Genomic DNA, 113425 nt, shown 5'->3' on the forward strand with positions numbered 1-113425 from the left:
TCAACCAAAGGAATCCGTCCAAAAAAGACGGGGTTGTGCATCATGCACTGGCTTTTTGACACACTGTTGAGTTCTCAAGAAACGGACGCGAACACCCAGACAAGACCCACATTCAGCAGACCCAGCCCGGAGGCGCTCTTCCCGTTCACTTTCTGTTGTGACTCAAGTCTTTCAGCCGTTCAAGTCTCTGTCAAATTGACCCGACTCGCACAACCTGCAGAAATTAAGCCCGCCCCCTTTCGGAGACAACCCCTCTAACTTACCAGCCGAACCGAGCGGACGCGTACGTCTCACCGCGGTCACGGTGGTGTGTCTGGAGATCGCCCCCGAGCGAGACCGGCGATCAACGCCGCCCTCGCGGGACTGCTGAACTCTATGTACGCCCCCCGGAACCGTCAAATCGACGGTTCACCCCTGCCCCAGGGGTAGATACGGAGGCGTGCGAGATCAATCCGTGCCCCGGGCGCTCGTCCTCCTGGTGGGCATCGCCGCGGCGATGGTCGTGCTCTTCGGCCTCCGCGAGGTCGCGTCCATCGCGGGCCCCGTCGTGCTGGCGCTCGTGCTCGTCATCGCGGTCTCCCCGGTACGCGGCTGGCTCAACGCCAGGCACGCGCCCACCTGGCTCCAGGTCGCCGCGCCGTTCCTCATCGTCGTGCTCGTGCTGCTGGGCATGGTGGCCATCCTCACCATCTCGGGCACCCAGTTGGCCACGCTGCTGCCCACGTACAACACCCAGTTCCAGCGGCTGCTCACCGACGCGCAGCACTGGGCCACCACGCACGGGATCAGCAACGACGCGCTCGAAAAGGGGCTGCAGGCGTTCGACCCTGGACGGGTGCTCGAATTGGTGCAGACGTTGCTCGGCAGCGTGATCGGCATTCTGACGGCGCTTTTCCTCGTCGTCGTGCTGCTGCTGGCGATGTCGCTCGACGCGCCCGTCACCGCGAGAATACTCACCACCGCCAACGGGAATCGGCAACTGGTGACGGCGCTGGCCACGTTCGCGCACAAAACCCGGCGCTATTTGATCGTCTCCACGGTTTTCGGTCTGATCAGCGCGGTGCTCGACATGATCGCGCTGACGCTGCTGCAGGTGCCGCTGCCGTTGCTGTGGGGCGTGCTGGCGCTCATCGCCAATTACATTCCCAATATCGGTTTCGTCATCAGTCTCCTGCCGCCCGCGATGCTGGCCCTGCTGGACGGCGGAGTGCAGACGATGCTGCTCGTCATCGCCGCGTACATCGTCATCAATGTCGTCACCCAGTCGTTCATCCTGCCCAAATTCCTGGGCGACGCGGTCGGGCTCTCGACGACGATGACGTTCATCTCGCTGATTGTCTGGACGTCCGTGCTGGGGCCGCTGGGCGCGATTCTCGCCATTCCGCTGAGCCTGCTGACGCGGGCCCTGCTGATCGACAGCGATCCGAGTGCGACGTGGGCGCAGGCGCTGGTTTCCGGGAAGCTACCCGGCACCCGGAGGTGACACCAGGTGGCTCATCCGGACGCCGCTCAGGCGCTTGACGTCGTTGGCGAGGTGGGCCTGGTCGGCGTAGCCGGCCGTGACCGCCACCTCCGCGAGCGGGCGACCGGCGCGGGCCAGTCGCAGCGCGCGCTGGAAGCGGACGATGCGCTGCAGGGTCTTCGGCCCGTAGCCGAACGAGGTCACGCTGCGGCGCTGCAACTGGCGCTCGCTGTAGCCGAGCGCCCAGGCCGCCTCGGCCACGGACCGGCCCTGGCCCAGGGCCGCGGCGATGGCGGACGCGGCGGTGTCGACCCCGTCAGGCTCGGCGGCCAGGCGGCGCACGGCCATGGCCTCCAGGGCGCGCAGCCGCGCCTCCGCCTGCGCGACCCCGTGCCCGACGGCTTCGGCGAGGCTCGTGAGCCGCGAGAGCCGGCCGTGCCAGCCGGGCAGCTCGGACAGGGGGACGCGGCGGTCGCGCAGCTCGTCGAGTGGCACGCCGAAGAAGGAGCCCACCGCGCCGGGACTGAACCGCAGGCCGGCCATGGTCTCTCCTGCCTTGATCGACGCGGGCATGGGCCCCGTGTCGGGACCGGCCACGAGCGGGCCGGCCGCGCCCCAGACGAGGTCGACGCACGCGTCGGGCACCACGAGCTGGGTGAACCCGACCTCGCTGGTCCGTAGCCAGCCGCAGGTGAGGCGGCCGGCGAGGCCGGGAGCGGGAGGCCGTTCCACGTACATGCCTCCACCGTACGTCAGGCCCCCGACAGAACCCTCGGCCCCACGTGGGAGGCCCCGGGGGTCCCGGGAGACCGGGGGTCACCCCGGCAGGCGGCCGTACGCGCGCAGCGTCTTGAGGCGTTCCACGGTGACGTGGCCGCCCCATTCGTGCACGACGACCGGCGTCCACATCTCCCAGTTCCCGCCCCATCCACCGTCGGCCGACTGCGCGGCGAGCAGCGCGTCGAGGTGGGTGTCCAACACGTCCTGGGTGAACAGCGGCAGCCGGGCGGGCTCGGGCGCGAGGTCCAGCGGGAAGTGCACGTGTCCTGGCGCGTCCAGGTCGAAGGCGACCGCGCCGAGAAGGGTCTCGCTCAGCCGGGCGAACTCGGCCCGCGCGCGCTCCCTGTCGGGCACGTGGCTCAGGAACGTCACCGCCGCCCGCGCCTGGTACGGGTCGTGCTCCTTCAGCGTGGCGAGCCGCGACCAGCAGAACTCCGTGGCGGCGGCCAGCCAGGGATGGGCGACGCCGTGCTTGTGCAGCAGCCCGGCGATGGGCCCGGTGGGGTTGAGGTTGCCAGGCGGGTCGTCGTCCGTCCGCCACCAGGGGGCGCGCAACGTGTCACGGACGGAGGGCAGGACGAACGGCACGCCCCCGTCCGGTGTGGTGATGGAGACGAGGTAGTCGCAGGCGGCGGCCACCATCGGAGAGTCGAACGCGTCCAGTTCGTCCAGGATCCAGAACGCCACCTCCACCGGCTGCGGCTGGCTCGCCGAGCCGCGCAGGTCGGGTTCGAGGGCGTTGCCGTAGCCGCCGTCCGAGTTCTGGTAGCAGCGCAGCGCGTCGAGCACGCGTTCGCGGGGGCCGCCCCTGAAGAGCGCCTCGAAGCGCAGCCGGTCGATCAGCCGTCCGTGGCGGTGCAGATACCGCTCGGCCCGGTCGAGCACGTCCACGTCAGTGTGTCCCTCCACAGGCGGTCCTTCCCCAAGGCGCATCCGGTTTGTGACGGTGAAGCTATCGGCTCGCCCGGAGGGTCCGCTTGCAACAATCGGACGCGTTCAGGTCGCCTCAGGGCACGGCCAGGGCCTCGGTCGGCGGCATCCGCGCGGCCCGTACGGCCGGGTAGAAGCCCGCGAGCCCGCCGATGACGAGCGTGGCCAGCACGCCGCCCAGCATGGCCCACACCGGTACGATCGCCGGCCAGCCCTGCAGGCTCGCGTACGCGCCCGTGACGCCGATGCCGAGCAGCACGCCGCCCACCCCGCCGACGGCCGACAGCAGCAGCGACTCGGCGAGGAACTGCAGGCGGATCTGCCCGCGCGTGGCCCCCAGAGAGCGGCGCAGCCCGATCTCCGCGCGGCGCTCCAGGACCGAGATGACCATCGTGTTGGCCACGCCCACGCCGCCGACCAGCAGCGCGACGCCGCCGAGCCCGAGCAGGAGGGCGTTGAGCGTGGCGTCGGTGGCCTGCTTGGCGGCCAGCACGTCGGAGGGCCTGGAGACCTCCACCTCGTTGGGCTTCTCCGGGTTGGCGGTGGCGGCCAGCACGTCGCGGACCTCGACGACGAACGCCTCCCGCGCCCGGGTGTAGATGGTGGTGGCGTACCCGTCGAAGCCGAGCCGTTCCTCGGCGACCGGCCACCCGACCAGGGCCGCGGTGTCGAGTTCTGGGGCCAGGTCCGCCGGGGCGAGCACGCCGACGACGGTGAACCACTGCCCGCCCAGCCAGACGCGCTGGTCGGGGCCCGCACGGACGACGCCGAGCCGGTCGGCCGCCTTGGCCCCGAGCACGGTGGCCGGGTAGCCGTGGGTGGCCGGGTTCAGCCAGGCGCCGCTGACGACGGTGGCGCCGACGTCCTGGAGCAGGTCGAGGCGGGCGGCGGTGACGGAGATGCTGCCCGTCTCGGCCTCGGAGACGTGGTCGTTGCGGTAGATCCTGGCCTGGGTGGCGCCGGTGGCGGTGACCTCGGTGACGGGGGCGATCTGTCCGATCATGCCCTCGGCCTCGGCGGGCAGGTGCGACGCCGCGCCGAACAGGCTCTGCCCCGGCGACACCCTCAGCAGGTTGGTGCCGAGCGCGGCGAGCCGGCGGTTGAGGTCCTCCTGGCTGGAGGCCGAGATGCCGACGACGCCGAGCATGGCGGCGATGCCGATGGCGATCCCCAGGGCGGAGAGGAACACGCGCAGCGGCCGGGCGCGCAGGCCGGACCCGCCGACTCTAAGCACGTCGCGGGGGCGCAGGCGGGCGGGGGTGAGGACCGTCATGAGCGCGTTCCCTCCGCGAGCCCCACCCGTGCGTCCGGTACGACGCGGCCGTCGAGCATCTCGACCTGGCGGGGCAGCGAGGCCGCGATGTCGCGGTCGTGGGTGATGACGACCACGGTGGTGCCGCCCGCGTTCAGCTCGCGCAGCAGCTCCATCACCCCGGCTCCCGAGTGGGAGTCGAGGTTGCCGGTGGGCTCGTCGGCCAGCAGCAGCCGCGGGTCGCCGACGACGGCGCGGGCGATGGCGACGCGCTGGCGTTCGCCGCCGGACAGCTCGTGCGGGCGGTGGCGGAGCCGGTGCCCGAGCCCCACCCGTTCCAGCGCGTCGTACGCGCGCAGCCGCCGCTCGCGCGGTGACGCTCCCGCGTACAGGAGCCCGTCGGCCACGTTGTCCAGCGCGGGCACTCCGGCGGCCAGGTGGAACTGCTGGAAGACGAAGCCGATGACGTTCGCGCGCAGGGCGGAGAGCTGCCGGTCGGTGAGGGAGAGCACGTCGTGCCCGGCGATGCGGACGGTGCCGCCGGAGGGGCGGTCGAGGGTGCCGAGCATGTTGAGCATGGTCGACTTGCCCGAGCCGGACGGGCCGACGATGCCGACCAGCTCGCCGTGGTCGATGCCCAGGGAGACGCCGCTCAGCGCGGCGACGTCGCCGTACCGCTTGGTCACGTCGCGGAGTTCGGCGATCACGTGGGCACCGCCACGGTCACGCCCTCCTGGACGCCTTCGACCTCCACCTTGCCGTCGGCGAACAGGCCGGTCTCGACCGCCACGTAACGGGTGGCCGAGCCCTCCACGACCTGGACGCCGTACCCGCCCTCGGCCAGGGCGAGCAGCGCTCCGACGGGCACGGCCAGGACGTTCTCGCGGCGCTCGGAGACGATGGTGACGTCCACGGGGGCGGCGTCGTACGACTTGTCGAGCCCGCTCACCGACACCCGTACCTCGACCGTGGTGGTGGTGTCGTCGCCGCCGGCGGCCTCGGTGGCGACCGTGCCGACGCCGGTGACCTCGCCCTTGACCGTGGTGCCGTCGGGCAGTTCGACGTCGGCCTTCATGCCCTTCCTGACCAGGTGCTCGTCCGCCACGTCGAGGGCGACGAGCACCTCGCGGGTGGTGCCGGTGGCGGTGAGCACCGGGCCGGTGGCGGGGTCGCCGAGGGCCTTCTTGAGTTCGGCGACGCGGAGGCGGCCGTCGGCCACGACGACGTCGCCGGGCCGGACCGTGCCGGTCACGTCGAGGCCGAGGTCCTCCTGCCAGTCCTCGACGGCCTCCCTGGTGGCCCAGGTGAACCGGTCGTCCACGTCGAAGCCGGTGTAGCCGAGCCGGTCCAGGTTGCGTTCGAGGAGTTCGACGTCCTTGCCCTCGGCGCCGTCCTGGAGGGTGCGGTAGAGGGGCATGGTGCCGTACAGGAGGGGGCGGCGGTCGGCGTCCACGCTGTAGACGGCGTGGCCGCGGGTGATGGTGGCGCCCTCGGCCGGGAGCCAGGTGATCGTGCCCTGGGTCCTGCCCGCGACGGTGGAGGCGGTGCCGTAGCCGAGGGTGCCGTCCACGGTCTTGGTGGCGGTGAGCGTCGTACGGGTCACGGCGGCGGTGGCGGGCGGGGTGCGGCCGGCGAGGGCCGTGCCCGTGCCGTCACCGCCGAAGCCCACGGCGGCGGCCGCGACCGCGGCGGCGAGCAGCGCGACGCCGCCGGTCCAGGCCAGCAGCCTCAGCGGACGCCGCCGGCGCGGCGGCAGGGCGCGCGGGGCCGGGCGGGTCTGCTCGGCCTCGGTCACTTGGCCACCCCGTTTCCGGGGGACTTCGCGCGGCACGCCTCGAGCGCCTTCTTGAGCCCGGGGGACTCACCCGTGAGCGCGCTCCCGGTGCCGCCGGGGAACGTGCCGTCGGCGTTGGGGTCGGGCATGTCCACGCCGTTGTCCCGCATGCACTTGGCGAACTCGCGGAGCTGGTCGATCTGCCGGGGGTCGAGCTGCTTGCGGTCCGCGTAGGGGGCGTGCTCCCCGCAGGTCTCGAGGGCTTTGCGCACTTTGTTCTTGTCGACGCCCTCGCCGATCACGTTGAGGCCGCCGCTGCCGTCGGGGTCGGGGTCGTCCATGGGGACGCCCTGCTCTCGCATGCACTGGGCGAACTTCCTGCCCTGTTCCTGGGGGTTGGCGGTGGGCGAGCCGGAGGAGGAGGCGCTCGCGGAGGGCGGGCCCGCGGCCGCGGTCACGGAGGCGACTCCGGTGCCGGCCTGCGTGCCGCCGCATCCGGCCAACGCGGCCAGGATGGCCAAGGCGGCGGGCAGGGTCGTGGTGATAGGTGTCCGTCTCATGCCCCGAATGTGGTCGGCGCCGTTCAATGTGAGCTGGGAGCCGCCTCGGAGTCAGGTGGAAGCTCCCCTGCGTCGGAGCGCCGCGTGCCGGGGAGGAGCACGCGAAAAGTGGCGCCCCGGCCGGGCGCGGTGTCCAGCTCGACCCGGCCGCCGTGGGCGCGCACGATGGCGGAGACGATGGCCAGGCCCAGCCCGGTGCCGCCGTCGGCCCTGGACCTGCCCCGGCTGACGCGGTAGAGGCGGTCGAAGACGCGCGGCACGTGCTCGGGCGGCACGCCTGGCCCGGTGTCGGCGACCTCCAGCACGCCCAGGCCGTCGCGTGTGCCGACCCTGACCGTGACGGACGCCTCGGGGGGCGTGTGGCACAGGGCGTTGCCGACGAGGTTGGCGGCCACCTGCCGCAGGCGCGCGTCGTCGCCGACGACCGAGACGGGGGCGAGCCGGTCACCGAGCCCCGTCAGCCTGATCGGCCGGTCGGGCACCCGGACGCGGGCGTCGCGGATCGTGTCTGCGGCCACCTCCAGCAGGTCCACCGGGTGGCGGTCGAGCGGGCGCTCCTCGTCGAGCTGGGCGAGGGTGAGCAGGTCGTTGACGAGCACGCCCATCCTGGCCGCCTCGTGCTCGATCCGGCTCATGGCCTCGCCGGTGTCGCCGCCCCTGCGGTGCAGCTCGGCGAAGCCGCGTACGGAGGTGAGCGGGGTGCGCAGCTCGTGGGAGGCGTCGGCGAGGAAGCGCCGCATGCGGGCCTCGGAGTCGGTCCTCGCGGCGATCTCGGACTGGAGGCGGTCGAGCATCACGTTCATGGCCGTGGCCAGGCGGCCTGGCTCGGTGCGCGGGTTCTCGGCGTGCACCCGCAGCGCGAGGTCGCCGCGGGCTATCTGTCCTGCGGTGGCCTCCATCCTGGTCAGAGGGCGCAGGCCGAGCCGTACCACGAAGCCGGCCGCCAGCCCGAGCAGGAGCAGCGCGAACGCGCCGGCCGCGAAGGCGATGACGCTGGCCGACCGCTGGGCCTGCTCCACCTCGGCCAGCGACTGCGCGACGACCACGATCTCGCCGCTGTCCAACTGGACGCCGCGGACGCGCCAGCCGGCCCCGTCGGTGCCCGGCACGGTGTAGGGGGTGTCGGCGGCCCTGGGCCGGTCGATGACCGGGGTCGGCTGGTTCTTGGCCTCGGGCGCGCGGATCAGGAGCGTGCCGTCGGGGTCGTAGACCAGGATCTGCTGGACCTGTGCGACGCGCTTGGTCACCAGCGCGGCCAGCCCGCCCACCCCCTGCGGCCGCTCGACGAGCAGGGGGACGGGCTTGACGTCGGCGGCCACGGCGATGGCGTCGAGCTGCTCGTCCACGCGGCCGACCAGGTGGTCGCGCAGCAGCGTGACGCTGACCACGTTGGTGATCACGAGGGCGAGCGCGGCCAGCCCGAGCACGGCCATCACCAGGCGGGCGCGCAGGGTCCAGGAGGCGGGTCTCATCGCGGGGTCCTCAGGGTGTAGCCGACGCCGCGCACGGTGTGGATGAGCTGCGGCTCGAACGTGTCGATCTTCTTGCGCAGGTAGTAGACGTACGACTCGACGATGCTGGAGTCGCCGTCGAAGTCGTAGCGCCAGACGCTGTCGAGGATCTGCGCCTTGCTGACCACCCGGCCCGCGTTGGTCATCAGGTATTCGAGGAGGTTGAACTCGGTGGGCGACAGGTCGATCGGCACTCCGGCCCTGCGTACCTCGTGGGCGTGCGGGTCCAGTTCGAGGTCGGCGTAGCTCAGGACGTCGTTCTCCGGCGGGGTACGGCTGCGCCGCAAGATCGCGCGGATGCGCAGCACCACCTCCTCCAGGCTGAACGGCTTGGCCACGTAGTCGTCGGCCCCGAGGGTGAGGCCGCGTACGCGGTCCTCGACGCGGTCGCGGGCGGTCAGGAACAGCACGGGGACGCGCTCGCCGAGCCGCCTGGCCACCTCGAACCCGTCGAAGTCCGCCAGCATCACGTCGAGCACCACGATGTCGGGCTTGAACTCCCTGGCGGCCGTCACCGCCTCGGCGCCCGTCTCCGCCGTCCGGACCTCGAACGAGACCAGTCGCAGGGTCTGCGAGAGGAGGGCGCGGATGTTGGGCTCGTCGTCCACGACGAGCACCCTGGCTGGTCGGTCCATGCCTGAAGGTTTACCCGAGCCAGTTCAATGCCCGCTCAAAGCGTTTATTGCGTTGCCCGCCCGCCGAGCCGCTGCCTACAGTGACTCGCATGTCATCCATGTGCTGCTGCCCGTTCTACATCCGCATCCGCCGCGGCGGGGCTCTGGCCCGCCTGCGGACGCGATGACGCCGAAGACGCAGACCTGAGGCATACCTCAGGCTGCCTGAGGCAGACCTGAGGCTGAGCGCCCGCACGCGTGCCCAGGGCCCTTCGAGACCCGTTCGATCTCGAGGACCCGGAAGGGCAGTGCTGTGGCGAAGAATCTCGCGCACGGAAACTATTCACACACTCAGAAGAAGGCCAGGCAGAGCGCCGGCGGCGGTCGCACGCCCATCGATCGGGCGCGGCGCACGCTGTCGCAGAACTTCCTGGTGGATCGGCAGGCCGTCGAGCTGATGATCAAGGCCGCCGCTCCGGAGGGGCTCGTTCTGGAGCCCGGCCCCGGGGAGGGGGTGCTCACCCTGGCGCTGGCCGAGGCGGGCGCCACGGTGGTCGGCTACGAGATCGACCCGAGGCTCGCCGGGCGGCTGGCCTCCCGGACGCGCAGCGATCCCAGGATCGAGGTGGTCAGGGGTGACTTCACGCAGGCGCGGGCGCCGCGCGAGCCGTTCGCGGTGGTGGGGAACATCCCCTACTCGATCACGTCGAAGATCGTCGACTGGTGCCTGCGGGCGCCGGCCCTGACCTCGGCGACGCTGCTCACGCAGCGGGAGTACGCCCGCAAGCGCTCCGGCGACTACGGCCGGTGGAGCCTGGTCACGGTGGAGTCGTGGCCGTGGTTCTCCTGGCGGCTGGGCGACTCGGTCGGCAGGGAGAGCTTCCGTCCGGTGCCGTCGGTCGACTCGGCGATCCTGCGCGTCGAGCGCAGGCCGCAGCCGCTGGTGACCGGCCGCCGCTCGTACCTGGAGCTGGTCGGGCTGGGCTTCGGCGGGGTGGGCGGCTCGGTGCGCGCCTCGCTGAAGACCCGCTACGACGGCGTGGACGCCGCGCTGGAGGCGGCCGGGGTGGCCCGCGACACCGTCGTGGGCCACGTCCACCCCGACCAGTGGGTCACGTTGTGGGGGCGCCTATGCCGGTGACCTGACCTTGGCCGGCGCAGGCAGGGAAGGAGCCAGGGCCGGGGCCGTCGCGACGCGGCGGCCCCACGGCATGGCCAGCGCCAGGATCGGCAGCAGCACGATCGAGGCCCGCGACCAGTACGAGTGCTGCAGCCACCAGGTGTTGACGTCGAACTGCGTCATGTAGAGGTAGCCGTAGCCCGACCACAGGCAGACGCCCAGGATGGCCGGCCAGGCGAACCGGGTGGGCCGGGCCACCAGGAACGGCATGAACCACAGCAGGTACTGGGCGCCGAGCCGGGGCGTCATCACCATGAACACGAGCAGGATCGCCGTGGTCAGGTCGATCGGGTCGGCCCGCCGCCACCAGAAGATGACGCCGAGGACGCTGGCGTAGATGAGGTTGGTGCCGAACGAGGCCAGCCCCGGCTCCAGCGACCAGTCTCCGCCGGTGAACCACGGGGTCCAGCCCCACTCGCCGACGATGGGCCGGATGTCGCGAATGGTGTCGATGACCGCCGGGATCTGGTCGAGCGAGGTGCCCGCGAAGACCGGCAGCGTCACCAGGAAGAACAGCGGCACCACGCCGGTGGTGAACAGGGCGGCCACGCGGGAGCGCAGGTTGGGCAGGAGCAGCAGCATGCCGGGGATCAGCCAGATCGGCCAGCTCTTGGCGCACAGGGCCAGGCCCATGAGCAGGCCGGCCAGCGCGCCCCGCCGCAGGTCGGCGCGGTCGTCGGGGCCGGGCAGGAGCGCGCGGTGCAGCAGGCCGCCGCGCCCGACGACGCGCGGGACGGCGGCGCGTACGCCGTGGGCCGCCAGCCCCTCGCGGACCCTGGCGACCACGTCGGTGACCATGCCGGGCCGGTCGGGGTCGCCGGGGCCGCGGGCGACCACGAACGCGGCCACGCCGAACACCAGCGCGACCGGCTCCACCTGGCCGTGCACGGAGGCGATGAGCACGGCGAGCGGGTTGAGCGCGTACTGCAGGGCGCGCAGGGACGCCTTGGGGCCGCCGGCGAGCTTGGCCACCAGCGGGATGAGCACGATGTCGGCGACCACGGTGACCAGGCGGCCGGCGTATTCCCACGGGATGCCCAGCCACAGCAGGATGCCGTAGACGTAGGGGATGGTCGGCAGGAAGTGCCAGCCGCCCTCGCTGGCCAGCACGGGGTCCTCGCCCCGCAGGACGGCCTCGCCCGCGGGTTTGAAGCTCTCCATGAAGTCGACGGGCTGCCAGGAGTCGATCGCCGAGGTGTACATGATGAGCACGCGGACGGCGACGCCCACGACGATGGCGACGACAAGAGGGGGCCGCCAGTCGCGCCATTGCGCGACGAGGGCGAGCACGACACCGGCGACGAGGACGATCCCCGTGAGAAAGGCGTAATCCATGGCGGCCTCTAGCCTGCCGCAACCTGAGCAGTGCTGCCACCAGGGCTTGGCATTCTTATCCCCGACATGCCGACACGTATCCCGATACGACATCACCGTCTGTGTTGAACTTTTTCCATGGGGGGATCGCAGGTCAACCAGGCACTGATCAGGCTCTACTTCGAAGTGAGGGATGGGTTGCGCGACCCGGTCGCGGCCTGGGCGAAACTCACAGGGAACTCACAGGAATACCGCCGCGCCCGAGGTGAGCGGCGGGTGCCGCTGGACGACGAGACGGCGGCGGAGCTGGCCGCGGCGGCGATCGTGGACACCTCGGCCAGGCACGGGGCCGAGCGGGTGGCGGCGCTGGCGACCTCGCCGCTGTCGCGGCTGGTGGGCGGGCTCGGCGGCGCGGTGCTGACCGAGCATCCGTGCGCGACGGAGCAGGTGCTGGGACCGCGCTTCGCCGGGCCGCGGGCCGACGACTGGGCGCGGGCGGCGTACGTGCTGCTGTGGGGGGAGAACAACCGGCTGGTCCGCACCGCCGACACGCCCTGGGTGATCGCCGGACGGTACAAGGGGCAGAAGGTGGTCGCGATCGGTACGCATCCGACGCGGCTGTCGGACGAGACGCTCGTGGTCCGGCCGGGCACGGACGGGGCGCTGGCCATGGCCATGGGGCACGTGCTGCTCAAGGAGTTCTTCCTCGACCGGACCCCGTTCGACGAGCACGCCATGGAGCGTACGGACCTGCCGTACCTGGTGCGACTGCGCGAGCGCGGTGACGGGTACGTGCCGGGCGGGCTGACAGGCGGGGCCTTCGGGCGGCTCAGCGTGTACGGCGGCGAGGCGGTGGAGGTGCTGCTGCCGCGCTTCGACGACGGGCCGGGGGTGCTGCGGCGGGGCGTGCCCGTGCTGCGGGACGGCGACGAGCTGGTGACGACGGTGTTCGACCTGCTGATGGCCGTCTACGGGGTGGCGCGTCCCGGGCTGCCCGGCCGGTGGCCCGAGGGGTACGAGGACCGGGGTGAGCCGTACACGCCGGGGTGGCAGGAGGCGTACACGGGGGTGGCCGCGTCGCGGGCGCTGAAGACGGCCCGCGAGCTGGGGGTGACGGCCGAGAAGACCGGCGGGCGGTGCGTGATCGTGCCGGGGCGGCTGGAGACGCCGCACGCCGACACCGCCTACCGGGCGATGCTGGCCCTGCTCGTGCTGACCGGGTGCGGCGGCGGGTGGGCGCAGGCGGGCGGGGAGGGGATCCCGCTGGTGCCGTACCTGTGCCTGCACGCCTGTGGTGAGGACCTGGCCGACGTGGGGGCGCTGAGCTGGGCGCTGGCCGAGGGGCTGTTCGCGCGCCGGACGTCGCGCTCGGTGCTGCTGGAGGCGGTGGCCGGCGGCTGGCCGATGGCGCCGCCGCCGCGCGTGCTGGCGCTGCCGCGGCCGATCTACCCGCTGCCGCCGGACGTCGACCTGCTCATCGGGCCGGACGAGCACTGCGACCTGTCGCCGCCCGACCCTGACCTGGTGGCCGGGGCCGTGACCAGGCTGGCCGGTCGTACGGCCCCGGCGGAGCCGGGCGGGACGCCGCGGGCTGAGCGGATGCGGCTGCTGGTGGACCACGCCTGGATGCACGAGTACGGCGAGGCGCTGCCCGTCTACCGTCCGCCGGGCCTGGGCATCCCGCTCAAGCCCACGCAGTTGGTCCGGTTCAGTTGAGCGCGTTCAGGTAGGCCCGGTGGTTGCGGGAGAAGTCCTGCCCGTTGTACCGGTCCCAGTTGATCGACCAGCTCATCAGGCCGCGCAGGTTGGGGTAGACCCCGCGCGGCTTGTACGACCCGCAGTTGCTCCCCTTGGCCAGGCAGTCGAACGCCTTCTGCACCTCGGCGATGCTGGTGAACCCGTTGGCCGCGTTGGGAGAGGCGGGCAGCCCGATGGCCACCTGCTCCTGGCGCAGCGGCGGGAACACGTTGGCCGGGTTGCCCATGATCGGGAAACCGGCGAGCAGCATGTCGGTCATGGCCACGTGGAAGTCGTGCCCGCCCATCGTGTGGTACTGGCCGTCGAGGCCCATGATCGGCCCCGAGTTGTAGTCCTGCACGTGGAGCAGGGTCAGGTCGTCGCGCATGGCGTGGATGACCGGCAGGTAGGAGGCGCTGCGGTTGTCGGCCGTGCCGTTCGGGCCAGGGCCGTAGAACTGGTAGCCGAGCTGCACGAAGAACGTCTCGGGGGCCATGGTCAGCGTGAACGCGGCGCCGTAGCGGCTCTTGAGCGTCTTGAGCGCCGAGATCAGGTTGACGATGACCGGGGTGGTGGGGTTGGCGAGGTTGGTGTCGCCGGGGTTGAGGTAGAGGGAGTGGCCCTCGAAGTCGATGTCGAGGCCGTTGAGTCCGTACTTGTCGATGATCGCGGCGACCGACTGCACGAACTTGTCGCGGGCCGCCGTGGTGGTGAGCTGCACCTGGCCGTTCTGGCCGCCGATCGAGATGAGCACCTTCTTGCCCTGGGCCTGCTTGGCCCTGATCGCGGCGATGAAGTCGGCCTCGGACTCGACGCCGGGGCACTCCGCGGCCGGGCACTGGCTGAAGCGGATGTCGCCCGAGGTGACGGAGGTGGGCTCGCCGAAGGCGAGGTTGATGACGTCCCACTCGCCGGGCACGTCGCTCATCTTGATGTATCCGGAGCCGTTGGCGAACGACGCGTGCAGGTAGCCGACGAGCACCCGCTTGGGCAGCCCGCCGTCGCCACCGCCGCCGGTGGTCGTGGTGCCGCTCGCCTCGGGGGTGTAGGCCGAGCAGTTGCCCGCGGCGTCGCAGGCGCGGACCTTGAAGCGGTACGTGGTCGAGGCGGTCAGGCCGCCCGCCAGGTGGCTGGTCCCGGTCACGGAGACGGGGGCGCCGCCGTCGCGGGAGACCTCGTAGCGGGTGACGCCCACGTTGTCGGTCGAGGCGGGCCAGGTGACGGACAGGGACGACGACGTGGCGCCGCCGACGGACGGGGTGCCGGGCACGGTCGGCGCCTGGGTGTCGGGGGTGCCGCCCGGGCCGTCGAGCACCACGTCGTCGGCCGTGTAGGCGCCCTGGCCGTACCAGCCGTTGAGGTGGACGGTCACCGACGTGGTCGAGGCGCCGGTGGTGAAGGACGTGCCGAGTTGGCTCCAGGTGGCGCCGGGCGAGCCCCAGGTGCTGGCGTTGACGCCGGTCCCGGTGGCGCCCAGGAAGACGTACGTGCCCTGCACCCAGGCCGAGAGCTGGTACGTCGTACCCGGCTGGACGGTGACGACCTGCTGGCACCTGGCCAGGTCGTTGCCCTGCGGGGTCGCGCGCAGCGCCCCCGTTCCCCCGTGCACCGGGGAGGAGACGGCCTGCGCGCCGGAGCACGTCCATCCGCTCAGGCCCGACTCGAAGCCGGGGTTGGCCAGGATGTTGGCGGCCGCGGCCGGGGCGGCGGGCAGGGCGGTGGGCAGGGCGATCAGCGCGGTGGCGAGCACGACCGCCGATCCTCGGAGTTTCATGAGCTTCCTCACGCTCGCGGGGAGAGCGGCCCGCCCCCGTTCGACGGAGGCGGGCCGGGTGATGAGAGCGGGCCGCGGGTCAGAAGCCCGCGGTGATACGGGTGAACTCCCAGTCGGCCTGGGCGATGCCGCTGCAGTTGGAGGTCACGCCGCCGCCCGGGCAGGGGCGGTCGCGGTTGACGGCCCAGTAGGCGAGCCTGGTCAGCCCTCTGGCGTTGGCCCAGTCGCGGATCTGGGTCCAGGTGCCGGGCGAGGTCAGCTCCTGCTGGTCGGACAGGCCGTTCATGCCGGAGATGCCCATGTGGGCGTACGCCTCGGCGTCGGTCCAGCCGTAGGCGGTCTTCAGCGCGTTCTTCAGGCCCTCGGAGGCGTTGACGGTGTCCTGGTACATGTTGGAGCCGCCGAAGTCGAACGGCATGATCGTGAAGTTGTCGATCGGCACGGCGAGCGCCCTGGCCTGGTTGATGAGCCGGATGCCGTGGGCGTTCGGGCCGGTCCGCGTGGTGCCGAAGGTGACGACGACCTTGACGTTGGGGTTGTTCTGCTTGACGATCTTCAGCGCGTTCAGGATGCGGTCCTGGACGGTGTAGTTCTCGAACTCGTCGGTGTTCTCGATGTCGAAGTCCACGACGGCAGGGCCGACGGCGTTGATGACCTGCTGCACCGCGCCCGCGAACGCCTGCGGAGTGGCGCAGTTGGGGCCGAGCTTGTTGCCAGACCAGCCCCCGAAGGAGATCTGGACGCTGCCGCCCTTCGACTTGATCGTGTTGATCGCCTGCTGGTCGGCGCCGCCGGTCAGCGGCCGGTTGCCGTCCCAGGCGGGCGTGCAGCCGCCGCTGGACAGGATGAACGCCATCGTGAACGACCGCACTCCGGTCGCGTCCATGACCGTGCCCGGGTTCGGCGGGTTGCCCCAGCCCATGTAGAGGTAGGGCGCGCCGGGCATCTTGGTGGTGCTGCCGCAGCCCGAGGTGGTGGCGGTGACGTCCCGGCCGGCCGACTCACCCGCCGAGTTGTACGCCCTGATCGTGTACGTGTGCGTGGCGCACGCGCCGAGCCCCGAGACGGTGGCGCTGGTGCCGGTGACCTGGGCCCGCTGGGCGGTGCCCTCGTACACGCGGTAGCCGGTCACGGTGCCGCTGGAGGCACCCCAGCTCAGCGCGATGCTGGAGTTGGTGACCGACGCGGTGACGGTTCCCGGCTGGCCGGGCGCGCCGGTGCCGCCGGAGGTGGTGGCCGTGACGGAGTTGCTGTCGCCCGACAGGTTGCCGGCCGCGTCGCGGGCCCTGACGGTGTAGGTGTAGCTGGTGTTGGCCGCCCGGCCGCTGTCGGTGTGGGTCGTCCCGGTGACCGTCGTCACGAGGGTCCCGCCGCGGTAGACGTTGTAGCCGGTGACGCCCACGTTGTCGGTGGAGGCGTTCCAGGCCAGGGAGACGCTGCTGGAGGTGACGCCGGTCGAGCGGAGTTCGCCGGGCACCGACGGGGCCGTGGTGTCGGCGCCGCCGCTGTTGACCTTCCAGAGCGCGGGCACGTTCGACGGCTCCCAGCCGGGCTGGGAGGTGTGCGCCTGCAGGCACACGTAGTCGACGCCGTTGTAGGTGACGACCGTCCCGATGGTGTACGCGGTCCACGGCGCCCAGGCGGCGGCCATCTGCTGGACCGCGCCGTGCGCGGCGGGGGCGGCGGCGCCGAGGCCCGCGCCGGTCAGTGCGAGGGCCAGGCCGGCCGCCAGAGCGGTGAGTCCGCTGCGAAGTCTCATGGCATTCCCTGGAGGTGGGGCTTGACGGTCTTGGAGAACGACCAGTTGTTGCTCGCGTCCCAGTTGATGGACCAGGTCATCACGCCCCGGATGTCCGGGTAGGCGCGCGGCGGCACGAAGGTCCCGCAACTGGTGCGCTTGGCCAGGCAGTCGAGCGCCTGGTTGACGAGGGAGGGCGCGACGACGCCGCCGCCCGCGGCGCCCGGCCCCGCGGGCAGGCCCAGCGCCACCTGGTCGGGGCGCAGGCCGTTCTCGAGTTGGATGCAGGCCAGCGCGGTCATGAAGTTGACCGAGCCCTGCGCGTACGCCTGTGCCTGGTCGCAGCCGAGCATGGAGCCGGAGTTGTAGAACTGCGTGTGGACGACGGTAAGGATGTCCTTGATGGACAGGGCGAGCTTGAAGTACTCCATCCCGGTCGACTGCATGTCGATGGTCTGCGGGGCCATGGTGATGATCAGGTCGGCGCCGGCCTTGGCGCGCAGTGACCTGAGCGCCTGGGCCATGTAGGTGGCGTTGAGGCCGTTCTCCAGGTCGATGTCCACGCCGTCGAAGCCGTAGCTCTGCATGAGCGCGTACACGGTGTCGGCGAACCTGGTGGCCGCCGCGGCGCTGGCGACCTGCACGCGGCCGGCCTCGCCGCCGACTGACAGGATCACCTTCTTGCCGCGCTGGTGCAGGGCCTGCACGTCGGCTCTGAACTGGGCGTCGGTGTAGCCGCCGACGGCCGTGGCGAGCCCCGGGTCGACGGCGAAGACGACCTCGCCGGGGTTGGCCGTGGCCTCGCCGAACGCGATCGCGACCAGGTCGTACTCGTCGGGCACGGCCGAGAGCTTGAGCTCGACGGCGGGGTTGACGAAGTTGTGCCAGTAGCCGGTGAGGAAGTGCCTGGGCAGGGTCCCGCCGCCGGTGCAGCCGGTGGTCGTGGCGGTGGCGTCCTGGCCGGGGGACTCGCCCTGGGCGTTGTACGCCTTGACCGTGTAGGTGTGGGTCTCGCAGGAGCCGAGCCCGCCGACGGTCGCCGTGGTGCCGGTGACCGTGGCCCTGACGGCGCTGCCCTCGTAGACGCGGTAGCCGGTCACCGTGCCGCTCGACGCGCCCCAGGTGAGGGTGATGGCGTTGCCGGTCGAGGTGGCGCTGACGGCTCCGGGGGCGCCGGGCACGCCTGGTGTGGAGCCGCCGCCGCAGGAGGCCCCGTTCAGGGTGCAGCCGGTGATGCCGGGGAAGTTGCCGGGGGCGCCGTTGAAGCCGAAGCTCACGCTGGCTCCGGGGGCGAGCGGGGAGGCCCAGGTCGGAGGGGTGAAGGTGTAGTGCTGGCCGCTCCGCGTCATGACGGCGTCCCAGGCGGAGGGGATGCTGAAGCCGGTCGGCACGTCGAACTGCACGTTCCAGGAGGGCATGGGGGCGGTGGTGGAGTTGGTGACCGTGACCCTGCCCTCGAAGCCGGAGCCCCAGTCGGCGACCTTGGCGAAGGTCGCGGTGGCCGCCGCGGCCTGGGCGGGCAGGGACTGGAGGGCGAGTGCGAGGGTCGCGAGCACCAGGAGAATCGCGCGTAGTCTCACGGGTCTTCCTTTGGGGGGTGTGCGTGCCGTACGGCTTGCACCGGGGGGTGAGAGCGCAAGCCGTACGGCACGGCCCGCGGAGGTGAAACGCGGGCCTTTGGGGGATGTCGGCGCGGACCGGTGTGAGAGGGGAACCTTGCAGAGAAAGTCAGGTTCTGTGTGACTGAAGATTACTTTTAGGAAAGTTTCCTAAGAGTTGTCGCGATCGTAGCTTTGACACCGGGCGCTTACAAGACCCAAACATGGCCGCGCCGCACGGGACCGGGATCCCGTGCGGCGCGGGACAGTACCTGGACAGGGCCTTGGCAGGACCGGGCTTGTGCGGCCTGACCTGGCCCTACGGTTGCTGGGTGATCCTCACGTCGTCGACGCCCGCCTCGACCAGCGAGGCGCCCCCGGCGTCGGCCGCGTCCACGAGGATGCGGACGGTCTGGCCCGCGAACGCGTTCAGGCTCGCCGTGGCCGTGGCCCACGAGCCGTTGCGGTTGACGGCCGACCCCGCCTGGTTGAGCACCGTGGCCGTGGTGTCACCGACCACCCGGACCCGGAGGTAGTCGGCGTTGGAGGCGTTCGAGCCGTGCGCCAGATACCACGACAGCGACAGGTTCAGCGCGCCCGTCGAGGGCAGCGTGATCGGCGGTGACTGGATCGAGGTGACACCGCCGTCGACGTCGTGGTCACCGGCCGCCGCGCCCGCCAACCGGCCGGTGACCAGGCCGTTCGTGCCGCTGACCGTCGTGCCGAGCTGCTTGGCGCCGCTGGAGGGTGGCCTCGGGGTCGCCGCGCTCCCATGCGCCCGCGGTCGCGGTGTCGGTGCCGTTCGGGTTGACGGTCCAGCCCGTGGCCGTCTCGAACGTGTCGGAGTGGACGCTCACCGGCGGGTTCCCGGTGCCGCAGTACTGGGCCTCCTTGCCGATGATGCGGTAGACGCAGTCGGAGTACTCCAGGAAGCGCAGGACCGCCTCCCTGTTGCGGGTGGTCTGCGGGACGATCTGCTCGTCCGGCGGGTAGAACCCCGGGCTGGAGCCGGTCGGGTACATCTCGAAGGTGAAGCTGAAGATCTTGTAGACGCCCCACAGCCAGTCGTCGATCGTGCCGTCCGTGATGTAGAGGTCGCTGGCCTGCTCGGGCGTGTAGTTGTTGGTCGAGGCCATGTTCTGGCCGAGGGTGGCGTGCGCGTCGCGGTCGTCCTGGGTCAGGCCGGGCGCGGTGTCGTTGAAGGTGTAGCCGTAGGGCCACAGGATCAACTCGCTGTAGGTGTGCCAGTCGATGTGCGACTTGATCTGCTGCACGCCGCCGACCACCCGGCTGCGCACCCAGTTGGCCGCCGCCCTGACCTCTGGCGTCGACTCCGCGCTCGCGCCGCGGTAGGTCTCGCTGGACGCCGTGCCCGACGAGCCACCGCAGCAGCCCCAGTTGTAGCCCCAGTTGCGGTTCATGTCGGTGCCGACGGCCGTCGACCCGGAGTTGGGCTGGCGGTTCTTGCGCCACGAACGGTAGGAGCCGGTGGCGATGTCGTACTCGCCGCCGTCGGGGTTCAGGTCCGGCATGATCCAGATCTCCCGGGTGTTCACCAGGTTGGTGATCCGGGAGTCGGTGCCGTAGTTGTCGGCGAGCAGGTGCATGATGTAGAGCGCCATCTCGACCGTGAGGTGCTCGCGGGCGTGCTGGTGCGCGGTGAACAGCACCTCGGGTTCGCTCTCGTCCGCGCCCACGTTGTCGCTGATCTTGATCAGGCGCAGCGCCCTGCCCTCGTACGACGTGCCGTACGTCGTCTGGCTGACGATGTTCGGATGGGCCGCCACCAGGGCGTTGATGTTCGCGGTCATCTCGGCGTAGTTGTGGTAGCCCGAGTCCGCCGGCGGGAAGTCAAAGGCGCCGGCGGACGGGGGTGTCGGGCGCGGCGCCTCCGCCACCCGGTAGCCGAGTCGCCTGATGGCGGAGATCTCGGCTTCCGTGGCCGTGACCAGCACCGAGTCCGTGGCCACCTCTTCGATGGCGGCTCCGGTGGCCGCCACCGCGCTGCGCTGCTGCGCGTTCGCCGGGCCCGACACGCGATACTGCTTGTTCGGCGGCGGCTCGGCGGTGGCGCCCGCACCGGTCATGCCGGTCAGGCAGATCAGGCTGAGGGCTGCGAGCAGGATGACTAATCGGCGATTCACCTCGTCCTCCCCAGGCGCTCGGGATCGGGGTTGACCGGCGCCTGAACTGAGAGTGAAGACGCCGCGCCGACTAGGAAAGGCCCAAAGTTCCGGTCAGCCGGATCAGGGCCTCCTCCACGGGTTTCCTGGCCAGATCCGGCACCTCGGCGTCGTCGGCGGCATACCCGACCGGGAAGAGGATGTAGGGCCGCTCGTTGGGCGGGCGATGGCAGATCTCGCTCAGGAAGGCCATCGGGTTCGGCGTGTGGGTGAGCGTCGACAGGCCCATGACGTGCAGCGCGGTGATGAACAGCCCGCAGGCGATGCCGACGCTCTCGTTGACGTAGTAATGGCGGACCTTCTCGCCCTCGGGGGTCAGGCCGTACTTCTCGGCGAAGCACACCACCAGCCAGGGCGCCACCTCCAGGTAGCCCTTGTCCGAGGTGGTCTCCAGCGGCTCCAGCGCCGCGCGCCACTCGGGCGGCAGCCGGCCGCCCTCGTAGTTCTGCCGCTCCTCGGCCTCGGCCGCCTCGCGCACCCGCCGCCTGGTCTCCGGGTCGCCGATCACCACGAACGTCCAGGGCTGCTGATGCGCGCCCGACGGCGCGGTGTTGGCGGCGCGTACGGCCAGCTCCACGCACCGGTACGGCACCGGCTCCGCGCTGAAGGCCCGTACGCTGCGCCGCCGCTCCACCAGCCGGTGGAACTCCTCGCCACGCCTGACCATCTCCGCGGGCTCGTGGCGTTCTGGCGTGTAGGGAACGAAGGGATGCCGGTGCTCCATAAGATCCGAAGTGTCGGCATCGATGGCGGATCTGACAACACCTGCCCTCGCGTACTGTCGATCTGACAGCGAAACCGGACTTCTGGAGGCGAATATGCCCGCACGCCGCCGCGGTCTCGACGGCCTCGACCTCGACCTCCTCCGCCTGGTCGGCGAGCGCCCGCGCAGCGGCCTGCTGGAGATCGCGCGGCTGCTGGGGGTGGCGCGCGGCACCGTACAGGCCCGGCTGGACCGCATGGCCGCCGACGGCGTGATCACGGACTTCGGCCCGAACCTCTCCCCCGCCGCCCTCGGGCACCCGGTGCAGGCGTTCACCACGCTGGAGGTCGAGCAGGCGGCCCGCGAGCACATCTCCAGGACCCTGGGGTCGATCCCGGAGCTGCTGGAGGCGTACATCGTGACCGGGCCCGGCGACCTGTGGTGCCGGATCGCGGGGCGCGACCACGAGCACGTCCAGCGGGTCATCGACCGGATGCTGGCGATCCCGGGCGTACGGCGCAGCACCACGGTCATCACGCTGTCCACCGTGGTGCCGCACCGGGTGCTGCCGCTGGCGGAGAGCGAGGCCGCGGTCAGACCTGGACAAGCGTGATCACCCCGGCGGCCACCAGCGCCGCCGCCCACATGCGATCGACGTTGAACCAGGCCCGCCGCAGCACCGCCAGCCCGGCCACCTTGTAGACCACCACCGCGATCACCAGTGCCACCGTGAACATCGCCAGCGTGTGGTAGGCCGCCACGCCCAGCCCTCCGGAGACGGCGTGGCCCGCGTGTCCCCCCTCCGCGGCGAGTCCGGTCAGGACCGGCAGCAGCATCAACCCCGCCCCGTGCGCCGACGACATCAGGAACGACCAGCCCGCCAGTTGCCACAACGACAGCCGCATCCCCACCCAGCGGAAGTGGCGGCGCGACAGCAGCCGCCACAGGCCGAAGCCCACCAGCACCACCCCGCCGCCGATCGACAGCACCGTGCCCGTGACGAGCGAGCCGGTGGCGGCGACCACGACCGCCACCAGGGCCACCGAGGCGAGGTGGCCCAGGGCGATCATCGGGATCGACTGGAGCAGCCGGTCCATGCTGCGCTCCTGCAGGCCGCGGGCGACGGCGAAGAGCCAGCCCATGGCCGGGTTCAGGCCGTGGAACGCGCCCAGCAGGAGCACCGCGGTCAGGGTCACGGGTAGCAGTAGGAGTCGGAGGAGGCATCGCCGCCCTGCAGGCGCACCTGGTGGGGACGCAGGCCGCGGAAGGCGTCCCCGTGCGGGAAGAAGCGGGTGTCGAAGGTGAACGACTCCGCGTCGATCTTGGCCATCCAGGCGCCCACCCCGTCGGGGTAGAACTGGTCGTCCCAGGAGCCGTACAGGGAGTTGGTGAGGTAGACGCGGCGGCCGTCGCGGCTGACCTCGACCATCTGCGGCCCGCCGCGCAGCGGGAGACCGGGCTCGGCCGGGTGCGGGGCCTGCCCGGCGATGCCGCCCACCCGCAGCGAGCCCAGCTCCACCGGCTTGAACGGGTCGGACACGTCGTACTGCTTCAGCTCGCCGGTACCCCAGCACGACACGTACAGGCGCCGGTCGTCCACCGACAGCGCGATGTCGGTCACCAGCGGCGGCACCGCGCCGAAGGGCTGCAGCACCGGCGGCAGGCGGTCGGCGGCGGCCGGTTCCGCGGGGATGGAGATGACCTTGCGCGCCTGCCAGCGGCCGTCCTCGTGGAACCAGAGCCAGACCGAGGCCGACAGGTCCTCGACGCTTGTGACCACCCCGACGAAGCCGTACTGGCGGGTCGGGTCGTGGGCCGGGCGCAGCTCCAGCGGCATCTGGTGCTCGTCGCCCAGGTCCACCTCCTGGAGGTGCGTACGCTTGCGCAGGTCCCAGAAGTGCAGCTTGTGGCCGTACTTGCGGCCGAGCAGCAGCTCCCCGACGACGCCGTCCTCGATCATCGACGGCGTCCCCCACTCGGAGGAGACCAGCACGTCCTGGTTGATGTGCCACCAGAAGTCGTAGGCGAGGTACTGCGGCCCCCGGTCCAGCTCCCACTGCCCCAGCACCTCGAAGGAGGTGTGGTCGAGCACCGCGATCCCGCCCGGCCCCTCCTGGCCGTCGGCGCCTCCGAGCGCGGACACGTACAGCCCGTCGGGGCCGCAGTGCACGGTGTGGGGGCGCGAGTAGCCGGCCCGCCTGGCCAGCGTCTCCGGTTCGATCACCTTGACCAGTTCGGGGCTGATCCGGTCTTTGGTGTCGTAGATGTGGATGCGCGAGGAGCGCAGACCAGGCACGACGAGGTAGCGCCGCTCGACGTGCGGGTGGGGCGCGCTCGGGCACAGGGCGCTGCTGCACGCGTTCCAGCCGAAGTGGTGCAGTTCGTCGCCGGTGTTGGGCAGGTCGGTCCAGCCCGCGACCGTGCCGTACGCGGGCGAGTCCGGGTCGGTGTCGATGACGGCGAGCGCGTCAGGACGGGTGGCGGTCCGGTCGAACGCGGCGACGTAGGCCAGCTTCTCGGCGGGCGCGTGGGCGGCGTCCCGTGGAGAGGGGTAGAACGTGGGGTCCGGCGTCCAGAGGGTCATCTCTCCAGGAAAGAACCGATTCCCTACAGGGTCAATAGGTAATCGTGTGACCGATGCGTTCGAGCAACTCCTCGGGGCCGGTCTCGAACGGGTGCCAGAACACGTGGTCGGCGCCCAGCGCCCGAGCCCGCCGCAGGTCCTCGGCCACCTGCTCGGGCGAGCCGGTGAGCGGCATGCGCTCGTCCAGCGGCCGGTCCGTGATCGGGCCGTTCACCTGGAGCACCAGCGGCCCCGGGCCCTCGCCGTACGCCTCCAGGGTCAGCTCGACCTGCTCCCAGGCGAAGACCACGATGGTCAGCCCCATCCCGAGCGCCGCCGCCCGCTCGACGGACACGGGAGCCGCCACGCACGCCAGCAGCGTCAGCCCGGTCGGCTTAGGACCGAAGTCCGCCTCGGGGACGGTGTAGAAGCGGCCGGAGAAGCTCACCGGGTCAGGACCCCAGCACGCCCGCATGGCCCGCAGGTGCTCCTCGAAGCCCGCCCCGCGCCGCTTCGCCGGCACGCCGGTCGCCTCGAACTCCTGCTCCATCCAGCCCTGGCCCAGCCCGATCACGGCCCGGCCGCCGCTGAGCCGGTCGAGCGTGGCCAGCCGCTTGGCCAGCACGACGGGGCTGTGGAACAACGCGTCGACGACGCTGGTGCCCAGGCGGATGGTGCTGGTCTTCGCCGCGACGTAGGCCAGCGTCTCCAGCGGGTCGTACACGGAGGCGTTGGAGCCGGGCAGCGACACGGGCGGCTGGTTCATGCCCAGCATCCGGGCCTGGGCGGGGCGCAGCAGCCGTTCGAACGTCCAGACCGCCCCGAGGCCCGCGCGTTCCGCGTCCTGCGCCACCCGGGCGATCCGCTCTGGGTCGGCGTCGCGTCCCGTCGTGGGGAGACCGATTCCGAGATCCATCTCGTGCTCCTTTCCTGCCTGCCTGTCGGACCTTCCTCAGCGCGGGAAATCATCGTTTACAGGCGGCGGGTTTCGTGATGGATTCGGGAAATGACCGTGCACGGCACCTGTGACTCCCGGTTCTCCCAGGTCGCGGAGGAGTTCGCGGCGAACCTCGCGGAGCGCGGCGAGGTGGGCGCGTCGGTGTGCGTGATCGTCGACGGGGAGGTGGCCGTCGACCTGTGGGGCGGCCAGGCCGCGCCCGGCACCCCCTGGACGGCCGGCACCATCGGGCACGTCTGGTCGTGCACCAAGGGCCTGACCGCCCTGTGCGCCCACCTGCTCGCCTCGCGCGGCGACCTCGACCTCGACGCGCCGGTCGTGCGCTACTGGCCCGAGTACGGCGCGCGCGGCAAGGACGCCACGCTCGTCCGGCACCTGCTCGCCCACCAGGCCGGGCAGCCCGCGCTGCGCGAGCCGCTGCCGCCGGGCGCCTTCTACGACGGGAAGCTGATAGCCACCAGGCTGGCCGAGCAGGAGCCGTTCTGGGAGCCGGGCACCCGGCACGGGTACCACGCGCTGACCTTCGGTTACCTCGTGGGCGAGGTCGTCCGGCGGGTGAGCGGGCGCTCGCTCGGCACGTTCTTCCGCGAGGAGGTGGTCGAGCCGCTCGGGCTGGAGTTCTGGCTGGGGCTACCGGAGGAGCAGGAGGGCCGGGTGGCGCCGACCGTCCCCGCCGACCCGCCGCCGGCGCCGCCCGCGTTCTACGCCAGGGCGTTCGGCGACCCGGAGTCGGTGCAGGCGCGGGTGCTGACCAACGAGGGCGGCTACATGGCCTTCGGCGAGTCGGACAGCCGGGCCGCGCACGCCGCCGAGATCGGCGCCGTCGGGGCGATCACGAACGCGCGGGGCCTGGCGGGCATGTACCGCCCGCTGTCGCTGGGCGGCGGCGGCCTGGTGAGCCGCGAGCACCTGGCCCTCATGTCGCAGACCGCCTCCGCGGGTCAGGACGCGGTGCTGCTCGCGCCGACGCATTTCGCGCTGGGCTTCGTGAAGGCGGTGGACAACCGGCACCTGCCGCCCGCCGACCGCGAGGGCGTGCTGCTGTCGGAGACCGCGTTCGGGCACGTGGGGATGGGCGGATCGATCGGGTTCTGCGATCCGGCGGCGCGGCTGGCCTTCGCGTACACGATGAACAAGCAGGGCTCCGGGCTCGGCGTCAACCCGCGGGGGCAGGCCCTGGTCGACGCGGCGTACCGGGCGCTCGGGCACCGGCAGGCGTACGGGGGGATCTGGTACGCCTCGAACGGCTGAGCACGCGATACCGTGACATGCCACCATTCATTCCAGGAGCACGCGGCATGTTCTTCGGCATCATCGATCTCTGGGCCTACGTCATCGGCGCCTTTCTGATCATCCTCCTCCCCGGCCCCAACTCCCTGTACGTCCTCACCTTCGCCGCCCGGCACGGCGTACGGCGGGGCTACCGGGCCGCGGCGGGCGTCTTCGTCGGCGACACCGTGCTGATGGTGCTCAGCGCCGCAGGGGCGGCCTCGCTCCTGCGCTCCAACCCGGCGCTGTTCACGATCGTCAAGTACGCCGGCGCCGGCTACCTGGCGTGGATCGGCTTCCAGATGATCCGCGGCGCATGGAAGAGCCGGCGGGCCGAGCTGTCGGCGACGCCGGAGGAACCACCGGCGGGGGCGGAGCTTCGCCCGTTCCGCAAGGCCCTGACGATCAGCCTGCTCAACCCGAAGGCGATCCTGTTCTTCGTCTCGTTCTTCGTCTCGTTCGTGGACCCCGGGTACGCCTCTCCCGCGCTGTCGTTCCTCATCCTGGGGGCGGTCATCCAGATCTTCAGCCTCCTCTACCTGACCGCGCTGATCTTTGGGGGCACCTTCCTGGCCGACCGGTTCCGCCGCCACCGCCGGCTCAGCGCCGGGCTGACCTCGGGCGTCGGCGCGGTTTTCCTGGGATTCGGCGCGAAGCTCGCCACCACGTCACTCGGATGAAACCCGCATTCAAGGCGCTGCTGTTTTCGTGGAGCCAGATGGAACGCGTCAAAGGAGGCAGTCGCAGCACCACTCCTCGGGTACGGTAGGCCACCGGCGTGCTTCCCGGGACGACGGCGACGACGCTCTCACGACACAGCTCTTGTCGACGCCGTGAACCTTGCGTTCGCAGAGGAGCGAGCGCTCCGTCTGGCAAGCCTGACCCCCCGACGCCCGGGTAGTCGCTGACCGTCGGCCAATCTGCGGAGCAGCCTTGAATCATCCTCCGGTCACACTTCCACGCCTCACCGCGCTCGCCCGGCAGGCGGCACCCCGGCTGCTGGAGGCCGTGGTGGCCCCGCTGGCCGTGTTCTACCTCGCCCTGGTGGTGCTCGGCCCCGAATGGGCCCTCGCCCTCACCGTCTCCTGGGTCTACCTCGGCGTGGCCTGGCGGCTGGTCAAGCGGATCAAGGTGCCCGCCACGATGTGGCTGGCCGCGTTCGCGATCACCGTACGCGCGGCCGTGGCGTTCTGGACCGGCACCTGGATGTGGTTCTTCATCCAGCCGGAGCTGGGCACGATCTGCATCGGCATGGCCTTCCTGGCCTCCGTGCGACTGAACCGGCCACTCGTGCAGAAGCTCACGCTCGACTACATCCACCTGCCCTCCGCGGTGCTCAAGCACGAGCGGGTGCGCCGCTTCTTCGCCAGGATCACGCTGCTGTGGGCGTTCGTGCTGCTGATGAACTCCACGCTGAGCATCTTCCTGGCCGTCTACGAGTCGCTGGCCGGTTCGCTGGAGACCTACATGCTGCTGCGGACGTCGGCGGTGGCCTTGATCAGCGGCACGGCGATCACGTTCTCCGTCTTCGCGTTCAAGCGGCTGCTGCGCCGCCTGCACCTCTCCCACGCCTGACCGTCACGGGGGCGGCTCGGGGAGGGACACCGCCAGTTCGAAGCCGTCGCCCACCGGCCCGGCGTCGAGGGTGCCGCCGGCCAGCCGTACGCGCTCGCGCAGGCCCGCCAGCCCCATCCCGCCGGACCGCGCGGTGGGGCGGGAGCGGGGCGGCCCGTTGCGCACGCGGATCCGGCGCGGCGAGACCGCGACCTCGACGGCGGCCCCCGGCGCGTGTTTGGCCGCGTTCGTGAGACCCTCCTGCACCACGGCGCGGGCCAGGCCGGACACCGGTCCCGGAGCCAGGTCCAGGCTGATCGACATGCCGGAGTCGGCGGCCCTGCGCACCAGCTCGGACACCTCCTCGTCCACCGGCGAGAGGGGCGGCGCGTCGGAGTCCTCGCGCAGCAGCCCGATGATCTGCCGCAGCCGCTCGGTGGCGTCCGCCGCCGCCGTCCGCAGCTCCCCCGCCGCCCTGACCTGCTCCGGAGCCAGCCCGGGAGCCAGCTCGAGCCCGGCGGCCCGTACCGCGATCAGGGCCAGGTCGTGGCCGAGGGAGTCGTGCATGTCACGCGCGATCCTGGCCCGCTCACGCAGCCTCGCCTGCGCCTCGGCCGCCAGCCTGGCCTGCCGCCGCTGCTGGAGCAGCCTGCGCCGCAGCACGCCGAACAGGTACGGCACGAGGTAGGTGCCGATCAGCGCGGTCCCCATGGACACCCACAGGGCCAGGTCGCCGCCCATGTACAGCACCACGCCCACGCCGACCAGCGAGATCAGGCAGTACGCGGCCGCCGGCGGCCAGACCTTCGTCAACCGCCGCCCGGTCAGGTAGGCGTACCAGGCGATGAACGGCGACGTCGGCAGCAGCGGCAGGATCTTCACGTTGCGCCGGGGCAGCAGCCAGCTCAGGTCCACCGTGGCGAACCCCTCGGTGAACCGCCACGGCCCCAGCGGCAGCAGCAGCACCAGCGCGACCAGGGGCCGTCGCCGCCCGACCAGCACGGCCGCCGCGGCGAGCGCCCACCGGGACACGGTCACCAGGCAGAACGCCGCCGGATCCACGAACGGATCGGGCCCCATGGCCGCGATCACGATGCAGAGGGCGACCCAGAGCAGCAGATCGCCGACCGCCTGGCGGCGGCTCTCACGGCGGAACGGACGCAGGGACCTCACCGCACCGACGTTATCCGCCCGGTTCGGGCGCGGGTGCCCACCCAGGTCAGGCGCCACCCCTGACGAAAGTCGGGGTGGTGCCGCCGCCACCGTCGCGGTAGGGCTAGCCCCACCTCCAAAGCGCCTATCTCCTCTCCTGTTTCCTCCTGCGAAAACCGGTTGGATCGAAGATGCCACCGGAGGTCGCGAGCACGTCCCTGACGAAAGTAGGGGGTGGTGCCCACCGATCGTCCGATGTGCCATGACCTGCGGAGTTTCTACCTTCAAGGGGTGGCGGCCCTGACTCACATAGGGGAAAGGACCGCATTCGTCCCGGGGGCATCCCCGATGTCCCCGGGCCCCCCGCACCGAGACGCTGTGTGGGGTGCCCCCAACGATCGGAGTACACGCTCATGTCGCACGCCATCCTCGACCTGGTTCGCGAGGTGATGTCGTCGCCTTGGTTGTATCTCGCGCTGTTCGGCCTGGCCCTGCTCGACGGGTTCTTCCCGATCGTTCCCGCCGAGACCGCCGTGATCACCGCGGCGGTCTTCGCCGCCTCGGGCGAGACGAACCTGGCCCTGATCATCGCCGTCGCGGCCCTGGGCGCGTTCGCCGGTGACCACGTCTCCTATCTGATCGGCAACCGGTCGGGGGGCAGGCTCCGGGAGAAGAAGGTGTTCGTCTGGGCGCGGCGTGCGCTGGACGAACGCGGCGGGCTCGTCCTGGTCGTGGCCAGGTACATCCCAGGGGGCCGGACCGCGACCACGCTGACCATGGGCGCGGTGCGCTACCCGCTGCGCTCGTTCACGTTCTTCGACGCGATCGCGGCCGGCTCGTGGGCGGTGTACTCCGGTCTGATCGGCTTCTTCGGCGGGATGGCCTTCGAGAACGATCCGATCAAGGGACTGCTGCTCGGCCTGGGGATCGCGGTGTCCATCACCGCCCTGGTGGAGATCGTGCGGTGGGTCAGGAAGCGACGCGCCACCCAGGCTTCCCCAGAACGTCTTCCGGCGGACACGTCCGTTTGACCCTGCCTGGCAACTATCCGTCTGAAAGGAGTGCGCATGACTGTGCTGGCCGCGGTGATCGCCCTGGTCGGTTCGCTGTTCTTCGCGCTCGGGGCCGCACTGCAGCAGTTCGAGGCGGCCGGATCCGCCAAGCCGGGGCTGCTCGTCCTGCTCCGCAGGCCGCGCTGGCTGATCGGCGGCGTGTCCATCGTGACGGGTGGCGGCCTGCACATCGTGGCGCTCGCGCTCGGCCCGTTGACCGTGGTCCAGCCGATGGGGGTGGCCAGCCTGCTGTTCGCGCTGCCCATCGCCGCCGCGCTGCACCACCGCAAGCCGTCGCGCAGGGAACTGGCCGCCGCCTCGCTGGTGGCGGCCGGGCTGATCGGCCTGGTGCTGATGGTGCCCGAGTCCGACGGCTCCACCGACCTCGCCCCGACCGGCGTGCTCACCCTGCTGGGTGTGGCCGGCGCCGCGGCGGTACTGCTGTTCCTCGGCTCGACGGCGGCCTCCCCCACGGGCCGGGCCGCCCTGCTGGCCACCGCCTCCGGAATCCTGTACGGCGCCACCGCCACCCTCATGCGCGTGCTGGTGGACGGCTCATGGAACTGGTGGTACCTGCTGGCGCTGCCGGTCCCGGCCCTGCTGGCGCTGATGATGCTCCAGCGCGCCTACGCCGTCGGGCACTTCGGCGTCTCCTTCGCCTCGCTGCAGATCGCCGACCCACTGACCGCGGTGGCGTTCGGCGCGCTGCTGCTGGGCGAGCCACTCCCGACCGGGGCCCTGCCGGTCGCGGCGGCGCTGCTGGCCGCCGTCGGCACCGTCGCCCTGGCACGGACGAGCCCGCTGGAGGCGCGCCACGACCCCGCCTGACCGCTTCTCCGCCTGCCCTGCCTCCCCCGTCCTCCCCGTCTCCTCCATTCCAGCTCGCGGCTCTCCCCAAGCCGACCGTAAGACCGGAGTTCACCGAAATGGCCATGCCCCTGCACCGCGTCCCCGACGTCGCCGCCGTCTCCCCCGCCCCCGAACGTCCCCGCCGAGTCCTGATCTCGACCGACACCTACCCTCCCGACGTGAACGGCGCCGCCTACTTCACCCACCGCCTGGCCACGGGCCTGGCCGCACGGGGCAACGAGGTGCACGTGGTGTGCACCTCGGAGGCGGGCCCGGCCAGCGCCGACGTGGTCGACGGCGTGGTCGTGCACCGATTGCGCTCGGCGCCGCTCCTGGTCCATCCGACGATGCGGTTCACCGTGCCGGCCCGGCTCGACCGGCTGGTGGCCGCCATCAGGCCCGACGTCCTGCACACCCAGGGACACTTCGTGGTCGGCCGGGCCGCCATGGCCGCCGCCCGCCGGGCCGGCGTGCCGATCGTGGCCACCAACCACTTCATGCCCGACAACCTGTTCCAGTTCGTCCACATCCCGGAGAAGCTGCGGACCAGGGCCGGGCGGCTGGCCTGGCGCGACTTCAACCGGATCTTCAACCGGGCCGACCACATCACCACGCCGACGCCACTGGCCGCCAAGCTCCTGGCCGACCAGGGCTTCGGGCGTGAGGTCGAGCCGGTGTCCTGCGGGATCGACCTGACCAGGTTCCACCCGCACGCCGAGCCCAAGTCGTGGGCGCGCAAGGCGTTCGACCTGCCCGACCGGCCCACGGTGCTGTTCGTCGGCCGCCTGGACGAGGAGAAGCGCCTGGACGAGCTGATCCGCGCGCTGCCGCTCGTGCTCAACGAGACCGACGCGCAGGTGGCGCTCGTCGGCAAGGGCAACCAGCGCGAGGAGCTGGAGCGGCTGGCCAGGCGCATCGGCGTCGGCGACCGGGTGTTCTTCCTCGGCTTCGTCGCCGACGAGAACCTGCCGCAGGCGTTCGCCGCGGCCGACGTGTTCGCCATGCCGGGCGTCGCCGAGCTGCAGAGCATCGCCACGCTGGAGGCCATGGCCTCGGGCCTGCCCGTGGTGGCCGCCGACGCGATGGCGCTGCCGCACCTGGTGGAGGGGAACGGTTACCTGTTCCAGCCGGGCGACGTGGTCTCGCTGGCCCGTCACCTGATGGCCGTACTCGGCGACGACGACCTGCGGGCCGGGCTCGGCAAGGCCAGCAGGGAGCTGGCGCTCACCCACGACGACCAGTCGTCGCTGGCCCGGTTCGAGAAGATCTATCAGGAGGTGGTGCGATGATGCCCAGGCGATATGTCTGGGGCGCGATCGCCGGCACGCTGGTGTCGGCCGGGACGCTCGCGTACGCGCAGGTGGCGCTCCCCAGCCAGATACTGCTCAGCGACTACGCACTGGTCTCCGGCGGGCTGGTGCCCGTCGTGGTCGGGATGCTGGCGCTCGCGGGGGCGTGCCTGTGTCTCGCGTACGGGCTGGCCGCCACGGACCCCGCGCGTACGGCGGCCACCAGGGTGCTGCTGCTGGCCGGGGCGGCCGGGCTGACGATGAGCGTGATCTTCCCCACGGACCCGGGGACGTCGCAGGTCGGCTCGGTGTCCGGCGAGATCCACCGCTGGTCGGCGGCCGTCGTCTTCACCTCGCTGCCGGTCGCCGGCTGGACCCTGGCCCGCGGCCGGAGGCCGGCGCCCCGGTGGAACGCGGTACGGGCCATGAGCGTGTCGTCCGCCGTCGCGCTGGCCGTCTACCTGGCCTCCCACCCGGCCACCCTCACCTCGCCGCTGATCAACGGCGGCGCCTACTACGGGCTGCTGGAGCGCGCCGTGGTGCTCGCCGAGATGGGCCTGCTCATCGCCATGGCGCTGGCCATCGCCGCGGGCCGCAGGGCCGCCCGCAGCCGGCCCGCTCCCGCCACGGCGGACCGGCCCGACCTGACCGGACAACCCGACCGGCCCGACGGGCAGCGGCTGGCCGCCTGATCCCGCCCCTGCCGGCACACTTCGACCGCCGGCGAAAGGACCCCGCCCTAGCGTGAACCCATGCTCGTCACACGCCATGCGGAAGCCGAGGCGGTGCTCGCCGACCCCCGGTACGTGCCGCCTCCCGTACGCCAGGACGGCGCGGAGGGGACGCTGGCCTGGCTGCGTGCCCGCGTGTCGCGGTTCAGCACCGGCGAGGCGCACGCGCGCCGCCGCCGCGAGCTGGTCGCGCTGCTGGACGGCCTCTCCCCCACCCGCCTGCGCCGGGAGGCCGGGGAGCTGACCCGGGAGCGGGACGGCGCGTGGCGAGGCGTTCCCACGGCCGTGCTCGGAGCCGCGCTCGGTGTCGGGGACACCCGCGCCGTGCCCGTGGCCGCCGCCGGTTACCTGTCGGGCGAGGAGACCCCGCAGGCCGACGCCGCCGTCGCCGAGCTGCTGGAGCTGGCCGGGCTGCCGGTGATCACCCTGCTGCTGCAGGGACACGCCGCCACGGAGGCGCTCGTCGAGAACGCCCTGCGCCACGCCCGGCCCGGCGACGACGTCGACGCGCTGCTGCACGAGACGCTCAGGGGGGACCCGCCGCTCAGGGCCACCCGGCGGCTGGACACCCGCACGGGCGAAGAGGTCACGATCGACCTGGTGGCCGCCAACCGCGACCCGGCCGTGTTCGCCGCACCCGACCGCTTCGACCTTGGGCGTGGGCCGGTCCCGCACCTGACCTTCGGCCACGGCGTACGGCCCTGCCCGGCTCCCGCGCACGCGATCGCGCTGGCGGGCGGCGTACTGGAGGGGGTGCTCGGATGACGGCCGGTCAGACCTTTCGTGACCTGCACCGGCCCGGCGACCCGCTGCTGCTGCCCAACGCCTGGGACTACGGCTCGGCCGCGTTCCTGGCCGCGCACGGGTTCCCGGCGATCGGCACGACCAGCCTGGGCGTGGCCGCCGTCCACGGCAGGCCGGACGCGGCCGGCGCCACCAAGGCCGAGACGATCGAGCTGGCCGAGACGATCGGCGGCCTGGGCGTACTGGTCACCGTGGACCTGGAGGGCGGCTTCAGCGACGATCCCGGCGCGGTGTCCGACCTGGTCGCGGGCCTGGCGGGGCTCGGCGTCGCGGGGGTCAACCTGGAGGACGGCCGGCCCGACGGCACGCTGCGCCCGATCGGACTGCACCAGCGGATCATCGAGGCCGCCAAGGGGCACGGGGTGTTCGTCAACGCGCGTACGGACTCGTGCTGGCTGAAGACCGGCGACACGCTGGAGCGGGTACGCGCCTACGGCCACGCCGACGGGATCTTCGTGCCCGGCCTGAGCGACCCCGGCGAGATCGCGGCGGTCGTCGCGAGCACGCCGCTGCCGCTCAACGTGCTCCACCAGCCCGGCGGCCCCTCGCTGGCCCGGCTGGCGGCGGCCGGCGTGGCCAGGGTGAGCACCGGTTCGCTGCTCTACCGGGCCGCGCTGCGGGCGGGGCTGGCCACGGTGCTCGCCATCCGGGACGAGCCGGCACCGCGCGTACCGACATACGCCGAGATCGCCGCCCAGTTGCCGCGATAATTGAGGCATGCGCTTCCAGATCCTGGGCCCCACCCACGTGGTGGACGACGACGGCGGGCCGGTCGCGCTCGGCGGTCCCCGGGTCCGCGCCCTGCTCACGCTGCTCGCCCTGAACGCCGGCCGCATCGTCGGCGCCGAGCAGCTCGTGGCCGGCATGTACGGCCCCCGTCCCCCCGAAGGCGTGGCCAACGCGCTGCAGTCGCAGGTGTCCCGGCTGCGCCGGGCGCTGGGCAGGGATCTGGTGGAGTTCCACCCGGCCGGATACCGGCTGGTCGCCGACCCGCAGGACGTCGACGCGCGCAGGTTCGAGCAGCTCACCAGGGCCGGCCGGCAGGCGCTGACCGGCGGCGAGCCCGCGCGGGCGGCGGCCCTGCTGCGCGAGGCGCTGGAGCTGTGGCGGGGCGCGCCGCTGGCCGACGCCCCGCACGCCGAGGCCGCCGCGGCGGCCCTGGAGGAGCTGCGGCTGTCGGCCACCGAGGACCGCGTGCAGGCCGACCTCGACCTCGGCCGGCACCGCGAGCTGGTCGCCGAGCTGAGCCAGCTCGCCGCCGCCCACCCGCTGCGCGAACGGCCGCGCGCCCAGCTCATGCGCGCCCTGTACGGCAGCGGCCGCCAGGCGGAGGCGCTGACCGTCTACGAGGAGGTCAGGAAGCTGCTGGACGAGGAGCTGGGCGTCGAGCCCGGCGCCGAGCTGGCGGCGGCGCACCTGGCCGTGCTCAGGGCCGACCCGGCGCTCGGCGCGCCCGCTAGCCCGCCGCCGCCCGTTCCCAGCTCCAGGCAGGGGTTGCGGGCCCAGCTCACCAGCTTCGTGGGCCGGGCCGAGGAGCTCGAACAGGTCGCGCTCCGGCTGCGGGCGGGCCGGCTCGTCACGCTGATCGGCCCGGGCGGCGCGGGCAAGACCCGGCTGGCCATCGAGACGGCCGCGAAGGAGCCGGGCGACGTGTGCTTCGTGCCGCTCGCGCCCGTCCCCGGCGGCGACGCGGTGGCGCTGGCCGTGCTGGCCGCGCTCGGCATCCGCGACGCCCTGCTGCACTCCCCCGAACGGGCCGCGGTCGACCCCATGACCACGCTGGTCGGCGCGCTGGCCGACCGCAGGCTGCTGCTGGTCCTGGACAACTGCGAACACCTCGTGTCGGCCACCGCCGAGCTGACCGACCACCTGCTGGCCGCCTGCCCCGACCTGCGGGTGCTGGTGACCGGGCGGGAGGCGCTGGGCATCACCGGCGAGTCGATCCTGCCGGTGGCGCCCCTGCGGCTGCCGCCCAAGGAGAGCGCCAACCCCCTCGACTACCCGGCCGCGCGGCTGTTCGCCGACCGGGCCGCCGCCGTCCGGCCGGGCTTCGCCGTCGACGCCGCCAGCGCCGGGCACGTCGTACGCATCTGCCGGGCGCTCGACGGGCTGCCGCTGGCCATCGAGCTGGCGGCGGCGCGGCTGCGTACGCTGTCGGTCGCCGACGTGGCGGCCCGCCTCGACGACCGGTTCCGGCTGCTGACGCGGGGCAGCAGGACGGCGCTGCCGCGCCACCAGACCCTGCACGCGGTCGTGGCGTGGAGCTGGGACCTGCTGGACGAGGCCGAGCAGCAGATGGCCAGGCGGCTGGCCGCGTTCGTGGGCGGCGCGCGGCCCGAGGCGGCCGAGCGGGTGTGCGGGCTGCCGGAGGAGGTGCTGTTCTCGCTGGCGGAGAAGTCGCTGGTGGAGTTCGTGGACGGGCGTTTCCGGATGCTGGCGACGATCCGGGCGTTCTGCGTGGAGCGGCTGGAGGAGTCGGGCGAGGGCGACGCGATCCGCGACGCGCACGCCCGCTACTACTTCGACCTGATCATGACGGCCGACCCGAAGCTGCGCACGGCCGAGCAGATGGAGTGGTTCGCCCGGCTCGACGAGGAGAGCGACGACCTCGACGCGGCCGTCCGCTGGGCCACCGACTCCGGGCAACTGGAGCTGGCGATGCGGCTGCTGGCCCACAGCGCCTGCTACTGGTGGATGCGCGGCCACCGCGTCACCAGCGCCTCCCTGGCCGCCGAACTGCTGGCCGCGCTCGGTGACACGCGTTTCCCCGGATGCCTGGAGGAGTACGCCATGTGCGTGCTCGTCACCGCCTGGACCGGCGGCGCGGACGAGAGCCTGCGCCCGCGGCTGGACGAGGTGCGCGGCCTGCTGCCCATCAGCTACCTGCCGAACCAGGTGGAGTTCCTGATGATGCTGCTGTCGATGTTCACCGGGCCCCCGCAGGACATGGAGCTGGCGCACGCGATCATCACGCAGGAGGCCACGGATCTCCCGCCCTGGCGGATGGCGCTGTCGCACTGCGGCCGGGCGTTCATCCTGCAGGCGCTCGGCAGGATCGACGAGGCGCTGGCGAACTTCGAGCTGAGCCTGGCCGCGTTCAAGGCCATCGGGGAGCGGTGGGGCATGGTGCTGGTGCTGTCAGGGCTGGGCTCGCTGCGCCAGTTGCAGGGCGACTACCGCACCGCGTACACGCTGTCCGACGAGGCGCTCGTCCTGGCGCGGGAGCTGGGCGCGAACACGGAGATCGCCGAGGCCCTGTGCCGCCGGGCCGACGCCCTCATCCGCCTGGGCGACCTGCCGGGCGCGCGGGCCGACTACGTCGAGGCGGCCGAGCTGTCGCGCAGGAACGGCTCCACCGAGACCCTGGCCTGGGCCGAGCTGGGGAAGGGCGAGGTGGCGCTGGCCCGAGGCGACCTGGAGGGGGCCCGCACGCTGCTGCTCAGGGCCCGCGAGGTGTGCCCCGCCGACTGGTACGCCACCAACGACACCCGCAGCCGCATCGACGCCGGGCTGGCGGAGGTCAGCGGGTCGGTCAGCGAGCGGTAGGCCCGCCGTCAGCCGCCCCCACGACAGTGGGCGGCATGAAGAACAAATGGGCCTGCCTGGCCGTGGCCTGCTTGGCCACGCTGTTGCTCTCGCTCGACCTCACCGTGCTGCACCTGGCCCTGCCCAGGCTGTCGGCCGATCTCGGCGCCAGCTCCACGCAGGTGCTGTGGATCGGTGACATCTACGGCTTCGCGCTGGCGGGCCTGCTCGTCACCATGGGCAACCTGGGCGACCGCATCGGCCGCAGGCGCCTGCTCCTGATCGGCGCGGCGGCGTTCGGCGCCGCCTCCGTGGTCACCGCGTACGCGCCCACGCCCGAACTGCTCATCGCCGCCCGCGCGCTGCTGGGCGTGGCCGGAGCCACCATCATGCCCTCGACCCTGTCGATCGTGCGCAACGTGTTCACCGAGCCCGGCGAGCGCACGATGGCCATCGGCGTCTGGAGCGGCATGAGCGCGGCCGGCTTCGCGATCGGCCCGGTCGTCGGCGGCGTCCTGCTCGAACACTTCTGGTGGGGCTCGGTCTTCCTGATCAACGTGCCGATCATGGCGTTGGTGCTGATCGGCGGCCTCCTGGTGCTGCCCGAGTCGCGCAACCCGCACGCGGGCCGGATCGACCTGTTCAGCGTGGTTCTGTCGTTCGCGGGCGTGGTGGGCACCGTCTACGCGGTCAAGGAGGCCGCCCACAAGGGGCTGGAGCACGCCGACGTCCTGGCCATCGGGGCGGCCGGGATCGCGCTCCTGGCGTTGTTCGTGTGGCGGCAGACGCGGCTGGCCGAGCCGCTGATCGACGTACGGCTCTTCGCCCGGCGGGCGTTCACCGCCTCCATCCTGACGAACCTGCTGGCGATCTTCGCCATGTCGGCCATGATGCTGATGTTCGCCTGGTACCTGCAGCTCGTGCTCGGCTGGTCGCCGCTGGTGGCGGGTGTGGCCCAGCTACCCGGCGGGCTGAGCAGCGCGGTGGGCGGCATGCTGGCCACCAGGCTCATCCACCGCATCGGCAGGAACGGCGTGGTCGCGCTGGGCCTGGCCATGAACGCGGGCGCGTTCCTCTACTACACCACGCTCGGCACCGAGCTGAACTACCTCGCGCTGCTGCCCATCCTGGTGATCGGCGGCGTGGGCGTCGGGTTCGCCTTCACCGTCAACAACGACAACGTGCTGGCCACGGCGCCACGGGAGCGTGCGGGGGCCGCCGCCGCGGTGTCGGAGACGGCGTTCGAGCTGGGCGGGGCGCTCGGCATCGCGGTCCTGGGCACGGTGCTGACCAGTGCCTACCGGGCCAACCTGGAGCTGCCCGCCGGGGTGCCGGTCGAGGGCGCGGGGGAGTCGCTGGCCGGGGCGCTGCAGACGGCCGCCGCGCTGCCCGCCGAGCAGGCCGGTCCGCTCGTGCGGGCGGCTCATGCGGCCTTCATCGAGGGCGTGCACCTCACCTCGTACGTCACGGCGGGCCTGCTGGTCGTGGTGGCGCTGCTCGCGCTGGTGGGGCTGCGCGGCGTGCCCAAGGTGATCCCGGAGGACGTGCTGGCGAACGCGCACTCGTGACGACGGCGGGCGCCCCCAGGGGGCCGCACCGGGGGCGTTCGCGGCGGGGGCTTTCGCGGCGGGGTGGTCAGGGCGTGGGGTTGGTCAGGGCGTGGGGTTGGTCGGGCAGGCACGGGTGGTCGTCGGGGAGAGGGAGTCGAGCCGGCTCCCGATCAGGCGGGCGATGCCCTCGATGGTCTCGATGCCAGGCTCCTCCCCCCACTGCTGGTCGGTCTGCACCGACATCAGCAGGTCCCGCCCCGGGCCGGCGATCCGGCCGTAGCTCGTCACCGCCCACGTGTCCTGGATGAACTGCCGGGGCGTCCACCCGTTCTTGAGCACCACCCGGTCCTCCGGCCTGGCCGCCGCGCTCACCCCCCACGCCTGGTCCTGCTGAACCCGTCCCATCAGGTCCAGCACCAGCCGCCGATCCGCCCTGGTCAGTCCCTTTCCGCCGTTGATCAGCACCTTCATCAGCCTGATCCGGTCGGCGGGGCTGCTCTTGGTGCCGCCCCAGTAGGCCGCGGGCCCAGGCGTCGTCTCCCTCAGCCCGATCCGCCGGTAGAACTCGCTCATCGCTCCCGTGCCGCCGACCAGCGACCACATCGCGTCGGCGGCGAGGTTGTCGCTCTCCACGATCATGCGCTCGGCCAGGTCGAACTCGTCCTCGCTCAGGCTGTCGTCCCTGCTCTGCAGCAGGGCGGCGACGATGTCGACCTTCGCCCCGCTGGCCGTGATCAGGTCCTGTACGTGCTCCCCGTGCCCCAGCCTGACCTTGCTCACCAGGTCGAGCACGTCGTAGACGATCCGGCCCGGCCGGGTGGCCACGTAGCGGGCGATGTCACGGGCGAGCCGGACCCGGCCTGTGCGGCCCGCCCGGTTGTCCGGATATTTCAGCAGGCATCGCGCCACCTTGACCGGCGCCCGCACCGCGGCGGGCACGACCGGGGCCCGTTCGCCGCCGCACCCCGCCACGAGCGTCAGGCCCAGCAGGGCCATCCCTATCGCACGCACGCGCCGAACCCCCGTGATCTCGACGGGGGTTCGTACGCAGCATGCCCGACCCGGCGGCCGGACCCGCCGCGCCAGGAGCGTTGCTGGTGAGACTTTCAGCACGACCTTGCCCCACCACGACCAGGCCCCACCACGACCCGGCCGCGCGCCGGTCGAGCTTATGGATGCCCGACCGGCGCGCGGCCCTCGGCGACGAACTCCCGCGAACGCCCGAAAGCGCTACGAGTCGAACCCGAGCCCCATCCTGTCGAGCGCGCGCAGCCACAGGTTGCGCCTGCCCTCGTGCTGGTCGGCCTGGGCGATCGACCACCGGGTGAACTGGATCACCCCCGAGCGCACCGGCTCGGGCGGGAACGGGATCGGCTTCTCCTTCACCATGCGCAGCTCGGTCCGCTCGGTCGGCTCGCCGGACAGCAGGTCGAGCATGACGTTCGCGCCGAACCGGGTGGCCCCGACGCCCATGCCGGTGAAGCCGGCGGCGTAGGCCAGCCGTCCGCCGTGCGCCTGGCCGTAGAAGGCGCTGAAGCGGCTGCAGGTGTCGATCACGCCGCCCCACCTGTGGGTGAAGCGCACCTGGTCGAGCTGCGGGAAGGTGTCGTAGAAGTGACCCGCGAGCTTGACGAACGTCTCGTCGCGCTGCTCGTACTCGGGCTTGACCAGGCCCCCGTTGTAGTAGACGGCGTCGTAGCCGCCCCACAGGATGCGGTGGTCGTCGGTCAGCCGGTAGTAGTGGAACTGGTTGGCCGAGTCGCCCACGCCCTGCCGGTTCCGCCAGCCCACCGAGTCGAGCTGGGCCGGGGTCAGCGGCTCGGTCATGAGCGCGTAGTCGTACACGGGGACCACGTAGTGCTTGAGCCGTCGCAGCAGCGGGGTGAACACCCCGGTGCCCAGGGCCACGCGGCGCGCGCCCACCGTGCCGTGCGGCGTGCGCAGGGTGATCGTCGTGCCGTCGTCGCCCATCGAGCGTACGGGGGTGCGCTCGTGCACGCGTACGCCGAGACGCAGGCACGCCTCGCGCAGGCCCCACGCCAGCCGCGCCGGGTCGAGCATGGCGCAGCCGCTGCGCTCCCAGAGCCCGCCCAGGTAGGTCGGCGAGTCGACCTCGGCCCGCACCTGCTCCCTGTCGAGCGGCACGTAGTCGAGCCCCAGGTCGGAGATCAGGCCGAGGTGTTGGTCGAGCGCCTCGACCTGCCAGGGCTCGGTGGCCACGTGCAACTCGCCCGTACGCTCGAACGAGCAGTCGATGCCGTAACGCTCCAGCGTGCGCTCGATCTCGTCGAGGTTCGCCACCCCCAGGCGTTCGAGCCGCCCGATCTCCTCCGGCCACCGGTCCAGGCCGTTGGCCAGGCCGTGGGTGAGCGTCGCCATGCAGAACCCGCCGTTGCGGCCGGTGGCCGCCCAGCCGATCCTGCGGCCTTCGAGGAGGACGACGTCGAGTGACGGGTCGCGTTCCTTCGCCATCAGGGCCGTCCACAGCCCCGAGAATCCCCCGCCGACGACGACCAGGTCGGCGGTGGTGTCGTCCAGGAGCCGCGGCTGCGGCTCGGGTCTGGCCGGGTTGTCCAGCCAGTACGGCTTGCGCTCCGCGTCAGCCAGCGCCTTCAGCGGATCCACAAATCCCACTTCCCTTACGAAAGTCTGAGTTCTATGAAAATTGCGGGACCAATGAGGTGATCACGCGCGGGTTCCCCCCGCCGGTATCCGATCTCGCCTCCCTGTTCTTTGCCATATGAGAGAAAGCCCCTCCGCGACCCGCGGAGGGGAAGCCTGTCGGACCCGCTCAGGCCCGGCGCCGCGCCGCGACGGCATTCGCGATCGCGATCAGCACGCCGATGCCGAAGATCAGCGTACCCATCACGTTGACCTGCGGTGGGATGCCGGTCTTCACCGCGCCCACGATCCACAGCGGGAAGGTCACGGTCGAGCCGTTGACGAAGCTGGTCACCACGTAGTCGTCGATGGACAGCGCGAACGACAACATCGCGCCCGCCAGCACGCCCGGCATGATCGAGGGCAGCGTCACCTGCCGGAACGTGCCCCAGGTCGTCGCGCCGAGATCCCTGGCCGCCTCCTCCAGCGCCGGGTCCAGCGTGACGACCCTGGCCCGCACCGTCACGACCACGAACGAGAGCGAGAACAGCACGTGGGAGACGATGATCGTGCTCGAGTCGCGCGGCACGTTGCCCGAGACGAACAACGACAGCAGCGAGGCCCCCATCACCAGTTCGGGCGTGGAGATGGCGGCGAAGACCAGGAAGTTCGTGACCCCTTTCCCGCGAAAGCGGTGCCGGCCGAGCGCCAGGCCGAGCATGGTGCCGATCACCACCGTGACGACCGTGCTGACCAGGGCGATCACCAGCGTGTTGCGCAGCGCCACGGTCAGGTCGGAGATGTCGAACAGTTCGGCGTACCAGCGGAGGGTGAAGCCCTGCCAGGTGGTGTTGGACTTGCTCTGCTTGTCGTTGAAGCCGAACAGGATCATCACGGCGATCGGCGACGACAGCCAGATGATGACCAGCCACGTGTAGAGGTGCAGGAGGCGGTCGCCGAGGCGCGTGGTCCGTCTCATCGGGCCGCCGCCTCGAGGACGTTCTCGGTGCCGAGCGCCCTGGCGTAGACGAAGATGCCCACCAGCAGCACCGCCATCAGCGTGAACGACAACGCGGAGGCGGTCGGGTAGTCGAGGTTCGTCAGGTACTCGGTCTGGATGATGTTGCCGATCATCGTGTTGGCGGTGCCGCCGAGGATCGCCGCGTTGATGGGGTCGGCCGTGGCGGGCACGAACGTCATCAGCACCCCGGCGAACACCCCTGGCAGCGACAGCGGCAGCACCACCCGGCGGAAGGCGGCCGTCCGGCTCGCGTACAGGTCCTGGGCCGCCTCCACCACCCGTGGGTCCACCCGCTCCAGCGCCACGTAGATCGGCAGGATCATGAACGGCAGGAAGTTGTACGTCAGCCCGCCCACCACGGCGAACGTGGTGGCCAGCACGTGGAAGTCGGCGGGCAGCAGCCCCCAGCCCTTCAGCGTGCCGAACAGGATGCCGTTGTCCGACAGCAGGAAGTTCCACGAGATCGTCCGCAGCACGAACGAGACGAAGAACGGCAGCAGGAGCAGGAACAGGTAGACGGACTTGCGCGTGCCGCCCTTGAAGGCGATCCAGTACGCCACCGGGTACCCGATCACCAGCATGGCCACGGTCGCGAGCCCGCCGTAGACGAGCGAGCGGACGAGCTGGGGGCTGTAGCGGCTGATCGCGTCGCCGTAGTTGGAGAAGCTGAACGTCATGGCGAAGCCGTCGATGGCGTTGCCGGTCTGCAGCGAGACCGAGGCCATCGCGACCATGGGCACGACCAGGAAGATCGCCAGCCACATCCAGCTCGGCAACGCGAGCAGGTAGGGGGTGAGCCGCCTCATCGCCTACGCCTGGGTGATCGACTGGAAGATCGGGTTGAACACCTGCTCCTGCTGGGTGGTGAGCCGGGTGTAGCTGCGCAGCTTGGCGTAGTCGGCCTCGGTGGGGAACATGAGCGGGCTGTCGACCATGTCCTCCAGGGCCTTCTTGTCCTCGCCCGTGGCCGTCTTGGCCTTCTCCCGCAGCAGGTCCTGGACGGCGGGGACCGGGGTGACGTACTGGATGAACTCGTCCAGTTCGGCGGCCACGGCCGGCTGGTAGAGGTAGTCCATCAGCATGAGGGCGTCGAGCGGGTTGGCCGCGCCCTTGGGGATGAGCATGTTGTCGGTCCAGATCGTGCCGCCCTCCGCGGGCACGACGAACTTGACGGGCTCACCGGCGAGCTGGCGCTGGAACACGTCGCCCGACCAGGCCATGGTCAGCCAGACGTCGCCCTTCGACACGGCGTCGATATACGACTGATCATAATATTTCCGCACAATTCCGGCGTCGCGTTGCGCCTTGAGCTTCTCCCCGGCCTTCTGCCAGTCCGCCTCGGTGGACTTCTCCGGGTCGACGCCCAGCGCGAACATCCCGAAGTTGCCGATCTCCTGCGCGTCGGCCATCATGCCGACCCGCCCCTTGTACTTGGGATCGAACAACGCCTCGATGCTCGTGATCTCTTCTTTGACGTACTCGGTGTTGTACGCGATGCCGGTCACGCCGGAGGTGTAGGGGACCGTGTACTTGTTACCGGGGTCGTAGGCCCGCTCCTTGTACTTCTGCCCGGCGTTGGCCTGGAAGTTCGGGAGCTTGGAGTGGTCGAGCGCCACCGCGTAGCCCAGCTCGATCATGTGCTGGAGCTGGATGCCGTTGGTCATGACCACGATGTCGTAGCCCAGCGACTGACCGGCGCGCAGCACGGGGTCGGCCTTGCCGAAGAACTCGGCGTTCTCCTGGATGACCTCTTTGTACTCGTACGCGATGCCGGTGTCCTGCTTGAACTTCTCCAGCGGAGCCTTGTCCTCCGGCATGTACTCGGGCCAGTTGGCGAAGACGACCTTGCCGTTCTTCTTCTGCTTGGCCCAGAAGTCGGCCACGGCGTCGGCCTTGGGGGGCGCCGCCTTCTGCCCCTGCACGCCACAGGCGGCCAGGGCGAGCCCGGCGGCGGAGGCACCGGCGAGCCTGAAGACGTCACGACGGGTGCGGGGCTGCGTCATTCCGCGCATGAAGGGGTTCATGAGGTGCTATCCACTTCCAATCACGTACGAGTGCTGCGCCTGCCAGGACAGCCACACGGAGTCGCCCCGCTCCGCCGTGGCCGTGGCGTCGTGCACGTTCTGCTGAAACACCGTGATGATCGTTTCACCCCTGGCGGCGAGATCCACGGCGTAGCTGGTGTAGGTGCCGAGGTAGACGACCTCGGTGACCGTGCCGCGCACGGCGCTGAGCCCCTGGCCGGGCTCCTCGGTGCCGATGGTGATCTTCTCGGGCCGTACGGTCACCGTCACCTCGCCGTCGTGGCCTGGCACCAGCACCCGGCCGCCGCCGATCTTCAGCTCGCCGCCGTTCGCGGCGCCGGCCAGCAGGTTGGAGGTGCCGATGAACCCGGCCACGAACGGCGTCGCGGGCCGCTCGTAGATCTCGCGCGGCCCGGCGAGCTGCTCGACCAGGCCGTCGTTCATGACGGCGATGCGGTCGCTCATGGTCAGCGCCTCGTTCTGGTCGTGGGTGACGTACACGAACGTGATGCCGACCTCGCGCTGGATGCGCTTGAGCTCGATCTGCATGGCCTGGCGCAGCTTGAGGTCGAGCGCGCCCAGCGGCTCGTCGAGCAGCAGCGCCCTGGGGCGGTTGACCAGGGCTCTGGCCAGCGCCACACGCTGTTGCTGGCCGCCGGACAGCTCGCGCGGCATGCGCTTCTCCCGGCCGGCCAGGTCGACGATCTCCAGCATCTCGCCGACCCGCCGCCCGATCTCCTCCTGGGGCGTCCTGCGCTGTTTGAGCCCGAACGCCACGTTGTCCCAGACGCTCATGTGCGGGAAGAGCGCGTAGGACTGGAAGACCATGTTGACGTCGCGCCTGTTCGGCGGGACGTTCGTGACGTCCTGGCCGTGCAGCCGCACCAGGCCCTTCGAGGGGGCCTCGAAGCCCGCGATCATCCTCATCGTCGTGGTCTTGCCGCAGCCGGACGGGCCGAGGAGGGAGAAGAACTCCCCCTCGGCGATGTCCAGCGTCACGCCTTTGACCGCCTGGACGACCTCGCCATGCGAGTGATACTCCTTGACGACGTCTTCAAGCTCGATCGCACTCAGCCCGGTCATCTCCAGGATCGTTCCTTGCTATTCGCCGATGTAGTGCATGACGTGCTTGACCCTGGTGTAGTCGTGCAGACCGAACACCGACAGGTCCTTGCCGTACCCGGAGTGCTTGAAGCCGCCGTGCGGCATCTCCGAGACGAACGGGATGTGCGTGTTGACCCAGACCACGCCGAAGTCGAGGCGGTTCGACATGCGCATCGCGCGGCCGTGGTCGGAGGTCCAGACCGAGCCGCTCAGGCCGTACTTCACGTCGTTGGCCTTGGCCAGGGCGTCGGCCTCGTCGGCGAACGTCTGCACGGTGATCACGGGGCCGAAGACCTCGTTCTGCACCATCTCGTCGTCCTGCCTGAGGCCGTCCACGACGGTGGGGGCGAAGAAGTAGCCCTTCTCGCCGACCCGCTGCCCGCCGGTGAGCACCTTGGCGTGCGCCGGGGCCCGCTCGACGAAGCCCTGGACCCTGGCGAGCTGGTTCGCGTTGTTGAGCGGGCCGTAGAGCGCCTCCTCGTTGTCCAGGTCGCCGGTGACCGTGCCCGCGGCGGCCTCGGTGAGAGCCGCCACGAACTCGTCGTGCACGCTCTCCTGCACGAGCACCCGGCAGGCGGCCGTGCAGTCCTGGCCGGCGTTGTACAGACCGGCGGTGGCGATGTCGGCGGCGGCCTTGCGCAGGTCTTTCACGTCCTCGAAGACCACGACCGGCGCCTTGCCGCCGAGTTCGAGGTGCACGCGCTTGAGGTCGTCGGCGGCGCTCCTGGCGACCGACATGCCCGCGCCGACCGAGCCCGTGATGGCGACCATGGAGGCGGTCGGGTGGGCGACGACCAGGGCGCCGGTCTCGCGGTCGCCGGTGACGACGTTGAAGACGCCCGCGGGCAGCACCTCGCCGAGGATCTCGGCCAGCTTGAGCGTTGAGGCCGGAGTGGTGTCGGACGGCTTGAGCACGACCGTGTTGCCGGCCGCGAGCGCGGGGGCGATCTTCCAGACCGCCATCATCATCGGGTAGTTCCACGGCGTCACCTGGCCGACGACGCCGATCGGCTCGTGCCGGATGACGCTGGTGTGCTCGGCGAGGAACTCACCGGCCGTGGGGCCTTCGAGCGTGCGCGCCGCACCCGCGAAGAAGCGGAAGTGGTCGGCGGCGACCGGCGTCTCGTCCTCGGCCATGCGGGCGCGGGGCTTGCCGGTGTTGCGGCACTCGGCCTCGTTGATCTCGTCGGCCCGGGCGTCGATCGCGTCGGCGACCTTGAGCAGCAGGTTGGCCCGCTCGCCCGGGGTGGTCCTGCCCCACGACTCGAACGCGGCGGCAGCGGCGGCGAAGGCGGCGTCGACGTCCTCGGGACCCGACACGGGCGCCTGGACGTACGCCTCGCCCGTGCAGGGATCGATGATGTCGGAGAATCGGCCGCTCTTCGCGTCCACGAACCCACCGTTGATGTAGTTCTGCAGACGGGTGGTCAAGGTATGGCCTCCTCGTGAGGTGGCTGAGATGCCGCGACTCTGACAGAGCACACGCATCTGGACAAGGGATTTCGTGGTGAAGATATCAAATCGCTACGAATTCGCTTGACAGACCGCCAGGAACTGACAACATGTCGCACCAGGACGGACCCGCCGGGACCGCCCCCGTGACGCCGGACCGGTAGGAGGAATCCTCTCAATGACCACGCCGCCCCGCGTACGCCGCAACCACCCAAATTCCGGCCCCGTGGTCCTCGACGACCTGTCGAAGCAGATCATCGAGCAGCTCCAGGCCGACGGCCGCAAGCCGTACGCGGCGATCGGCAAGGCGGTCGGGCTGTCGGAGGCCGCCGTCCGCCAGCGGGTGCAGCGGCTGCAGGACGCGGGCGTCATGCAGATCGTCGCGGTCACCGACCCGCTCACCTTAGGTTTCCCCCGGCAGGCCATGATCGGCGTCAACTGCGAGGGCGACCTGGAGTCGGTGGCCGACGAACTGGCCGCCATCGACGAGATCGACTACGTGGTGCTCACCGCGGGCTCCTTCGACGTGATCGTGGAGGTGGTCTGCGAGGGCGACGGGCACCTGCTGGAGATCCTCAGCAAGATCCGCGCGATTCCGGCCGTACGCGCGACGGAGTCGTTCGTGTACCTGAAACTGCGCAAGCAGACCTACTCCTGGGGCACCCGCTAGTCCGTTCGGCGCGGCACGTCAGCCGACTCTGGCCACGGCGCGCACGGGTGCCCCGTCCGCCCCCGGCAGTCGCAGCGGCAACAGGAACACCTCGATCGGCCGTTCACCGGCGGCCAACAGGCGGTCCAGCCCCGTCAGGTTCTCGGCGATGACGGCGTGCGCGCCCAGCAGCGCCCGGTGCGCGGGGAAGTCGTCGGCGGGCGTCGGGTCCACGCTGAGCGCGTCGATCCCGACCGTCCGCACCCCCCGCCCGACCAGCAGCCCGGCCGCCTCCTCGGACAGGTACGGATGCCGCTCGTACGCCCCGCTCCCCCAGTGGGCCGACCACCCGGTGGCGACCAGCACGATCGTCCCCGCCCGCACGTCCATGAACGGCTCCGCCCCGATCGCCGAGCCCGGCGGCAGCCCGCGCACGTCCACCACGACGGCGGGCCCGCAGAAGCGCTCCAGCGGCAGCTCGTCCAGCGCGGGCAGCGAGTCGTCGATGTGGCAGGGCGCGTCCACGTGGGTGCCCGAATGGGAGCCCAGGTGCAGGCCCAGCACGTTGACGCCGTCGCGGGCCACGGTGAGCGCCGGGGCGACCGAGACCTCGGGATCGCCCGGATAGACGGGCATCCCGGTCTCGATCGGCACCGACAGGTCGACCAGCTCCATCACGCGACCACAGCCTCCTCGCGACCGGCCATCACGTCACCGGCCATCACGCGACCGGTTCTGTGGCGGCGTCCACGATCGGCAGGATCGGGGTGTCGGCCGAGCGGACCAGGCGCGGCCCGCGCGGCCCGTAGACCTCGCGCGGCTCGGGGAAGGCGGCCAGCAGCGCCAGATAGAGCAGCGCCGCCACGGCCAGCCCGAGCGGGAGGGAGACGTCCACCCCGCCGGCCAGGTCCCCCAGCGGGCCGACGAACTGGCCGGGCAGGTTGACGAACATCAGGGCGAGCACGGCGGCGATCAGCCAGGCGCTCAGGCCGCGCCAGTTCCAGCCGTGCGTGAACCAGTAGCGGCCGCCGCGCTGGCGCCGGTTGAAGACCTGCAGCGCCTCGGGGTCGTACCAGCCACGCCGGGTCACGTAGCCGAGCATCATGATCACCATCCAGGGTGCCGTACACGTGATGATCAGTGTGGCGAACGTGGAGATGCTCTGCGTGAGGTTCGCGGCGAAACGCCCGGCGAAGATGAACACGATCGACAGCGTGCCGATGAACACCGTGGCCTGGACCCGGGAGAAGCGGGTGAACACGCTGGAGAAGTCGAGGCCGGTGCCGTACAGCGAGGTCGTGCCGGTGGACATGCCGCCGATCAGGGCGATGAGGCAGACGGGCACGAAGTACCAGCCGGGAGAGACGGCCAGCAGGCCGCCGACGTAGTTGGGGGCGGCCGGATCCACGTACTCGGCGGCCTTGGCCGCGATGATCGAGGCCGTGGCCAGGCCGAACAGGAACGGCAGGATGGTGGCGAGCTGCGACAGGAACGCCGCCGCCATCACCCGCCCGCGCGGGGTGTCCGCCGGGATGTAGCGCGACCAGTCGCCCAGGAAGGCGCCGAACGAGACCGGGTTCGACAGCACGATCAGCGCCGCGCCGATGAACGAGGGCCAGAACAGCGGGTCGCCGGCCGCGACCGTACCCGGGTAGGACGGGTCGAAGTCGCCGGCGAACGCGAACACGCCCACCACGAACAGCAGGGACGCCGCCGCCACCGCGATCTTGTTGACGAACAGCATGAAGCGGAAGCCGTACACGCAGACCACGAGCACGAGGACCGCGAAGATCGCGTACGCGACGCCGTACGACAGGTCGGTGTCCGGCAGCCCGACGAGCCGGTGCGCGCCGCCCACCAGCGCGTCGCCCGACGACCACACCGAGATCGAGAAGAACGCGATCGCGGTCAGCAGCGACAGGAACGAGCCGACCACCCGGCCGTGCACGCCCAGGTGGGCCGAGGAGGAGACGGCGTTGTTGGTGCCGTTGAGCGGCCCGAACAACGACAGCGGCGCCAGGATCAGCGCCCCCACCACCAGGCCGAGCCCGGTGGCGGCCAGCCCGTGCCAGAACGACAGGCCGAACAGGATGGGGAAGGCCCCGAGCACGCAGGTGGCGAACGTGTTCGCGCCCCCGAACGCCACCCGGAACAGGTCGAGGGGACGCGCGGTGCGGTCGGCGTCGGGGATGCGCTCGACCCCGTACGTCTCGATCTCGGTGATGGGGGTGCCGCTCATGTTCCGTTCTCCTGGAGTGCCATCAGGCTGACGAGGTCGTAGGCCACGTGGGAGGCGGCGATCGAGGTGATCTCCGCGTGGTCGTAGGCCGGGGCCACCTCGACCACGTCCGCCCCGATGAGGTTGCGCCCGGCCAGGCCGCGCAGGATCTCCAGCAGCTCCCTGCTGGTCAGGCCGCCCGCCTCCGGGGTGCCCGTACCGGGGGCGTGGGCCGGGTCGAGCACGTCGATGTCGACCGAGACGTAGAGCGGGCGGTCGCCGACCCGCTGCCGCAGCAGGTCGATCACCTCGTCCAGGCCGCGTCGCAGCACGTCGGCCGCGGTCACGATGCCGAACCCGAGCCGCCGGTCGTCCTCCAGGTCCTTCTTGCCGTAGAGGGGGCCGCGGATGCCGACGTGGCTGAGCGCCTCGGTGTCGAGAATCCCCTCCTCGACCGCCCGCCGGAACGGGGTGCCGTGCGTGTACTCGGCGCCGAAGTAGGTGTCCCAGGTGTCGAGGTGCGCGTCGAAGTGCACCAGCGCCACGGGGCCGTGCTTCCTGGCGGCCGAGCGCAGCAGCGGCAGCGCGATCGTGTGGTCACCGCCGATGGTCACGAGCCGGGCGTCCAGCTCGTCGGCCGCGCCCTCGATCGTCTCGATGGCGGCGCCGATGTCGAACGGGTTGACCGCGATGTCGCCCGCGTCGGCGACCTGCACCCGTTCGAACGGGGAGACGTCCAGACCCGGATGGTACGGCCGCAGCAGCCGCGAGGACTCCCTGACCGCGGCGGGCCCGAACCTGGCGCCGGGCCGGTAGGAGACGCCCGTGTCGAAGGGCACGCCCACGACCGCCACCTCGGCCCGCCCGACCTCGTCGAGGCGGGGCAGGCGGGCGAACGTGGCGAACCCGGCGAAGCGCGGGACCTTGGAGGAGTCGACGGGGCCTGTGTTCATGCGGTCAGTGTTCGTCATGGCTCTGACCAGCGGCAATTGTAGCTGCCACGAAGTATTACGGTGTGTGTTGTGGCTGACCACAAAGTGACCGTAGAAGACCTGCTGCGCTCCCCCGCCCTCCAGCTCCGCGTGCTCGCGGGCGAGGCCGGGCTATCGCGCTCGGTCTCGTGGGCCCACGTGAGCGAGCTGGACGACCCGACGCCGTGGCTGCTGGGGGCCGAGGTCATCATGACGACCGGCATCGGCGTGCCCCGGAGCCCGGCCGCGCAGCGCGCCTACCTCGAACGCCTCGACGACGCCGGCGTCTCGGCCCTGGCCCTGTCGGCCCAGCTCCACGTGCCGCCCCTGCATCCGGCGTTCTTCGAGGCCGCGGCGGAGCGCGGCATGCCGGTGCTGGAGGTGCCGCTGGCGGTGCCGTTCATCGCGATCGCGCAGGAGGTGGCGGCGGCGCTCAGAGAGGACGCCGGCGAACGCCTGGCGGCCCAGCTCCAGGTCTTCGGCGCGCTGCGCTGGCTGGCCGCGGAAGACCTCGACACCGCCACGCTCTTCAAACGCCTGGAACGCCTGTCGGGATACGACGTCTACCTCTCGACCCGCCACGGCCTGCCGCTGCTGCCCGGCGTGCCGGTGCCCCCGCTCGACGTGCTGCCCGCCGAGCCCGACGCCCCGCCCACGATCCCCGGCGGCTTCGCCCTGCCGGTCTCGGCGCCCGGGGGCTCGGCGGGCTACCTGGTGGCCTTCGAACGCGAGGGCGCCAGACCCGCCGGCCTGGCCGTGGTCCAGCACATCGCCACCGTGGCCGCCCTGCAGGTGGCCATGGCCAGGCACGAACGCGAGACCCTGCGCAGGGAGGGTGCCGAGACGCTGGCCGAGCTGCTCCAGGACCTGCTCGACCCGCCGGCCGCCCGCCGCCGCCTGGCCCGGCTGGGGCTGCCCACGGGTGGGGACACGATCCTGCTCGTGGTGCGCGGGGTGCCGGACGACGCCCTGCGCCGCGCCCTCGACATGCTGCCGCACCTGATGTTGCGCCGCGGCGACGACCACTACGTCCTGGGCCCGCCTTCTCTGGGCCCGGCCGTGGCGTCTGTGCCTGGGGCGGCGGCAGGGGCGAGCCGCCCGTTCCCGCCGGGGGACTCACTGCGGGTGGCGCAACGGGAGGCGGTCTGGGCCGTCTCGCATGCGGCCGAATCGGGGAAGGAGCTGGTCCACTACGGCGAGGACACCACGGGCCGCTGGCTCCCCGACGACCCCGCGACTCTCACCGCCCTGGTGGACCATGTGCTGGGCGGGGTGCTGGCCTACGACTCGGCCCACGACTCGAAGCTGCTGACGTCGGTACGGGTGTGGATGGAACGCAACCGTCATGTGGAGGACGCCGCGGCCGCCCTCCACATCCATCCCAACACGCTGTCCTACCGCCTACGCCGCTTCGCGACGCTCACGGGGCGCGATCTGTCGTCGAGCGCCGCGTTCGCCGAGGTGTGGCTGGCCGTCCGAGCCGCCCGTCAACTCGGCGTGCTGAGCCCCTGACCGAACGGCTCAGCGAAGATCTCCTCCGCCGACTCGACCACAAGAGCCCGTCCGAGCAGCACATCCAGGGTCGCCATGTCCTGGCAGCCCAGAACCTGTTCCCGCACTACGTCGGACACCGCGATCCCTCGCGCGTCAAGGACTTCCAACACCGCCTCCGCCGTGCCCTCGATCCGGCCCTCGATCCGGCCCTCGATCCGGCCCGCGATCCGGCCCGCGGCTTTGAGACCCTCGGCATACTCGCCCTCGTACAGATACGTCGTCATGTGCGTACCCGGGCCCTAGCCGATCGGCTCGGCGAAGAGTTCGTCCCCCGACCTGACCATGATGGACCGCTGAAGCAGCACATCCAAGGTCTCCGGGTCTTGACAGTCCAGAACCCGCTCCCGCACCTCCTCGGACACTGCGATTCCGCGTGTATTGAGGATCTTCAGCACCGCCTCCGCCTCGCCCTCGATCTTGCCCTCGATCTTGCCTTCGATCTTGCCCTCGATCCGCCCCTCCTGCTTACCCCCGGCCCAGAGACCCTTGGCGTACTCGCCTTGGTACGGATACGTCTCCAACTTCATGCCTCGGTCCCACTCTTCCTGTGCGTCACCTTCCAGTGACAGGTTGATGTATCGAGCGTACCGCCACGCCTGCTTCGGGTCGATGTGACCCAGCGCCCGTTGCAGCGTGGCCGCGACTTCCTTGAACCTGGGATGCTCGCTCTGGGTGATGGCCGAGATGACGGCCAGGCCGATGTTCTCGACGGCCTGCTCGACGTCGACGATGAGCGGCGTGTTGCCCTGGTGGATGAGCAGGGGCGTCAAGGTGAACCCGGGATGGCCGGTGGGGATCTCCCTCGTCGCCCACCTGACCACTTTCCGGTTCGGGCAGATGACGACCAGACAGGCTGGACATCTCTCGCGTGACCGGAAATTGGCGATGTACTCCGGCCACGCGTAGTGCTTGTCGTCGTCGAGGCCGCGCTGCGTCTCGACGATGACCCCGAACTTCTCCTCTCCCTCGCCGTACAGAATCGCGCTGTCGGCCCGGCTGACGCCGGGGTCCACCTCCGAGAGGTCGGGGGAGGCGATGCGCGCCTCACCCGACTTCGGAAGCGGTAGGTCGAACAGCGCCCGCAGCATGTCTCTCGTATGTTCGAGATTGAAGGTCGCGATCTTGTTCAGACCTTCGTGTTGTGCAGTGACCATGACCGCGACATTACTACGTGCGTTCGATTCATTACCTAGCGTTGACGAAACTGGATGGTCGCAATTTCCCAAGCATTCAGCGGCAACCGCACCACACCATCAGTGACCTGCACAGACTCCCCCGGACGCCCTCTCAGGTCGGCATGCCGGGCCTCCAGCAGATTGCCGGAGATGACCGCTTCCGTGTCACTGGGCGTCAATGCCACCACGCGTAGTTCCCGCCACCCGGCGCGGTCGCGGAGTGAGGTCATCACCACGCCGTCCCCCGTCACCGACAGGCCCGCCGCGGGCGCGGGCAGCGCGCGGGCGCGGTCGCCCGTCCCCGGCACCACCAGCAGGTCGTGGCGGAAGGCCTCCGCCTGCGGCACGACCTCCTCCCACGACTCCCGGTACGGCATCAGCGCCAGGCTCACCGACCGGACCCCGCGCGACTGCGCCGCCGGAGTGGGCAGTTGGGGCCCGGCGGGCTCGGGGCGCAGGGGGTTGCGGTTGCGGGAGAGGTAGCCGACCGAGCGGAGCAGGGTCAGGGCCAGTTCGCCGCCCGTGATCTCGTACTCGGTGACGTGTTCCAGCAGGGCGGCCACGCCCCCGGCGGCCACCCAGGAGGAGGCGGGGAAGGTGGGCAGCGGGGTCTCCCCGCAGCCGCCCTCCGCGACGAGCCCGCGGGTGACCACCGCGAACTGCCCCTCCGCGTACGACTCCTCGGCGGCCGACGGCAACGGCACGTGCAGGCGTACCCGGTGGTCGTCGCACCGGTTGTCGAACTCGACGCGCAGCCGCACGAACGGCTCGCCCGCGCGCAGCTCGACCCGGGTGGTGACGACGATCTCCTCCAGCCGGGGCGCGCGCGTGAGCCCGGGCAGCTCCGGAGCGCCCTGCAGCCCCTCGCTCGTGGCCGGCCACTCGTACGTGCGCCGCACGTCCACCATCGCCACCAGCGGACCGCTGCAGAGCAGTTCGGTCTCCATGGTCGACGGCTCCGTGATGATCAGGTCGGCCGGCGGGGGCGCGTAGTTGTAGGTGTCGCCCACGTCGCCGCCGTCCACGATGCGGCCCACCCCGGTGACCACGGTGCCGTCCTCGCCCAGCAGCCGCAGCGTGCCGTCGTCGGCGATCGTGACCTGCAGCAGGCCGTTGTCCAGCAGCCTCGCGCTGCCTCTGACGGGCAGTTCGGCCGAGTCGGAGCTGAGCCAGCAGGACCGGTGGTGCTCGCCCACCAGGAGTCGGCCCCCCGCCTCTTCCTCGTCGGGGCTGTAGACGTCCTCGTAGGGCGCGGGGTGGATGCTCGTGTGGCCGAGCGGCGGCACCTCGACCAGCGCGGCCACGGTACGGCGGGGCTCGGCGACGATGCGGACGCGGGTGACGCCTTCGACGTCGTCCCGCATGTCGTCCACGTCGAACAGCACCGAGGGCTCCCGCGCCACCCTGAACGTCAGCGTGTCCTCCTCGATCGACCAGCCCGCGATGTGCTGCCCGAACAGCTCGGTGCCGTGGATGAAGGTCAGCGCGATGGCCGGGTCCATCTCCTCGTCGAAGAGCAGCGTGGCCGCGTACTCCAGGGGCTGGGTGGGCACCGGCGCGCCCGAGGGGTCGACCAGCGGGTCGATGCCCGCGAGATCCAGGACCACGACCCCCTGGCGGGTGCGCGGGGTCGGGTTGACGACGAGCACCCCGCCGGACGGCACGGTTTCGGCCAGGCGGGCGGTCACCAGGTCGCGTACGGCCTGCCCGAGGTGCTCGGCCTCGGCGATGCGGGCGGCGACCTGCTGGGCGGTGTCGTCGACGCCGCACCCGGTGACCGAGTCGTGGCCGCTGGCGTCCACCAGACGCCACCAGGCCATGTCGAGGAAGCGGCCGGGCCACTCGTCGCCCCAGAGCGTGGCCAGCGGCTCCGCGTAACGCTCGACCATGCGCTCGGCGCGGCTCATGGCCTGCTTGACGTGGGGGCGGATGGAGATGACGCCGGGCAGGATGTTGGCGCGGGCGTGGGAGCGCAGCTCGCCGTGCACCCGCGGCAGGCCGTCCACCTCGCCGGGGTAGGCCGAGAGGTAGCCGGTCAGGGTGTCCATGCGGGCGTCGATGGCCGTCACCATGTCCGGCAGGCCGCGTACGGGCGCGGAGTGGTCGGTGCCGTACATCGCCAGCAGCGAGCCCTCTGGACCGTGCCACCCCCGCATGGTGGCGACGAACGCCTCCGCCCGCTCCTTCAGCCACGTCGCGTCGGAGAAGAGGTGCGCGCCGTTGCCGTAGCCGCCCGCCGGGAGGTACTGCGTGCGCAGCGCCGTGCCGTCGGGCGCCACCCAGGCGAACGCGTCGGTGGTGACCGAGGACGGCACCCCGCGGTAGACGCAGGCGTGCAGCAGCCCGGCCTTGCGCAGGATCTGCGGCATCTGCGCCGTGTGACCGAACATGTCCGGCAGGTAGCCGACCGGCATGGCGCCGCCGAGCTTGTCGGCCCGGTCCATGCCCAGCTCCAGGTTGCGGACGATGTTCTCGCCCGAGCACAGGAACTCGTCGAGCAGGATCTGCCACGGACCCACGGCCAGCCGCCCCGACTCCACCAGCGCCGCCACGCGGTCGCGGTTCTCCGGGCGTACTTCGAGGTAGTCGTCCACGCAGGCGAGCTGCCCGTCAAGGGTGAAGTGGTAGGCGGGCTCGCGTTCCATCGTGTCGAGCACCTCGTCGAGCAGCGCCACCAGCCGGAGCCGGAACCGCTGGAACGGCTCGTACCACTCCCTGTCCCAATGCGTGTGCGGTACGACCACGATCTCCTTGCTCACGCAGCTTCCCCTCCAATGTTCAGTGCGTGCTGTACGGCGTAGCGTGCCGCGATCCGCTGCGCCGTGACGATGTCATCGAGCGCGCCGCCCACGTCGGTGAGCGGCGGCTTGCCATCGTTCACGAAAGCATGGAAGGCCGCGAGTTGCACTTCGAACGCCTCGGTCACCTCACGCCAATCCGTCCGGCTCTCGCCCGCGGACACGACGGTGAGCGTGGTCGGGGCGTTCATCAGGTAGGGCGAGGGGAAGACCAGTTCGAGCGAGCCCTGATCGTGGTGGACGGCCACGGTCTCGCGGTAGGCGGGATAGTCCTCCAGGTAGTGCCAGCGGATGGAGAACCTGCCACGGACCGGCAGCGGCCCGGAGATCTCGATGGAGCCGGGCACGTCACCCCACGTCTCGACGTGCGAGATCTCCGAAGGGGAGCCGGTGAAGCGCCTCAGGAGCGACAGGTCGTGGCAGATCGAGCCCAGCGACACCCCGTACAGGTTTCGCACCGCCGCCGGCGCCGATTCGCCGACCGCCCGCGACATCAGCTCCTCCTCCGCCGCGCGCAGCGAGGCCAGCAGGCCCGGGTCGACGTCGCGGGCCTGCGTCAGGTTCGCGAAGGCGAGCTGTGACTCGCCGCTCGGGTGCAGCACGGTCACCTCGACCGACCTGATCGCCTCGGGCCCGCCCAGCTCCGCCAGCACCTCCTCGGCCCGGCGCACGGCCGGGTCGTACTGCTTCATGTAGCCGACCATCAGCCGCCCCTCGGGCAGCGCCGCGACCTCGGCCCTGGTCAGGGCGAGCGGCTTCTCGCACAGCACCGCGTACCCGGCGGCCAGCGCCTGCCGCACGGTCTCGCCGTGGGAGCCCGAGGCCAGCACCACCACGGCCTCGAAGCCGCCGTCGGCGAGCATCTCCGCCACCGCGGTGTAGCGCCGGGCGGCGCCCAGCCGATCGCCCACGGCGTCGGCGAGGGTCCGCGACAGGTCGCAGACGGCGCTCACCTCGAACAGGTCGCGCCGCCTCGACAGCAGCGGCACGTAGACCGCCTGGGTGACGGCCCCGCAACCCACAAGCGCGATTCTCAAAGTCCCAAGTCCTTCAGCATCCGTCGGTTGGCCGCCTGGTCGGCGATGTTCTGGGCGACCGTGCGCCGCCCGGGGAGGGTGTCCTGCTCGATGACGATCCAGCCCGCGTAGCCGATCTCGTCCAGCGTGCGCACGACGGCGGGCAGGTCCAGCTCGCCCTCCCCGAGCCGGGCGAACCCGCCGCGGCCCATCAGCTCGCGCAGGTCGACGCCGTCGGCCAGGGCCTGGGCGAGGATCTTGGTGTCGCCGTCCTTGATGTGCACGTGCCCGACCCGGTCCGACCACTCGCGCAGCTTGGTCACCGGGTCTCCCCCGGCCAGCAGCAGGTGGCCGGTGTCGAGGCAGAGCTGCACGTCGGTCAGCTCCAGCAGGCGCTCGACGTCGTCGGGGGTCTCGACGTACGTGCCGAGGTGGTGGTGGAAGGCGGGCTCGAACCCGCGCTCGCGGCACCGGTCCGCGGCCTGCTGGACGCGGGCGGCGTACGCGGGCCACTCGGCGGCCGTCAGCCCTGGAACGCTCCCGCCGGGCCGGGCGAAGCGCTCCGCCGAGCCCGAGCAGGCCAGGGTGGGCCGCGGCGGCAGGTCACCCGCCGGGGCGGCGGCGAACACGTCGAGCGCGGCCTCCAGCGCGGGCAGCCCGCCCTCGTACGCCCCCGCGTCGCCGTAGCGCAGGTCCACCCAGCCGCCGCAGAGCAGCAGCCCGGCCCCGCTGAGCCGGTCCGTCAGCTCGGAGCCGGTGCCCAGGTAGCCGATCGGCCCGGAGTCGATGCCCTCGTAGCCCGCCTCGGCCAGCGCGCGGACCATCTCGTCGGCGGTCAGCGGCGGCGGGGCGTCGCTCAGCTCGAACACGCCGAAGCTGACGGGGGCGTTGGCCACTTTCCTCACGCGCATAGGGCGATCACCTCGTTCTCGTGGGTTTCCAACCGATGCTGGCCCTCTACGGCCGGCAGGAGCACGCGGTCGCCGCGGACCACCTGGCGCGTGCCGTCGGGGCGTACCAGCACCAGGCCGTCGGCGTCCAGCGCGAGCAGTTCGCCGCCCAGCCGGAGCAGCAGCGGCCCGTCGGGTCCTGTGGAGACGGCGGTGCGCCCGGCGCGTACGCCGTCCAGCACCGCCCCTGTGTCCTCGGCCGGGTCCTCGGCGAGCACCCAGGTCGTGGGCGAACCGGGCAGGCCGTCGGAGCCGTGCCGGTGGAAGTCGCTGCCGCCGATCGCGATCACGTCGTCGCGCCAGGCGTCGGCCCAGGCCAGCGGCGCGCCCCAGCGGCGGTCCCACCAGCCGGAGCTCCACACCTCGGCGACCCGGGGCCGGCGGGTGATCGGCAGCAGCCAGGCGCAGTCGCCGCCGAGCGGGTGGTTGACGGACATCAGCCCGCCCGCGCGGTCCGCGTGCTCGGCCCAGGAGTCGGCGGGCTGCCGGAAGTCGACCCAGCCGACATCGCCGAACACGTTCGCGTGGCCCCGGTCGGTGGTGACCTCCTGGCCGGGGATCAGCGTGACGTCCCGGTCGATCTTGCTGAGCCAGGGGTGGTGGCTGACCGTGTTGTGGTCGGTGACGGCCAGGAAGTCGAGGCCGCGGCCGCGGGCCAGCTCGGCCAGCTCGGCGATGGTCAGGCTGCCGTCGCTGTGCACGGTGTGGGCGTGGAAGTCGCCGGCGTACCAGCGCAGGCCGTCGACGTCGGGGATGTCCCTGCGGGGCGGGCGCTCGCCGTGCGGGGGCTCCTGCGTCACGGGCTCGGGCGGAGCGGTGGCGTGGGTCGTGACGTCCAGCGTGTAGTCGAGGCCCTGCGGCGGGACGCGGTGCAGGCGCAGCCACACGTGCCACGTGCCGGCCTCGGGCTCGCCAGGCAGGTAGCCGGGGGTGGCCCAGTCGCGGGCGATCGTGTACTCGTCGCGCGCGCCCCCCGACCAGCCGCGGAAGCCGTCGGGCGAGCCGCACCCGAGGTCGATCACCCCCTGTGTGCGGTCGTAGGCCAGGCGCACGGTCACCGCGGCCGTCCCCGTGGGCACCTCGAACGGCACCTCCCGCAGGATCCGCTCCAGCCGGTCGTCCAGCGTCCAGCGGCCCCTCACACCAGCGCTCCGTCCCGGTAGACGAGGGCGCGGTCGCGCCGGGGCGCGGCATACCCCTCGTCGCCGACCGCGGGCTCGCTGCCCTCCGGCACGACGGCCTGCACGGTCACGCCGTTGACGTCGAGGGTCACCAGATGGGACGCGCCCAGATTCTCCACGATCGCCACCTTCCCGCCCAGCGCGCCGTCCACGGGCCCGGCCGAGTAGGACATGTACTCCGGCCGCACGCCGTACACGATCTTCTCCCCGTCGGACAGCAGCCCCCCTGCGGAGGCCGGGACCGCGACCTTGTGGCCTGCCACCTCCAGCGTGTCACCTCGTACGGCGCCGTCCAGCAGGTTCATGGGTGTCGACCCGATGAAGCCGGCCACGAACGTGCTGGCCGGCCGCTGGAACACCTCGGCCGGCGTGCCGATCTGCCTGATGTGCCCGGCCTCCATGACCGCCATCCGGTCGGCCATGGCCAGCGCCTCGGCCTGGTCGTGGGTGACGAAGACGGTGGTGACGCCCAGCTCGCGCTGGAGCTTCTTGAGGAACGTACGGGCCTCCAGCCTCAGCCGGGCGTCCAGGTTGGACAGCGGCTCGTCGAACAGGAACGCCTGCGCCTGCGTGGCCATCACCCTGGCCAGCGCGACCCGCTGCTGCTGCCCGCCGGAGAGCTGGCCTGGCCGCCGGTCCATGAGGTGGTCGAGCCCGAGCCGCGCCCCCACCTCGGCCGCCTTGTCGCGGCGCGCGTCCTTGGCCACCTTCTTGATGCGCAGCGGGTAGGCGATGTTGTCCGTGACGTCCATGTGCGGGAACAGCGCGTAGTCCTGGAACACCATGGCCACGTCCCGGCTGCCGGGCTGCACGCCGGTCACGTCGCGCCCGCCGATGACCACGGCGCCGCCGGTGGCGGTCTCCAGCCCGGCGATGGTGCGCAGCAGCGTGGTCTTGCCGCAGCCGGAGGGCCCGAGCAGGGCGAAGAACTCGCCGTCCGGGACCTTCAGGTCGAGCGCGTCGAGCGCTTTCACCCCGCCGGGGTAGACCTTGGTCAGTCCGCGTAGTTCGATGGCGGCCATTAACGCTTGATCCCTCCGTGGAAGCGGAAGCCGTACTTCTTGCTGACGAACAGGTACATGAGCACCACCGGGATCGAATAGAGCAGCCCGAACGTGGACAACATGCTCAGATTGGCCTGACCGCCCTCGGTGTACAAGGTGTACGTGATCACCGCGGCCGGCTGCTTCTCCACATCGCTCAGCAGCAGGTACGGCATCAGGAAGTTGCCCCACACGTTCGCCACGGCCCACACGGCGATGGTCGCGAGACCGGGCCGTACCAGGGGGACGACCACGTGCCGGACGATCTGCAGCGGCGAGGCCCCGAACACCCGGGCCGACTCCTCGTACGACTTCGGCGTGGCGTCCACGAAGTCCTTCAGCATGAAGATCGCCGCCGGCAGCAGCCCGCCGGTCAGGATGAGGATCAGCCCGAACTGCGAGTCGATGAGGTTCAGCTCGACCGCGAGCTGGAAGAGCGGCACCATGGCCGCCGTCCCCGTGATGATCGACGACAGCAGCAGCAACGCGTACAGCAGGGCGTCGCGGCCGGGCAGCCGCACCCGGCTCAGGGCGTAGGCGGCCAGCGCCGCCAGGATCACGACCAGGACGGCGGTGCCCGCCGACAGCACGACCGAGTTCCACAGCGAGGGCAGCGCGTACGGGTGCTCCAGGACGGCCTGGAAGTTGGCCCAGGTGAAGTCCGGGACCGCGACCTCGTAGGTGGGGTTCGACGTGAACGGCGCCGTCACCAGCCACAGCAGCGGCACCGTGAAGAAGGCCAGCAGCACCGCGACCAGGGTGTAGAACCCGATCCGGCCCAGCACGAACCGCGTCATTTCTTGCTCCGCAGCAGCCGCAGGTAGAACACCGCCACGACCAGGTTGATCAGCAGGATGACCGTCGAGACGGCGGCCCCGTAGCCCAGCTCGCCGCCCTGCAGGGCGACCTTGTACACGTGCACGGCCAGCACCTCGGACCTGCCGTCGGGCCCGCCCGCGGTGAGCAGGAACGGGGTGAAGTCGTTGAACGTCCACAGGCTGATCAGCAGCAGGTTGGTCAGGATGTGCCCTCTGATGTGCGGGAACACCACGTCCCTGAGCTGCTGCCAGCCGGAGGCCCCGGCCAGGCGGGCGCTCTCCAGGTGGGAGGGCGGCACGTTGCCGAGCGCGGCGCCGTACAGCATCATCGAGAACGCGGTGCCGCGCCAGGTGTTGAACACGATGATCGACAACATCGGGTGGTCGAGCAGCCAGGCGAAGCCGGGCAGGCCGAGCAGCGCGTTGAGCGTGCCGCCGTCGCGGTCGAGCAGCGCCACCCACAGGAACGACACGATGGCGCTGGGCAGGATCCAGGCCAGGATGACGAGCCCCTCGACCAGCCGCTTCAGCGTCCCGCGCCGGTCGCGCAGCAGCCAGGCGATGGTGAAGCCGAGCCCGACCTGGCCGATGACGGCCGACCCCAGCACGAACTGCACGGTCAGCCACGTGGAGTTCCAGAAGTCCGGGTTGGAGATCGCGTCGAGGAGGTTGCCGAGCCCGACGAACTGCGGCTCCGCGGCGGCGACCCCGGTCAGGCGGTAGTTCGTGAGCCCGAGGTAGAGCACCCAGAGGGCGGGGAAGACGAGGAAGGCCGCGACCAGCAGCAGCGCGGGGGCCATGAAGGCCGCGGCGCGCGCCCTGCCCAGGCCCGCCGCGTCGGAGCTGTAGCGGAGGGCCTGGGCGTCGCGCTCGGCACTGACCTCAGGAGGCGATGTTGCCCGCGCCACCGACGATTCCTTCGAGCTTCTTCTGGTAGTCGGCCGCCGCCTGGTCGGGCGCGGTGCCGCTGACGACCGCGGCGGTGGCCTCCTGCAGCGCGACGGACACCTGCGGGTAGACGGCGACCGGCGGACGGTAGGCCGTCAGCGGCAGCGCCTTCTCCGAGATGAACGTCAGCAGCGGCTCTCCCGCGAGGATCTCCTTGTTGACGTCGGCGCGCGGCGTGATGCGGACGTTGCCGTCCTTGGTCTCCTCCTTCAGCGCCTCCGGCGAGAGCGTGAAGGCCGCCAGCTCGAACGCCTCCTTGGGGTGCTTGCTGCTGGGGTTCACCGTACGCAGCGCGCCGCCGGACATGCTGACGAAGTCCTGGCCGCGCAGGCCCTTGCCGGGCTCCATGGCGGGGATCAGGGCGTACCCGACGGTCTGGTCGCGGTCGGCCATCTTGGCCACGCCGTCCGTGGGGTTGACGACGCCGCGCCAGAAGTAGTCGCCCTCCATGAGGATGCCGATCTTGCCCTCGGCGAACTGCTGGAACGACTTGTCGCGGCCCTTGGCCTCCTGCTGCAGCTTGGGGTCGCCGAGGCCGCCGCCGTAGATCTTCTGGTAGAGGCCGAGCGCGTCCTTCAGCGGCTGGGCGGCGCCGGTCCACTTGCCGTCCTTCTGCACCTCGCCGCCCGCGCCCGCGAGCAGCGGCAGCACGCCCTGCATGGAGGTGGCCTCGCCCATGGCGGTGCCGGCGTTGATCTGGATCGGCACGGGCACGCCGGAGGACTTCAGCTTGGTCCCGGCGTCGAGGACCTCCTGCCAGCTCTTGGGCTGCCAGTCGGCGGGCAGCCCGGCGGCGGCGAACAGCTTCTTGTTGAAGTAGAGCACGCGGCCGTCGGTGCCGACCGGCAGGGCGTACTTCTTGCCGTTGAACTCGGTCATCCCCTGCACCGCCTCGGGGATCTGGGCCCAGCCGTCCCAGTTGTCGGCCTCGGCCCCGACCAGCTCCGACAGCGGCTTGATGTAGCCGGCCTCGGCGAACTCGCCGGCCCAGATGCCGTCGATGTCGATCACGTCCGCGCCCTTGCCTGACTTGAGGTCGAGGGAGAGCTTGGTCTTGTACTGCTCATCGTCGACGCCACTGGGAACGAACTTGACCGTGACGTTTTTCCCCTTCGCCTTCTGCGCCGCCTCGAACTTGGGGATGACCCAGTCGGCGACGTATTTCGCGGCGGCCGCGTTCTTGCCGCCCGCGATGGCGTTCTGGGTGATCGTCAGCTCGATCGTGTCACCGCCTCCGCCCCCGCCGGACGACTGGCCGCAGGCGGCGAGCCCCAGACCGGTCGCGGCGACCACCGCGACCACACCCATCGACCGTTTCCGCAATGCCATGCAAACCCTCCGACGTGTCCTTAATGGGGAGGAAGCCATGGGCCAATATGTCATGACATCCATATGACGTAAAGGCCCGGCCGTATTCGAAAGATGTGCCCGCATGCAGCGTGTTTGCCCGGGAGGGAGCGATCTCACTGTCACAGACCGCGAGAAGTGCGTGACCGGGGTCTCAGCGGGGGCACTGCCCGGCAACATAGCGGACATCCGAATGTCATGACAATATGCCATAGTGTCGAAGGTAAGCTCCGTCTCTGGAGGTGCTGTTGTACGACCTGATCACGATCGGCCGCTGCGGCGTCGACGTCTACCCGCTGCAGACCGGTGTCGGCCTGGCCGACGTCGAGACCTTCGGCAAGTTCCTGGGCGGCAGCCCGACCAACGTCGCCGTCGCCGCGTCGCGTCACGGGCTGCGCTCCGCCGTGATCACCGGCGTGGGCGCCGATCCGTTCGGAGACTACGTACGCCGGGCCATCCGGGGATTCGGCGTGGACGACACCTTCGTGAGCACCATCGAGGGCCCGCCCACACCCGTCACCTTCTGCGAGATCTTCCCTCCCGACCACTTCCCCATCTACTTCTACCGCGGTGAGCATCCGCCCGACCTGCGGATCGAGCCGTCCATGCTCGACCTGGCCGCGATCGGCGCGGCGGGCCTGTTCTGGTTCTCGCTGACCGGGCTGAGCCGGGAGCCGAGCGCCGCCGCGCACGCCGCCGCGCTCTCGGCGAGGCGGCGCACGTCGGGGTGGACGGTGTTCGACCTCGACTACCGGCCCACGCTCTGGGAGTCGCGCGCGGCCGCCCACGAGGCCGCCCGCCGTACGCTGCCGCTGGCCGACGTGGCGGTGGGCAACCTCGACGAGGTGGAGGTCGCGGTCGGCGTACGCGATCCCGAGGCCGCCGCCCAGGCGCTGCTCGACTCCGGCGTACGCCTCGCGATCGTGAAAATGGGCCCCGAGGGGGTTTTCGCGCGTACCTCCGAGGAGAGCGCATTGGTGGAGCCCATGGAGGTGAAGGTGGTCAACGGCATCGGCGCGGGAGACGCGTTCGGCGGGGCCGTCTGCCTCGGGCTGGCGCGCGGCTGGCCGCTGGACCGCACGCTGCGCTTCGCCAACGCGGCCGGCGCCTACGTGGCCGCCCGCCTGGCCTGCGCCGACGCCATGCCGACCACCGCCGAGGTGGACGACCTGCTGAACGGGGCGCGCTCTTGAGCGACATCACGCTGTCCAGGGCCGCCGACTACGGACGGCTCACCAGCATCCGCGCCACCAGGCCGGAGGAGATCGCCGAGGCCGCGGCCCGCCGTCAGCGGCGCGGCATGCCGGGGGAGGGCGAGCGGCTGCTGATCATCGCCGCCGACCACGCGGCGCGCGGGGCACTCGGCGTCCGCGACCGGCCGCTGGCCATGGCCAGCCGGGTCGACCTGCTCGACCGGCTGCGCCTGGCGCTGTCCAGGCCGGGGGTCGACGGCATCCTGGCCTCGCCCGACGTCCTCGAAGACCTGCTCCTGCTCGGGGCGCTGGAAGACAAGCTGGCCTTCGGCTCCATGAACCGCGGCGGCCTGCAGGGCTCGGTGTTCGAGCTGGACGACCGTTTCACCGGGTTCGACGCCGACTCCATCCAGGCCATGCGGCTCGACGGCGGCAAGATGCTCTGCCGCATCGACCCGACCGACCACGCGACCGTGGCCACGCTCGAATCGTGCGCCCGCGCGGTCACCGACCTGGCCCGCAGGCGGCTGGTGGCCATGGTCGAGCCGTTCTGGTCGGCCCGCTCCGAGTCGGGCGCGCTGCGCAACGACCTGTCGCCCGAGGCCGTGATCCGCTCGATCAGCATCGCCCAGGCCCTCGGCGTGACCTCGGCCTACACCTGGCTGAAGATCCCCGCCATACCCGAGATGGAGCGCGTGATGGCCGCCACCACGCTGCCCGCCCTGCTCCTCGGCGGCGACCCGCCCGACATCGACGCCGCCTACGCCGAGTGGCACCGCGCCCTGAGCCTGCCCGGCGTGCGCGGCCTCGTGGTGGGCCGGGCACTGCTCTACCCGCCCGGCGACGACGTGGCGAGCGCGGTCGACGGCGCCGCCGCCCTGGTACGAGAGGCCCGCCCATGACCCACCTGCCCTACGGCAAGGCCGCCGGCGGCCCGTGGTCGGTGGAGATCACCCCGTCCCTGGCGGGCTGGACGTACGCCGGGCTGCGCGTGGCCGACCTGGGCTCGGCCCCCGTGTCGTTCGACACCGGGGAGGAGGAGATGATCGTCCTGCCCCTGTCGGGGGCCTGCACGGTCACGATCCAGGGCGAGACGTTCGCGCTGACCGGCCGGTCCTCGGTCTTCGACGGTCCCACCGACTTCGTCTACCTCCCGATCGGCACGCGGGTGACGCTGGCGGGCGCGGGCCGGATCGCCCTGCCCTCGGCCCGCGCCACCCGCGCGTTCGCCCCGCGTCACGTCCCGGCCGCCGAGGTCGCCGTCGAACTCCGGGGGGCCGGCCAGGCCAGCCGCCAGGTCAACAACTTCTGCTCCCCCGACGCCTTCGACTGCGACAAGCTCATGGCCGTCGAGGTGCTCACCCCGGGCGGCAACTGGTCCTCCTACCCGCCGCACAAGCACGACACCCCCAACCCGGGCGAGGCGGTGCTGGAGGAGATCTACTACTTCGAGGTCGCCGGCCAGGGCGTCGGCTACCAGCGCGTCTACTCCTCGGAGCGCGGCCGGATCGACACCCTGGCCGAGGTCTCGCCCGGCGACGTGGTGCTCGTCCCCTACGGCTACCACGGCCCCTCCATGGCCGCCCCCGGCTACGACCTCTACTACCTCAACGTGCTGGCGGGGCCTGCGGAGCGGCGTTCGATGGCGTTCTGCGACGATCCGCGCCACGCCTGGATCCGCTCCTCGTGGGACGCTCAGCCCATCGACCCCAGACTGCCGTTCGGGAGGACCTCATGATCCGCTTGACCGTCGCGCAGGCCGTCGTACGCTTCCTGGCCCACCAGTGGAGCGAGCGCGACGGGGTGGAGCGCCGGTTCTTCGGCGGCTGCCTCGGCATCTTCGGCCACGGCAACGTCGCCGGGCTCGGCCAGGCGCTGGCCACCTCCGCCGAAGACCTGCCGTACCGCCTCAGCCGCAACGAGCAGGCCATGGTCCACACCGCCGCCGCCTACGCCCGCGCGAGCAACCGGCTGGCCACCCTGGCCTGCACCACCTCGATCGGCCCCGGCGCCACCAACATGATCACCGGGGCGGCGGGCGCGACCATCAACCGGCTGCCGGTGCTGCTGCTGCCCGGCGACATCTTCTCCACCCGGGTCGCGGGCCCCGTGCTCCAGGAGCTGGAGGACCAGCGCTCCTACGACATCTCGGTCAACGACTGCTTCAAGCCCGTCTCCCGCTACTGGGACCGGATCAACCGCCCCGAGCAGCTTCCCTCCGCGTTGCTGGCCGCCATGCGGGTACTCACCGATCCGGCCGAGACCGGCGCGGTGACGCTCGCGTTGCCGCAGGACGTGCAGGCCGAGGCGTTCGACTGGCCCGACGAGCTGTTCGCCCGGCGCGTCTGGCACATTCCCCGGCCGCGCCCCGAGCGCTCGGCCCTGGCGCGCGCCGCCGAGCTGATCAGGTCGGCCGAGCGCCCGCTGATCGTGGCCGGCGGCGGGACGATCTACAGCGAGGCCACCGAGCGGCTGCGCGTCTTCGCCGAGACCTGCGGCGTGCCCGTGGCCGAGACCCAGGCGGGCAAGGGCGCCCTCCCCTACGGCCACCCGCTCGCGGTGGGCGCGATCGGCGCCACCGGCACCACGGCCGCCAACACGCTGGCCCGCGACGCCGACCTCGTCATCGGCGTCGGCACCCGCTACAGCGACTTCACCACGGCCTCCCGCACGATCTTCGCGCCCGACGCCCGCTTCCTGAACCTCAACCTCACCGGCTTCGACGCCGCCAAGCTCTCGGGCCTGCACCTGGTCGCCGACGCCCGCGAAGGGCTGGCCGACCTGGCCGAGGCGTGCGCGGGCTGGAGCACCCCGGCCGCCTACCGGCACCGGGCGGCCGAGCTGACCCGGGCCTGGGACACGGCCGTCGACGCGGCGTACGCGCTGGAGGGCACGCCGCTGCCCCAGTCGGCCGTGATCGGCGCGGTCAACGCGGCGGCCGGCGACGACGGCGTGGTGGTGTGCGCGGCCGGGTCGATGCCCGGCGACCTGCACAAGCTCTGGCGGCCCAGCGGCCCGGGCAGCTACCACGTCGAGTACGGCTACTCCTGCATGGGCTACGAGATCGCCGGTGGCCTGGGCGTGAAGCTGGCGGCCCCGGAGCGCGAGGTGTTCGTGCTGGTGGGCGACGGTTCCTACCTGATGATGGCCCAAGAGCTGGTCACGGCCGTCTCCGAGGGCGTCAAGCTGGTCGTGGTCCTGGTCGACAACTCCGGCTTCGCCTCGATCGGCCGGCTGTCGGAGAGCGTCGGCGCCGAGCGGCTCGGCACCGCCTACCAGCGGCGCGACGGCGGCCCGCTCCCGGTCGACCTGGCGGCCAACGCGGCCAGCCTGGGCGCCTCGGTGCTGCGTCCCGAGACGGTCTCCGATCTGCGCAAGGCGCTCGACACGGCCCGTTCGGCGACCGGGACCACGGTGATCTACGTCCGTACCGACCGGCTCGCCGACGACACCCCCTCCTCCGAGGCGTGGTGGGACGTGCCCGTCGCCCAGGTGGCCACGACGAGCGCCACCTACGCGGCGCGGGAGACGTACGAGGCGAACAAGCTCTCCCAGCGTCACCACCTCACCCCGCCCGGGTGAGCAGGGTTGCCCCCGATCGGCCTGGGGAACTCCTCTGACCAGGCACGATTGGGGGCAACGGGATGAGGCCGTGGCGGCTGCTCGGGTGGATCGCGGTCATCGCGGTGGCGCTCTTCTGCCTCTACCACGTACGCACGGTGGCCATGTCGGTCATCATCGGCCTCTTCCTGACGGCGCTGCTGTTGCCCCCGGCCCGATGGCTGCGTACGCGCGGCCTCAACTCCGCGCTGGCCACGGCCGTCGTCTTCGTCGGCGGCCTGCTGCTGGCCGGCGCGCTGATCGCGCTGCTGGTGCCGCCCACCGTGGCCAGCGTGTCGGAGCTGCACGCCAGCGTCGGCAAGGTCCTCGACGACCTGCACAACGTGACGGCCCGGTTCGGGATCGACGACCGGCAGATCATCGAGCAGGCCCGCGACTACCTGTCCAAGCAGGGGCGGCAGATCACCACCGGGGCGCTGGCCGGGGTCAGGACGGTCGGCGAGATCGTCATCGGGGCCGTCCTGGCGGTCATCCTGTCGATCTACTTCGTGCACGGCGGCGACCGGCTCTTCCGCTGGCTGGTGGACCTCACGCCCGCCCCCGCGCGGGCCCGCCTGACCGAGACCGGCCACCTGATCTTCTCGGTGATCGGCCGCTACATCCGCGGGGTGGCGATCGTGGGGCTGGTCGACGGGTTCTTCATCGGCATGGCGCTGTGGATCCTGGGCGTGCCGATCGCGCTGCCGCTCGCGGTGCTGACGTTCGTGGGGGCGTTCCTGCCGGTGGTGGGGGCGTTCTTCGCGGGGCTGCTGGCGGCCGTGGTCGCGCTCGTGGCCAAGGGGTGGCTGGTGGCGCTGATCGTGGTGGCGGTGACGGTGGCGGTGCAGCAGATCGAGGGGCACGTGCTGGCGCCGCAGATCTACGGCAAGGCCCTCGACCTGCCGGGCGCGGTCATCCTGCTGGCGATCACCGTGGGCAGCGTGATCGCCGGCATCACGGGCGCCTTCCTGGCCGCCCCGGTGACCTCCGTCCTCGTGGCCCTCCTCCGCAGGCCCAGAGCCGCCACCTCTCCGTAGTCGCGCCCGAGCCGTCGTGACCGTCATGATGAAACCCATGCGATGGGTTACGTTTGACTGCTACGGAACTCTGGTCGACTGGCGGCACGGTCTCCTCACCAGCATGGAGCTGATCGCTCCCGGGCGGGGGGCGGGGCTGCTGGAGGCGTACCTCCGGCACGAACTGGCCGTCGAGGAGGAGTCGCCCTCGATGCGCTACCGCGAGGTGCTGGCCCAGGCGCTGCGCAGGGCGTGCGCGGAGGAGAAGGTGCGGCTCAACGCCGACGACGCCTCGGTGCTGGCCACGACGCTGCCGTACTGGCCGGTCTTCCCCGAGGTCAGGGCCGAGCTGTCGGCGCTGCGCGCGGCCGGCTGGCGGCTCGCGCTGCTGACGAACTGCGACCGCGACCTCATCGCCGAGACGCGGCGGCGGCTGCCGGTGGCGTTCGACGCGGTGGTGACGGCGGAGGACGCGGGGGCGTACAAGCCGGCGCCGGCCCACTTCGAGCTGTTCGGGGACTCGTACGAGCCGGAGGTCTGGGTGCACGTGGCCCAGGGCTACCACCACGACATGCTGCCCGCGCACCGGCTGGGCCTCCCCCGCGTATGGATCAACCGCCTCGGGGAACACCCGTCCGGCGAGCAGGTCGTCGAGCACGTCCGGCCCGACCTCACCGACCTCCTCGGCGTCGTGCGAGCCGCCCAGCGCCCCTGGCCGCGCCCGGCGGGCGGCTAGGTTCGCTGGTCCAGCACGTCGGCGATGCCGGAGAGGAAGGAGTCGACGTCGGCGATGAGGTAGCCCGCCCTGAACAACACGGTCGAGAACCTCGCCTCCCGCACGTCCGCGGCCGTCACCGGGTAGTCGGTCGTGCCGCGTAAGGTGGCCACGATCCGGTCGAGGAAGGCGTCGATCTCGTCCTCGTTGTAGCCGGTGCCCATGCGGCCGGGGCGGAAGGCCACCCGCTCGACCCTGGCGGCCTGGGTCTCGAACCACTCCTCGCGCAGCATCTCGCCCGTGGGCTCGGTCATCGCCAGCCGGATGGGCCGCCTGGCCTGGGCCTCCAGCGCCACCACGAACGCCTCCAGGGCGAAGTCGACCGCGGTCTCCTGGTAGCCGCCGCGTCTGGCGCGGAACGTGGCGCCGCGCACGTCGTCGGGGGTGACGGGCTCGAGAGCGTGCGAGCCTCTGCCCAGGGTCGACTCGATGCGCCCGATCAGGGCGTCCACCTCGGCGGGGTCATAGCCTGAACGCATGCCCATGACGCGCGGAAAGCGGTTCAAGCCTCGCTCCTCTTGAACTGTGTGCTGGGGTGCCTCCATTGTCGGACCTTTATCCCGGCCCTGCGACCCGGCAGATACTGTTGCGGCACCATGCGTCTGTCCAAGGTCTCCTTCCGCTACCGAAGGCGTGATCCCCTCGTCATCGAGGCCGCCGACACCCACCTCGACCCCGGCGACGTGATCGAGCTGACCGGCGCGAACGGAGCGGGCAAGTCGACCCTGCTGCGCCTCCTGGTGGGTCTGGCCGAGCCGACCACGGGCACGATCACCGACCGGCCGCGGGTCGTCGGTTTCGCGCCCGACCGGTTCCCCACGGGCCAGCCGTTCACGGTGACGGCCTACCTGCGGCACGCCTCCCGCGTACGCGGTGGCGCCCGCTGGGAGCCGTGGGCCGAGCGCCTCACCATGGGGCACCTCCTCGGCACCCCGCTGGGCGACCTGTCGAAGGGCAGCGCGCACAAGGTCGGCCTCGTCCAGGCGCTGATGGCCGAGCCGGGGCTGCTGATCATGGACGAGCCGTTCGCGGGTCTCGACGCGGACACGCGCGAGACGCTGCCCGCGATCGCGACCGAGGTGGCCGGACGGGGCGGCATCGTCGTGGTCAGCGACCACCAGGGCGGCTTACGCGGCCTGCCGGGCCTGCGGCACTGGTCGATGGTGGACGGCCACCTCAAGGAGGGCACCGCGGCCCCGGCCGTGAGCAGCCCTGAGGCCGGGACCACTGTGGCTGAGACCACGGTGGCCGAGACCACGGAGGCCGAGACCACGGAGGCCGAGACCACGGAGGCCGAGACCACGGAGGCCGAGACCACGGTGGCCGTCACCCTGCCCGCCGGCGACCTCCCGCGTTTCCTGGCCAGGATGCGCGAGGAGGGCTATCGGGCCCGCGAGATCGAGGAGACCGGATGATCGCCCTGGCCGTCTTCCGGGTGGCCGCCTACGTGCGCTCGCACCGGGTGTTCCAGGCGCTGCTCCTCACGCTGGCCCTGCTCGCGATCGTGCACGGCAGCCGGGCGCCCAGGGGCGAGGAGGCCGCCGTGCTCACGGACGGCGCGGTGCTCCTCGTCCCCATCCTCGCGTGGGCGGCCAGGAGCCTGCTCGACACCGAGCCGGACCGGCAGCGCGAGATGTCGGCGGTCCAGGTCGGCGGGCGGGGCAGGGAGGTGGCCGCGGGGTTGCTGGCGGCGTTCGCGAGCTGTGCCGTGTTCGCGGGGCTGGGCCTGGTGTGGGCTCTGCTGCTGGGCATCACGGGGCCGCCGTCACCGGACGTGCTGGGCGCGGGCGTCGCGCTGCACGTGGTGTCGGCGCTGACCGGCACCGCGCTGGGCGCGCTCACCAGCCGCGCCGTCCTGCCGTCGCCCGCCGTCTCGATCATGGTCCTGCTGCTCGGCTATCTGGTGATGTTGCTGCTCAGCGCCTCGTCGCTCTACTGGCTGACAGTGCCGCTCATCTCGTGGATGAAGGCCGCCAACGCCGGGGAGCTGGCCGCCCGGCTGCCCCAGCTCGGCGCGATCTCGCTGGCCTGGTGCCTGGCCGGCCTCGCGGCCTACGCGCTGCTGCGACGACGGCGAACGTGACCCGCCGTGCCTCCGCCGAACGCGGTGGGTGTCGGGGGCCTGCTCACTCGGCGGCGGCGAGCTGACCGCAGGCGCCGTCGATCTCGCGGCCGCGCGTGTCACGCACGGTAACCGGCACGCCGTGGAACTGCAACCGCCGTACGAAGGCCCGCTCGTCCTCCGGCCGCGAGGCCGTCCACTTCGACCCGGGGGTCGGGTTGAGCGGGATGAGGTTGACGTGCACGAGCTTGTTCCTGACCAGCTTGCCGAGCAGGTCGGCCCGCCACTCCTGGTCGTTGATGTCCTTGATCAGCGCGTACTCGATCGACACCCGCCGCTTGGTCCTGGCCGCGTACGCCCAGGCGGCGTCGAGCACCTCCGACACCTTCCACCGCGTGTTGATCGGCACCAGCGTGTCGCGCAGCTCGTCGTCGGGCGCGTGCAGCGACAGCGCCAGCGTGACCGGCAGGCCCTCGTCGGCGAGCTTGCCGATGGCCGGGACCAGCCCGACGGTCGAGACCGTGACCCCGCGCGCGGAGATGCCCAGCCCGTGCGGGGCGGGCTCCACCAGGCGGCGCACCGCGCCGATCACCTGCTTGTAGTTGGCCAGCGGCTCGCCCATGCCCATGAACACGACGTTGCTCACCCGCGCGGGACCGCCCGGCACCTCGCCCGCGGCCAGCGCCCGCGCCCCGCTCACCACCTGCTCGACGATCTCGGCGGTGGACATGTTGCGCGTCAGACCAGCCTGGCCCGTGGCGCAGAACGGGCAGTTCATGCCGCAGCCGGCCTGCGACGACACGCACATCGTGACCCGGTCGGGATAACGCATCAGCACCGACTCGACCAGCGCCCCGTCGAACAGCCGCCACAACGTCTTACGCGTGGTGCCCCCGTCGGTGGTCAGCTCGCGAACCGGCGTGAGCAGGTCGGGCAGCAGCGCGGCCAACTTCTCCCTGGCCGCCGCGGGCAGGTCGGTCATCGCGCCCACGTCGGTGGTGAGGCGCTCGAAGTAGTGGCGCGAGAGCTGATCGGCGCGGAATGCCTTCTCGCCCAGCTCGGTGACCGCCGCGCGCCGGTCGGCCATCGACAGGTCGGCCAGGTGCCGTGCGGGCTTGGCCCGCCGGGGCGCGACGAAGGTGAGCTGGCCTGGAGGCTGGGACACGTTGCTGCCTTTGCTTGAGGGGTTTGCGACCAGGGTAGTGAACGTTCGGATCGGAGGTGGAATTCCTGGTCAAGGTATGGCTCGCGTCTTGGTCTCCGGCCGATCTACAGTCATCTCGTATGGCGATTTTTCGGTCGGCATCCGGCGAGGGCGGCACCGAGGTCGTGCTCGCGGCAGGCAACCCGTACGGGAGCCGCACGCTCGTGGTCGAACGCGACGACGACTCCTCGGTAGCTTACCTGTGCTCGCCCGACGGCACGGTCCACGGGGCCGTCTGGCTGGCCAACCACCGTCCCGCCCCGCCCGTGGTCGACCTGTCCCGCATCAACGCCGGGCTGCCGCCGCTCATGCCCAGGCCCAACACGCTGCATCCCGAAGGACGCAGACCACTTGGGCAACTCAGCCCCCTGTGGTTCGAGGAGGGTGACGGCGTGGCGCTCTACGAGGACGACGACCTGCTCGCCGTCATCCCCGGCTGGGCCGACATGAGCAGGGGCATGCCCGGCTACGCGCGCGACGCGGTGGGCGAGTCGCCGTTCGCCTGGGCGTTGTCGGAGGCGCTCGAAGGGTTACAACCCCGTATCTCGAACGCCAGGTCCTACTGGCGCTGGCGGCACAGCGAGGGGTCGTGGCCGTCGTTCCAGCAGTTCGTTATGGGCCATCTCGACCGGGTGCTCGGACCGGCGGGCCGCTACTGGGACGCCAGCGGCGAACGGCTGCCCACCGTCGGCATCACCGAGCGGCCGCCGCACGGTGAGCGCGGGTTCACCGTGCTGGCCACGGTCGGGATGAGCTGCCAGCGCATGCCCACGGTGGAGCAGTGGATCGACCGGCCGGGCGCGTACGCCAGGATCGAGCTGGCCGTGGCCACCCGGGAGGACCCGCGGGACGCGGCGCTGCTGCTGGTGTGGCTGTCGCAGTATCCGTGGCACTCGGTGACGTGGCTGGGCCATGGGCACACGGCGAAGTGGTATCACGAGCCTTCGACGTTCCCGCTGGGGCCGCAGTACTCGGGGGCCCTCATGCAGGCCAACCCACCCCACATGCCCGACATGTCGGGCTTCGCATTCGGTGGCGAGACCGTACGGTGGCTCTGGCTCTCCCCCGTCACCACGCAGGCCCTGGACTCCCAGGAGCAACCCCTGCCACAGGAGAACGGCTAGAAGAACAGCGTCATCAGCAGCCAGACCGGCACCAGCGTCGTGACCAGCGAGTCCAGCCGGTCCATGAGGCCGCCGTGGCCGGGAAGGATCGTTCCCAGATCCTTGATGCCGAGATCCCGCTTGATCATCGACTCGATCAGATCGCCCACGGTCGCCAGCAGCGCCGCCAGCGCGCCGATCAGCGCCCCCTGCCAGATCTGGCCGCCGAGCAGCCACGTCACCAGCCAGGCCCCGACCGCCGTGCACGCCACCACCGAGCCGGCCAGACCCTCCCAGGTCTTCTTCGGACTGATCACCGTCAACTGGTGCCGGCCGAACAGCACGCCCGCGATGTACCCGCCGATGTCGCTGGCCACCGTCACCGCGATGAAGATCAGCACCCGGTGGTCGCCGTCTTCCGGCTTGAGCAACAGCGGCACGAACGCGCTCAGCATCGCGGGATAGAACAGCGTGAACACCGACGCCGACGCGTCGCGCACGTAACCGTCCGTGCCGTCGCCGAACATCCGCCAGATCAGCAGCACGAACGCGAACACCGCGAACGAGGCCAGCAACCACGCCGGCCCGCCCCAGTACGCCCCCGCCTGCATCGCCACCAGCCCCGCCAGCACCGGCACCGCGGGAACCCTGATGTCACGGGTGGCGAACGCCTTGATCAGCTCGAGCGCCCCGACCCCGACCGCCCCCACGACCACCAGGATGAACAGCTCTTTGATCGAATAGATCGTGCCGAGGACCAGCGCGCCCAGCGTCGCGCCGACCGCGATCGCCGCAGGCAGGTTCCTTCCGCTACGGCCGCCGCCGCTCGAGCTGCTGCCAGCCGTACGTTCTTCCACAGACTTCTCCAAAGCCACGGCCCCCGCCAACGGCGGCGAGGGCCGTAGTGCAGACCCGCTACCTTCAGCGGCCCGTCGTGCGCGGTCCGCCCTGCGGCGCGCCGCTCAGACCTCGAGCAGCTCGGTTTCCTTGTGCTTGAGCAGCTCGTCGATCTTGGCGACGTGCTTCTGGGTGAGGTCGTCGAGCTCCTTCTCGGCCCGCCGGACCTCGTCCTCGCCCGCCTCGCCATCCTTGATCATCTTGTCGAGGACCTCTTTGGCGGAGCGACGGATGTTGCGTACCGACACCTTGGCGTGCTCGCCCTTGTTCCTGGCGACCTTGATGTACTCCTTGCGGCGCTCCTCGGACAGTTCCGGGAACGTCACGCGGATCACCTGACCGTCGTCGGTGGGATTGACGCCGAGATCGGAGTCGCGAATGGCCTTCTCGATCGCGCCCATCGAGCTCTTGTCGTAAGGCTGGATGAGCACCATGCGCGCCTCGGGCACGTGAAAGGACGCCAACTGCTGGATCGGCGTCGGCGTGCCGTAGTACTCGGCGTTGATCTTGTTGAACATCGCGGGGGTGACACGGCCCGTACGGATGGTTGCGAAGTCCTCCTTCGCCACCGAAACGGCCTTGTCCATCTTGTCCTCGGCTTCGAGGAGGGTTTCGTCGATCACAGCGGCTCCCTGTCTTCTAGCTGGCGGTGTCGGGCTCGCTCCGTCATTTGCCTGCGGGACTCACCAGCGTGCCGATCTTCTCACCGCGTACCGCTCGCAGGATGTTGCCCTCGCCCATCAGGTCGAAGACCACGATCGGCAGATCGTTGTCCTTGCACAGGCTGATCGCGGTGGCGTCCATGACCGCGAGGTCGCGCAGCAGCACCTCGCCGTAGTCGAGGTGGTCGAAACGGACCGCGTCGGGGTTCTTGCGGGGATCGGAGTCGTAGATCCCGTCGACCTGCGTGCCCTTGAGCAGCGCCTCGGCGCCGATCTCCAGGGCCCGCTGGGACGCCGCGGTGTCGGTGGAGAAGTACGGTGAGCCGAGCCCCGCGCCGAAGATGACCACGCGCCCCTTCTCCAGGTGCCGGATCGCGCGGCGCGGCAGGAACGGCTCTGCCACCTGCTGCATGGTGATGGCGGTCTGCACGCGGGTCTCCACGCCTCGCCGCTCGAGGAAGTCCTGGAGCGCCAGGCAGTTGATGACCGTGCCGAGCATGCCCATGTAGTCGGCCCTGGCCCGGTCGATGCCCCCCTGCGACAGAGTGGCGCCGCGGAACATGTTGCCGCCACCGACCACGACGGCGACCTGCACGCCCTCCTTGACCGCCTCGGCGATCGAATCGGCCAGATGATCGACGATGACCGGGTCGATGCCCAGCGGCTCGCTGCCGGCGAACGCCTCTCCTGACAGCTTCAGCATCACCCGCTTCCACCTGAGGGTGCTTTGCGGGTGTTGAGATGAGGAAGCCGCCGTCCGTGTGGATTCGTGGGCTGACTCCCTTTGGTCCTGCACGGCGGCGGCCTCCTTCGTTCGGCGGATCGTTGAGCTGGCAGCTTGCCTAAGCCTAAGCCTGACCGACCTTGAAGCGGACAAAGCCGAGGACCTCGACACCGTTCTCCTCGGCGTACTTGCCCACGCTCTTCTTGTTGTCCTTGACGAAGGCCTGCTGCAGCAGCGTGAAGTCCTTGTACCAGCCGTTCACGCGACCCTCGACGATCTTGGCGACGGCGGCCTCGGGCTTGCCCTCGTCACGGGTCATCTCCTCGAAGAGCTTGCGCTCCTTCTCGACGACCTCGGCGGGGACGGAGTCGGCCTTGAGGTACTGCGGGGCCATCGCGGCGGCGTGCTGCGCGATGTCCTTGGCGACCTCGGCGTTCGGCTTGTCGAGCTGGACGAGCACGCCGACCGCCGGCGGCAGGGCCGGGTCGGTCTTGTGCATGTAGGCGCCGATGTAGCCGCCCTCCAGCACCGCGAACCGCCGGATCTCGATCTTCTCACCGAGCGCCGCGTTGGCGGTGTCGAGGTGCTCCTTGACGCTCTTGCCGTCGAAGGAGGACTCCAGCAGCGCCGCCACGTCGGCGGGCTTCGCCTCCAGGATGTGCGCGACGACCTGGCCGGCCAGCTCCTGGAAGCGCTCGCCCTTGGCCACGAAGTCGGTCTCGCAGTTGAGCTCGAGCAGCGCGGCGGCGGAGTCGCCGTCCTGCTGGAGCGCGACCAGGCCGTTGGAGGCCGTGCGGGCCTCGCGCTTGCCCACGTCCTTGGCGCCCTTGAGGCGCAGCAGCTCGATCGCGCGGTCGAAGTCGCCCTCGGACTCCTCCAGCGCCTTCTTGCAGTCCATCATGCCGGCAGCGGTGATCTCACGAAGCCGCTTGACGTCGGCCATGTTCACGGAAGCCATTGCTCTTTTTCCTTGTGGGATTTCGTCGTCGTCATCGTGGTCCGGGCGGGGGCCGGAGCGGCCGTCCACCCTTGGTTCGTACGGCCGGCGCGTGCCGTACTGGAGCCTTGTCTTGCCCTGGGCCCGGGTCGGCTCGGCGTTGCTGCTGCTTCGCTCGGCATACTGCCCAGCCTCGCCACGGCCTACCACCGCGCCACCGCCACCTCGCCGGTCCGGCGCCCGAGCCTTGGAGTAGCCCACCCGGCGTGGGGGAGCCGCCCCGGCGTGCCGTCCTGGCCCAGCCATTTTGCCGTGCCGGGACGCACACCTTGCCTGGCCGGCCACTCATGGCCCGGTAGCCATCCGGTGGCTTGCCTTGTTCAGATGTCACGTCGCCCTGCTCGCTCGCCCGGCCTCGCCTTCGCGGCCGCGCTCACTCGCCTGGCCCTGCCTTGCTCGCCCGGCCGTACTCTCTGGCCCGGCCGTCTTGCTCGCCCGGCCCTGCCTGCTCGCCTGACCGCCTCGCTCACTCGGCCTTGCTCGCTCGCCCGGCCTCATCCTGCTCACTCGGCCGTACCGCTCGCCTGGCCCCAGCTTGCTCATTCAGCCCTGCTCACGCGCCCAGCCTCGCCTCTGCTCGCTCAGCCCTGCTCACGCGCCTGGCCTCACCTTTGCTGGCTCGGCCCTGCTCACGCGCCTGGCTTTGCCTCACTCTGGCCCTGAGCCCCAGCTTCGGCCCTGAGCCCTAGCCCTAGCTCTGGCTCTGGCCCTAGCTCGCTCGGCCGTGCTCACTCGCCCGGTCTCACCCTTGCGGGTTCGCCCGGCTCAGCTCAGCCGCGTAACCGGCCCTGCCCGGCCCGCGTGACCAGCCCGGCCGCTGAGGCCGACCTGGCGCTCGAACGGTACCGTTCGGCTCCCCGGGCCTGTGGCAGGCGCCAGGGCGCTCGCCTCCGACCTCCTCCGAGGAGCGGACCGGAGGACCGTCGCGGTGCCGGTCCGTACCGTGTCCAATCCATCAGAACACGGCCGGACCGCACGCACGGACCCCCGGGACGTGGCATCGGACCGCTACCCGAAGCGCCCTCAGGCGTCAGGCCTGCTCGGTGGTCTCGCCCTCGGCGGCGGGCGCCGTCGAGTCGTCGGTCACAGCGGCAGCCTCAGGAGCGGCCTCCTCGGGAGCAGCGGCCTCAGGAGCGGCGGCCTCGGGAGCGACGGTGGCCTCAGGGGCCGCAGGGGCCTCCTCGGCAGCGGCGGCCTCAGGAGCGGCCCCGGCCTCACCGGCGCCCTGCTCGATGAGCTCGCGCTCCCACTCGGCCAGCGGCTCGGCGGCGGCCGGCTTCTCGTCACCGCGGGCGGCGCCGGAACGGGCCATCAGACCGGCCGCGACACCGTCGGCGACCACCCTGGTGAGCAGGCCGACGGCGCGGATGGCGTCGTCGTTGCCCGGGATCGGGTAGTCGACCTCGTCGGGGTCGCAGTTGGTGTCGAGGATCGCGACTACAGGGATGCCAAGCTTCTTGGCCTCGCTGATCGCGATGTGCTCCTTCTTGGTGTCGACGACCCACACCGCGCTCGGCACGCGGCCCATGTCGCGGATGCCGCCGAGCGTACGCTCGAGCTTGTCCTTCTCACGACGGCGCATGAGGAGCTCCTTCTTCGTGAGCCCCGAGCCGGCGACGTTGTCGAAGTCGAGCTCCTCGAGCTCCTTCAGACGCTGAAGCCTCTTGTGCACGGTGGAGAAGTTGGTGAGCATGCCACCCAGCCAGCGCTGGTTGACGTACGGCATGCCGACCCGCGCGGCCTGCTCGGAGATGGCCTCCTGCGCCTGCTTCTTGGTGCCGATGAAGAGGATCGTGCCACCGTGGGCGACGGTCTCCTTGACGAAGTCGTAGGCACGGTCGATGTACGACAGGGACTTCTGCAGGTCGATGATGTAGATGCCGTTGCGCTCGGTGAAGATGAAGCGCTTCATCTTCGGGTTCCAGCGCCGCGTCTGGTGACCGAAGTGAACGCCACTCTCAAGCAACTGTCGCATGGTGACGACGGGGGCCATGTGCTGGTCCTCCAGGTCTTGGCGCCCTGCGGATGGGCGCGGTTCTCGGTTGTGCCGCGACAGCGCGTGGCTGCCGCCCTGATGCCCCGAACCCGCTCCCGCCGGGCACGTGGCCCGGACCGATGGCGCGGTCCGCAATGGGGCATGCGAAGTCGGCCTGTGGTCACAGGCCACCGAAAAGTCTACCTCCCACACCGCCCCAGGCTGACCGTCTACGGTCAAACAGACGGCGCACTCTATTCCCGTATGTGCCGCTCTTCCCCTATGCGCCGCTCGGCTTCCTGCTTCCGCGTCGCGCTCAGGCGTGAGCGAGCGTCGTGGTCCTCGGTGGGCAGCCCCGGGACCGGCCTCGGCTGGACGGGGAACAGATTGATCTGCGCCTCGGCGAGCCTGGCCCCCCTGGGAGCGTCCCGCTCCTTGCGCTGCCGGGCGATGTACGGCTCGAGGAGCTTCTCGATCTGCCGGTAGATCTGGACCAGTTCCTCGGCGTCGACCCTGATCCGGTGTCGGCTGAAGTGGGTCGCGTCACGCCATTCTTCGCTCTCCCGGTCGACGCTCGCCAGCGCCCGTTCGGCCTCCTCGTTGGCCGATCGCCGGAACTCCGCGATCAGCAACTCCTTGGCGGCCCTGACCTCCGGCTGGTCATCGGGCGTGATCCCGATGCCCAGCGGGCGTTCCACGGCGGTCTTCCACAGCCGTTCCCTGCCGTCGCCGCGCGGGGGCGCGTCCTGCACGAAGCCGTACTTGGCCAGCATCCGCAGGTGGTAGCTGGCGGCGCTGGGCGTGATCCCGGCGTGCTCCGCCACCTCGGTCGCGGTGGCGCTGTCCTCCAGGCCGAGCCACTGCAAGATCGACAGCCTCGCCGGGTGCGCCAGCGCCCGCATCGCCAGGGGATCGCTGAGCCACTTGCTCTCCTGCGTCATACGCCAAAGGTACCCATCCAAAGATCTGAAGCATTGCCTTCATAACTGTGAAGGGTTATCTTCACAGTTATGAAGCATTCCCTTCACACCTTGCCCGACACCGAACCCGCCCCATCACCGCCACCACTCCGAAGACAGCGCGACTACCGTCTGCTCTGGACGGCACGTACGGTCTCGGTCACCGGCTCGGAGGTCTCGAAGCTGGCCATCCCCTTGACCGCGGTCACCCTGCTGACGGCCTCCCCGTCCCAGATGGGCCTGCTGACCGCGGCCTCCGCGATCCCGGCCCTGCTGTTCGGGCTCCAGTCGGGCGCCATCGCCGACCGCCTCACCCGGCACCGCCCGCTGATGATCGCCTGCGAACTCGTCTCCTGCGCGGCCGCGCTCACGATCCCGATCGCCTGGCTCCTCGGCCTGCTGAACGTGGCGTGGCTGATCATCGTTGCCCTGACGATCGGCACGGCGGGAGTGCTGTTCAAAGCGGCGAACTTCCCGCACATCGCGGCCGTGGTCGCCCCACAGCAGCGCACCGAGGCGATGGCCGGCTTCCACGCCTCCTACTCGGTCGCCTCGGTCGGCGGACCGGGGCTGGCCGGGCTCCTGGTCCAGTTCCTCACGGCGCCGCTGGCGGTAGTGGCGGAGGCGTTCTCGTTCCTCGCCTCGGCCTTCCTGCTCCGCGCCATCCGCACCCCGGAACGCAACACCCCCACGACCTCCAAAGGCATGTGGCGCGACGTCATGGAGGGGCTCAGGGCGAGCATCACCCACCCGGTGCTCCGCGCCCTCCTGGCCGCCGGCGTCACGATCAACTTCTTCGCCATGGCGTACACGGCCGTCCACATGCTCTACATGCTGAACGAACTGCACATCCCGAAGGGCCTGATCGGCGCGCTCATCGCCCTGGGCGGCGCGGGCGGCCTGCTGGGCGCGTGGCTGACACCCCGTCTGTCCAGGCGCTACGGCGAGGAGCGCGTCCTCCTCATCTCGGTGATCTTCTTTCCGCTGGAGATCCTCGCCGCCGGCCTGCTGACCGGCCCTCTGTGGTGGAACCTGGCCATGCTCGCCCTCACCGGCACGATCATCGGCGGCCTCGTCGTCGCCTTCGCCACCTGCATGGGCGTGATCACCCTGCGGGAAGCCGCCCCGGAACTTCGGGGCCGGGTGAACGCCACCACGACCTTCGCCGTACAAGGCGTACTGGCCCTGGGCGGCCTCAGCGGCGGTCTCCTGGCCGAGTTCCTCGGCCTGCGTCCGGTGGTCCTGATCTGCGCGGCCGGCATGGCCCTGAGCACCATCTGGCTCTGGACGTCCCCCCTACGCCCCACACCCCCCACCACCGAACCCACCCAACCGCCACCCGCCTCACCCCCGCAAACCCTGACCCACATGATCACCTCCAAACGCCACTCCTGGCCCTGACCCAAGATCGCCTCCCCGCCGCCCCACCAACACCCACCACCTCCCCACCCAGAAGAACCACCACCCCCCGTCGGCGGCGAAGTCGGTCGAGGCCCCCACAACACCGGCCACCCCACCTCGCGAAGCCCCCCACGAACCGCCTGCCCGAACCCGAGACTCCAGAGCGCATCAAGCAGCCCCACCCCACGACGCCCCTCACCCATCGCAAACCAGCCCCAACTCACCCACGCAGCGCGACCCCCCACAGCACAGAGCCCTTCCCTCGCAAAGCACCCGCCCACCGCACAGACCCCGACCATCGCGCAACGCCCCCACCACAGCGACTCCCCCAGCCCACCACCCACCACCGCGACCAGAACCCAACGCGGCCACCCGTTGCCGCCACCACCAGGGGACTTCCGGTTCACCTGGCCCCATCCAAACGCCTCAACACTCAGGCGATCGCGTCCCCCCACAGCACCCACTCACAACCCATGCCACCAAAGACACCCTGGGATCACCATCGAGCAACATGGTACCGATCGGTTCGATTACTGCTACCATCCTAGATCGCACCGACCAGTTCGATCTGACCTCCAGAGGCAAACGACTCCGCCCGCCGCGAACCCCAACCACCACCCCAAGACAGACAACAGACAGACGTCCAGCCGAAAGGCCACAAAAACAATGTCCACGTTCGTCCTGATCCCCGGCATGTGCCACGGCGGCTGGTGCTTCGACGACCTCACCCCCCACCTGAACATCCATGGACACCGCACCCGCCCACTGACACTGACCGGCATCAGCGAACGCAGCCACCTCCTCCACGGCGGAGTGAACCTCGACACCCACATCCAGGACGTGACAGCCGTTCTGGTGAACGAGAAGGTCGAAGACGCCGTCCTGGTCGGCCACAGCTACGGAGGCATGGTGATCAGGGGCGTAGCCGACCGCATGCCCGACCGAGTGAACACCCTCGTTTACCTGGACGCGGTCGTACCCGCAGACGGCGACTCCTGCTGGAGCCTGGTCTCCGACCGCGAACGACGGTGGTACATGGACGTGGTCGACACCGGCCACGCCGTACGCCCCCTGCCCTTCTTCGACCCCCGCGCTACCGCCCACCCCCTGGCCTCGCTGCTCCAGCCACTCCGACTGACCAACGACCGCCCCCACAACCACCGCCAGGTCTACGTGTACGCGGCCGCCTGGGACGGCGAGTCCCCCTTCACGTCCACCTACCAACGCCTGAGCAACGACCCGGAGTGGACGACGTACGCAGTGGACAGCGGCCACAACCTGATGCGCGACGCACCAGAGGACCTCCTCGAAATCCTCCTCAAGACCACCACCTGACCGCACCCCGCAGCAGATCGGCGCCCCCGCAGCGGCGGACGTCCTCCTCGATCCAGCGAACCAGCAACTCCCGGAAACCGGTGCCATTCCGCCCCACCCCGCTCGCGCAGATCCGAATACCCCGCCTGCACCGCATCAGTTGCCACCTGCCCGCGAGCAAGATCGGCGCATCCACCATCCATCAGCACCTGATCCGCAGCGGCTCCCTCGAGGTCAGCGATCACGCGCTCCATACAGCTTCGGCTGCTGAGCCTTCCGGCGGACCCAAATTGCGCCACACAAAGACATCACGTCCACTTTGCCCTTACACCCACCTAATGCCTGTTGCGCAGTAGATGCGGCCCCCCACCGCCACAGCTCCACCAGCAGAAGGGCCTGCCAACTCGGACAAAGGTGAAATCGTCGAGATATTAGTTGGGCCGTTCGACGTCAACCAATCAAAGCAATTCAATCCCGGCACCTGTGGATAAGTAATCGTCCTCCACAGAACGACGTTCGCTCTCACTCGCCCTCTCGGCACCGCGCCAAACTACCCGCATGAACATCCCCACCCCTCCCACCACCACACCAACCCACCCACCACTACCCGCCTCGCCCCCCAACGCCATCCTCCCAAAACACAGCCCAACAAACGACATCACCACCTCGCCACCACAAGCCGCTTGGAAGAACGACACCCCATCACGCCACCCAACCCCAAACACCCCAACAAGATGCCCATCCCACCCATTTCGCCAAAGGAGCCCCGCACCACCCCAACCCAACAGCCACGCAAAACGGCCGATGCATCCGCAAAAGCATCGACCCTCCACCACACAACTCAGAGCCATAGCCCTACTGGCTCTCATCTCCACAACCCTGACCCTGCCCATCACCATTCTTGCTTCCCCAGCAAGGGCCTCCCCCTCTCCTCCCACCTGGCGCTGGCCCTTGGACGGACACCCCCGAATCCTGCGCCGTTTCACCCCACCTCCCGAGCCTTGGCTGGCCGGCCACCGCGGCATCGACCTGGCCGCTCCCGTAGCCACCCGAGTTCTCGCCGCAGGCCCCGGCACCATCCGCTTCGCCGGCCCCGTCGCCGGAAGGGGAGTGGTCACCATCGATCACCCAGACGGCCTGCGCACGACCTACCTCCCGGTTAAACCCTCGGTACGCCGCGGCCAGCCCATCACCCCCGGAGCCGAACTCGGCGTCATAGAAGCCGCGAAACCCCACTGTGAGGAGTCCTGCCTCCACTGGGGCCTCCGGCGCGACACCACCTACCTGAACCCCCTGCTACTCCTCGGCCACGCCCCCGTCCGACTCCTCCCTTTCTGGCCAACAACACCAAGCACCACCCTCCAACCGCCAACCGCGTTCCAAGCCCACAATCACCTATCCACAAATCCCACTCCCCACAGCTATCGATTCCCGCTCCAACCAAATTCAACTCAATCAACGATTGACCACCCATCCCATGCCACCAAACGACCGCTCCTCAACTCAGAAAAAGCACTACCAATCACACAATCACCAAAAACATCCACTCACCGAACAACCACCACCATCAGCACAGCCCCTGCCCGCGGCGACACAACCATCACACCGGGAGCCATCACCAGCTCCATCACCCCCAAAACACCCCGACCGCACCACCCCCCTCCCCCAATCACAGCGAGAACGATCCAAAACCTCCTCCACCCCGCCACAATTCAATTCACCAACACCGCGCTAATCACTGTCAGCGCACTATTGGCAATCACCCTCGCGACCACAGTCCTATTCCACAAACTCTGCCGCCGTCACCAAGAAAGCACCCAAACCAGTCGACGCAACCCAGCAAGAGGCCAGCATCGCAAAAGACGCCCGCATCACCCGAAACCCCGAAAGACCTCTCAGCCGCCAACCTGCCACTAACACACTCCAAAACGTCACCACCAGCACCGATGACTTCACAATCAAAGTCCGACGCTATCGCCCGCCATCAAACTCACAAACGCATACAACCTCCAACAAAACCGCCCTGCAAATTGCCCCATCAAGCCACCCCAAGCCTCCCATTACCCAAAAGCAGAGCACGATCGCGCGAGCAAAAAGCGAACCCAACCCAGCGCATGGAGCTCAAGCAATCCTCATAAGCACCAACCCAGAAGCCATAAGCACACCCACGAGTACAATTAAACGACTACCCCAATGGTCGTGAAACCCGACGAGACCATGCCCCATAGAAGCACTTCAGCCAGGGAACAACATAAGCCAGGAGACGAATCCAACCCTACCTCTACCTCTCCCCCTTCATCCTCCGCCCTCAATCACCAATCACCAGCTATGCCCTCGGATGCGCTTGTCGATATGCGGCCCGCAATCGCTCAATCGAAACGTGCGTGTAAATCTGCGTAGTATTCAACGACGCATGCCCAAGCAGTTCCTGAACGCTACGCAGATCCGCACCCCCTTCGAGCAGATGAGTCGCCGCACTGTGCCGCAACCCATGCGGCCCCATGTCCGGCGCACCCTCTACCTGCGCCAGCCGCGCGTGCACCACCCGCCGCACCGTACCGGGATCAATACGACCACCTCGCACCCCAAGAAACAACGCCGGCCCTGACCCAGCTCGTATCCACCGAGGCCGCCCATGAATGCACCACCGATCCAACGCCCTCAACGCAGGCGTGCCAAAGGGCACAGACCGCTCCTTGCGCCCTTTGCCCAGAACCCTGAGGACGTTGCGTTCCCGATCGACGTCATCGACATCAAGCCCGCAGAGCTCACTCACCCGCACGCCCGTGGCGTACAACAACTCCAGAAGCGCCTGATCCCGCAGTTCCTTCGGCTCCCCGGTCGCGGGCGCGTCCAGGACCGCCTCGGCCTGCCGCTGATCGAGCACAGCAGGCAGTTCCCGGCTCGCCTTTGCACTCCCCAACAGCAACCCCGGATCTGCCTCCAGCCACCCTCGGCGACGGCAGTAGGCGGTGAACGTACGAGCGCAGGCGGTCCGACGCGCCAACGTGGCCCGCGCCTTCCCCGCGGCATGCTGCCCGGCCAGCCACTCCCTCAGCACCCCGACGTCAAGCCCCTCAAGCCGCCCACCCAAGTGATCGAGCAGAGAATTCACATCGCCCACGTACGCCCGCACCGTATGCGGTGAAAGATCACGCTCAAGCTGCAAGTAGCGCCCGAACTCGGCGACGACTTCGTCCCTGTCCACGCCCGACTCCCCCAGCTCGAAACTCCAGCCAACAACCACACCACCGTAGACCGGCAAGCACGACGAGAAGAAGAGCGGCGATCACGCGCAGGCAGCCGATCACAGGAAGCAGGGCGTGCAGCGGCTACATACACCCGGAGCGGCTGCTATACGCCCGCTCCTGCCCTACACCCCGACCACTCTCTCGGCCTCGCCCCGGCTTGGGCCGGCGAGGCTCGACGTCCACAACGCCGACTGCGTACAAATGACGTGACTTGAGTAGTCCGGGGCGTGTAGAAGACCTCACGGACTGCCACGTCAGCGCCGTGAGGTCTGGAAATGGTGACGGCCACCGCTTGATCCTTGCGAAGCCTTGGTCGAGACCGAAGGAGAGCAGAACGATGGCCGCACACAACAGTGTGCTACCTGAGTGCGCGCGGCCGAAGCAGATCACCCACCGGTGGCTCCTACTTTGTTTCGGTCCAAGATCAAGACCCCACTCATAACCGCAGACCGAGACCATGGGCGCTCCGGAGCAGTGGACCGATGCCGTACGCGAGTTGGTCCGCCAGCCGCGCGGCCGGCGAGCTGCGACGTCAGCGCCACCCGCGTACGAAACCGCGACTTCGTGGACGGCCGTCTCAGCGGTCACCTTGGTCGAGTCGGCCTGGGGCGCGGTGTCGGAATTGCTCCCGGTCCGTTTCCCCAGACCGCTCGCCGAACCCGCCGTACCGATCTCTCGGTAACGGGCTCTCCACGGTGTCTGCCGTCAGGGGTGGTTGGACAGTGTCCAGGGTGTGGGGATCTTGTTGCCTCGATAGAGGTAGCGGGCGACCGTCACCGCTGCGAGGTTGAACAGTTCGATCCCGTCCACCGATGGCCGATGCCACCGGCCGGTCGCATCGGTGAATCGTCGGCGGACGTCGTTCCACGTCCAGCGGTGCAGTCTCATCCACCAGCCGATCACCCTCCGCCACGTGAAGTTTTCGAGGGAGTTCAGGGTGTGCTTGCAGACCGCGTGCCGGAAGTAGGCCGACCAGCCGCGCATGATCTGATTCAGCCTGATCAGCACGTTCCTGGGAGACTGCTGCGACAACCTGTGCGTCAGGGCACGGATCTTGTCCTTCAATGACCGGATGGGCCGGTCGGCGATGAAGGTGTAGACGTACCACTTGTTGCTGCCTCGCTTGCGGCGCCACTGGATACGGAACCCGAGGAAGTCGAACGCCTCGCTCATGTGCACGATGCCGGTCTTGGCCTGCGACAGGCGTAATCCCAGCGGCGCGAGCACATCAGCGACTTCTTCGCGCAGGGCCTGGACGTCGTCCCGAGAGCCGTGCACGAGCACCACGAAGTCGTCCGCGTATCGGACAATCCGCCAGTTCGGCAGGCCCTTGGCTCGGCGTCCGGCGCGTCGGCCAGGGGTGCTCATGGCCCCGCCCGGCTGCCACGGCCCGTGCACGTGCTCATCCAGCACGCTCAGGGCGATGTTGGCCAGCAGCGGAGACAGCACGCCCCCTTGCGGCGTGCCGGAGAAGGACTCCTCCCGAGAGCCGAGTTCGGTGAGGACCCCGGCCTTGAGAAAGGCCTTCACCAGCGCGAGCACCCGCTTGTCCTTGACCCTGCCGCACACCCGTTCCATCAGGGCCGGATGCGCGATGGAGTCGAAGCACGCCTCGATGTCGGCGTCCAGCACCCAGCGATATCCCTTGGTGCCGAAACGCTGAACCTCGGCAACAGCGTCGTGTGCTCGCCGCCGCGGCCGGAACCCATAGGAGACCGGCAGGAAGTCGGCCTCGAAGATCGGTTCCAGGACCAGCTTCAGCGCCGCCTGAACGACCCGGTCGGCCAGGGCGGGGATGCCCAGCCGACGAACCTTTCCCGACCCGCCCGGCTTGGGAATCGTCCGCTCCCGCACCGGCAGAGCCCGAAATCGTCCCTCCTTCACCGCATGGTGCAGGTCATCCAGGAACGCCGAAACCCCGATGCGCTCCTGCACATCGGTGACCGTCAGGCCATCGACGCCGGGAGTGCGGGCTCCGGTGTTGCCCGCGACCCGATCGAACGCCACGATCAGCGTTGCCGGGTCGTGCACGAAGTTGAACAGGTCATCGAACCGGCGGCCGGGATCGGCCGCCGCCCAACGGTGAAGCTTGGCCTGCATCTCCGATACCCGCCGATAGGGTCCCACCGGGACCGTCTCGGGCCAGGCGCCGCCATTCGGGGGCGCGTCTTTCGGCATTGCAGCATCCTTCCCTTCTCGACACCGCTGCCGCCCTTCCCCATGTGCCGGGCTTTCCCCGGCTCGGAGTACTACGGCGGCTCCGCCCCGCCCCGGCCCGCTCGGCGGTCAGTGCGCCCAGCCTGTCCTCCACGCTGGACACGCGGCGGGCAGGCAGAACCGGGACGGTTCCCGTGTTCACTGTGATTCGCTCGACGAAGGAGGAGCCCGACTCGGTCCCTGTGGCATCACCACGGCTACCCCGCAGCACTTCACCGTGGTCTCCCGGCCGGCCGTCGAAGACCAGCCCAGGAGTTGCCCTCCTCGCCAGACGAGGAAAGGCACGCACCACTCCCGGCCCCTATCCACCAGGTTTGAGCCGGTCCACGCTTGAGAGACGTAAATGCCGGTTCCTCGCGTACTCCTTTCCGCCTCGCTCGCCGGACCTGCGCCATCTGGCAGTGCTGGCACATCCCGGCTTTGTCAGGGCCGCTTGCCGCCCTTCCCGGCACCACCCGGGTCGGGCTGCCCTCAGCTCCACCTCCCTGCTGCGACAGGGCAAGCGGTGAAGGTCTCTCACCTCCACTCGAATCAACAGCGCCTCACGGCGCACTCAACGACGCGTGAATACTGCATCTGGCCCACATTCGTGATCGCCACGGCCCCGTCCGGCTGGTCAACCCTGCTGGGCTGTGAGCAGGACCCGCTTACGAAGTAGCAGTAGCGTGGCTCGGCCGAACATCTGCATCACTGATCATCTTGATGCTGTTCACGCGGCGTCCTGCGGCCGTACCGGACAGTGAGACCAGGCACCTGCTCGGCGAACGTCCGCCGCACGCGTGCCAACGCATTGCAGAACTGCTGTCGCACCCGGAGCACGATCACCGTACGGCGGCCGCCGACCGCCGTATCGGCCGGCCGTCGCCAGCACCGGCTGTCCCCTGGACGATGAGAACCCGCAGCTCGGACAGGACACCGCCGCCGACCTCGTCTGCGCCAGGATCTCCGCCCGGCCGGCAACCTGCTCGATCTGCTCGACCTCGACCCCGGCCAGGTGAGGGAGCAGCACACCCAGATCATGGTCACACACCCCGGAAATGATCGTCCGTATCCGCGCAGCTCCTCGCGCTGATGCCTTGGATGTGCAGATCATCGGGTCTGTAGTTGCGGTAGCCGAGCTGGGGCCGCCCGGCTACTGTCAGCCGTGTGCGTCCCCCTACCCCGGTCGAGCGGCAGATGCTACAGGCCCAGCAGGAGCTACAGGACTGTCCTGACTTGACGGCGGAGCGGTCGGCGACCGGTGAGCTGGGCGAGACGTTCGATGAGATGCCGGCGCTGTTCAGCTACCTACCTGACTGGGAGGGTGTGATCTTCAGCAGGGAGCTGTGTGTCAATAGCCCGCGGATCTCAGTGCTAGGCAACCTGTGGCGGACCGCGCCCGGTTCTGGGCTGCCGGAGCTGGGCGGCGAGTTCCGTATCACCGATCTGTTCACCGCAGTACTGAAGCGTTCGCCCGATCTCATCCCTCCTGGCTGGCCAGGAGCAGAACTCTGCTCTGAGCTGCGCGTCATCGACAACACTCCGCTCACCGCCGCAGGGCGGCTCGCGGCCATCCGGATCCAGCGGCACACCGACCCGCTGGAAATCTGGTACTACGACATGGACATGAACGAGGCCGAGGGCTGGGACCGACAGTTGGTGCGGCTGGACCTCACCTACGCCGGATATGTGGAACAGCTGGCGCTGACCAAGGGAACGTACGGATGGCAGTACCTCTTCACCAATGAGGTACCGCTCTCCGATACGTACTTCAAGCACATCCGGACTGGCCTCGAGGCGATGCTGGACCACTTTCCCCAGCTCTTCCCCGCCTGGGACTACACCGACCTGCGGCAGCGCTTCAGCGCTCGATTCGGCTGATGTCACCGGGCTGTGTCCATCACGAAATGTGGGCCAGATCCCGAATTCGGATCATGCACACATTTTGTGATCGGACCCGTTGAGTAGATCACGGTAGGCAAGAAGATGCCGAGGCCGGGCTGATACCGGAATGCGAATTCGCCCGGGTCCGTGACACAGTCGCTGCCGTGACCTTGATGGATGTTCTCGTCGACTTCGCGCGCACCGGCCGGATCGGGCCTCTCCACTGCGGTATGCCCCTGGCCGAGGCTGAGGAACTCCTTGGTCCGGGGCGTCCACACCCCGCCATCCTCATGAAGGGGCCCGACATCGACGGCTACCCCTACTCCTGGGGCGGACTCCAACTGCACGTCACCCAGCGTGCGGTCAGCAGCATCTGGATCAACCTCTGGCCCGGCTCGACCGCCAAGCTCCCCGCTCTCATCCTCCCCGAACCAGAGTCGTTCGGGGCCACCGTGCTCCGCGAGGAACTGGTCACGGCCCTGGACAAGGCCGGCTGTGAGCACCACGTCAACGACACCCTCACGTTCGGCCGGCAATCCAGCATCCTCACCCGGCCCGCTGACGTCTGCGCGATCTTCATCCTCCCGGGCCAGGACGACCACGTGCTTCACCGAGACCGTCACTACCTCAATGTGATGCACAAGCACACGGCTTGACATCGCTGATTCCGCAGAAGGACCAAGACGCTCAAGCGACAGGTGTACGGCCGCGCCAACCCCGATCTGCTGCGCACGCATCCTGCTGACCGACTGACCAGGGTCCGATCACTAAATATGTGCCTGATCCTTAATACTGACCCCCTGGCGACGCCCAGGTTCTAATGCTTGTCGCAACACACCTGACCGAGTTCGGGCTCTCCCGGGTGCGCCCCCTCCCTTACGGCCTCGACCCACCGCTTCCCCCAGGCGGCCTGCTCCCGCCGCTTGTGTCCCCGTCGTCCGAACTCCGTACCCTTCACATACCGGGAGTGTTTCGACAAAGCCGGACCTGCCCGCCGCTCCTCTTCAGGAGACGAGCGTCGTTGGCGGCAGCCGAGGTCGATCGGGCGAAATGGGCCACCGATGGGCCGCAGGTTCGGGTGGGAGGCCGCGCATCGTGAACGCATAGCGGAGTTATCAAGCGGGGCACGCAGGATCGGTGGCACAAGAAAGCACCAGCTAGGGAGTGTCCCCCATGTCCACTACTGCCACCATCGTCACCGTCCTGGCCGCCCTCTGGGTGGGTTTCTCTGCCTTCTCCCTCCTGCGCCGCGCCGAGTGGGTCGTGAAGCCGCTGATGGACTACGGCGTCCCCCAATCGTGGTGGACCTGGCTCGGCGCAGCCAAGGCTGCCGGGTCAGTGGGGCTGCTGGTCGGCCTGTTCGTACCGGTCGTCGGCATCCTGGCCGGGATCGGTCTGGTGCTGTACTTCGCTGGGGCCGTGGTCACCGTGCTCCGGGCGCGCTCGTACTCGACCGTCGTCTTTCCTCTCCTGTACATGGGGCCGGTGATCGCCGCCTTGGTGCTGGGATACATCGCCTGACGGGGAGATGATGGCGGGTCACATTCTCACGACCGACTTATCGTGCTGAGGCGATTTTCAGCCCCCTTCAACGCCCATCGCCGTCGGCCGCAAGGCTCACCGTCGCGGCGGAGCGGATGCCGTCGGCCCGGCATCCGCTGCTGGTCGTTGAACGTAAGATCGAACGCAATTGGACCCGACCTGGCCGACAGTTCGCCGGCTGGGCATCCTATCCGTGCTCCTTCGCTGGTTCCGTCGTCTGCGCATCCGGTGGGAGAGCCGCGATGGCGCCGACGAGACCTTGATCGTCCGCGACGCTTCGATCCGTGCCCACGGTGCCGCGATCATCTGATGGATACGACCTGTTCGCTGATCCCTCTGTTCGAGCCCTTAACGGATGTTGTGAGGCTCCTGGGGCTGGGGATGGTCGTAGTCCAGATCGGGGAAGTCATCCGGGAACGGCGGGGTGTCGGTTGGGTCGGGCTCCGGGGCGGGTGGGGGTTCGAGGGCGGCTGAATCAGGGGCTTTGCGGTATGCCGTCGTTTGCTTTCTGAGACGCCAGCCCTTTGAGGTTCGTTCTATGTAGCCTGCGGCTGCCAGACCGCCCAACGCGCTCAGCGCCGCGTCCAGGCTCACGCCGGCTGCCACCGCGATCGAGGCCGGGCCTGCGCCGCCACGGGCGGGGACGGCGTCCAGGACCCTCTTGGTCGGCTCGTTGAGCCTGTCTCGGGGGACGGCTGGGGCCCGGATCTGCGGGGCCAGGTCATCGCCCATCACGCCAACGAGGTCGATCATGTCGTCTGACGAGGTAACGCATACCGCTTTGCGCTCCCGGAGGAGTCTGTGGCATCCGGCTGACATGGCTGAGGTGACCGGGCCCGGGACCGCGCCCAGGTGTCTGTTGAGCGACAGGGCGTGGGTGGCGGTGTTGAGGGCGCCGCTGCGGAGGGCGGCCTCCACGACGACCGTGCCTCTCGACAGGGCGGCGATCAGGCGGTTTCTGATGAGGAAGCGGGCTCGGGTGGGGTGTACGCCGGGCGGGCATTCGCTGATCACAACGCCCTGCTCTTTGACGGAGGTGAACAGCGACTCATGGTCGCTCGGGTAGCAGACGTCCACACCACAGGCCAGTACGACGACCGTCGGCGAACCGGCCGCCAGCGCACCTTTGTGCGCCGCGCCGTCCACTCCGTACGCGCCGCCCGACACGACGGTCCAGCCCGACTCGCTGAGCCCGACGCCGAACTCCGCGGCCACGTACGAGCCGTACGGAGTGGCGGCTCTGGCCCCCACCACCGCCACGGACTTGAGGCAGGAGAACCGGAGGTCTGCGTTGCCGTGCACCCATAGGCCCAGAGGGCGACTCGGGCCCAACTGGTCCAACTGGGTGGGCCACTCCGCCTGGCCGGGGATGATCAGGCGGGCACCGGCGCATTGGCCTGCTTCGAGGTCGGCTGCGGGGTTGGCGGCTGCCAGGCGGGCGTACCAGGTGTGCAGGCGTGAGGTGAGGTCCTGCGGGCGTTCCTGCTGGGCTTCACGGGCTATGAACTCTGGTGGGAGGGTGCGGGCGCGGATCGCCTCTACTGCTTGTTGAGCGCCATGTTGGGATATGAGGCGGCCCATGAGGGCGTCACCGACGTCGGCGGCGCGCATGAGAGCGGCTCTGGCCTCCACCTCGGATTGAGGTTTGGTCCTGGCGTAAGCCCTGCTCATGAGCTGAGACATGCTCGTTGCTGAGGGCCCACTCGTTGTTGGGGATCCACTCGTTGCCGGAGGTCTACTCGTTGCCGGAGGTCTACTCGTTGCCGGAGGTCTACTCGTTGCCGGAGGTCTACTCGTTGTCGGAGGTCTACTCGTTGTCGGAGGTTCGCGCCCCGGCAGAGATCCGCTCGTCGCGTGAGACTCGTTCGTGGTGTTGGGTTCGGAGTTGGGCTGAGGGCGGGCGGTGTTTCCCTGGCTCTCGGCTGGCGTTTCGTCAGGAGGGTCGGTTCTGCGGTCGGTGGGGACGGTTTCGGGTTCAGGGTCTTCTCTGCTGGATGGGCCAGCAGGCGGTCTGGCTGCGATCTGGTGCGAGGGGTTGCTTGGGATGAGGGCTGAGGGAGGCAGCGCGTCGAATCGGCTTGCTACGGGCGTGGAAGACGTCGTGGCGGCATCTGCGAGTGCGGGAGGCCGGCTGCTGACCGAGGGTGCGGTTGTCCGTGATTGTGTGACTGCTGGCGTCGCTCCGGCTGTTGGTGGGGATCCTGCCGCACTGAGGGAACTGGCTGGGCCTGAAGGTTTGGCGGGATCCGAGGGGTCGGGTGCATGCGAGGGGTCGGGTGCATGCGAAGGTCCTGGTCTGTGCGGGGGCGTGGCTGGGCGTGGGGAATCGGCCATGGACGAGAGGGCTGTTGTACGCGAGGGTGCTGTTGCAGGGGTGGTGTCCGGTGGTGGGGTGGCCTGAGGTTTGTGGGTCCGGGTAGGGCGCGGCGCGGTATCCGGGGAATTGGTGGTCGGGGGACGGCCTGAAGGTGGGGTGGTGATGGTGGCGGTTGGAAGCTTCGTCGTCATGGCTGTTCTCGGCTCGGTGGTGGCGTGGCCAGCGAAATGTGCCACTGGCAGGGTGCCGCCGGAGGACTCGGTTCCATGGCCGGGCGCCGAAGCGGGGGTGGCGGTGCCGATTGAACGTGTCGGCGGCAGATGGTTGCCCAGGGGTGTGGTGGTGAGGGTGTTCGGCGGCAGCGGGTGGTTCATGGGGAGTGTGGGAGTGATGGGCATGTATTCGTGCTCCGGTTTCTGGGGATGTGGGGTGGCTCGGGTGAGAGGGCCGGGGCTGGAGTGCCTCGTTCGTTCCACTGCTTGATGGGGAGTGCCTTGTTCGTTCCACTGCTTGATGGGGGCTATCTCACGCCTAGCCAGAAGCTGAGGGCGGCGTTGGTTTCGTCCTGACCTGGGGTGTCTTTGTCGGCGAGGTCGGCGAGAGTCCATGCCACTCGGACCACACGGTCGAGGCCACGGGCCGTGAGGGTGCCCGCGTCGAGGCAGGCCGTCATGGGGCGCATGGCGTCGGCGGCGGGACGGTAGTCGGTGTGGAGGACCGAAGAGGGAATTTCGGCGTTCGAGCGCCACGGCGTGCCGGTCAGGCGTTTGGCGGCTCGCTCACGGGCGGTGAGGACGCGTTCGGCCACCGTTCTGCTGTTCTCGACGAACTGGCGGTCGGCGAGGAGCTCGCGTCTGGACGAGCGGGCGACGGTGACCTTCATGTCCACGCGGTCGAGGAGCGGGCCCGAGAGTCTCCCCAGGTAGCGGCGTCGGATCGTGGGCGAGCACTTGCAGGTCTCCCTTTGGTCCTCGGTCTGGGCGCAAGGACAGGGGTTCGCGGCCAGGACGAGCATGAATCTGGCGGGGAAGGTCACCGAGCCTGCCGATCTGGAAACCGTCACCCGGCCGGACTCCAGTGGCTGTCTCAGCGCGTCGAGGACATGTCGGGGGAACTCCGGAGCCTCATCCATGAAAAGGACGCCCCGGTGAGCCAGAGACACAGCTCCAGGACGGACGATCGTGCTGCCGCCACCGATGATCGCGGCAGAGGTCGCCGTGTGGTGCGGGCCGACGAACGGCGGTCGGCTCATCATCGGGGCGCTCGGCGGCAGGGTGCCGGCCACCGAATGGATGGCAGTGACTTCGAGGGCGTGGTCGAGCTCCAGATCCGGCAGGAGGGTGGGGAGGCGTTCCGCCAGCATCGTCTTGCCGGTGCCCGGTGGACCCAGCATCCAGAGGTTGTGGCCGCCTGCCGCGCAGACCTCGAGGGCGCGTCGGGCGACCGGCTGGCCCACGACGTCTGCCAGGTCGATGTCAGGGGCGCCGGCCGCCTTGGGAGCCTCCGAGCACTCCTCTGCTTCCGCATCGACTTCGGGTTCAGGCTCGGGTGGTGCGTCCCCTTTGCGGAGCCATTCCACGAGTTGACGCAGGTGACCGACCGGGACCACGTTCACGTCGGGTACGAGGACGGCCTCCGCCGCGTTCGCGGCCGGGACGACGACGGTGGCGTCACCATGCTTGGCCGCGCCCAGGACGGAGGGCAGGACACCGCGTACGCCTCTGATACGGCCGTCGAGGCCGAGTTCCCCGAGGAAGAACAGCTCCGCGATGCGATGGGCCGGCACCACGCCTGCCGCGCCCAGGATGGCCACGGCGATGGCAAGATCGAACTGGGAGCCGCGCTTGGGAAGACTGGCGGGGAACAGGCTTACGATGATGCGCGCGTCGGGCCACGGGTAGTTGCTGTTGACCGTAGCCGATCTGACCCGATCGCGCGCCTCACTGAGCGCGGTGTCGGGCAGGCCGATGAGGTGGATGCCGGCAAGGCCGTTACCCACGTCGGCCTCGACCTCGACGGTGCGACCGGCGACGCCCACGAGTGCCACGCTGCGTGTGCGGGCCACCGCCATCTAGATCGCCCCCCGTACGTGGCGGAGGGCGAAGTCTCCTGCGAAACGTTCAAGGGCGATCACGTCTACTCTTACCGTTTCGAACGTACGGGACTGCATGGTCAGCCACTTGGCCGCGAGCATGCGCAATCTGGCGAGCTTGGCGGGACTCACCGACTCCAGTGCCGAGCCGTGGGATCTGCTCGACCTGGTCTTGACTTCGACGACGACCAGCGTCGGCCCGTCCTCGGCGATGATGTCGATCTCGCCGTGGCGGCAGCGCCAATTGCGGTCGATGACTTTCATGCCTTGGGTTTCCAGGTAGGTCACGGCTACCTCTTCGCCGCGTTTGCCGAGGTCGAGCTTGCTCTCCGTGGCCATGGGCCGTGTCTCCCGTCCTGTTGGGTCGGTGTTCGGTGCGGGGGGGTGGCACGACCTTGGCGGATGCGGGGTGGTGGTGGAGGGGCCGAATGGAGTTCTGGGGATTGTGATGGTTGAGGTGGGGGCGGGTTGTGGAAAACCCGTTCGATTTTGGCTCTGAATGCCACGGCTTCCGGAATCTCCGGATCTGGAACCGAGCTTCGATCCCTGACTCCGATCCGGTTACCGCACTTCCATCGGGCTGTGGGACACGACTGCACGACACGACACGGCTACAGCCGCGCGACTGCAGGGACGCAAATTCAGGGGACGCGACCGCAGGGACGCGACTACAGGCTTCGACCTTCGACGCGGCGGTTCCGGGCGGCGCGGACGCCTGGGCGGGATCGGTCGGTCGTCCCGGATGTGCCCAGGTTGCCTAATAGGCCCGATAGGGGCTGGCACGGAAGGTTTGGCGTGCCTCAGTGGAAGCAGATGATTTCGGCGGCTGAGACCCTGCGGAGCGTCGTGTCAGGTGGGTGGCCGAGGCAATGGGCGGCAGTGCCTGTCGGGCAGGCGAGCATCGTGCGGTCGATCGGGAATCACATCGCGCGGACGGACCCATCAAGCAAGCGGCCGCTACCAAGGCGCTGCTGACGGTCGACTGGTTCAAGCGGAGCGGGCGGCTCAAGCGAGTGGACGGCCCCGCCATGGCTCGCCCAGCCCAGCCGCCGCGCTACTCACGGTGGAGAGGGCCGGGGCCGACAGGACATCGACCGGCTGTGGATCCTGGGCGCGCGACCAGACACTTCGACTCGGCCCAATCGGGCGGCTCAGCTCGATTTGGCGACTCAGCCCGACCAAACGACTCGCTCGACCGAACGACTCGACCCGACCGACACGACCGGACGACTCAGTCCGACCGGACGACTCAGCCCGACCGGACGACTCGGCTTGGCGCTCTTCTGTTCTGTTCGGCCCTGGCTCGGCTCGTCCTCGGGGCTGACACTTTGCCAAGGTCGGCTCTCGCCGAGGTCCACGCTCCGCCGGGGGGTCAACACTCCGCCCAGAGGCCGACGCCCCATCAAGAAGTCGACGCTCCACCGGAGCCAGCGCTCCACCGAGGTCGACGCTTCACCGATGCCAGATTCGCGCCCCTACGTCACCGTGTCCCGTTGCGGTCCACTATCCATCGAGGTGGAGTTCTGGGGCTGTGGCGTTTTGTGGCCCGGGGCGCACGGCTGCGGCTCGGCTTGGGGCGGGTGGGCGTGGGCGATCACGTCGAGTGGTTGCTCACGGCGGGTGGGCGGGCGCTCAAGCGCACGGCCGCGATAGGCGGACGGCCCCGTCAAGCGGCCGTCCGCGATGAACGTGCGGCCGATCATGGGGCGATCACGAGGAACAGACGGTTGCCTAAGCCGTCGGGATGAACGGGCGGGCGCGTTGACCGGTGATCGCGATGTATGGGCGGGCGCATCGACCGGTGATCGCGATGTACAGGCGGGTGCGTAAGGCGGTGATCGGGATGTACGGGCGGGTGCGTTACGCGGCGACCTCGACGAACTGGCGCCAGACCAAGCTCCGATCGTGCGATGACGGAGGCAACGTCGAGCAGTGACCGCGTGGAACGGCGATCGCGTCGAGCAAGTGACCGTGTGGAACGGCGATCGCGTTGAGCGGTGACCGTGATGAGCGAGCGGCCGTGTCGGGAGGCGACTGCGACGAACGAGCGGCTGCGTTGAGCGAGCAGAGCCCAGAACTCCAGCCCAGAGCCCATAACTCCACAGCCCAGAGCAGCCGTGCCGGCGCCGCCGAAGATCTACCTACCCCGAGAACCCTTCCTTGGGCATCTCCAGGTCGGCCTTGGCGAGTTCCTCCACGTTCACGTCCTTGAACGTGACCACCCGGACGTTCTTGACGAACCGCGCCGGCCGGTACATGTCCCACACCCAGGCATCCTGCATCTTCACGTCGAAGAACACGTCGCCGTTCTCCGCCGTACGGACGTCGAGATCGACTGAGTTGGTCAGGTAGAAGCGCCGCTCAGTCTCCACCACGTACGTGAACAAACCGACGACATCGCGGTATTCGCGGTAAAGCTGCAGCTCCATCTCGGTTTCGTACTTTTCGAGATCCTCTGCGCTCATCGCGGTCCTCCTGTCGTACCGGTCCCCCGGTTCGCCTGCTCAGGCAACCCCGGCCCCCATTTCATTTTCACCCATCCCCCTCGCCACCGTGACGAAGGAGTAACGGTGATCGGGACACGGGCCGTGCGTTTCCAGCGCCAGCCGATGTCCCGGTGTGACATACCCCTTGTGCTCGGCGAAGCCGTACTGCGGGTAGCGTTCGTCGAGCGTGACCATGAGACGATCTCGGGTCACCTTGGCCACGATCGACGCCGCCGCCACGCATGCGGCCACCTGGTCCCCCTTCCACACGGCCAGCGACGGCGCCGGGAGGCCCGGCACCGGGAAACCGTCCGTCAGGATGTACTCCGGGTCACAGGGCAACTGTGCGACAGCGCGCCGCATTCCCGAGACGTTGCATTTGTGCAGACCTTTTGCGTCGATCTCCCCAGGCGGGATGATCACTATGCCTACCTGGGAGACGCGCATGATCTGCGTGTAGAGGCGTTCGCGCACCGGCGGCGACAGCAGCTTCGAGTCTCCCAGGCCGTCGATCTGCCTGCGCAGGATGACCGCGGCCACCACCAGCGGACCCGCGCACGCGCCACGACCGGCCTCGTCGACGCCCGCGATGGGGGTGAGGCCGCGGCGGGCGAGCGCCCGCTCATAGGCGTAGAGTCCGGAATCGCGCCGGACGACGCTCGGTCGAGGGCGGAACGCAACTGTCATGACACAGGAAGCGTACGCCCCATTCGCCGCAAACCGCGACTGGAAGCCGGCTCTACTTGACCTTGTCGAAGGTCTCGGGGCGGGAGAACAGATAGCCCCGCGACAGCGGCCAGTAGCGCACCACGGCCTTGCCGACCACCGCGTCCTCGGCGATGAAGCCGCCGCCGGGCTCACCCATGTGGGCCCGGGAGTCGGCCGAGGCGGAGCGGTGGTCGCCCATCAGCCAGAGCTTCCCGGCCGGCACCGTGACGTTGAAGTCGTCACCGGAAGGGAAGTCGCCGGGGTAGAGGTAGGAGGTCTCGTCCAGCGGCGTGCCGTTGACCGTGATGCGCTTCTGCTTGTCACAGCACACCACCTTGTCGCCGCCGACGCCGATGACCCTCTTGATGGTGTCTTCGCCGTTCCAGCCCTTGAACACCACGATGTCGCCGCGCTCGGGCTTGCCCGCGAGCTTGTTGACGAAGACCCGATCGTTGACCAGCAGGGTGTTCTCCATCGAGATGGACGGGATGTAGAACGAACCGACCACGAACGTCTGCAGCAGCAGCGCCAGGCCGACGCCCATGACGAGCAGCAGGACGGTCTCGCGGAACCCGCCCTTCTTCTTCTCTTTCGCCACGCCCTCCGCCTTCTTGGTGACGGCCATCAACGCCCCCTCAGGCGTCGGCGGACCAGCACCAAGGGTACGGCCAGCCCGAACCCGGCGACCAGCGGGACGGCCCCACCGAGCGCCTGGAACGCGGGCTGCGCGAACGTCTCCGGGATGTCTATCGTGGCGAACCGGTTGAACGGCCAGACGATCACGAAGGCCCGCCCGATGACCTGACCTTCGGGAATGGACCCGCCGCCCGGATCGGCGGTGTGCGAGCGCGAGTCGAGCGACACCGAGCGGTGGTCGCCCATGACCCACAACCGCCCCTGCGGCACCATGATGTCGAAGAAGGCGTCGGACGGCACGTTGCCCGGATAGAGATAGCTCTCCTCGTCGATGGCCGTGCCGTTGACCGTGATGCGCCCCTTGGAGTCGCAGCACTTGACGTGGTCGCCGCCGATGCCGATGACCCGCTTGATGTAGTCCTTCTCGCCGGGCACGATGCCGAACGCCGTGCCGACCCACCGGAAGAACGCCGCCACCGCGTTGGACGGCTCTTCCATCTGGAACTCGCCGTCCCAGGAGTCGACGCCCGAGAACACGACCACGTCGCCGCGCTCGATGTCACGGGTGTGGTAGACGAGCTTGTTGACCAGAACCCTGTCGTTCTTCAGCAGGGTGTTCTCCATCGATTCCGACGGAATGTAGAAGGCCTGGACCACAAACGTCTTGATGATCAGGGCCAGCGCCAGGGCCACCACGATGAGAACGGGGAGTTCTTTCCAGAAAGACCCCTTCTTCTCTTTTTCACCCTTGGCCGGCTTCTGAGTCTCTTCCGCGACCACGTCCACCTCGTCCTCGACAGGGCGGCGCGCGGCGCCGTGCTCCTGGCTTTCGCTAGTCATCGCTGACGAGCCTAGATGATGACTTGGCCCGACAGCCCCCGACCGACGTTACACCCACGCCCGAGTCGCTCCACATAAAGGAAACGGCCCCGTAAAGCCGAATGGCCCGCGCACTGCACGGGCCATCGGGAAAACCAGGACTTACTTGGCGACCGTGGTCTCGCGCTTCTCGCGGATGCGGGCGGCCTTGCCGCGCAGATCGCGCATGTAGTAGAGCTTGGCGCGACGCACGTCACCGCGGGTCACGAGCACGATCTTCTCGATGACCGGGCTGTGCACGGGGAAGGTCCGCTCGACGCCGACGCCGTAGCTGATCTTGCGGACCGTGAAGGTCTCGCGGGCGCCGCTGCCCTGCCTGCGCAGGACGAAGCCCTTGAAGACCTGGACGCGGGAGCGGTTTCCTTCGACGACTCGGACGTGCACCTCAAGGGTGTCACCGGGGCGGAAGCTCGGCACGTCGCCGCGCAGGGTCGCCTTCTCGAGCTCCTGGATCTTCGTGTGCATGAGAGCAATCCTCAAGTCCTCGTGAGCACGCGGAGGTCCACCCGGCCGTGGCTCGCGGCGGACGCGCTTGCTGATGTGATTGCCCGGGACGTTTCCCGGGCACGGCAGACCAGCCGATTGACGGCTGGCAGCGATTCAGTTTGCCATATCTTCCGGCCTGAGGCGAAACGAGAGCTCCTCGAGGAGCCTTCTGTCGTGCTTGTCGAGCGTCGCGGGATCGAGCGCCGCCGCCAGCTCGGGCCGGTTTCGCACCGTACGCCGGATCGCCTCGTCGCGCCGCCACCTGGCGACGTTTCCGTGGTGCCCGGACAGCAACACGGCCGGCACCTCGTGGCCCCGCCACACGGGCGGTTTGGTGTAGACGGGCCCCTCGACCAGGTTCCGCATCGAGCCGGGCGCGAACGAGTCGTCCACGGCCGACTGGGCGTTGCCCAGCACCCCTGGCAGCAACCTGCCGACGGCCTCCACCATGACCAGCACCGCCACCTCGCCCCCGGCCAGCACGTAGTCGCCGATGCTGACCTCGTCGACGGGCAGCCGCGAGGCGTACTCCTCCATCACGCGGGAGTCGATGCCCTCGTAGCGCCCGCACGCGAACAGCAGCCACGGCTCCCCCGCCAGCTCCTGAGCCAGCTCCTGGGTGAACGGCCGCCCGCTCGGCGTCGGCACGATCATTCGCGGGACGCCCTCCGGGAACCCGCCGGCCGACCCGGTCACCGAGTCGATGGCCTCGCCCCACACCTCGGGCTTCATGACCATGCCAGGGCCCCCGCCGTAGGGGGTGTCGTCCACGGTCTTGTGCACGTCGTGGGTCCAGTCGCGCAACTGGTGCACGCGTACGTCGAGCGTGCCGCGCTCCCGCGCCTTGCCGATCAGCGAGACGCCGAGCGGCGCGAAGTATTCTGGGAAGATCGAGATGATGTCGAGCCGCATCACAGCAGCCCTTCGGGCGGATCGACGACCAGCCGCCCCGCCTCCAGGTCGACCTCGGGCACCAGCGCCCGCACGAACGGGATCAGCGCCTCCTCCTGACCCTTCCTGCGCACGACGAGGAGATCCTGGCCGTGGTGGAGCACGTCGGACACCTCTCCGACCGGCTCTCCCGAGACCGTCTCCACCGCCAGCCCGATGAGCTGGTGGTCGTGGAACTCGTCGGGATCGTCGGACGGCGCCAGCTCGGCCGAGTCGATCACCAGCATGGTGCCGCGCAGTTCCTCGGCCGCGTCGCGGTCGGCGACCCCCTCGAACGACAGCAGCAGCACACTCCGGTGCCAGCGGCGCTCCTCGATGACGAGCGGCCCCCGCTCAGGGGGGTCGGTCGCGATCGCGGCCCCGGCGGCGAAGCGCAGCTCGGGATCGTCGGTGCGCACCTCCACGGTCACGTCACCGCGTACCCCGTGCGGGCGGCCGATCCGGCCGACGACCAACTGCACGTGAACCTGCCTTCTTCTCAACGCAAGCGCCCCCATCGGACCAAGCCGATGAGGGCGCGCAAACCTGACGCTAACGGACCGCTTCGTGCAGGTCGAGCAGATCGACCCGTACGTACTTCCCGTCGGACAGGGCGTTCACGACCGTGCGCAGCGCCTTGGCGGTGCGCCCGCCGCGTCCGATGACCTTACCCAGGTCCTCGGGGTGCACCCGGACCTCCAGGACGCGCCCGCTGCGGATGCGGCGGGCGCGGACCCGGACATCGTCAGGATGTTCGACGATGCCCTTCACGAGGTGCTCGAGAGCCTCCTCGAGCACCTCAGACCTCGCCCTCGGCCGGGGTCTCGGCGGGGGTCTCGGCTTCTTCCTTCTTCTTGGCCTTCTTCGGCGTGGTGGCGGCCGTGCCGGTGTCGCCACCGGACAGCGTCTCCTTGGCCGCGGCCTCGTAGAGGGCGTGCCGGTCGGGCGCGGGCTCGGCGACCAAGAGCGGCGCAGGGGCGGGCTCGCCCTTGAACTTCTGCCAGTCACCGGTGAGCTTGAGCAGCTTGAGCACCGGCTCGGTCGGCTGCGCGCCGACCCCCAGCCAGTAGGCCGCACGGTCAGCGTTGACCTCGATGCGCGAAGGGTTTTCCTTCGGGTGGTACAGGCCGATCTCCTCGATCGCCCGGCCGTCACGCTTGGTGCGGCTGTCGGCGATGACGATGCGGTATTGCGCGTTGCGGATCATGCCGAGCCGCTTGAGCTTGATCTTGACTGCCACGGGTGTGGTCTCTCCTGCATTCGAGCGTGGGTGAACGGCACCTTGCCGAGTGGGGCACGACGCGGTGACGCTCCAGGGACAGGCATGATCGGCGGGAGATGAGAGGGCACCCGCCTGGTCACGATGTTCCAACATGTCATTGTGCCAGACCGACGGCACTGCCCACGACCCGTCACGACTGTACGACGCAAAGATCCGGCAACGCTCCGGCCACTCCGCGGCCACGCATACGGCCGACCGCGCGGAAGGCGTGCGAACGGTGCCGCAGAGCAGGCGCGCGAACGACCGCGGGGAAGGCGTGCGAACGACGCCGCACGGCAGGCGTGCGGACAGACCCGCGCGCCTCCCGTGCGAACCGGCTACTTCTGGCCGGGAAGCCGCAGCTTGGAGGGGTCGAAGCCGGGCGGCAACTCCATCCCCGGAGGCAACTTGCCCCCCAGGTTTCCCAGCGCCCCGCCGCCCTTCTTGGCAGGCTCGTCCGGAGCGGCGGCGTCGGAGGCGCCCTTGCCCAGCGCCGCCTTGCGCGGGTCGCCGCTGACCCTGCGCCCCTTCTTGGCCTTCTTCTGCGCCTTGCTCGCCTTCGCGCGCCCGCCCGGCATGCCGGGGATGCCCATGCCCCCCGCCATCCGCTTCATCATCTTCTGGGCGTCGAAGAAGCGGGTGACCAGGTTGCTGACCGCGCTCACCGTCACGCCGGAACCGGCCGCGATGCGGGCCCGGCGGGAGCCGTTGATGATCTTGGGGTCCTGGCGCTCGGCCGGGGTCATCGAGCGGATGATGGCCGCGATGCGGTCGAGGTCGCGGTCGTCGATCGAGTTGATCTGGTCGCGCATCTGCCCCATGCCGGGCATCATGCCGAGCAGGTTTTTGATGGGGCCCATCTTCTGGACCATCATCATCTGCTCGAGGAAGTCTTCCAGCGTGAAGTTCTCGCCCGAGGTGAGCTTGCCGGCCATCTTGGCGGCCTGCTCCTCGTCGAACGTCTTCTGCGCCTGCTCGATCAGGGTGAGGATGTCACCCATGTCGAGGATGCGGGAGGCCATCCGGTCGGGGTGGAAGGCGTCGAAGTCTTCCAGCTTCTCGCCCGTCGAGGCGAACATGATCGGCCGCCCCGTGATGTGGCGGACCGAGAGCGCCGCACCGCCGCGCGCGTCGCCGTCGAGCTTGGTCAGCACCACGCCGTCGAAGCCGACGCCCTCCATGAACGCCTGCGCCGTCGTGACCGCGTCCTGGCCGATCATGGCGTCGACCACGAACAGGACCTCGTCGGGCGAGACCGCGTCGCGGATGTCGGCGGCCTGCCGCATCATCTCCTGGTCGATGCCCAGGCGGCCGGCGGTGTCGATGATGACGATGTCGTGCTGCAGGCGCCTGGCCTCGTCGATGGAGGTGCGGGCGACCGCGATCGGGTCGCCGACGCCGTTGCCGGGCTGCGGCGCGTAGACGGCGACCTGAGCGCGCTCGCCCACCACCTGGAGCTGCTGGACGGCGTTGGGCCGCTGCAGGTCGGCCGCGACGAGCATGGGCGTGTGGCCCTCCTCGCGCAGCCACCTGGCCAGTTTGCCCGCCAGCGTCGTCTTGCCCGCGCCCTGCAGGCCCGCCAGCATGATGACGGTCGGCGGCGTCTTGGCGTAGCGGAGCCTGCGGGTCTCGCCGCCGAGGATCCCGATCAGCTCGTCGTTGACGATCTTGACGACCTGCTGCGCCGGATTCAGCGCCTGGGACACCTCGGTGCCGCGGGCGCGCTCTTTGACCTGGGCGACGAACGCCTTGACCACCGGCAACGCGACATCGGCCTCGAGCAGGGCGATGCGGATCTCACGGGTGGTGGCGTCGATGTCGGCATCGGACAGCCGCCCCTTTGATCGGAGGGAGGAGAAAACCGATGTCAACCGGTCGGATAGCGTCTCGAACACGTGGTAGGCCAGTCCTCGAAGCGAATGTACGTCTAAGAGTCCAGACTAGCCGCTCCGCTAGCCGCTCCAGCCTGGCACGGCCATCCGCACCGTCAGCGCGTGCTCGACGAGGTTGATCAGCGCGCCCTTGACGGAGTCCTTGGAACGGGCGTCGAGGCGCACCATCGGGATGTGCGGGGCGAGGGTGAGCGCGTCGCGCACCTCGGCGTCGCTGTGCGCGTACTGGCCGTCCCATCCGTTGACGCCCACGACGAACGGGAGCTGGGCCTCTTCGAAGTAGTCGATGGCGGGGAAACTGTCGGCCAGACGGCGGGTGTCGACCAGCACGACCGCGCCGATGGCACCCCGCACCAGGTCGTCCCACATGAACCAGAACCGATGCTGACCAGGAGTCCCGAACAAATACAAGATCAGATCACGATCCAGCGACACCCGGCCGAAGTCCATCGCCACAGTCGTGGTCGACTTCAACGGCGTCATCCCCAGATCATCGATCCCCGCCGACGCATCGGTCATCACCGCCTCCGTCGTCAACGGCATGATCTCCGACACCGCCCCGACGAACGTCGTCTTGCCCACCCCGAAACCACCGGCCACCACGATCTTCGTCGAGGTGAGACCGGGGCTAGAGCCTGCGAAGTCCACTTAGCACCCTTTCCAGCAGGTTGACGTCAGGTCGACCCGCATCGAGCTGCGGCTGATGCACCCGAACCAGGCCCTCGGCCGCCATGTCAGCGATGAGAACCCGTGCCACGCCGAGCGGGATCCGCAACAGCGCCGACACCTCCGCCACCGATCTGACCTGCAGGCAGAGCTGGCTGATCGCCTTGTACTCGGGCGTGATGTGGGAGAACTCCCGGTGCTCGGCCGTCGCCGAGGACACCAGGGCCTCCATCGCCAGCTTGAGCTTGGGCGCGGTACGCCCGCCCGTGACGGCGTAGGGACGCACCGGGGAGGCGGGGTCGGAGCTGGAGGGCGGCGGCGGGGGGTCCCAGCCTCCGGTGTTCCACGAGTTGCTCACCTACATCACCTGGTCTGGCTGGCGCGCAGCTCGGCACGCACAGCCGGAGTCAGCACCTGACCGGCGCGATCGACCATCAGCGTCATCTGATACGCCACCAGACCCATGTCACAGTCCGGAGCCGCCAGCACCGCCAAGCACGAACCATCACTGACCGACATGATCAGCATCAGCCCACGCTGCATCTCCACAATCGTCTGATTGACCGCACCACCCTCGAACACCCGCGCCGCACCCTGCGTCAACGAAACCAACCCCGACGCAATCGCAGCCAACTGATCAGCCCGATCAGCCGGAAAACCCGCCGACGCCGCCAACGGCAAACCGTCAGACGACACGACCACCGCGTGCGCGACCCCCGGGACCGTACTGACGAAGTCGGTGATCAGCCAGTCCACCCCGCGTGCCGCGTGGCTCAGGTCGTTCACGCGCCCTCCTCCCTACTGTCATTCCTGGGGCCGGACCCGTATGTCCTGCCCCCGCTGATGTCGTCGCGTGCGGCTCGGAAGCCCTGCTGGTAGCTGGAGAGCCGGCTGCGCACCCGGTCAGGGGAGACCGCCGGCATGGGGGCGACGCCCTTGGGCGCCGAGACCGTGTCGGCGGAGCCGGGCACCAGGTTCGCCTTCGGCACCCGCTTGGGCAGCCCCGCCGCCGTCGCACCGTCACGTACCGGCTCGACCACCGCCTCCGCCGCGCTCCAGCCCGCGTCGGCCTTGGCCGAACCCCAGGTGGCGTTGGCCTCGGCGCCGTGGTCGAACCAGGCCGACTCCACCGAGGCGAAGATCGGCAGGTACTCGTCGCCGCCGGTGGCAGGCATGACGGCGGGCATCGGGCCGGTCGCGGCCAGCTCGGTCTCGGGGAAGTCGAAGCGGTTGGGCGGCGGCTCCGGCGTACGCGTCCAGGGCCGGGTCTCGTCGGCGGCGGCTCCGCGCTGGGGCAGCCCGTTGTCCCGCTGGGGCAGCCCGCCGTCGTCGGTCATCGACCCGCGCGAGGGGACCCACACGTCGTTGGAGGAGTCGGCCGACATCCAGCCGGCGGCCTCCGCGGGGATCGCGGGCGGCTCGACGGAGGGGAAGGCGGGCGCGGACGGCCAGCCCCCGCCCGCCGGCACGGGCTCCGACGGGTACGAAGGAAACGACGGGTGCCCGGGGCCGAGCTGGTACGACGAGGCGGGCCACGCGCTCGCCGCGGCCGGCTGCGGCGTGGGGAACGCCTCTTCCCTGGAGACCGCGGGCGCGGCGCCGGCGTACGAGGGGGTCTGCGCGCCGAGCAGCGACTCGGGCATGAGGACCATGGCGGTCAGGCCGCCGGAGCCGTGCGGCCGCAACTGCACCCGGACGCCGTGCCGGTGCGCCAGCCTGGCGACCACGAACAGGCCCATGCGGCGGGAGACGGACACGTCCACGGTGGGGGCGTCGCCCAGGCGCTCGTTGGCCTGGGCCAGTTCCTCGGCGGTCATGCCGATGCCGGAGTCGCTGATGGACAGCATGATGCCGCCGCCGTCGATCCTGCTGCCGGAGACCGGGACGCGGGTCTCGCGCGGCGAGAACGACAGGGCGTTCTCGATCAGCTCGGCGAGCAGGTGGATGACGTCGTTGACGGCCTGGCCGGCGATGGAGACGCCTTCGGGCACCTCCAGGACGACGCGTTCGTAGTTCTCGACCTCCGACAGAGAGGCACGGGCGACGTCGACCAGCTTGACCGGCTGACTCCAGCGCCGAGGCGGATCCTGACCCGCCAGCACCAGCAGGTTCTCACTGTTACGACGCATACGCGTCGCCAGATGATCCAGCTTGAACAGGTTCCCCAACCGCTGCTCATCCTGCTCACCCTGCTCCAGACCATCGATCAACGTGATCTGCCGCTCCACCAACGTCTGACTACGCCGCGACAAGTTCACGAACATCGCGTTCACATTGCTCCGCAACCGCGACTCCTCACCCGCCAACCGCACCGCCTCACGATGCACCTCATCGAAGGCCCGCGCCACCTCACCGATCTCGTCCTTGGAGTTGATCTCGATGGGCGGGACCCGTAGCTGGTCGGGGTCGATGTCGGTGCTGCGGAGCTGGCGGACGAGGTCGGGCAGCGTGTGACCGGCGATCTTCAGGGCGTCGCCGCGCAGACGGCGCAGCGGGCGGACGAGCGAGCTGGCCATGAGGGCGGTGATCGCGAGGACCAGCAGGAGCAGCACGGCCACGAGGCCGATGTTGACGGCGGCCAGTTGCCTGTCGCCGCTCGCGACGTCGGCGCTGCGCGTGGCCACCTGCTCCGACAGCGACTTCTGGATCTGGTGGTGCCGGTCGACGGTCTCGGAGATCGACTCGAACCAGCGGTCGACGTCGCGGGTGGTGGAGTTGTCGAGGCGGCGCAGGGACTGGCCCTCGTTGTTGAGCAGCACGGCGCGGGCGATGTAGAACTCGGCGCGGCCGATCCGCTGGCTGGCCACCGTGTTGTCGAAGTCCTGCCGCTGGGTGGCCGTGGCGACCGCCTCGAAGGCGATCCTGTCGCTCTCGCGCCGGGAGCGCGCGTCGAGGAAGGCGGTGAACTCCGGTTCGTCGAAGGAGCCGCGGACCAGGGCGATCGTCAGCAGCGCCCGCTGCTTCGACGCCTCCTCCTCGGCGCGGGCGATGGAGCGCAGCGCGGCGGCGGTGGCGGTGAGCTGCTCGTCGGTGGAGCCCTGGCCGAGCTCGTCGTAGAGCAGCAGCATGTCGGCGATGACCTCGGAGTACTTCTCCACCGTCGGCAGCGGCGGCAGTTGCGACTTGTCGACCGTGTCGCGCAGCGAGGGGAGCTGGCCGAGGCGGTCCTCGATCCGGTCGAGCGTCCGGCGGCCCAGGTCGCTCAGCGACGCCTCGGCCGCCCGCGCGGCGGCCCTGGTGCGGGTGAGGCTGGCGTCCACGATCTCGTGCTGGCTCTGGAGCTTGCCCGCCTCGGAGCCGCCCTTGCCGGAGACGACGTAACGGGCGGCCAGGTCGCGTTCGAGGCCGAGGTCGCGGGACAGCTCGCCGAGCTGGGTGACCAGCCTCCCGACGTCGCCGATGAGCTGGTACTGCTGCGCGCTGCTGATCGAGTCGCTGACCCGCAGCCCGCCCAGGATGACGCCCACGATCGTGGGAATGGCGATGAGGGCGATGAGACGCGTGCGGACGCGCCAGTTACGCAACGCGAACGGGCTGCCCGACCGGGGTGGGTGCGCCGCCGGTGGCGCCGTACCGACGGCAGGTTGTTCCGGCACGTCCGGAGCGCTGCCACGACCGGGGCCGGTCGTCGTTGTCGTCACTGGTGGCACCCTCTCGCCATGGCTGTTGCAGGGGGTCTCAGCGGCTTCGTCACATGGACGAGTGATCGCAGGCAAGTTCGAGGCCCAATTTGAGCACAAACCTCATAGTTAGGCCAACGTCTCAGGCGTTTTCAACCGTTCCAAGCCGCACATTGTTCACGTGGCAAACCCCCGGACACGGAGCGCAACCAACGTACCGATCCGGACATTCGGTCGTTAAACACACTTTGGGCCTGAGATTTACATCAATGGCGGCTGATAGTCATATTTAGCAGATAAAGTGCATAAACAAGGCATAGCGCTCCCGTTTGGATCTCCCCTCCGGTACGCTTCACGCCCGGCATCCCGTGCCGATCTCCAGAAGCTTCCCCCCTGGTAGGAGAACCCCCCCGATGACACGCAAACTGCGCTGTCACGCCATTGTCGTCGGCGTCACAGTCGCTCTCACCCTTGCCGGTTGCGGTGGATCCGAGGACCCCGCCACCACGTCAGCCAACAGCAAGGGCTTGGAGAAAACCACCATCAAGGTCGGGGCCCTGCCCATTCCCGACCCCGTATCGCTCTATATCGCCAATGCCAAGGGCTACTTCAAGGAAGAGGGTCTGACGGTCCAGCCGACCATCATCACCGGTGGTGCCGCGGCACTGCCGCAGATCGAGAACGGCTCCCTGGACATCTCCCAGACCAACTACGTCTCGACGTTCGTGGCTGTCAGCCAGGGCAAGAAGATCAAGCTGGTCGCCGACATGTACCAGGCCGCGGCGAACACGTTCAACATCATGGTGCCCAAGGATTCGCCGATTCAGACGGTGGCGGACCTCAAGGGCAAGACCATTCTGGTGAACAACCTGAACAACATTGCCACACTCGCGGTGACCACGCAGCTCAAGGTGGCCGGTCTCACGGCCGACGACGTCAAGTTCGTCGAGAAGCCGTTCCCCGACATGGGCAACGCGATCGTCGGCGGCCAGGCCGACGCGGGCTGGATCACCGAGCCGTTCATCACGGCCAACCAGAGCCAGCACGGCTTCCGCAAACTGGCCGACACGATGACCGGGCAGACGGCCGACCTGCCCATCGCCGGCTGGATGGCCACCGAGGAATGGGCGCAGAAGTACCCCAAGACGCTGGCCGCCTTCCAGCGGGCCATCGCCAAGGCGCAGCAGGTCGCCTCCAGTGACCGCAAGGAGATCGAGGCCGCGCTGCCGAAGTACACGAAGATCGACGCCAAGACGGCCTCGGTGATCACCCTGGGCGCCTACCCCAGCGAGCTGAACGCCAACCGCCTGCAGAAGGTTGCCGACCTCATGCTCGAGTACGGCTACCTCAAGAGCCCGATCGACGTGAAGTCCGTGATCGCGGCCCCCGCAGCGAGCGGATGACCAAGGCACGGCTGCTCCGCGGTGCCGCCGGCGCCGCGGGGTTCCTCGTTCTCGGGGAGCTGTTCATCCGCTTCGGCGTCGGCGAGGAACTGAGCTTTCCCACGCCCTCGACGATCGTGTTCGAGGCCGTGCGCCTGCCGGCCGACGCCGAGTTCGTGACCGGCGTGGGCACGACCCTCGCGAACTGGGCGCTCGGCCTGCTCCTCGCCATCGTCGTCGCCGTCCCGCTGGGCGTGCTGCTCGGCGCGCTGACGCCGCTGGAGCACGCGATCCGGCCGGTGCTGGAGTTCCTGCGCCCGATCCCCTCGGTGGCGATCATCCCGCTCGCGATCCTGCTGATCCCGGTGGACGAGCTGATGAAGGTCTCGGTCATCGTGTACGCCTCGATCTGGCCGATCCTCATCAACACCCTCTACGGCATGCGCGACGTGGACCCGCTGGCCAAGGAGTCCCTGCGCAGCTTCGGCTTCGGCTCCCTGGCGGTGCTGGCCAGGGTGAGCCTGCCCAGCGCGGCCCCGTTCGTGGCGACGGGCGTCAGGATCGCCGCCGGGATCGCGCTCGTCCTGGCCGTCAGCGCCGAACTGCTGGCCGGCGGCGTCTCCGGGATCGGCGTCTACGTGACCGTGGCCGGCAGCGGCAACAGGACCGACCTCATGATGGCGGCCACCTGCTGGGCCGGGCTCCTCGGCGTGCTCGCCAACGCGGTCCTGCTGGCCGGCGAGCGCCGCCTGTTCCACTGGCACCGCATGCGGACGGGGGCGACGGAGTCGTGACGCTCCTCACCAGACTGCTCGTGATCCCGTTCGTGCTGGCCATCTGGGAGGTCCTCGCGCTCGCCGCCGGCGACACCGACTTCCCGCCGCCCACGACGATCGTGGTCCGCATGTACGAGCTGTGGTTCTCCGGCCCGGCCGGCCAGGTGTTCCTCACCGACGACGCGATCGACAACATCCTGCCGAGCCTCGGCCGCATGTTCGGCGGCTGGATCCTGGCGGCGGTGATCGGGATCGTGGCGGGCGTCCTGCTCGGCCGCTCCCGTACGGCGACCGACTACGTCGACCCGCTCATCGAGTTCGGCCGTTCGATCCCGCCGCCGCTGCTGCTGCCGGTGTTCCTGGTGGTGGTCCAGTTGCCCGCCCCGTGGGGCGGCCTGGCCACGCAGCTCGCGACGATCGTGTTCGGCGTGATCTGGCCGGTGCTGCTCAACTCGATCGAGGGTGTCAGGGCGGTGGACCGCACCTACATCGAGACGGCCACCGTCTTCAACCTGAGCAGGGCACAGCGCCTGCGGGTGGTCGTCCTGCCCGCCGCCCTGCCGAAGATCTTCGCCGGGCTGCGGCTGAGCCTGTCGCTGGCGCTGATCCTCATGGTGGTCACCGAGCTGATCGGCGGCAGCGACGGCATCGGCTACCAGCTCCTGCAGGCGCAACGCAGTTTCGACGGCGCGGGGGTGTGGGCGGCCATCACGCTGCTCGGCGTCCTCGGCTACGTCGTCAACTCCCTGTTCGTGCTGGCCGAGCGCCGCGTGCTCGTATGGCATCGGCACGCCACCCGCAATCCCTGACCTCCCTGGAAGGACACATGCCGCATTCCGATGACCTCCTTTGGGGGGCCGTGGGCGACATCTCGCGTTTCGCGGCCCTGCTGACCATGGCCGAGCTGGGCCTGGCCGACCACCTCGCGGACGGTCCGCTGGACACCGCCGAGCTGGCCGGCCGGGCCGGGGCGCACGCCCCCTCGCTGCGCCGGGTCCTGCGTGAGCTGGCCGCCATGGGCGTGGTCAAGGTCGCCGGGCCCGACGCGTACGACCTGACCGAGAAGGGCACGGCCCTGCGGTCCGACGCGCCCGACTCGGTCCGCTCGTCGATCCGCATGCTCGGCGAGGAGAGCTTCTGGTACGCCATGGGCATGCTGCCCGCCACCGTACGCGACGGCAGCTCGGCGTTCGTCAAGCGCTACGGCCACCTGTACGGCCACCTCGCCGCGAACCCCGGCCCGAGCAGCCTGTTCGACGACTA

Annotated in this window: 103 protein-coding genes (1 of these 103 cut by a window edge); 37 read left to right on the forward strand and 66 right to left on the reverse strand. The window is 70.0% G+C overall.

Annotated elements, in window-relative coordinates; genetic code table 11:
- Positions 1-478: 478 nt before the first annotated feature.
- Positions 479-1483 carry an AI-2E family transporter gene (locus ACZ6S0_RS13625; protein ID WP_465916151.1) on the forward strand — a complete coding sequence of 335 codons (1005 nt, stop codon included), beginning with the start codon at positions 479-481 and terminating at the stop codon, positions 1481-1483.
- On the opposite strand, the gene ACZ6S0_RS13630 is transcribed toward ACZ6S0_RS13625, so the two are convergent.
- The 8 genes from ACZ6S0_RS13630 to ACZ6S0_RS13665 all read right to left on the reverse strand — a co-directional run bounded on the left by ACZ6S0_RS13630 (position 1463) and on the right by ACZ6S0_RS13665 (position 8904).
- Positions 1463-2200: a DUF6597 domain-containing transcriptional factor gene (locus tag ACZ6S0_RS13630; protein WP_465916153.1), complete on the reverse strand. Its 738-nt coding sequence runs from the start codon at positions 2198-2200 to the stop codon at positions 1463-1465. The genes ACZ6S0_RS13625 and ACZ6S0_RS13630 overlap by 21 nt on opposite strands.
- 78 nt (positions 2201-2278) lie before the next feature.
- On the reverse strand, positions 2279-3151 hold the full coding sequence (locus ACZ6S0_RS13635; RefSeq protein ID WP_465916156.1) for a hypothetical protein: 873 nt from the start codon (positions 3149-3151) through the stop codon (positions 2279-2281).
- A 97-nt stretch (positions 3152-3248) separates the two neighbouring features.
- Complete coding sequence (locus tag ACZ6S0_RS13640) at positions 3249-4445, reverse strand: ABC transporter permease (RefSeq protein ID WP_465916158.1); 1197 nt, start codon at positions 4443-4445, stop codon at positions 3249-3251.
- Positions 4442-5128, reverse strand: a complete 687-nt coding sequence (locus tag ACZ6S0_RS13645; RefSeq protein WP_465917853.1) for an ABC transporter ATP-binding protein — start codon at positions 5126-5128, stop codon at positions 4442-4444. Before ACZ6S0_RS13645 ends, ACZ6S0_RS13640 begins: the two co-directional genes overlap by 4 nt.
- A complete protein-coding gene (locus tag ACZ6S0_RS13650) occupies positions 5128-6219 on the reverse strand; it encodes a peptidoglycan-binding protein (RefSeq protein WP_465916159.1) in 1092 nt (363 codons plus the stop codon). The genes ACZ6S0_RS13645 and ACZ6S0_RS13650 overlap by 1 nt, the downstream gene beginning before the upstream one ends.
- Positions 6216-6758, reverse strand: coding sequence for a hypothetical protein (locus ACZ6S0_RS13655; protein WP_465916161.1), 543 nt, complete (start codon positions 6756-6758; stop codon positions 6216-6218). Before ACZ6S0_RS13655 ends, ACZ6S0_RS13650 begins: the two co-directional genes overlap by 4 nt.
- A gap of 23 nt (positions 6759-6781) precedes the next feature.
- A complete protein-coding gene (locus tag ACZ6S0_RS13660) occupies positions 6782-8230 on the reverse strand; it encodes a sensor histidine kinase (protein ID WP_465916163.1) in 1449 nt (482 codons plus the stop codon).
- Entirely contained in the window at positions 8227-8904 is a 678-nt protein-coding gene (locus ACZ6S0_RS13665) for a response regulator transcription factor (RefSeq protein ID WP_344895517.1), read from the reverse strand. Before ACZ6S0_RS13665 ends, ACZ6S0_RS13660 begins: the two co-directional genes overlap by 4 nt.
- A 373-nt stretch (positions 8905-9277) precedes the next feature.
- Between ACZ6S0_RS13665 and erm the strand changes: the two genes are divergently transcribed.
- The gene (erm, locus tag ACZ6S0_RS13670) at positions 9278-10024 is read left to right on the forward strand and encodes an ErmE/ErmH/ErmO/ErmR family 23S rRNA (adenine(2058)-N(6))-methyltransferase (RefSeq protein WP_465917854.1); all 747 of its coding nucleotides are present in this window, start codon (positions 9278-9280) and stop codon (positions 10022-10024) included.
- Here the strand turns inward: erm and ACZ6S0_RS13675 are convergent.
- A complete protein-coding gene (locus ACZ6S0_RS13675; RefSeq protein WP_465916164.1) occupies positions 10013-11398 on the reverse strand; it encodes a hypothetical protein in 1386 nt (461 codons plus the stop codon). The two genes, erm and ACZ6S0_RS13675, sit on opposite strands and share 12 nt — an antisense overlap.
- A gap of 117 nt (positions 11399-11515) precedes the next feature.
- Between ACZ6S0_RS13675 and ACZ6S0_RS13680 the strand changes: the two genes are divergently transcribed.
- Positions 11516-13093 (forward strand): molybdopterin-dependent oxidoreductase, encoded by a 1578-nt coding sequence (locus ACZ6S0_RS13680; protein WP_465916166.1) that lies wholly within the window; start codon positions 11516-11518, stop codon positions 13091-13093.
- Here the strand turns inward: ACZ6S0_RS13680 and ACZ6S0_RS13685 are convergent.
- The 6 genes from ACZ6S0_RS13685 to ACZ6S0_RS13710 all read right to left on the reverse strand — a co-directional run bounded on the left by ACZ6S0_RS13685 (position 13086) and on the right by ACZ6S0_RS13710 (position 21131).
- Complete coding sequence (locus ACZ6S0_RS13685; RefSeq protein WP_465916168.1) at positions 13086-14888, reverse strand: chitinase; 1803 nt, start codon at positions 14886-14888, stop codon at positions 13086-13088. The genes ACZ6S0_RS13680 and ACZ6S0_RS13685 overlap by 8 nt on opposite strands.
- 79 nt (positions 14889-14967) lie before the next feature.
- Positions 14968-16647, reverse strand: a complete 1680-nt coding sequence (locus ACZ6S0_RS13690) for a carbohydrate-binding protein (protein WP_465916170.1) — start codon at positions 16645-16647, stop codon at positions 14968-14970.
- Positions 16644-18206: a chitinase gene (locus tag ACZ6S0_RS13695; protein ID WP_465916172.1), complete on the reverse strand. Its 1563-nt coding sequence runs from the start codon at positions 18204-18206 to the stop codon at positions 16644-16646. Before ACZ6S0_RS13695 ends, ACZ6S0_RS13690 begins: the two co-directional genes overlap by 4 nt.
- Before the next feature lie 337 nt (positions 18207-18543).
- A complete protein-coding gene (locus ACZ6S0_RS13700) occupies positions 18544-18906 on the reverse strand; it encodes a hypothetical protein (protein ID WP_465916174.1) in 363 nt (120 codons plus the stop codon).
- Positions 18884-20368, reverse strand: a complete 1485-nt coding sequence (locus ACZ6S0_RS13705) for a M14 family metallopeptidase (protein ID WP_465916176.1) — start codon at positions 20366-20368, stop codon at positions 18884-18886. The genes ACZ6S0_RS13700 and ACZ6S0_RS13705 overlap by 23 nt, the downstream gene beginning before the upstream one ends.
- Before the next feature lie 70 nt (positions 20369-20438).
- Positions 20439-21131 carry a nitroreductase family protein gene (locus ACZ6S0_RS13710; protein ID WP_465916178.1) on the reverse strand — a complete coding sequence of 231 codons (693 nt, stop codon included), beginning with the start codon at positions 21129-21131 and terminating at the stop codon, positions 20439-20441.
- A 94-nt stretch (positions 21132-21225) separates the two neighbouring features.
- Here ACZ6S0_RS13710 and ACZ6S0_RS13715 point away from each other — a divergent pair, with 94 nt between their 5' ends.
- Positions 21226-21723 carry an Lrp/AsnC family transcriptional regulator gene (locus tag ACZ6S0_RS13715; RefSeq protein WP_465916180.1) on the forward strand — a complete coding sequence of 166 codons (498 nt, stop codon included), beginning with the start codon at positions 21226-21228 and terminating at the stop codon, positions 21721-21723.
- Here the strand turns inward: ACZ6S0_RS13715 and ACZ6S0_RS13720 are convergent.
- From ACZ6S0_RS13720 to ACZ6S0_RS13730, 3 genes are read right to left on the reverse strand one after another with little or no spacing between them, the layout of a single operon-like run.
- Positions 21704-22306 (reverse strand): hypothetical protein, encoded by a 603-nt coding sequence (locus ACZ6S0_RS13720; protein ID WP_465916182.1) that lies wholly within the window; start codon positions 22304-22306, stop codon positions 21704-21706. The two genes, ACZ6S0_RS13715 and ACZ6S0_RS13720, sit on opposite strands and share 20 nt — an antisense overlap.
- Positions 22303-23694, reverse strand: a complete 1392-nt coding sequence (locus tag ACZ6S0_RS13725; RefSeq protein ID WP_465916184.1) for a selenium-binding protein SBP56-related protein — start codon at positions 23692-23694, stop codon at positions 22303-22305. Before ACZ6S0_RS13725 ends, ACZ6S0_RS13720 begins: the two co-directional genes overlap by 4 nt.
- 31 nt (positions 23695-23725) lie before the next feature.
- Positions 23726-24589, reverse strand: coding sequence for a TIGR03619 family F420-dependent LLM class oxidoreductase (locus ACZ6S0_RS13730; protein ID WP_465916186.1), 864 nt, complete (start codon positions 24587-24589; stop codon positions 23726-23728).
- 90 nt (positions 24590-24679) lie between these two features.
- Between ACZ6S0_RS13730 and ACZ6S0_RS13735 the strand changes: the two genes are divergently transcribed.
- The 3 genes from ACZ6S0_RS13735 (at position 24680) to ACZ6S0_RS13745 (ending at position 27475) form a co-directional block, all read left to right on the forward strand.
- Positions 24680-25882 (forward strand): serine hydrolase domain-containing protein, encoded by a 1203-nt coding sequence (locus ACZ6S0_RS13735; protein WP_465916188.1) that lies wholly within the window; start codon positions 24680-24682, stop codon positions 25880-25882.
- 47 nt (positions 25883-25929) lie between these two features.
- On the forward strand, positions 25930-26580 hold the full coding sequence (gene leuE / locus ACZ6S0_RS13740; protein ID WP_465916190.1) for a leucine efflux protein LeuE: 651 nt from the start codon (positions 25930-25932) through the stop codon (positions 26578-26580).
- 253 nt (positions 26581-26833) lie between these two features.
- Positions 26834-27475: a VC0807 family protein gene (locus ACZ6S0_RS13745; protein ID WP_465916192.1), complete on the forward strand. Its 642-nt coding sequence runs from the start codon at positions 26834-26836 to the stop codon at positions 27473-27475.
- A 3-nt stretch (positions 27476-27478) separates the two neighbouring features.
- Here the strand turns inward: ACZ6S0_RS13745 and ACZ6S0_RS13750 are convergent, their stop codons facing one another.
- Positions 27479-28627 (reverse strand): sensor histidine kinase, encoded by a 1149-nt coding sequence (locus ACZ6S0_RS13750; RefSeq protein WP_465916193.1) that lies wholly within the window; start codon positions 28625-28627, stop codon positions 27479-27481.
- Between the two features lie 392 nt (positions 28628-29019).
- Here ACZ6S0_RS13750 and ACZ6S0_RS13755 point away from each other — a divergent pair, with 392 nt between their 5' ends.
- The 8 genes from ACZ6S0_RS13755 to ACZ6S0_RS13790 all read left to right on the forward strand — a co-directional run bounded on the left by ACZ6S0_RS13755 (position 29020) and on the right by ACZ6S0_RS13790 (position 38424).
- On the forward strand, positions 29020-29637 hold the full coding sequence (locus ACZ6S0_RS13755; RefSeq protein WP_465916195.1) for a DedA family protein: 618 nt from the start codon (positions 29020-29022) through the stop codon (positions 29635-29637).
- A gap of 36 nt (positions 29638-29673) precedes the next feature.
- Positions 29674-30486, forward strand: a complete 813-nt coding sequence (locus ACZ6S0_RS13760; RefSeq protein ID WP_465916197.1) for a DMT family transporter — start codon at positions 29674-29676, stop codon at positions 30484-30486.
- A 98-nt stretch (positions 30487-30584) separates the two neighbouring features.
- The gene (locus tag ACZ6S0_RS13765) at positions 30585-31796 is read left to right on the forward strand and encodes a glycosyltransferase (protein ID WP_465916199.1); all 1212 of its coding nucleotides are present in this window, start codon (positions 30585-30587) and stop codon (positions 31794-31796) included.
- Positions 31793-32488, forward strand: a complete 696-nt coding sequence (locus tag ACZ6S0_RS13770; protein ID WP_465916201.1) for a DUF998 domain-containing protein — start codon at positions 31793-31795, stop codon at positions 32486-32488. Before ACZ6S0_RS13765 ends, ACZ6S0_RS13770 begins: the two co-directional genes overlap by 4 nt.
- 60 nt (positions 32489-32548) lie before the next feature.
- A complete protein-coding gene (locus ACZ6S0_RS13775; RefSeq protein WP_465916202.1) occupies positions 32549-33292 on the forward strand; it encodes a cytochrome P450 in 744 nt (247 codons plus the stop codon).
- Entirely contained in the window at positions 33289-34041 is a 753-nt protein-coding gene (locus tag ACZ6S0_RS13780) for an isocitrate lyase/PEP mutase family protein (protein WP_465916205.1), read from the forward strand. Before ACZ6S0_RS13775 ends, ACZ6S0_RS13780 begins: the two co-directional genes overlap by 4 nt.
- Before the next feature lie 7 nt (positions 34042-34048).
- Complete coding sequence (locus ACZ6S0_RS13785) at positions 34049-36877, forward strand: BTAD domain-containing putative transcriptional regulator (protein ID WP_465916207.1); 2829 nt, start codon at positions 34049-34051, stop codon at positions 36875-36877.
- A 35-nt stretch (positions 36878-36912) separates the two neighbouring features.
- Positions 36913-38424 (forward strand): MFS transporter, encoded by a 1512-nt coding sequence (locus ACZ6S0_RS13790; RefSeq protein ID WP_465916209.1) that lies wholly within the window; start codon positions 36913-36915, stop codon positions 38422-38424.
- A gap of 84 nt (positions 38425-38508) precedes the next feature.
- On the opposite strand, the gene ACZ6S0_RS13795 is transcribed toward ACZ6S0_RS13790, so the two are convergent.
- The 7 genes from ACZ6S0_RS13795 to ACZ6S0_RS13825 all read right to left on the reverse strand — a co-directional run bounded on the left by ACZ6S0_RS13795 (position 38509) and on the right by ACZ6S0_RS13825 (position 46587).
- Positions 38509-39417 (reverse strand): serine hydrolase, encoded by a 909-nt coding sequence (locus tag ACZ6S0_RS13795; RefSeq protein WP_465916211.1) that lies wholly within the window; start codon positions 39415-39417, stop codon positions 38509-38511.
- Between the two features lie 219 nt (positions 39418-39636).
- Positions 39637-41031 (reverse strand): NAD(P)/FAD-dependent oxidoreductase, encoded by a 1395-nt coding sequence (locus ACZ6S0_RS13800; RefSeq protein WP_465916213.1) that lies wholly within the window; start codon positions 41029-41031, stop codon positions 39637-39639.
- A gap of 166 nt (positions 41032-41197) precedes the next feature.
- Positions 41198-41986 (reverse strand): ABC transporter permease, encoded by a 789-nt coding sequence (locus ACZ6S0_RS13805; protein WP_465916214.1) that lies wholly within the window; start codon positions 41984-41986, stop codon positions 41198-41200.
- On the reverse strand, positions 41983-42834 hold the full coding sequence (locus ACZ6S0_RS13810) for an ABC transporter permease (RefSeq protein ID WP_465916216.1): 852 nt from the start codon (positions 42832-42834) through the stop codon (positions 41983-41985). Before ACZ6S0_RS13810 ends, ACZ6S0_RS13805 begins: the two co-directional genes overlap by 4 nt.
- A gap of 3 nt (positions 42835-42837) precedes the next feature.
- Positions 42838-44031: a polyamine ABC transporter substrate-binding protein gene (locus ACZ6S0_RS13815; protein WP_465916217.1), complete on the reverse strand. Its 1194-nt coding sequence runs from the start codon at positions 44029-44031 to the stop codon at positions 42838-42840.
- A gap of 27 nt (positions 44032-44058) precedes the next feature.
- A complete protein-coding gene (locus ACZ6S0_RS13820; RefSeq protein ID WP_465916220.1) occupies positions 44059-45135 on the reverse strand; it encodes an ABC transporter ATP-binding protein in 1077 nt (358 codons plus the stop codon).
- An 18-nt stretch (positions 45136-45153) separates the two neighbouring features.
- Positions 45154-46587 carry a gamma-aminobutyraldehyde dehydrogenase gene (locus ACZ6S0_RS13825; RefSeq protein ID WP_465916222.1) on the reverse strand — a complete coding sequence of 478 codons (1434 nt, stop codon included), beginning with the start codon at positions 46585-46587 and terminating at the stop codon, positions 45154-45156.
- A 199-nt stretch (positions 46588-46786) separates the two neighbouring features.
- On the opposite strand from ACZ6S0_RS13825, the gene ACZ6S0_RS13830 reads away from it, so the two are divergent.
- A complete protein-coding gene (locus ACZ6S0_RS13830) occupies positions 46787-47278 on the forward strand; it encodes an Lrp/AsnC family transcriptional regulator (protein ID WP_344877400.1) in 492 nt (163 codons plus the stop codon).
- Between the two features lie 18 nt (positions 47279-47296).
- On the opposite strand, the gene ACZ6S0_RS13835 is transcribed toward ACZ6S0_RS13830, so the two are convergent.
- Genes ACZ6S0_RS13835 through speB form a run of 3 tightly spaced genes read right to left on the reverse strand, consistent with a single transcriptional unit; the run spans position 47297 to position 50428 of the window.
- Positions 47297-47932, reverse strand: a complete 636-nt coding sequence (locus tag ACZ6S0_RS13835) for a cyclase family protein (protein ID WP_465917855.1) — start codon at positions 47930-47932, stop codon at positions 47297-47299.
- A 46-nt stretch (positions 47933-47978) separates the two neighbouring features.
- Entirely contained in the window at positions 47979-49496 is a 1518-nt protein-coding gene (locus tag ACZ6S0_RS13840) for a purine-cytosine permease family protein (RefSeq protein ID WP_465916224.1), read from the reverse strand.
- Positions 49493-50428, reverse strand: coding sequence for an agmatinase (speB, locus tag ACZ6S0_RS13845; protein ID WP_465916226.1), 936 nt, complete (start codon positions 50426-50428; stop codon positions 49493-49495). Before speB ends, ACZ6S0_RS13840 begins: the two co-directional genes overlap by 4 nt.
- 69 nt (positions 50429-50497) lie before the next feature.
- On the opposite strand from speB, the gene ACZ6S0_RS13850 reads away from it, so the two are divergent.
- A complete protein-coding gene (locus ACZ6S0_RS13850; RefSeq protein ID WP_465916230.1) occupies positions 50498-51958 on the forward strand; it encodes a PucR family transcriptional regulator in 1461 nt (486 codons plus the stop codon).
- Here the strand turns inward: ACZ6S0_RS13850 and ACZ6S0_RS13855 are convergent.
- From ACZ6S0_RS13855 to ACZ6S0_RS13900, 10 genes are read right to left on the reverse strand one after another with little or no spacing between them, the layout of a single operon-like run.
- Positions 51934-52224, reverse strand: a complete 291-nt coding sequence (locus tag ACZ6S0_RS13855) for a hypothetical protein (RefSeq protein ID WP_465916232.1) — start codon at positions 52222-52224, stop codon at positions 51934-51936. The genes ACZ6S0_RS13850 and ACZ6S0_RS13855 overlap by 25 nt on opposite strands.
- Positions 52225-52239: 15 nt before the next feature.
- Complete coding sequence (locus tag ACZ6S0_RS13860; protein WP_465916234.1) at positions 52240-53154, reverse strand: hypothetical protein; 915 nt, start codon at positions 53152-53154, stop codon at positions 52240-52242.
- Positions 53155-53189: 35 nt separating this feature from the next.
- Complete coding sequence (locus tag ACZ6S0_RS13865) at positions 53190-55934, reverse strand: glycoside hydrolase family 38 N-terminal domain-containing protein (RefSeq protein WP_465916236.1); 2745 nt, start codon at positions 55932-55934, stop codon at positions 53190-53192.
- Positions 55931-57010 (reverse strand): Gfo/Idh/MocA family protein, encoded by a 1080-nt coding sequence (locus ACZ6S0_RS13870; protein ID WP_465916238.1) that lies wholly within the window; start codon positions 57008-57010, stop codon positions 55931-55933. The genes ACZ6S0_RS13865 and ACZ6S0_RS13870 overlap by 4 nt, the downstream gene beginning before the upstream one ends.
- Positions 57007-57900 (reverse strand): TIM barrel protein, encoded by an 894-nt coding sequence (locus ACZ6S0_RS13875; RefSeq protein ID WP_465916240.1) that lies wholly within the window; start codon positions 57898-57900, stop codon positions 57007-57009. Before ACZ6S0_RS13875 ends, ACZ6S0_RS13870 begins: the two co-directional genes overlap by 4 nt.
- Positions 57891-59081: a CehA/McbA family metallohydrolase gene (locus ACZ6S0_RS13880; protein WP_465916242.1), complete on the reverse strand. Its 1191-nt coding sequence runs from the start codon at positions 59079-59081 to the stop codon at positions 57891-57893. The genes ACZ6S0_RS13875 and ACZ6S0_RS13880 overlap by 10 nt, the downstream gene beginning before the upstream one ends.
- Positions 59078-60142 carry an ABC transporter ATP-binding protein gene (locus ACZ6S0_RS13885; RefSeq protein WP_465916243.1) on the reverse strand — a complete coding sequence of 355 codons (1065 nt, stop codon included), beginning with the start codon at positions 60140-60142 and terminating at the stop codon, positions 59078-59080. Before ACZ6S0_RS13885 ends, ACZ6S0_RS13880 begins: the two co-directional genes overlap by 4 nt.
- Complete coding sequence (locus ACZ6S0_RS13890; RefSeq protein ID WP_465916245.1) at positions 60142-60960, reverse strand: carbohydrate ABC transporter permease; 819 nt, start codon at positions 60958-60960, stop codon at positions 60142-60144. Before ACZ6S0_RS13890 ends, ACZ6S0_RS13885 begins: the two co-directional genes overlap by 1 nt.
- Complete coding sequence (locus tag ACZ6S0_RS13895; RefSeq protein ID WP_465916247.1) at positions 60957-61889, reverse strand: carbohydrate ABC transporter permease; 933 nt, start codon at positions 61887-61889, stop codon at positions 60957-60959. The genes ACZ6S0_RS13890 and ACZ6S0_RS13895 overlap by 4 nt, the downstream gene beginning before the upstream one ends.
- The gene (locus ACZ6S0_RS13900) at positions 61864-63258 is read right to left on the reverse strand and encodes an extracellular solute-binding protein (RefSeq protein WP_465916249.1); all 1395 of its coding nucleotides are present in this window, start codon (positions 63256-63258) and stop codon (positions 61864-61866) included. The genes ACZ6S0_RS13895 and ACZ6S0_RS13900 overlap by 26 nt, the downstream gene beginning before the upstream one ends.
- Positions 63259-63518: 260 nt before the next feature.
- On the opposite strand from ACZ6S0_RS13900, the gene iolC reads away from it, so the two are divergent.
- The 6 genes from iolC (at position 63519) to ACZ6S0_RS13930 (ending at position 69821) form a co-directional block, all read left to right on the forward strand.
- Positions 63519-64469, forward strand: coding sequence for a 5-dehydro-2-deoxygluconokinase (gene iolC, locus ACZ6S0_RS13905; RefSeq protein WP_465916251.1), 951 nt, complete (start codon positions 63519-63521; stop codon positions 64467-64469).
- On the forward strand, positions 64466-65371 hold the full coding sequence (locus ACZ6S0_RS13910; RefSeq protein WP_465916253.1) for a Cgl0159 family (beta/alpha)8-fold protein: 906 nt from the start codon (positions 64466-64468) through the stop codon (positions 65369-65371). The genes iolC and ACZ6S0_RS13910 overlap by 4 nt, the downstream gene beginning before the upstream one ends.
- On the forward strand, positions 65368-66207 hold the full coding sequence (gene iolB, locus ACZ6S0_RS13915; RefSeq protein WP_465916255.1) for a 5-deoxy-glucuronate isomerase: 840 nt from the start codon (positions 65368-65370) through the stop codon (positions 66205-66207). Before ACZ6S0_RS13910 ends, iolB begins: the two co-directional genes overlap by 4 nt.
- The gene (gene iolD / locus ACZ6S0_RS13920; RefSeq protein ID WP_465916259.1) at positions 66204-68051 is read left to right on the forward strand and encodes a 3D-(3,5/4)-trihydroxycyclohexane-1,2-dione acylhydrolase (decyclizing); all 1848 of its coding nucleotides are present in this window, start codon (positions 66204-66206) and stop codon (positions 68049-68051) included. The genes iolB and iolD overlap by 4 nt, the downstream gene beginning before the upstream one ends.
- Before the next feature lie 62 nt (positions 68052-68113).
- Positions 68114-69106: an AI-2E family transporter gene (locus ACZ6S0_RS13925; RefSeq protein ID WP_465916263.1), complete on the forward strand. Its 993-nt coding sequence runs from the start codon at positions 68114-68116 to the stop codon at positions 69104-69106.
- 37 nt (positions 69107-69143) lie between these two features.
- Positions 69144-69821, forward strand: a complete 678-nt coding sequence (locus tag ACZ6S0_RS13930) for an HAD family hydrolase (protein WP_465916266.1) — start codon at positions 69144-69146, stop codon at positions 69819-69821.
- Here the strand turns inward: ACZ6S0_RS13930 and ACZ6S0_RS13935 are convergent.
- Positions 69818-70366 carry a DivIVA domain-containing protein gene (locus ACZ6S0_RS13935; protein ID WP_465916268.1) on the reverse strand — a complete coding sequence of 183 codons (549 nt, stop codon included), beginning with the start codon at positions 70364-70366 and terminating at the stop codon, positions 69818-69820. The genes ACZ6S0_RS13930 and ACZ6S0_RS13935 overlap by 4 nt on opposite strands.
- Positions 70367-70456: 90 nt before the next feature.
- Here ACZ6S0_RS13935 and ACZ6S0_RS13940 point away from each other — a divergent pair, with 90 nt between their 5' ends.
- Positions 70457-71275, forward strand: a complete 819-nt coding sequence (locus ACZ6S0_RS13940; RefSeq protein ID WP_465916270.1) for an ABC transporter ATP-binding protein — start codon at positions 70457-70459, stop codon at positions 71273-71275.
- A complete protein-coding gene (locus tag ACZ6S0_RS13945; RefSeq protein ID WP_465916272.1) occupies positions 71272-71943 on the forward strand; it encodes a hypothetical protein in 672 nt (223 codons plus the stop codon). The genes ACZ6S0_RS13940 and ACZ6S0_RS13945 overlap by 4 nt, the downstream gene beginning before the upstream one ends.
- 43 nt (positions 71944-71986) lie before the next feature.
- On the opposite strand, the gene rlmN is transcribed toward ACZ6S0_RS13945, so the two are convergent.
- A complete protein-coding gene (gene rlmN, locus ACZ6S0_RS13950; protein ID WP_344877356.1) occupies positions 71987-73087 on the reverse strand; it encodes a dual-specificity RNA methyltransferase RlmN in 1101 nt (366 codons plus the stop codon).
- A gap of 119 nt (positions 73088-73206) precedes the next feature.
- On the opposite strand from rlmN, the gene ACZ6S0_RS13955 reads away from it, so the two are divergent.
- Entirely contained in the window at positions 73207-74250 is a 1044-nt protein-coding gene (locus ACZ6S0_RS13955; protein ID WP_465916275.1) for a suppressor of fused domain protein, read from the forward strand.
- On the opposite strand, the gene ACZ6S0_RS13960 is transcribed toward ACZ6S0_RS13955, so the two are convergent.
- From ACZ6S0_RS13960 to ACZ6S0_RS13985, 6 genes are all read right to left on the reverse strand, one after another.
- Positions 74247-75086 carry a phosphatidate cytidylyltransferase gene (locus ACZ6S0_RS13960; protein ID WP_465916277.1) on the reverse strand — a complete coding sequence of 280 codons (840 nt, stop codon included), beginning with the start codon at positions 75084-75086 and terminating at the stop codon, positions 74247-74249. The genes ACZ6S0_RS13955 and ACZ6S0_RS13960 overlap by 4 nt on opposite strands.
- 105 nt (positions 75087-75191) lie before the next feature.
- On the reverse strand, positions 75192-75749 hold the full coding sequence (frr, locus tag ACZ6S0_RS13965; RefSeq protein ID WP_344877350.1) for a ribosome recycling factor: 558 nt from the start codon (positions 75747-75749) through the stop codon (positions 75192-75194).
- 43 nt (positions 75750-75792) lie between these two features.
- The gene (pyrH, locus tag ACZ6S0_RS13970) at positions 75793-76491 is read right to left on the reverse strand and encodes a UMP kinase (RefSeq protein ID WP_219912434.1); all 699 of its coding nucleotides are present in this window, start codon (positions 76489-76491) and stop codon (positions 75793-75795) included.
- A gap of 145 nt (positions 76492-76636) precedes the next feature.
- On the reverse strand, positions 76637-77470 hold the full coding sequence (gene tsf / locus ACZ6S0_RS13975; protein ID WP_465916280.1) for a translation elongation factor Ts: 834 nt from the start codon (positions 77468-77470) through the stop codon (positions 76637-76639).
- A gap of 1069 nt (positions 77471-78539) precedes the next feature.
- Positions 78540-79502 carry a 30S ribosomal protein S2 gene (gene rpsB, locus ACZ6S0_RS13980; protein ID WP_465916282.1) on the reverse strand — a complete coding sequence of 321 codons (963 nt, stop codon included), beginning with the start codon at positions 79500-79502 and terminating at the stop codon, positions 78540-78542.
- A 236-nt stretch (positions 79503-79738) separates the two neighbouring features.
- A complete protein-coding gene (locus ACZ6S0_RS13985; RefSeq protein WP_465916285.1) occupies positions 79739-80425 on the reverse strand; it encodes an ArsR/SmtB family transcription factor in 687 nt (228 codons plus the stop codon).
- A 69-nt stretch (positions 80426-80494) separates the two neighbouring features.
- On the opposite strand from ACZ6S0_RS13985, the gene ACZ6S0_RS13990 reads away from it, so the two are divergent.
- The 3 genes from ACZ6S0_RS13990 to ACZ6S0_RS14000 all read left to right on the forward strand — a co-directional run bounded on the left by ACZ6S0_RS13990 (position 80495) and on the right by ACZ6S0_RS14000 (position 85075).
- On the forward strand, positions 80495-81844 hold the full coding sequence (locus ACZ6S0_RS13990; RefSeq protein WP_465916289.1) for an MFS transporter: 1350 nt from the start codon (positions 80495-80497) through the stop codon (positions 81842-81844).
- Positions 81845-82510: 666 nt separating this feature from the next.
- Positions 82511-83179 (forward strand): alpha/beta fold hydrolase, encoded by a 669-nt coding sequence (locus tag ACZ6S0_RS13995; protein WP_465916290.1) that lies wholly within the window; start codon positions 82511-82513, stop codon positions 83177-83179.
- Between the two features lie 783 nt (positions 83180-83962).
- Positions 83963-85075 carry a M23 family metallopeptidase gene (locus tag ACZ6S0_RS14000; protein ID WP_465916292.1) on the forward strand — a complete coding sequence of 371 codons (1113 nt, stop codon included), beginning with the start codon at positions 83963-83965 and terminating at the stop codon, positions 85073-85075.
- Positions 85076-85484: 409 nt separating this feature from the next.
- Here ACZ6S0_RS14000 and ACZ6S0_RS14005 read toward each other — a convergent pair whose 3' ends face one another.
- Together ACZ6S0_RS14005 and ltrA are read right to left on the reverse strand one after the other, a co-directional pair.
- The gene (locus ACZ6S0_RS14005; RefSeq protein WP_465916295.1) at positions 85485-86366 is read right to left on the reverse strand and encodes a tyrosine recombinase XerC; all 882 of its coding nucleotides are present in this window, start codon (positions 86364-86366) and stop codon (positions 85485-85487) included.
- A 748-nt stretch (positions 86367-87114) separates the two neighbouring features.
- Positions 87115-88509, reverse strand: a complete 1395-nt coding sequence (gene ltrA, locus ACZ6S0_RS14010) for a group II intron reverse transcriptase/maturase (protein WP_465916297.1) — start codon at positions 88507-88509, stop codon at positions 87115-87117.
- Between the two features lie 1263 nt (positions 88510-89772).
- Between ltrA and ACZ6S0_RS14015 the strand changes: the two genes are divergently transcribed.
- From ACZ6S0_RS14015 to ACZ6S0_RS14025, 3 genes are all read left to right on the forward strand, one after another.
- On the forward strand, positions 89773-90486 hold the full coding sequence (locus ACZ6S0_RS14015) for a hypothetical protein (RefSeq protein WP_465916299.1): 714 nt from the start codon (positions 89773-89775) through the stop codon (positions 90484-90486).
- Between the two features lie 167 nt (positions 90487-90653).
- The gene (locus ACZ6S0_RS14020) at positions 90654-91145 is read left to right on the forward strand and encodes a hypothetical protein (protein WP_465916302.1); all 492 of its coding nucleotides are present in this window, start codon (positions 90654-90656) and stop codon (positions 91143-91145) included.
- 517 nt (positions 91146-91662) lie between these two features.
- Positions 91663-92010 carry a DoxX family protein gene (locus tag ACZ6S0_RS14025; RefSeq protein ID WP_465916305.1) on the forward strand — a complete coding sequence of 116 codons (348 nt, stop codon included), beginning with the start codon at positions 91663-91665 and terminating at the stop codon, positions 92008-92010.
- A 369-nt stretch (positions 92011-92379) separates the two neighbouring features.
- Here ACZ6S0_RS14025 and dprA read toward each other — a convergent pair whose 3' ends face one another.
- The 3 genes from dprA to ACZ6S0_RS14040 form a co-directional block, all read right to left on the reverse strand.
- Positions 92380-93702: a DNA-processing protein DprA gene (dprA, locus tag ACZ6S0_RS14030; RefSeq protein WP_465916309.1), complete on the reverse strand. Its 1323-nt coding sequence runs from the start codon at positions 93700-93702 to the stop codon at positions 92380-92382.
- Between the two features lie 1166 nt (positions 93703-94868).
- Positions 94869-96419: a YifB family Mg chelatase-like AAA ATPase gene (locus tag ACZ6S0_RS14035; protein WP_465916311.1), complete on the reverse strand. Its 1551-nt coding sequence runs from the start codon at positions 96417-96419 to the stop codon at positions 94869-94871.
- Entirely contained in the window at positions 96420-96779 is a 360-nt protein-coding gene (locus ACZ6S0_RS14040; protein WP_465916314.1) for a YraN family protein, read from the reverse strand. It lies immediately after the preceding gene.
- 1462 nt (positions 96780-98241) lie between these two features.
- On the opposite strand from ACZ6S0_RS14040, the gene ACZ6S0_RS14045 reads away from it, so the two are divergent.
- Positions 98242-98376, forward strand: a complete 135-nt coding sequence (locus tag ACZ6S0_RS14045) for a hypothetical protein (RefSeq protein WP_465916315.1) — start codon at positions 98242-98244, stop codon at positions 98374-98376.
- A gap of 205 nt (positions 98377-98581) precedes the next feature.
- Here the strand turns inward: ACZ6S0_RS14045 and ACZ6S0_RS14050 are convergent, their stop codons facing one another.
- From ACZ6S0_RS14050 to ACZ6S0_RS14115, 14 genes are all read right to left on the reverse strand, one after another.
- Positions 98582-98905, reverse strand: a complete 324-nt coding sequence (locus tag ACZ6S0_RS14050) for a DUF2469 domain-containing protein (protein WP_026215037.1) — start codon at positions 98903-98905, stop codon at positions 98582-98584.
- A gap of 39 nt (positions 98906-98944) precedes the next feature.
- A complete protein-coding gene (locus ACZ6S0_RS14055) occupies positions 98945-99613 on the reverse strand; it encodes a ribonuclease HII (protein ID WP_344879653.1) in 669 nt (222 codons plus the stop codon).
- Positions 99614-99665: 52 nt separating this feature from the next.
- Complete coding sequence (lepB, locus tag ACZ6S0_RS14060; RefSeq protein ID WP_465916319.1) at positions 99666-100259, reverse strand: signal peptidase I; 594 nt, start codon at positions 100257-100259, stop codon at positions 99666-99668.
- The gene (gene lepB / locus ACZ6S0_RS14065; RefSeq protein WP_465916322.1) at positions 100259-101110 is read right to left on the reverse strand and encodes a signal peptidase I; all 852 of its coding nucleotides are present in this window, start codon (positions 101108-101110) and stop codon (positions 100259-100261) included. Before lepB (ACZ6S0_RS14065) ends, lepB (ACZ6S0_RS14060) begins: the two co-directional genes overlap by 1 nt.
- Positions 101111-101251: 141 nt before the next feature.
- Positions 101252-101614: a 50S ribosomal protein L19 gene (rplS, locus tag ACZ6S0_RS14070; RefSeq protein ID WP_465916326.1), complete on the reverse strand. Its 363-nt coding sequence runs from the start codon at positions 101612-101614 to the stop codon at positions 101252-101254.
- Between the two features lie 135 nt (positions 101615-101749).
- The gene (trmD, locus tag ACZ6S0_RS14075) at positions 101750-102547 is read right to left on the reverse strand and encodes a tRNA (guanosine(37)-N1)-methyltransferase TrmD (RefSeq protein ID WP_465916329.1); all 798 of its coding nucleotides are present in this window, start codon (positions 102545-102547) and stop codon (positions 101750-101752) included.
- Positions 102547-103047, reverse strand: coding sequence for a ribosome maturation factor RimM (gene rimM, locus ACZ6S0_RS14080; protein WP_465916333.1), 501 nt, complete (start codon positions 103045-103047; stop codon positions 102547-102549). The genes trmD and rimM overlap by 1 nt, the downstream gene beginning before the upstream one ends.
- A gap of 70 nt (positions 103048-103117) precedes the next feature.
- Positions 103118-103363, reverse strand: coding sequence for an RNA-binding protein (locus tag ACZ6S0_RS14085; RefSeq protein WP_344879671.1), 246 nt, complete (start codon positions 103361-103363; stop codon positions 103118-103120).
- A gap of 1 nt (position 103364) precedes the next feature.
- Positions 103365-103805, reverse strand: coding sequence for a 30S ribosomal protein S16 (gene rpsP, locus ACZ6S0_RS14090; RefSeq protein WP_465916338.1), 441 nt, complete (start codon positions 103803-103805; stop codon positions 103365-103367).
- Positions 103806-104164: 359 nt separating this feature from the next.
- The gene (ffh, locus tag ACZ6S0_RS14095; RefSeq protein WP_465916342.1) at positions 104165-105721 is read right to left on the reverse strand and encodes a signal recognition particle protein; all 1557 of its coding nucleotides are present in this window, start codon (positions 105719-105721) and stop codon (positions 104165-104167) included.
- 57 nt (positions 105722-105778) lie between these two features.
- Positions 105779-106366, reverse strand: coding sequence for a GTP-binding protein (locus ACZ6S0_RS14100; protein WP_344879680.1), 588 nt, complete (start codon positions 106364-106366; stop codon positions 105779-105781).
- Positions 106347-106742: a DUF742 domain-containing protein gene (locus ACZ6S0_RS14105; protein ID WP_465916347.1), complete on the reverse strand. Its 396-nt coding sequence runs from the start codon at positions 106740-106742 to the stop codon at positions 106347-106349. The genes ACZ6S0_RS14100 and ACZ6S0_RS14105 overlap by 20 nt, the downstream gene beginning before the upstream one ends.
- A 5-nt stretch (positions 106743-106747) precedes the next feature.
- Complete coding sequence (locus ACZ6S0_RS14110) at positions 106748-107170, reverse strand: roadblock/LC7 domain-containing protein (protein WP_465916352.1); 423 nt, start codon at positions 107168-107170, stop codon at positions 106748-106750.
- Entirely contained in the window at positions 107167-110025 is a 2859-nt protein-coding gene (locus tag ACZ6S0_RS14115; protein ID WP_465916355.1) for a sensor histidine kinase, read from the reverse strand. Before ACZ6S0_RS14115 ends, ACZ6S0_RS14110 begins: the two co-directional genes overlap by 4 nt.
- Positions 110026-110417: 392 nt before the next feature.
- Between ACZ6S0_RS14115 and ACZ6S0_RS14120 the strand changes: the two genes are divergently transcribed.
- The 4 genes in view from ACZ6S0_RS14120 to ACZ6S0_RS14135 are tightly spaced (at most 17 nt apart) and all read left to right on the forward strand, a layout consistent with a single transcriptional unit that may run on beyond the window.
- A complete protein-coding gene (locus tag ACZ6S0_RS14120) occupies positions 110418-111407 on the forward strand; it encodes an ABC transporter substrate-binding protein (protein WP_465916358.1) in 990 nt (329 codons plus the stop codon).
- Positions 111404-112180 carry an ABC transporter permease gene (locus tag ACZ6S0_RS14125; protein WP_465916360.1) on the forward strand — a complete coding sequence of 259 codons (777 nt, stop codon included), beginning with the start codon at positions 111404-111406 and terminating at the stop codon, positions 112178-112180. Before ACZ6S0_RS14120 ends, ACZ6S0_RS14125 begins: the two co-directional genes overlap by 4 nt.
- Positions 112177-112971, forward strand: a complete 795-nt coding sequence (locus ACZ6S0_RS14130; protein ID WP_465916362.1) for an ABC transporter permease — start codon at positions 112177-112179, stop codon at positions 112969-112971. Before ACZ6S0_RS14125 ends, ACZ6S0_RS14130 begins: the two co-directional genes overlap by 4 nt.
- 17 nt (positions 112972-112988) lie before the next feature.
- On the forward strand, positions 112989-113425 hold the beginning of the coding sequence (locus tag ACZ6S0_RS14135) for a methyltransferase (RefSeq protein WP_465916363.1). It continues 568 nt past the right edge of the window; the window shows 437 of its 1005 coding nt (coding positions 1-437); its start codon is at positions 112989-112991; the stop codon falls past the right edge of the window.

The sequence above is a fragment of the Nonomuraea sp. NPDC051298 genome, from assembly GCF_055586305.1.

Excerpts from the sequence above, each read along its gene's own strand:
- iolD (WP_465916259.1), top strand. The coding sequence starts at position 66,204 with ATGATCCGCTTGACCGTCGCGCAGGCCGTCGTACGCTTCCTGGCCCAC.
- ACZ6S0_RS13860 (WP_465916234.1), bottom strand. The coding sequence starts at position 53,154 with ATGGTCACTGCACAACACGAAGGTCTGAACAAGATCGCGACCTTCAAT.
- ACZ6S0_RS14120 (WP_465916358.1), top strand. The coding sequence starts at position 110,418 with ATGACACGCAAACTGCGCTGTCACGCCATTGTCGTCGGCGTCACAGTC.
- ACZ6S0_RS13760 (WP_465916197.1), top strand. The coding sequence starts at position 29,674 with ATGACTGTGCTGGCCGCGGTGATCGCCCTGGTCGGTTCGCTGTTCTTC.
- rpsB (WP_465916282.1), bottom strand. The coding sequence starts at position 79,502 with ATGGCCCCCGTCGTCACCATGCGACAGTTGCTTGAGAGTGGCGTTCAC.
- ACZ6S0_RS13775 (WP_465916202.1), top strand. The coding sequence starts at position 32,549 with ATGCTCGTCACACGCCATGCGGAAGCCGAGGCGGTGCTCGCCGACCCC.
- ACZ6S0_RS13785 (WP_465916207.1), top strand. The coding sequence starts at position 34,049 with ATGCGCTTCCAGATCCTGGGCCCCACCCACGTGGTGGACGACGACGGC.
- ACZ6S0_RS13855 (WP_465916232.1), bottom strand. The coding sequence starts at position 52,224 with ATGACGACGTATCTGTACGAGGGCGAGTATGCCGAGGGTCTCAAAGCC.
- ACZ6S0_RS13985 (WP_465916285.1), bottom strand. The coding sequence starts at position 80,425 with ATGACGCAGGAGAGCAAGTGGCTCAGCGATCCCCTGGCGATGCGGGCG.
- trmD (WP_465916329.1), bottom strand. The coding sequence starts at position 102,547 with ATGCGGCTCGACATCATCTCGATCTTCCCAGAATACTTCGCGCCGCTC.
- ACZ6S0_RS14035 (WP_465916311.1), bottom strand. The coding sequence starts at position 96,419 with ATGGCGGTGGCCCGCACACGCAGCGTGGCACTCGTGGGCGTCGCCGGT.
- ACZ6S0_RS14055 (WP_344879653.1), bottom strand. The coding sequence starts at position 99,613 with ATGACAGTTGCGTTCCGCCCTCGACCGAGCGTCGTCCGGCGCGATTCC.
- ACZ6S0_RS13890 (WP_465916245.1), bottom strand. The coding sequence starts at position 60,960 with ATGACGCGGTTCGTGCTGGGCCGGATCGGGTTCTACACCCTGGTCGCG.
- ACZ6S0_RS13685 (WP_465916168.1), bottom strand. The coding sequence starts at position 14,888 with ATGAAACTCCGAGGATCGGCGGTCGTGCTCGCCACCGCGCTGATCGCC.
- ACZ6S0_RS13735 (WP_465916188.1), top strand. The coding sequence starts at position 24,680 with ATGACCGTGCACGGCACCTGTGACTCCCGGTTCTCCCAGGTCGCGGAG.
- ACZ6S0_RS13945 (WP_465916272.1), top strand. The coding sequence starts at position 71,272 with ATGATCGCCCTGGCCGTCTTCCGGGTGGCCGCCTACGTGCGCTCGCAC.
- ACZ6S0_RS13955 (WP_465916275.1), top strand. The coding sequence starts at position 73,207 with ATGGCGATTTTTCGGTCGGCATCCGGCGAGGGCGGCACCGAGGTCGTG.
- ACZ6S0_RS13930 (WP_465916266.1), top strand. The coding sequence starts at position 69,144 with ATGCGATGGGTTACGTTTGACTGCTACGGAACTCTGGTCGACTGGCGG.
- iolB (WP_465916255.1), top strand. The coding sequence starts at position 65,368 with ATGACCCACCTGCCCTACGGCAAGGCCGCCGGCGGCCCGTGGTCGGTG.
- ACZ6S0_RS13770 (WP_465916201.1), top strand. The coding sequence starts at position 31,793 with ATGATGCCCAGGCGATATGTCTGGGGCGCGATCGCCGGCACGCTGGTG.
- ACZ6S0_RS13675 (WP_465916164.1), bottom strand. The coding sequence starts at position 11,398 with ATGGATTACGCCTTTCTCACGGGGATCGTCCTCGTCGCCGGTGTCGTG.
- ACZ6S0_RS13815 (WP_465916217.1), bottom strand. The coding sequence starts at position 44,031 with ATGACGCAGCCCCGCACCCGTCGTGACGTCTTCAGGCTCGCCGGTGCC.
- ACZ6S0_RS13730 (WP_465916186.1), bottom strand. The coding sequence starts at position 24,589 with ATGGATCTCGGAATCGGTCTCCCCACGACGGGACGCGACGCCGACCCA.
- ACZ6S0_RS14040 (WP_465916314.1), bottom strand. The coding sequence starts at position 96,779 with ATGGCCACGGAGAGCAAGCTCGACCTCGGCAAACGCGGCGAAGAGGTA.
- speB (WP_465916226.1), bottom strand. The coding sequence starts at position 50,428 with ATGAACACAGGCCCCGTCGACTCCTCCAAGGTCCCGCGCTTCGCCGGG.
- lepB (WP_465916322.1), bottom strand. The coding sequence starts at position 101,110 with ATGACTAGCGAAAGCCAGGAGCACGGCGCCGCGCGCCGCCCTGTCGAG.
- ACZ6S0_RS13990 (WP_465916289.1), top strand. The coding sequence starts at position 80,495 with ATGAAGCATTCCCTTCACACCTTGCCCGACACCGAACCCGCCCCATCA.
- ACZ6S0_RS13630 (WP_465916153.1), bottom strand. The coding sequence starts at position 2,200 with ATGTACGTGGAACGGCCTCCCGCTCCCGGCCTCGCCGGCCGCCTCACC.
- ACZ6S0_RS13640 (WP_465916158.1), bottom strand. The coding sequence starts at position 4,445 with ATGACGGTCCTCACCCCCGCCCGCCTGCGCCCCCGCGACGTGCTTAGA.
- ACZ6S0_RS14125 (WP_465916360.1), top strand. The coding sequence starts at position 111,404 with ATGACCAAGGCACGGCTGCTCCGCGGTGCCGCCGGCGCCGCGGGGTTC.
- ACZ6S0_RS13925 (WP_465916263.1), top strand. The coding sequence starts at position 68,114 with ATGAGGCCGTGGCGGCTGCTCGGGTGGATCGCGGTCATCGCGGTGGCG.
- tsf (WP_465916280.1), bottom strand. The coding sequence starts at position 77,470 with ATGGCTTCCGTGAACATGGCCGACGTCAAGCGGCTTCGTGAGATCACC.
- ACZ6S0_RS13840 (WP_465916224.1), bottom strand. The coding sequence starts at position 49,496 with ATGAGCGGCACCCCCATCACCGAGATCGAGACGTACGGGGTCGAGCGC.
- ACZ6S0_RS13810 (WP_465916216.1), bottom strand. The coding sequence starts at position 42,834 with ATGAGGCGGCTCACCCCCTACCTGCTCGCGTTGCCGAGCTGGATGTGG.
- ACZ6S0_RS13655 (WP_465916161.1), bottom strand. The coding sequence starts at position 6,758 with ATGAGACGGACACCTATCACCACGACCCTGCCCGCCGCCTTGGCCATC.
- ACZ6S0_RS14050 (WP_026215037.1), bottom strand. The coding sequence starts at position 98,905 with ATGAGCGCAGAGGATCTCGAAAAGTACGAAACCGAGATGGAGCTGCAG.
- ACZ6S0_RS13830 (WP_344877400.1), top strand. The coding sequence starts at position 46,787 with ATGACCACGCCGCCCCGCGTACGCCGCAACCACCCAAATTCCGGCCCC.
- ACZ6S0_RS13820 (WP_465916220.1), bottom strand. The coding sequence starts at position 45,135 with ATGACCGGGCTGAGTGCGATCGAGCTTGAAGACGTCGTCAAGGAGTAT.
- ACZ6S0_RS13690 (WP_465916170.1), bottom strand. The coding sequence starts at position 16,647 with ATGAGACTTCGCAGCGGACTCACCGCTCTGGCGGCCGGCCTGGCCCTC.
- ACZ6S0_RS13900 (WP_465916249.1), bottom strand. The coding sequence starts at position 63,258 with ATGGCATTGCGGAAACGGTCGATGGGTGTGGTCGCGGTGGTCGCCGCG.
- ACZ6S0_RS13995 (WP_465916290.1), top strand. The coding sequence starts at position 82,511 with ATGTCCACGTTCGTCCTGATCCCCGGCATGTGCCACGGCGGCTGGTGC.
- ACZ6S0_RS14000 (WP_465916292.1), top strand. The coding sequence starts at position 83,963 with ATGCATCCGCAAAAGCATCGACCCTCCACCACACAACTCAGAGCCATA.
- pyrH (WP_219912434.1), bottom strand. The coding sequence starts at position 76,491 with ATGCTGAAGCTGTCAGGAGAGGCGTTCGCCGGCAGCGAGCCGCTGGGC.
- ACZ6S0_RS14025 (WP_465916305.1), top strand. The coding sequence starts at position 91,663 with ATGTCCACTACTGCCACCATCGTCACCGTCCTGGCCGCCCTCTGGGTG.
- ACZ6S0_RS13940 (WP_465916270.1), top strand. The coding sequence starts at position 70,457 with ATGCGTCTGTCCAAGGTCTCCTTCCGCTACCGAAGGCGTGATCCCCTC.
- ACZ6S0_RS13725 (WP_465916184.1), bottom strand. The coding sequence starts at position 23,694 with ATGACCCTCTGGACGCCGGACCCCACGTTCTACCCCTCTCCACGGGAC.
- ACZ6S0_RS13710 (WP_465916178.1), bottom strand. The coding sequence starts at position 21,131 with ATGGAGCACCGGCATCCCTTCGTTCCCTACACGCCAGAACGCCACGAG.
- ACZ6S0_RS13835 (WP_465917855.1), bottom strand. The coding sequence starts at position 47,932 with ATGGAGCTGGTCGACCTGTCGGTGCCGATCGAGACCGGGATGCCCGTC.
- ACZ6S0_RS13875 (WP_465916240.1), bottom strand. The coding sequence starts at position 57,900 with ATGCGCGTGAGGAAAGTGGCCAACGCCCCCGTCAGCTTCGGCGTGTTC.
- ACZ6S0_RS13680 (WP_465916166.1), top strand. The coding sequence starts at position 11,516 with ATGGGGGGATCGCAGGTCAACCAGGCACTGATCAGGCTCTACTTCGAA.
- ACZ6S0_RS13790 (WP_465916209.1), top strand. The coding sequence starts at position 36,913 with ATGAAGAACAAATGGGCCTGCCTGGCCGTGGCCTGCTTGGCCACGCTG.
- ACZ6S0_RS13765 (WP_465916199.1), top strand. The coding sequence starts at position 30,585 with ATGGCCATGCCCCTGCACCGCGTCCCCGACGTCGCCGCCGTCTCCCCC.
- rplS (WP_465916326.1), bottom strand. The coding sequence starts at position 101,614 with ATGCACACGAAGATCCAGGAGCTCGAGAAGGCGACCCTGCGCGGCGAC.
- ltrA (WP_465916297.1), bottom strand. The coding sequence starts at position 88,509 with ATGCAGGCCAAGCTTCACCGTTGGGCGGCGGCCGATCCCGGCCGCCGG.
- ACZ6S0_RS13805 (WP_465916214.1), bottom strand. The coding sequence starts at position 41,986 with ATGAGACGGACCACGCGCCTCGGCGACCGCCTCCTGCACCTCTACACG.
- ACZ6S0_RS13665 (WP_344895517.1), bottom strand. The coding sequence starts at position 8,904 with ATGGACCGACCAGCCAGGGTGCTCGTCGTGGACGACGAGCCCAACATC.
- ACZ6S0_RS13660 (WP_465916163.1), bottom strand. The coding sequence starts at position 8,230 with ATGAGACCCGCCTCCTGGACCCTGCGCGCCCGCCTGGTGATGGCCGTG.
- lepB (WP_465916319.1), bottom strand. The coding sequence starts at position 100,259 with ATGGCCGTCACCAAGAAGGCGGAGGGCGTGGCGAAAGAGAAGAAGAAG.
- ACZ6S0_RS13885 (WP_465916243.1), bottom strand. The coding sequence starts at position 60,142 with ATGGCCGCCATCGAACTACGCGGACTGACCAAGGTCTACCCCGGCGGG.
- leuE (WP_465916190.1), top strand. The coding sequence starts at position 25,930 with ATGTTCTTCGGCATCATCGATCTCTGGGCCTACGTCATCGGCGCCTTT.
- ACZ6S0_RS13755 (WP_465916195.1), top strand. The coding sequence starts at position 29,020 with ATGTCGCACGCCATCCTCGACCTGGTTCGCGAGGTGATGTCGTCGCCT.
- ACZ6S0_RS13715 (WP_465916180.1), top strand. The coding sequence starts at position 21,226 with ATGCCCGCACGCCGCCGCGGTCTCGACGGCCTCGACCTCGACCTCCTC.
- ACZ6S0_RS13780 (WP_465916205.1), top strand. The coding sequence starts at position 33,289 with ATGACGGCCGGTCAGACCTTTCGTGACCTGCACCGGCCCGGCGACCCG.
- dprA (WP_465916309.1), bottom strand. The coding sequence starts at position 93,702 with ATGAGCAGGGCTTACGCCAGGACCAAACCTCAATCCGAGGTGGAGGCC.